Here is a 113,197-nt window from a genome sequence, read left to right as displayed (position 1 = left end):
GCGAGGACTTCTACGTCGGACACACCCTGGATGTGGCCTTGAATGCCCTGCTGGGCCAGGCGCGGCTGGAGTTGCGTTATGTCGCCAGGCAAACCGCCCAGGTCGATACCGAGGTCGAGGCGCGGGCCATCAATCTGATCCAGGATTTCGCCCTGGCCTTGCCCGAGCTGCGCAGCCTGCTGGACTCCGACGTGCTCGCCGCCTATCACGGCGACCCGGCAGCCCGCAGCGTCGATGAGGTATTGCTCTGCTACCCGGGGATCCTGGCGGTGATTCATCATCGCCTGGCGCATCACCTGTACCGGGCCGGCCTGCCATTGCTGGCGCGGATCAGCTCGGAAATTGCTCACTCGGCCACCGGCATCGACATCCACCCCGGCGCGCAGATCGGCCGCAGCTTCTTCATCGACCACGGCACGGGCGTGGTGATCGGCGAGACCGCGATCATCGGCGAGCGCGTGCGCATCTATCAGGCCGTGACCCTGGGCGCCAAGCGCTTTCCGGCGGACGAGGACGGCCAGTTGCAGAAGGGGCATGCGCGTCACCCGATCGTCGAGGACGATGTGGTGATCTACGCCGGTGCGACCATCCTTGGACGAATCACCATCGGCAAGGGCTCGAGCATCGGCGGCAACGTCTGGCTGACCCGCAGTGTGCCGCCTGGGAGCAACCTGACCCAGGCCAATCTGCAGCATGATGATGGGACGCAGAAGTAAGCCTGCGGAGTCTTTTGATCCTGGGTTTGGGGGGATCCGCTGCTGCGGTGATGGCGGCTTAGGGTTCCGCCCTTACCCCTGACCCACCGCCATCCCGGGCAAGCCCGCTTTCACAGGGGGGGTGATCCCCGTTAAATCGTGGATGGCCATTTGCTCAATATCCGTTGAACGATTCCGCTCAACCTCACGTCATACCCTTCCTTGAGCTAGCGTACGACAGTACCGCCGAGCCTTGGAATTAGTCCTTAGTGCCCTATCCATGTTTAACTTGAACGTTCATTCAAGTTAAACCGGTGGTTCGCTGCCCGCTCACAACAGGAGGCTTGCCTTTGCTGAGTCCGAAATTTACAGCCATGTTTTACCCACAGAAGGTGCACCGTCCATGAGTGCATCCGCTACCCCTCCCAGCGGTCAAATCCGCATGAATCCGCCGGTGTTTTATTTCGCGGCGAGTTTCATCCTGCTGTTCGGCCTGGTGGTGATCGCCTTCCCGCAGCAGTCCGGTGCCTGGCTCCTGGCGGCACAAAACTGGGCGGCCAACACGGTCGGCTGGTACTACATGCTGGCAATGACCCTGTATCTGGTCTTCGTGGTGGTCACCGCCTTGTCTGGCTACGGCAAGATCAAGCTCGGTGCCGACCACGACGAGCCCGAATTCAGTTACCTGTCCTGGGCCGGCATGTTGTTCGCCGCCGGGATCAGTATCACGCTGTTTTTCTTCTGCGTTTCCGAACCCCTGACGCATCTGTCGCTACCGCCCCAGGGCGAAGCCGGCACGGCCGATGCGGCGCGCCAGGCGATGCAGATTCTGTTCCTGCACTGGGGCCTGCACGGCTGGGGGGTGTTCGCCTTTGTCGGCATGGCCCTGGCGTACTTCGCCTACCGGCACAACCTGCCGCTGGCCCTGCGTTCGGCGCTGTACCCGCTGATCGGCAAGCGCATCAACGGCCCGATCGGCTACGCGGTGGATGGCTTTGGCATTATCGCCACGGTGTTCGGCCTGGGCGCGGACATGGGCTTTGGGGTGCTGCACCTCAACTCCGGCCTCGATTACCTGTTTGGCGTCGCGCACACCCAGTGGGTCCAGGTCGGGCTGATCACCTTGATGATGGGCGCGGCGATTATCGTTGCCGTCGCGGGTGTGGATAAGGGCGTGCGGGTGATGTCCGACATCAACATGCTGCTGGCCTGCGCGCTGTTGCTGTTCGTGTTGTTCGCCGGCCCCACCCAGCACCTGCTCAATACCTTGATCCAGAACCTTGGCGACTACCTCGGCGCCTTGCCGATGAAGAGCTTCGACCTCTACGCCTACGACAAACCCAGCGACTGGCTGGGCGGCTGGACGGTGTTCTATTGGGCCTGGTGGATTGCATGGTCGCCCTTTGTCGGGCTGTTCATTGCGCGGATCTCCCGTGGCCGGACCATCCGTGAATTTGTCTTCGGTGTGTTGCTGATTCCACTTGGCTTCACCCTGGCGTGGATGTCGATCTTCGGCAACAGCGCCATCGACCAGGTGCTCAACCACGGCATGAGCGAGCTCGGCATGTCGGCCATCGAAAACCCGTCGATGACCCTGTACCTGCTGCTGGAAACCTACCCGTGGAGCAAGACGGTGATCGCCGTGACGGTGTTCATCAGCTTCGTGTTTTTTGTGACCTCCGCCGACTCCGGCACCGTGGTGCTCTCGACGCTGTCGGCCAAGGGCGGCAATGCCGATGAAGACGGGCCGAAATGGCTGCGGGTGTTCTGGGGGGCGATGACCGCGCTGGTGACCAGTGCGCTGTTGTTCGCCGGCAGCATCGACTCGTTGAAATCGGCGGTGGTCCTGACCTCGCTGCCGTTCTCGATGATTCTGCTGTTGATGATGTGGGGGCTGCACAAGGCGTTCTACCTTGAGTCGCAGAAGAAAATTGCGCAGATGCACTCCCTGGCGCCGGTCTCGACCTCGCGCCGTGGCAAGGGCGGCTGGCGCCAGCGCTTGAGTCAGGCCGTGCACTTCCCGTCCCGCGATGAGGTGTATCGCTTCCTCGAGACCACGGTGCGCCCGGCGATCGAGGAAGTGACGGCGGTGTTCGTCGAGAAAGGGGTGAACGTGGTCGCGCAGCCGGACCCGGCCAACGACAGCGTCAGCCTGGAAATCGGTCATGGCGACCAGCACCCGTTCATCTACCAGGTGCAGATGCGCGGCTACTTCACGCCGTCGTTCGCCCGTGGCGGCATGGGCCCCAAGGAGCTGCGCAACCGCCGTTACTACCGCGCCGAAGTGCACTTGAGCGAGGGCAGTCAGGACTACGACCTGATGGGCTACACCAAGGAGCAGATCATCAACGACATCCTCGACCAGTACGAGCGCCACATGCAGTTCCTGCATCTGGTGCGTTGAGCGGGGCCGGGCTGCTCAGGTGTTGCTCATGGTCATGAACAACACCAGGGCAGCCACCGGCACGGCAAACACCATGAACCCCACCATCAACTCATGGATCACTGAGTGCCCGGCAACCATCACGCCGATGGCGCCGTTGATCGTCGTCAGCGCCAGCCACAGCACGATAAAGCTGTAGGTCAGGGTCTGTGGGCTGAAGCCCAGCTGCTGGCCGATGAACAGCATCAGCGCCAGCAGGGCCAGGCCGAAGGCGATAATGATGGTGCTGTGCATGGTTGTGCGCTCCTGTGCGTCCTATCGAGCATAGGCGTGCTTCGCCCAAATGCGGTTTAGACCTGCGTGTCGCCAGCCTGATCCAGTGCCCGCACAACCGACACATGGCGCCACGGGTTCGGGTATTTGTCGATTGGTTGGCTGAGGTGTTCGCGCAGGCGCGTTAGCCGGTGGTCTGGAAAACAATCGCTGGTTTGCGCCCGGCTGTTCTATATCTTAGTGTGTATCGTGTGTATTGATCCGTATGCCTGTCGCGTACAGTTGTCATCGACGCTGATGACAAAGGGCGAAGGTGATGCGCAGTCGAGAAATGATCAGGATGATCGAAGAGGACGGTTGGTATTGGGTGGCAACTAAAGGCAGCCACCATCAATACAAACATCCGCGCAAACCAGGGAGAGTGACGATCAAGCACCCTGACGCGGATCTGCCCAAGGGAACAATTAACAGTGTTTTGAAACAGGCGGGCCTGAAATGAACCCGCAATCTATCGATAAAAGTCCCGATGAGGGCGGATTGGAAGGGGCTATCTCCATGAAATTCCCAGTCGTGCTACACAAGGATCCCGACTCCGATTACGGCGTGATTATCCCGGATGTCGGCGGTTGTTTCTCCGCGGGTGAGACGGTTGCGCAGGCGTTGGATAACGTCAAAGAGGCACTGGCGCTGCATTACGAAGGGTTGGTCGCCGATGGCGATCCGTTACCCCAGGTGCATGAGATTGACCAACACTTCCAGAACCCGGATTACGCTGGGGGGATTTGGGCGGTGGTGGAATTTGACGTGACCCCGTATTTCGGCAAATCAGTGCGGTTTAACGCAACGTTGCCGGAGCAGTTGCTTGAGCGCATCGACCAGACCGTGAGGCGCGATCAGCGCTACAGCTCGCGTTCCGGTTTTTTGGCCGCGGCGGCTTTACGTGAGTTATCGGTTTAAACGCTGGGCCGGCCTGAGCAAAAAGCCAATCGTTGCCGCCCCGGCAACGATTCAGTTAAAACGGCACATCCCCCAGCACCGTGGCCCGATGCATCACCCGCCGGGCCGGGCGGTAGTCGTCCACTGCGAAGTGCTGGGTCACGCGGTTGTCCCAGAAGGCCACGTCGTCGGTCTGCCAGCGCCAGCGGATGGTGAATTCCGGGCGGGTGGCGTGGGCGAACAGCAGCTTGAGGATGGCTTCGCTTTCGCTGTCCGAGAGCTCATTGATCCGGGTCGTGAAACCTTCATTGACGAACAGCGATTTGCGCCCGCTGACCGGGTGCGTGCGGATCACCGGGTGTGACAGCGGTGGGTTTTTCTTGCGCGTGGCTTCCCATTGTTCGAGCGCTTGCGGGGTGTTGCCAAAGCGCTCCAGGGGGAAGGATTTGACGAAGTCGTGGGTGGCGCTCAATCCCTGCAACAGGACCTTGAGGGGCTCGGACAGGGCCTCATAGGCCGCGATGCCGCTGGCCCACAGGGTGTCGCCACCGAAGGCTGGCAGCAGCTTGGCACTGAGTACCGCGCCCAGGGCCGGCGTCGGCAGGAAGGTCACGTCGGTGTGCCAGACGGCGTTGTCGCGCACATCGGTTTGGGCAGTGTCGAGGATCAGCACTTCAGGCTGTTCCGGTACGTTGGGGTAGATCGGGTGAATGTGCAGGTCGCCGAAGTTGGCGGCAAAACGCGCCTGTTGCTCTGGGGTAATCGGTTGATCGCGAAAGAACAGCACCTGATGCTTGAGCAGGGCTTGCTCGATGGCGTCGCGCTGTTCGACGTTCAGGGGCTGGGCAATATCGACGCCACTGATCTGCGCGCCGAGGGCATGGCTCAAAGGGGTGATGGTCAGGCGGCTCATGGGGCTCTCTTCAATCCGGGTGCCGACGTGTCGGCATAGTCAATTCAATGGGTCTGGCCGTGCCACGGCACCAGTTTGCGTTGCAGGGCACGCAGGCCCATCTCCATGGCAAAGGCAATCAGTGCGATCACCAGGATGCCCAGGACCACGACGTCGGTGACCAGGAACTGCGCGGCCGACTGCACCATGAAACCCAGGCCGCTGGTGGCGGCAATCAGTTCGGCGGCGACCAGGGTCGACCAGCCCACACCCAGGCCGATGCGTACACCGGTGAGGATGTCCGGCAAGGCGCTGGGCAAGATCACGTGGCGAATCAGTTGTCCCCGGGTGGCGCCCAGCGACTGCGCGGCGCGCAATTTGGTCGGGTCGACGGTGCGTACGCCAGTGGCGGTGGCGATGGCAATCGGAGCAAAGATCGCCAGGTAGATCAGCAGGACCTTGGACAACTCGCCGATGCCGCACCAGATCACGATCAGGGGCAGATAGGCCAATGGTGGAATTGGCCGGTAGAACTCGATCAGCGGATCAAGCACGCCCCGGGCGATGCGGTTGTGACCGATGGCAATGCCCACCGGTACGGCGGTCAGCACGGCAAATCCCAGGCCCAGGCCGATACGCTCAAGGCTGGCGCCCAGGTGTTGCCACAAGGTTGCGTCCATATAGCCGCTGGTGGCCAGCAACCACCCCTTTTGCAGCACCGCCGAGGGGGGCGGCAGGAACAGTGGCTCGATCAGGCCCGTTGCGGTCACGGCCCACCACAGCGTGATCAGGCTGACCAGGGTCAGGACGCTGATCCAGCGGGTGCCCAGGCGGCGCCGCAGTGGCGGGGGGCTGGCCGGGCCGGATGTCTTGGTCGATGCAGGCGCAATCTCATAGGTACTCATGCGCGCTCCTGCCGCTGGGCGGCGCTGCGTTGCGAGAACACACGGGCAAGCACGTGTTCGCGGGTTTCGATGAAGCGCGGGTCGGATTTGATCGCCCGTGCCGATTCGCCGGCGGCATACCGCTGACCGAAATCCAATGCCAGGCGTTCGACGATTTGCCCGGGGTTGGGCGCCAGCAGAATCAGGTCGGTGGCCAGGAACACTGCCTCTTCGATGTCGTGGGTAATCAGGAACACCGGCTTGGCGGTACGTCGCCAGACTTGCAGCAACAGCTCCTGCATCTGTTCGCGGGTGAACGCGTCGAGGGCGCCGAAGGGTTCGTCCATCAGCAGCACTCGCGGGTCGGCCGCGAGGGCGCGAGCCAGGCCGACGCGCTGTTTCTGGCCGCCCGAGAGCTGCCAGATGCGTCGGCTGTCAAAGCCGGCGAGGTCGACCAGGGCGAGCATTTCCCGCGCCCGGACTTCACGCTGGGCGCGGGGGACGCCGGCCAGTTCCAGGCCGAAACCCACGTTGGCCAGCACGTCCTGCCAAGGCAGTAATGCATCGTCCTGGAACACCACGCCGCGTTCGGCACCTGGGCCTTTGACGGGGGCGCCGTCGAGGGTGATGCGCCCGGCGCTGGGTTGGACAAAACCGGCGATCAGGTTCAACAGCGAGGTCTTGCCACTGCCGGACGGGCCGAGGGCGACCAGCAGTTGCTGGGGCCCCAGGGTCAAGGAAATATCCGCCAGTACCGGCTCCGGGCTGCCTGGGTACTGTGCGCTGATGCGCTCCAGCTGTAGCAAGGCCATCGCGATGCACTCCGATCAGTGGGTGATGTATTGGGCGCTGACGTAGGGCGCGTAGTCCGGTAGCACGGCTTCGACCTTGCCTTGTTCCTTGAGGAAGGTGGCGGTGTCGGTAATGGCCTTGGTGGTCGGTGCGCCCAGGGTGATCACCTGGTCAGCCGCCAGCGGGTAGACGTTGCCTTGCAGCAGCAGCGGAATGTCGCTGGCCTTGGCCCCGGACAGTTTCACCAGCTTGTCGACGTTGCCCTGATTGGCGAGCCAGGCTTGCGGGTCTTTGCGGTAGTCGGCGTAGGCGTCGAGGGTGACTTTGGCGAAGGCGGTGACGATTTGCGGGTGCTTCTCGGCGAAGTCCTTGCGCACGATCCAGGCGTCGAAGGTCGGAGCGCCGAACTTGGCCAGTTCGCCGGAAGTGATCAGCACCTTGCCGTTTTCCTTGGCGACGCCCAGGGCTGGGTCCCAGACGTAGGTGGCGTCGATGTCACCCCGTTTCCACGCGGCGATGATCGCTGGCGGAGCGAGGTTGAGTACGGTGACTGTCGACGGATCGATGTTCCAGTGCTTGAGTGCGGCGAGCAGGCTGTAGTGACCGGTGGAGACAAAGGGGACGGCGATCTTTTTGCCGACCAGGTCTTGTGGGGTCTTGATCCCGGAACCGTCGCGGGCGACCAGGGCTTCGGCGCCGCCGATCTGGGTGGCGATAAGGAACGTCTGGACCGGAACTTTGCGGGTGATTGCCGCAGTCAGCGGGCTGGAACCCAGGTAGCCGATCTGCACGTCGCCGGAAGCGATGGCGGCGATGATGTCGGCACCGTTGTCGAATTTGCGCCAGTCGATCTTGGCGTTGGTGGCTTTTTCGTAGGCGCCGTCGGCCTGAGCCACTTTGGCCGGGTCAACGGTGGTTTGGTAGGCGACGGTGACGTCGGCCGCCTGGGCGAAAAAGCTCGCCGCGGCCAGGGATGCGGCCGCCAGGAGGCGTAGGGGGAAGTGCAGTTTCATCATCAAGTCCTCATCAGGCGGCCGGGATTTCGGCGAGTGATGAGACTAAATGATCTAAGAATTCGAAAATAAATAACTTTTTCGAATTAGCTTATGAGGCAAAAGATCGCAGTCTGTGGGCGTTGCCGCAGGCTGCGATCTTTTTCCCGGGGTGTCGCTTAGTTACTGATCGCCAGAATACTCGCCTGATACGCGCCGACAAACACATCAAAGTCGCCGACCTCGTTCTGCTCCAGCTCGGTTTGCTGCTCCAGGGACGCGCGGGCCGCAGCTTCGAAACGGGCCTGCTCTGCAGCCGGCAGCGGTTGGCTGCGGAAGAACTCGGCGTGGGCCTGGCTCTGGCGCAGGGAGAACTGGGCGAAGCTTTCCTTGTGTTCGTTCATCGCCGCCAGCACTTGGGCGGACGGGGTCAGGGACGTGTCCTTGACCTTTGCCAGTTGCGCATCGAGGGCTTTGCTGTGGGTGTCAGCGCCATGGCTCTGGTCCAGCAATGCGGCCACGGGGGCGATTTTTTCCAGCAACTCGAAGGCCCATTCCTTCATGTCCACCGGCTGTCCATCGCGCTGCAGTTGCAGGCCCGGACGGCGACCGTCCTTGACCACGCTGAGGAAGTTCGAGGTGGCGTTGCTGCAGGTGTTGCTGGTCAGCAGCGGGCTGTCGTTCAGCGCGCAGTACAGCAGGAAGGCGTCGAGGAAGCGTGCTTCGGGCAGGTCGATGCCGGTCGGCAGGAACGGGTTGATGTCCAGCAGGCGCACTTCAACGTACTGGATACCCCGGGCCATCAGGGCCTGGATCGGTCGCTCGCCGGTGTAGGTCACGCGTTTGGGGCGAATGTTGGAGTAGTACTCGTTTTCGATCTGCAGGATGTTGGTGTTGAGCTGGACCCATTCACCGTCCATGTGGGTGCCGACTTCCACGTAGGGTGGGTAGGGCGTGGCCACGGCTTTGCGCAGGCTGTCGGTGTAGCTGTTCAGATCGTTGTAGCAGGGCGTCAGGCCGGCCTGGGCGTTGCTCTGGTAACCCAGGTCGCTCATGCGCAGGCTGGTGGCGTAAGGCAGGTACAGGGTGTCGGCGTCCAGTTGTTCCAACTGGTGCGAGCGCCCGCGCAGGAAGCCGGCGTCGAGTGCCGGCGAGGCCCCGAACAGGTACATCAGCAACCAGCTGTAGCGCCGGAAGTTGCGAATCAGGGCGATGTAGGCCGAGGATTGATAGTCGCGGTCGGTGCCGACAAACCCTTCGGATTCCTTGAGCAGCGGCCAGAGTGTCTCCGGCAGCGAGAAGTTGTAGTGAATCCCGGCAATGCACTGCATGGTCTTGCCGTAGCGCAGGGCCAGGCCCTTGCGGTAGACGTACTTGAGCTGACCGATGTTGGAGGTGCCGTAGTAGGCGATCGGGATATCTTCCTCGGCCGGCAACGGGCACGGCATCGATGGACTCCACAGGTACTCGTTGCCGAGCTTGCTGTAGGCAAAGCGATGAATGCTGTCCAGGCTCGCCAGGGTATCTGCCGGGTCCGGCAGGGCAGGCGTGATGAACTCCAGCAGCGATTCGGAATAGTCGGTGGTGATTTGTTCGTTGGTCAGCGCGGAACCCAATTCTTCCGGGTGCGGCGTTTGCGCCAGGCGACCTTCGCTGGTCACGCGCAGGCATTCACGTTCGATGCCGTGAAGGCACTGTTCGAGCAGAGAGAGGTTAGCGCGCTCACCGAGCAGAGCCAGGCGGCGGTTGAGAAGTTCGCTCAAGTTGGATTCCTTCACGCGTCAGTCGCCCCAATATGGGGGTGGGCAAGACGGTCTACAAGGGTGAAGTGGAAACTGGCGTTTTCGCCTGGTTTTTCGAGCTGCACAGGCCATGTGCCGGTCAGTCAGCAACTGCACAATCCCTGTGGGAGCGAGCAAGCTCGCTCCCACAGGTTGCGTTGCGCTGAAATTAACCCAAATCGATGAGCGGCATCTATAGGACAGCGAATGTGCCTTGTGCTTTTGCGACCAGTTTGTCGCCTTGCATCACGTCGGCCTCGACCACCAACGTGCGCCGGCCCGGGTGCAGCACCCGGGCCGTGCACAGCACCTCGCCGTCCGAGACGGCGCGGATGTAGTTGATCTTGCACTCGATGGTCGCGCTCTGCTGGTCAAAGCCATGGACGCTGGAACAGGCCAGCCCCATGGCAATGTCCACCAGGCTGAACAGAGCCCCACCGTGCAGTTTGCCCCCTCGATTGCGCAGGTCGGGCGCAAGGGCCAGGGCGACTTGCGCCACCCCGGTTTCCAGGCCGTGCAAACGGCAACCCAAGAGCTTGAAAAAGGCGCTTTCGGACAACCCGGCAGGGACCTCCATCAGCGCTTCTTCAACTGCTTGGCGTTGGCAAACAGCGACGCCATGGCGTTGTTGCTTGGCGCGGTCGCCGGGGTTTCCTTGCGCGGTGCAGGGTTCGAAGACTGGCGTGGGGCCGAGCCTGGTCGTGCACCACGGGCGCCGTCGATCTTCTCGCCCGGGGTGTCGCTCATGCGCATCGACAGGCCTACGCGTTTGCGCGGGATGTCGACTTCCATGACCTTGACCTTGACCACGTCACCGGCTTTCACCGCTTCCCGTGGGTCCTTGATGAACTTCTCGGAAAGCGCGGAGATATGCACCAAACCGTCCTGATGCACGCCGATATCCACAAACGCGCCGAAGTTGGTCACGTTGGTGACCACGCCTTCGAGGATCATCCCCAACTGCAGGTCCTTGAGGTCTTCGACGCCTTCCTGGAACTCTGCGGTCTTGAACTCGGGACGCGGGTCGCGGCCAGGTTTTTCCAGCTCTTGCAGGATGTCGGTGACGGTCGGCAGGCCGAAGGTTTCGTCGGTGTATTTCTTCGGGTCCAGGCGCTTGAGGAAGCTCGCGTCGCCGATCAGCGAGCGGATATCACGGTCGGTCTCAGCGGCAATGCGCTGTACCAGCGGATAGGCTTCCGGGTGTACTGCCGAGGAGTCCAGCGGGTTGTCGCCGTTCATCACGCGTAGGAAACCTGCGGCCTGTTCGAAGGTTTTTTCTCCCAGGCGGGCGACCTTCTTCAGTGCGGCGCGGGTCTTGAACGCGCCGTGTTCGTCGCGGTGGCTGACGATGTTCTGCGCCAGGGTCGCGTTGAGGCCGGAGATGCGCGCCAGCAGCGCCACGGAGGCGGTGTTGACGTCGACCCCGACGGCGTTCACGCAGTCTTCGACCACCGCGTCCAGGCCGCGCGCCAGTTTCAGCTGCGAGACGTCGTGCTGGTACTGGCCGACGCCAATCGACTTCGGATCGATCTTCACCAGCTCCGCCAACGGGTCCTGCAGGCGCCGGGCAATCGACACCGCGCCACGGATCGACACGTCCAGGTCCGGGAATTCCTTGGAGGCCAGCTCCGAGGCCGAGTACACCGATGCGCCCGCTTCGGAGACCATGACCTTGGTCATTTTCATCGCTGGGTATTTTTTGATCAGGTCGGCGGCCAGCTTGTCGGTTTCCCGGCTGGCGGTGCCGTTGCCGATCGCGATCAGGTCAACCGAGTGCTTGGCGCACAAGGCCGCCAGCACCGCGATGGTCTGGTCCCACTTGTTGTGCGGCACGTGCGGGTAGACCGTGGCGTGGTCGAGCATCTTGCCGGTGGAGTCGACCACCGCGACCTTGCACCCGGTGCGCAGGCCCGGGTCCAGGCCCAGGGTGGCGCGCGGGCCGGCTGGGGCGGCCAGCAGCAGGTCGTGCAGGTTGTGGGCAAAGACGTTGATGGCTTCGGTCTCGGCGCCGTCACGCAGCTCGCCCAGCAGGTCGGTTTCCAGGTGGGTGTAGAGCTTGACCTTCCAGGTCCAGCGCACCACTTCGCCCAGCCATTTGTCGGCCGGGCGGTTCTGGTTGGCGATGCCGAATTGCTGGCCGATCATGCCTTCGCACGGGTGCATGGTGCCCGGCAGTTCGTCGCCGACTTTCAGCGCCGAGCTCAGGATGCCTTCGTTGCGGCCACGGAAAATCGCCAGGGCGCGGTGCGACGGCATGCTCTTGAGGGGTTCATCGTGTTCGAAGTAATCGCGGAACTTGGCACCTTCCTCCTCCTTGCCGGCGATCACGCGGGCACTGAGGGTGGCTTCCTGCTTGAGGTAGCTGCGCAACTTGTCGAGCAGGTTGGCGTCTTCGGCAAAGCGTTCCATGAGGATGTACTTGGCGCCTTCGAGGGCTGCCTTGACGTCGGCCACGCCTTTCTCGGCATCGACGAAGCGCGCGGCTTCGGCGTCTGGCGTGAGGGTCGGGTCGTTGAACAGGCCGTCGGCCAGCTCGCCGAGGCCGGCTTCCAGGGCGATCTGGCCCTTGGTGCGGCGCTTCTGTTTGTACGGCAGGTACAGGTCTTCGAGGCGGGTCTTGGTGTCGGCGAGCTTGATGTCACGCTCGAGTGCCGGGGTCAGCTTGCCTTGCTCCTGGATGCTGGCCAGGATGCTGATGCGCCGTTCGTCGAGTTCTCGCAGGTAGCGCAGGCGCTCTTCCAGGTGCCGCAACTGGATGTCATCGAGGCTGCCGGTCACTTCTTTCCGGTAGCGGGCGATGAAGGGCACTGTGGAGCCTTCATCGAGTAGCGCGACGGCCGCTTCGACCTGTTGTGGGCGGACACCGAGTTCCTCGGCGATGCGGCTGTTGATGCTGTCCATAAAACCACCTGACAAATTGTGAAAGCAGGCTCGCGGGCGCAGTGACTAGGCCCGGCGAGTCTGGTTGAGCGGCCTGGCCTGCGCCGCTACCTGGATCAATAGGCATCCCATTGACCCGTGAAATCGAAAAATTACTGCCCGGCGCGGAAAAATAATAAGCCGCCGCAGACGGTAACGATCTGACGTTGCCTGACACAAAAGGCCGCGCATTATAACCAGCGTTCCGTGCTTCGGGGGCTAAAGCAACCTGTAGGCACAATGCCTGTATTGCTGGCGGTAGAGGAAAAATCTGCTAACAATGCACACGGTGCGTATAACGACAGCTACGCCATAATGCGCGCCGAGATCAAAGGAGCATCCAATGAGCAGCACTGCACAAACTGCTGAAGGCGAAAAAATTCTAATCGTTGACGACGATCCGGGGCTCAGCAGCCTGCTGGAACGTTTTTTCGTCAGCAAGGGCTACCGTGCCCGCGCCGTACCGAACACCGAACAGATGGATCGTCTGCTGGCCCGTGAAGTGTTCAACCTGGTCGTCCTCGACCTGATGCTGCCCGGCGAAGACGGCCTGACCGCTTGCCGCCGCCTGCGTGGCGCAAACAACCAGATCCCGATCATCATGCTCACCGCCAAGGGCGACGAGCTGAGCCGCATCAAGGGCCTGGAGCTGGGCGCCGATGATTACCTGGCCAAGCCGTTCAACCCGGACGAGCTGATGGCTCGCGTCAAGGCCGTCCTGCGTCGTCAATCGACTCCGGTGCCGGGCGCGCCGGGCAGCGAAGACGAAAGCGTGAGCTTCGGCGACTACGAGCTGTCCCTTGCTACCCGCGAACTCAAGCGCGGCGATGAAGTACACATGCTCACCACCGGTGAGTTCGCGGTCCTCAAGGCGCTGGTGATGAACGCGCGCCAACCGCTGACCCGCGACAAGCTGATGAACCTGGCCCGTGGCCGCGAATGGGATGCCCTGGAGCGTTCCATCGATGTACAGATCTCCCGCCTGCGCCGGATGATCGAACCTGATCCCTCCAAGCCGCGTTATATCCAGACTGTCTGGGGTGTGGGCTACGTGTTCGTTCCGGACGGCACTGCGACCAAGTGATCTGTCATTTGTAGGAGCGAATCGGCCGGATAGTGTGTTATCCGGTTGATTCGTGATCCGCAACTCTGCGAGTCTCTCTCGCTCCTGCAAAGTGTGTAGCTGTCTCCTATGAAAACCCCTGTGTGGTTCCCCCAGAGTTTCTTCTCCCGCACCCTCTGGCTGGTGCTGATCGTCGTGCTTTTTTCCAAGGCGCTGACCCTGGTTTATCTACTGATGAACGAGGACGTGCTGGTGGATCGTCAATACAGCCACGGTGTCGCCCTGACACTGCGCGCGTATTGGGCCGCCGACGAAGCCAACCGAGCTGAAATTGCCGATTCCGTGGGATTGATCCGCGTGGTGGGCGCTGGCGTGCCCGACGGCGAGCAGCATTGGCCCTACAGTGAAATCTACCAACGACAGATGCAGGCCGAACTGGGCGGCGACACCGAGGTGCGCCTGCGCATGCACGCGCCGCCAGCGCTCTGGGTGCGGGCGCCGAGCCTGGGCGATGGCTGGCTGAAAGTACCGCTGTACCCGCATCCGCTGCGGGGCCAGAAAATCTGGAGCGTGCTGGGCTGGTTCCTCGCCATCGGACTCTTATCCACCGCCTCGGCGTGGATTTTTGTCAGCCAGCTCAACCAGCCCCTCAAGCGCCTGGTGGATGCCGCCCGGCAATTGGGGCAGGGCCGCAGCGTGCGGCTGCCGATCAGCGACACACCCAGCGAGATGGCCGAGGTGTACCGGGCCTTCAACCAGATGGCCGAGGATGTCGAGCAGGCGGGGCGTGAGCGTGAGTTGATGCTGGCGGGAGTGTCCCATGACCTGCGTACGCCCTTGACCCGCCTGCGCCTGTCGCTGGAACTGATGGGTGGCCACAACGACCTGACGGACGACATGGTGCGCGACATCGAGGACATGGACGCGATTCTCGACCAGTTCCTGGCATTCATTCGTGATGGTCGCGACGAGTCGGTGGAGGAGGTCGACCTGAGCGACCTGGTGCGTGAAGTGGCTGCGCCCTACAACCAGAACGAAGAACGCGTGCGCCTGCGCCTGGAGCCGATCCAGCCATTCCCGCTGCGTCGGGTGTCGATGAAGCGCCTGCTGAACAACCTGATCGGCAATGCCTTGCATCACGCGGGCAGCGATGTGGAGGTGGCGGCTTACGTCTCGGGGGATGTCAGTGCGCCGTACGTGGTGCTGAGCGTCATGGACCGCGGGGCCGGCATCGACCCCGCAGAGCTGGAGGCGATCTTCAACCCGTTCACCCGGGGTGATCGTGCCCGGGGCGGCAAGGGCACTGGGTTGGGGTTGGCCATCGTCAAGCGCATCGCGTCGATGCATGGCGGCAATGTCGAGCTGCGCAACCGTTCCGGTGGCGGCCTGGAAGCGCGGGTGCGGTTGCCGTTGGGGTTGATGCTGCCTCGGGACGCGGTATAGGCGCAGCTTCAAGCTTCAAGCTTCAAGCGGCAAGAGAGGAGCGGCATAGGTCCTCTCTTGCCGCTGTCGTTTACCCTTTCCCTTTGGTCCGGGTCATGTTCGGACCACCGTTTTTCTCCAGGTGCTGGATGATTATCCCCGCCACGTCCTTGCTGGTGGTGGTTTCGATCCCTTCCAGGCCCGGCGAGGAGTTCACTTCCATCACCAGCGGTCCGTGGTTGGAGCGCAGGATGTCGACCCCGGCCACCGCCAGGCCCATGACCTTGGCCGCACGCAATGCGGTCATGCGTTCTTCGGGAGTGATCTTGATCAGGCTGGCGCTGCCGCCCCGGTGCAGGTTGGAGCGGAATTCGCCTGGCTTGGCCTGACGTTTCATCGCTGCAATCACCTTGTCGCCGACCACGAAGCAGCGGATGTCCGCGCCACCGGCTTCCTTGATGTATTCCTGGACCATGATGTTCTGCTTGAGGCCCATGAACGCCTCGATCACCGACTCGGCGGCGGTCGCCGTCTCGCACAGCACCACGCCGATGCCTTGAGTCCCTTCCAGTACCTTGATCACCAACGGCGCGCCATTGACCATGTCGATCAGGTCAGGGATGTCGTCCGGGGAGTGAGCAAAACCGGTGACCGGCAGGCCGATGCCACGGCGTGACAGCAGTTGCAGCGAGCGTAGCTTGTCCCGCGAACGGGCGATGGCCACCGACTCGTTGAGCGGGAACACACCCATCATTTCGAACTGGCGCAACACCGCGCAACCATAGAAAGTCACCGACGCGCCGATCCGCGGGATCACGGCGTCGAACCCTTCCAGGGGTTTGCCGCGGTAGTGGATCTGCGGCTTATGACTGGCAATGTTCATATAGGCGCGCAGGGTATCGATCACCACCATCTCATGGCCGCGTTCGGTCCCGGCTTCAACCAAACGACGAGTGGAATACAGACGCGGGTTCCGCGACAGCACAGCGATCTTCATGCAACACCTGTGGAGGAGAGAGTGGACACCGGGAACACCGGCTTGTCTTGAACGTACTTGATGCCGGGATTGACCACCAACTGGCCGTCGACCAGAGCCTTGGAGCCGAGGAGCAGGCGATAGCGCATGGATTTGCGGCAGGCGAGGGTGAACTCGACTCGCCAGACCCGATCGCCGAGTGCCAGGGTGGTGCTGATCACGTAGCGCACCTGCGCGTGACCATTGGAGCTCTTGATGGTTTTTCGTGTCACCAGCGGTGCTTCACAGCGACGATGGCGCAACTGCACCACCGTGCCCAAGTGTGCGGTAAATCGCACCCACTTCTCGCCGTCGCGCTCGAATGGCTCGATCTCGGTGGCGTGCAGGCTGGAGGTGCTGGCACCGGTGTCGATTTTGGCGCGCAGGCCCGCGACCCCCAGATCAGGGAGCGCCACCCACTCGCGCAGACCGACAACGGTCAAATGGTCAAATGTCTTCAAATGTGCTCAACCGGTGAGATACCCGCTCGCACCGCAACGCGGCCGAATGGGCGGTATTCACGCAGAATAGTGGTTAAAAGGCGACAGATATCTACAGCCTGGATTGCCGCTCCTCATGTGCGGCCCGAGGAGGTGGTGCATTGTATGCTGCGGCGGTGAAATTCATGGCATGACAGAAACGGTAGTACAGTTCAGAAATATTTCAGAATGAGGAAAACCCATGGCACAAAAAAGCGAAGAGGACGACAAAGTCCGTCTCGATAAGTGGTTGTGGGCGGCGCGCTTTTACAAAACCCGCGCGCTGGCCAAGGCCGCCATCGAGAGTGGCAAGGTGCATTGTCGAGGGGAGCGCTGCAAGCCGGGCAAGGAGCCACGCATCGGTGACGAATTGCAGATCCGCGTCGGGTTTGAAGAGCGCACGGTGGTGGTGCAGGCACTATCGATCGTTCGGCGTGGTGCCCCGCAGGCCCAGGCCTTGTACGCAGAGACCGACGCCAGCATCACCAAGCGCGAGAATGCCGCGGCACTGCGCAAGGCCGGCGCCCTGAGTGTCACCACCGACGGCAAGCCGAGCAAGAAACAGCGTCGTGACCTGTTCAAGTTTCATGGCAGTAGCCACGAATAGTGAACCAAGGATTGCCACCAGCAGGTGGCGATCCTTGCAGCGATCATTCATTCAGCCGGCAGGAACGTTTCGCACCACGCTCATCCGCGAAATCACCGGCAACTGGCCCAGCAACTTGAAAAGTGGCGCGGTCAGCCGCATAAAGAACTCGGACGCCCTGGCAGCGAATGGCGTGTAGTAACCCCAGCCCAATGCCCAGACCGCCAGCAGCATACCGCCGATGTAATCGTCCTGGCCCCAGTGGGCGCCAGCTACCAGGCGCGGCAGCATGAACAGCAGGGCCAGGCTCCAGATCGTCAGCCATTGCCCCAGAGTCCGGCTGAACAGGCTCATGAACAGTGCCCAGATAATCAGCACCGAGGCATGGTCCCCGGGAAAGCTCTGGCTGGAACGGTCCTTGAGCTCCCAGGTCTTTTCCAGGCCCGGGAAGTAGTCGCTCATTTGCACCGCGCCGGTGATCACCATCGATGGGCTCTGGTGTTGCCAGCCCAGGTGCGCGGCGACTTTGGAGAACAGGGTACGGATCACCAGCATCAGCAGCAGAATGGCGAAGAAGCCGAAAAAAGCACGGCGCACATCGCCGGCCTTGAACACCCAGTTGCCGCGAATCAACAGTACCAGCAGGATGATCCCGACCACTGCGTCAAAGGGTCTGAGGCTGGCGACCGCCCAGATGTGCAACCAGGTTGGGCTGGTTGCCAGGGGGTCATTGAGTAAATGAAAAAGCCACTCGTCGAAAATCACACACAGCATCTGTCCCGCAGGCCATAACCAGAAACCCAGCAGGGCCAACGGGACTAAATTACACAGCGTCAATCGGCCGAGGTCCCACCTTGCTTGGAACAGACTCGGATTGTTCATAAAATGCCTCCCATGGCGATAAATCACGCACCAAAATAGTGCGAAGGACTGATTTTCGGCCCTTGCACACATTTTGTCATCACTTCAGATACCCAGACCTATGACTGATCTACCGGATACCGACTACACCCAGCGCTTCATCTTTGATGACAGCGATACCCGTGGCGAACTGGTTGCGCTGGAGCGCAGCTATGCCGAAGTCCTCGCTAAACACCCCTATCCGGAGCCGGTGGCGCAGATGCTTGGCGAGCTGATGGCGGCGGCGGCGTTGCTGGTCGGCACCTTGAAGTTCGATGGTTTGCTGATCCTTCAGGCGCGTTCCGAAGGCCCGGTGCCGCTGTTGATGATCGAGTGCTCGAGCGAGCGGGAAATCCGTGGCCTGGCGCGTTATGAAGCCGACCAGATCGCCCCTGACGCGACCCTGGCAGACATGATGCCCAACGGCGTCCTGGCATTGACCGTCGACCCGACCCAGGGCCAGCGCTATCAGGGCATCGTCGACCTCGATGGCGCGACCCTGTCGGAATGCTTCACCAATTACTTCGTCATGTCCCAGCAGGTCGGCACCCGCTTCTGGCTGCATGCCGATGGCCGTCGCGCCCGTGGCCTGCTGCTGCAGCAACTGCCGGCCGACCGCCTGAAAGACGAGGAAGAGCGGGCCGCCAGCTGGCAGCACATCACGGCGCTGGGCGGCACCCTGACCGCTGATGAACTGCTCAGCCTGGACAACGAAACCGTGCTGCACCGTCTCTACCACGAAGAGCAGGTGCGCCTGTTTGATGTGCAGAAATTGCGCTTTCGTTGCAGCTGTTCCCGCGAGCGTTCCGGCAATGCGCTGGTCAGCCTCGGCCTGGAAGATGCCCAGGCGTTGGTCGTCGAACACGGCGGCAATATCGAGATCGATTGCCAGTTCTGCAACGAACGCTACCTGTTTGACTCGGCGGATATCGGTCAATTGTTCGCCGGTGCGGGCGTGGATACACCGTCAGATACTCGCCACTAAAACGTTTCAGCGCAGGTGAATTCACTGCTTTGTGCCGGATTAACGCCGTACTGACGGGAGGACCCTACTCTTTTCAGGCTTTTCTGGCATAATCCGGCCCACTTTTTTCGCGGTAGTAGTGCAGGACTTTCTACTACAAAACGTTTGGAGCACTCGGCCACTGGCCGACGGGGAACCTCATGACGCAAGCCAATAACGCCGTGTACACCGATCTGAGTGTTGATGATCTGGTTAAAGAAGCCTTGAGTCGCGGTGAAGGCGAGCTTGCCGATACCGGCGCGCTGGTAGTTCGTACTGGTCACCGTACCGGCCGTTCGCCAGTTGACCGTTTCATCGTGGAAGAGCCAACCACCCAGGATGCCATTGCCTGGGGCCCCATCAACCGCAAGTTCCCGGCCGACAAGTTCGATGCCCTGTGGGCTCGCGTTGAGGCATTCAACAACGCGCAAGAGCATTTCGTTTCCCACGTCCACGTTGGTGCTGCCCAAGACCACTACCTGGCCGTGAAGATGACCACCCAGACTGCCTGGCAGAACCTGTTCGGTCGTTGCCTGTTCATCAACCCGGAGCAGTACAACCCGGCCGGTCGTGATGAGTGGCAAGTGCTCAACGTGGCCAACTTCGAGTGCGTGCCAGAGCGTGACGGCACCAACTCCGATGGTTGCGTGATCATCAACTTCGCCCAGAAGAAAGTGCTAATCGCCGGCATGCGTTACGCCGGTGAAATGAAAAAAGCCATGTTCTCGGTACAGAACTTCCTGCTGCCAGCCGCTGACGTGCTGCCAATGCACTGCGCCGCCAACATCGGCGAAGCAGGCGACGTGACCCTGTTCTTCGGTCTGTCGGGCACCGGTAAAACCACCCTGTCGGCCGATGAAAGCCGTTACCTGATCGGTGACGACGAGCACGGCTGGGGCGAAGGCGTGGTGTTCAACATCGAAGGCGGTTGCTATGCCAAGTGCATCGACCTGTCCGAGAAGAACGAGCCGGTTATCTGGAAAGCCATCAAGCACGGTGCAGTCCTGGAAAACGTCGTGATCGACGACGCCAAGCACGCCGACTACGCCGATGTCAGCCTGACCCAGAACAGCCGCGCCGCGTACCCGCTGGAGCACGTTGCCAAGCGTTCCGAGCAGAACCTGGGTGGCGAGCCAAACGCTGTGATCTTCCTGACTTGCGACCTGACCGGCGTCCTGCCGCCAGTCTCGATCCTCAACGAAGAACAAGCGGCCTACCACTTCCTGTCCGGCTACACCGCTCTGGTGGGCTCGACTGAAATGGGTTCGGGCAGCGGCATCAAGTCGACCTTCTCCACCTGCTTCGGCGCACCGTTCTTCCCGCGTCCGGCTGGCGAATACGCAGAGCTGCTGATCAAGCGCATCCGCGGCTTCGGCTCCAAGGTCTACCTGGTCAACACCGGCTGGACCGGCGGTGGCTACGGCGTCGGCAAGCGTTTCAACATCCCGACTACCCGTGCGGTGATCGCAGCGATCCAGAGCGGCGCTCTGATCGGTACCGAGACCGAGCACCTGGATACCATCAACCTCGACGTGCCAGTGGCCGTACCGGGCGTTGAGACTGGCCTGCTGAACCCACGCAACACCTGGGCTGACGTAGCCGCCTACGACGAAGCTGCCAAGGCCCTGGCCGGCCTGTTCATCGAGAACTTCAAGAAGTTCGACGTGAGCGACGCCATCAAGGCTGCAGGTCCTAAGTTGTAAGTGTTGGTCTGATGCATAAAGAGCCGCCCCTAGGGGGCGGCTTTTTTGTGCCTGTGATCGAAGCGCTGCACACTCAGCGGATATCCAGGTAGCTGGACTGCTCGAATGTCAGTTTCGCACCCAGCCCTGCCGTTGGCTGCAGGGGCGCGCCCTGGACCGACGAGAAGGCAGTGCCGTTGCTGCCATGGGAGACGTAACGCTCGCCTTGTTCCTGTTCGGTGAAGTAGGTGTAGGACTCTTGGCGCATCAGCACGTAATGGGCGTCGGCTTGGCTGATGGCGTTGTGGTGGTTCTGCAGATCGGCAGTCGTAAGGTTAAGCATCTTGTCGAGCTTCACGCCCCAGCGGGTCAGGCAGCGCTCGGCGAAGTGGCGCACGATCAGGCCTGGCTCCGGTAATTGTTTCGGGCCAGAGGTGCCCTTGAGGGAAGCGTTCCCGACCAATGTTCCGTGGCGACCGGCCATGGGGTAGACATGGGTCCTGGTGTTGCTGTGTGTGAGGGGGACGACGCAGGAAAACCCTTTGGAGCGTTCGTCGCGGGCAAAGAACCCCACATACTCTTTGACGTTGGCGCCAAGTGTCACTCGTTCAGGCTGAAAGTTCATGGGGCCGGGTACGGGGTCGACGGCGAATATATTGACCGGCACCTGTTTCAGTTCAGGATCATTGAGCATCATGTTGGCCAGCATGTGACAACTTACTGCGCCGCGACTCCAGCCAACAAGATTGACGCAAGTGGGGATAATGCCGTCCTTGCGGAACAACTTGATGATCTGCTCCTGTAACGCCTGTTGGGTGACAGTCCGTTCGCCGTAGTTGTACTTGCGCCAGAACCATGAGCCGACGGTTTCAACGTCTTCAATGGGAATGCCGGCAGCTTTCAGGCGGTCGTATTCTTCTTTGGTTAGTTCAAGTCGTTGCCAGGAAGTCTTGCCCTTGATGAGTTGCAGGGCGTGCTTGACGTTTTCTTCCCAGCCACTGCCGAACAGACTTCCGGAGATGCCGTACTCTTCGGACTTGTAAAACATTTCATCGGCTTGCAAGTTGCTGGTGCCGGGGCCGTCGATCACCGCCCATTCGGCAAACTCACGGCCACGCTCGTGGTTGGCGAGGGTGGAAACAAGTTCGCCATTCCAGTACGTAGTATTCGTAGCGTCAAATTTAGTCGAGCCGGTACCGCAGAAATATACGGTCAATGTAGTCATTGGAAGTTGCCTTAATCTATTTAATGAATGGGCAGATTAAGTTTGAACAACTCAGCATGGAAGGTGCTTAGTGTTGCTGGATTTTTAGTGTGTTGTGGATAACTTCAGTTTTGTTTTGGCAGGCGTTGTTGCAAAACTTCAAGCACGTCACTGCCGTCTTGAATCAACAGGTATAACGCGTTCACGATATGCGGAATATCCTTGACGTCCGCCTGGTTGAAACACAGGCAGTAAAAAGTTTCCAGCAAGTTGCTGGCCGCGCGGATGCGTTGTTGAGCGGCCTCAAGCAGGGCCTGGGGAGTGGCCTGGGTGTCGATGACCAGGACCGGGGTATCGCCGGCGGTAGAGCTCAGCTGACGATAGCGCTCGAAAGACGGAGTTAAGGTGCTCATGGGCTCGGTTCCGGTAGGCATTTGCGACATCGCGCGGCAAGGGGCGGTTGTGCCGTGCAGCAAACTATAGGGAGTGCTGGCAAGGCGCAGCAAGATGGCCTGCATGGACGGCTGTTGTAGGGGATTTACACGACGATCGGACGCCGGCCTACAGGCGTTTCGCGGTTTTTTTGGGCGGTTGGCCACGACTCGGGTTTCCCACGTGTCGGGCAGGATTGAAGCCTGGTGTGACGGCGTCAGCTCGACAAAGTTGAGTAGGATGTTTCGCATTGAAATGCGTGACTCGTGAGAGTTGCAGCGTCGCGGGAAGTGGGACGTTCTCCCTGTATCATTCCGTATCTTTTTATCCCCGACCTTTTCTCGACGTGCTGCGCTCGCCCGCTAGGCTTTTGGCACTGCAGCCGTCAATGGAGTGACCGCTCATGCACAACACCCTCGAACAGGTCTTCGGTTATCCACAGTTTCGTCCCGGCCAGGAGGCGGCGGTCAGCGCGGTGCTGGCCGGGCGCTCGGCGGCGGCGATTTTCCCCACCGGTTCCGGCAAGTCCTTGTGTTATCAGTTGCCGGCCCTGCTGTTGCCCCACCTGACACTGGTGGTCTCGCCGCTGCTGGCGCTGATGCAGGATCAACTGGCATTCCTGCAACGCCACGGCATTGCCGCCGCCAGTATCGATTCGGCACAGAGCCGTGATGACGCCAGCGACGTGATGGCGCGGGCGCGCAGTGGCGAGTTGAAGATCCTGATGATTTCCGTGGAGCGCCTGAAGAACGAGCGGTTTCGCAATTTCCTGCAGCAGGTGCCGATCTCGCTGCTGGTGGTGGACGAGGCGCACTGCATTTCCGAGTGGGGTCATAACTTTCGCCCCGACTACCTGAAGCTGCCGGACTACCAGCGCCAGTTCAACATCCCCCAGGCCCTGTTGCTGACGGCTACCGCCACGCCCAAGGTCATCGCCGACATGCAGGCCAGGTTTGCCATTGCTGCCGACGATGTGGTCACCACCGGCTTCTACCGGGCCAACCTCAATCTGCTGGTGGAGCCGGTGCGTGGCCAGGACAAGCGGCGGCGTCTGGTGCAGTGGTTGGGCGAGCGGGCCGGGCAGCCCAGCATCGTCTACGTGACCTTGCAGAAAACCGCCGAACAGATCGCCCAGCACCTGAGCCAGCACGGGCTCGCGGCCGAGGCCTATCACGCCGGGTTACCCCATGATCAGCGCGAAGCGATACAACGCCGGTTCATGGCTGGCCAGTCCAATTGCATTGTCGCCACCATCGCGTTCGGCATGGGGATCGACAAGAGCGACATCCGCAACGTGGTGCATTTCGACCTGCCCAAATCCATCGAAAACTACAGCCAGGAAATCGGTCGGGCCGGACGTGACGGCGAGCCCTCCGATTGCCTGGTGCTGGCCAATCGAGACAGCCTCAACGTGCTGGAAAACTTCGTCTATGGCGACACCCCGGAACTCGATGGCATCCGCTGTGTGCTCGATGAACTGCAAGCCTGCGCGCCGGACGGGCAATGGGAGTTTTTGCTGGGGCCGCTGGCCGATCACAGCAACATCCGCCAGTTGCCGCTCAAGACCTTGCTGGTTCAACTGGAACTCAAGCGCCTGATCGCTGCGCGTTATGCCTACTTTGCCGAGTACCGGTTCAAGTTTGTACTGGAGCCCGAGGCGCTGCTGGCGCGGTTTACCGGCGAGCGCCGAGACTTTGTCGACGCCATCATCCAGACCTCAAGCCGCGCGCGAACCTGGGTCACGGTCAATTTCGACGCGCTGTACCTGCAGCACCAGGCGGAGCGCAACCGGGTGGTCAAGGCCCTGGATTATTGCCAGGAGCAAGGCTGGATCGAGCTGGAAAGCAAGCAGACGACCGAGGTCTACAGCCTGCTCCAGAGCGATTTCGATGCGCAGGCGCTGAGCCTGGAACTGCATGGCTATTTCACCCGGCACGAACGTACGGAAGTTGCGCGGATCCACGCCATGCTCGAGTTGTTCGCCACTGAACATTGCCTGGGTTATCGCCTGGCGCAGTACTTCGGTGACAACCAGGCGCCGCAGCAATGTGGGCATTGCTCGGTGTGCCATGGCCAGGTTGCCCGCCTGCCGGCTCCCCCCGAATTGCCGGCGCTGGCGGATAAAGACTTCGAGGCCCTGTGCGGCGACTTCATCCGCAGGCACCAGGGTTTCAACGCTCAGGTGCCGAGCGCGGAACGGCTGACGCGGTTTTTGTGTGGCATCAGCGTACCGCTGTTTACCAAGCTCAAGGCCCGGGCCATTCCGGGGTTTGCGGCGCTGGAGGCTTACCCCTACGCCGAGGTGCGCAGTTGGATCGAGCACCATCTGCCCGCAGGAACATCCATTTGCTGAATGTCGCCCATCAGCGCAATAGGCTTCAAAAAGCCTGCTCAGCTGACTATGGTGATCGCTGTCCAAGGTTCACCAACAAGAGAGCAAACAATGAGCCAGACGCCACTCCAGATTCAGCGTGCCGCCGTGATCGGCGCCGGCACCATGGGCCGTGGCATCGTCATGTGCCTGGCCAATGCCGGGGTGCCGGTGCAGTGGGTCGACAACAATCCGCAGATGCTCGACCAGGCGCTGACGGCCATCGCCCAGACCTGGGCGCACAACGTGCGTCAGGGCCGCATCGACCAGGCCGAGGCGGACGCGCGCATCGCCAGGGTCACGGCCGCTGCGGACTACGCGGCGATCAGCGAGGTGGACCTGGTGATCGAGGCGGTCTACGAAAACCTCGAACTCAAGCAGCAGATCTTTCGCCAGCTCGACGGTCTGCTCAAGCCCCAGGCAATCCTGGCCAGTAATACCTCGGCCCTGGATATCGACGCCATTGCCGCGGTCACCCAGCGCCCGCAACAGGTACTGGGCCTGCACTTCTTCAGCCCCGCGCACATCATGAAACTGCTGGAAATCGTCCGTGGTGCGCAAACCGCCCCGGCGGTGCTGCAAGCCGCCAAGGCCCTGGGCGACCGCATGGGCAAGGTCAGTGTGGTGGCGGGTAACTGCTTCGGCTTTATCGGCAACCGGATGCTTAATACCTACGTGCTCGAGGCACGCAAAATGTTGCTCGAGGGCGCGTTTCCCTACCAGGTCGATGCCGCGTTGCAAGGTTTCGGGTTTGCCATGGGGCCGTTTCGCATGTACGACGTGGTCGGCATCGACCTTGGCTGGCGCGCCCGCGAGTTGGCCGGTGTCGGCCAGGATGAGGATGAAATCCAGGTGGATAACCGCCTGTGCGAGCAAGGACGTTTCGGGCAGAAGAGCGGCAATGGCTACTACCACTACGAACCGGGCAGCCGTCAGGCTGAGCACGATCCGCAGGTAGACGCGCTGGTCCTGCGGGTCAGTGAGCAGCTCGGGTATCAACGCCGCGAGATCGGCGCCGAAGAGATCCTTGAGCGCTGCCTGCTGGCACTGGTCAACGAGGGGGCCAAGATTCTCCAGGAAGGCATCGCCGAATCTGCGCGGGACATCGACCTGGTTTACCTGAACGGTTACGGGTTCCCGGCGGACAAGGGCGGGCCGATGGCATGGGCTGACCAGCAAGTGCTGGCCGCTATCGAGGCGCGACTGTTGCGTCTAGAAGCCGAGCAGGGCGCCTTGTGGAAACCTGCCGGGATCATCCGCGAACTGGTCGCCAGCGGCGGACAGCTGGCGCGGTACCAGGCTGACTGAACGCCGCGCAGCCACTACACTGCCAGCCCCTTTGCACGAGAAACCCCATGACTGACCGCATGCCCCAACGTGCCGACTACCGGCATTTCCAGCCGATCATTACCCGCTGGCACGACAACGATGTGTATGGCCATGTGAACAATGTGACCTACTACAGCTTCTTCGACACGGCGGTGAACACCTACCTGATCGAAGTGGGTGGCCTGGATATCCATGACGGCGAAGTGGTCGGGTTTGTGGTGAGCTCGGCGTGCGATTACTTCGCCTCGATCGCGTTCCCCGAGCGCATCGAGATTGGCCTGCGAGTCGGCAAGCTGGGCAACAGTTCGGTGCAGTACGAACTGGCCGTGTTCAAGGCCGGTGAGGAGGACGCCTGTGCGGCGGGGCGCTTTGTCCACGTGTTTGTCGATCGGGCCTCGAACCAGCCGGTGACCATTCCTGCCGGGCTGCGTGAGGCGCTGGAGCGATTGCTGGCCTGAAACGAAAAATCGCAGCCCGAGGGCTGCGATTCTTTACGCGGGATTTGCGTGAGGCGACGGGGTCAGTCGCGATAATGCTTGTGCTTGCGATGCCCATAGGCATGGCCACGGCCCGGGTGACCGTGACGGTAGTAGCGACGGTCATCGTGACCACCGCGGTAGCGACGATCGTTACGGTCGTCGTCATCGCTTTTGTTGCCCATGTAGTTACCCAGCGCGCCACCGGCACCGCCGCCGGCTGCTGCGCCGATCAGGCTGCCCGAGGTACCGCCGACGCTGCGACCGACCACGTTGCCGCCGGCTGCGCCCAGCGCACCACCGATCGCGGCTTCGCCACGGCTGCGTTTGTCGGCGCCCACCGCACTACCACCCGCACCGCCCAGTGCGGCACCAATGGTTGAGCCAGTGCTGCCGCCCAGTGACTGACCGACGACCGAGCCAAGAACCCCGCCCAATGCGCCGCCCACACCGGCTTCGGTGGTGCCTCCAGCTGACGCGACGCCACTGATCAGGCCAAGGGACAACAAGAGAATCGAGGAGAACTTCATAGAGGAGCCTCAGAGGGATGACGCCGCGATCCTGAGGCTGTGACGGGATGGTTACAATCGAAATCCGACGAGTAACACGACCTTCTCACATTTTGCTAAGTTGTTGTTTTTACTACGGAACTTAATTGATTTTTGCAGGTCTTTAACTACTTGGGACAGGCCGCTTTGCTAACAAAGCGGCCTTTTTTGTGGGCGTTGGTTAAGCGCAGGCGAGCGAAAATTCGACGCCAGGCTTCAGGCCGACCTGGCCTTGATCAGCCCGCTTGCACTCGCCGCTTCCAGGCGGATCGCGACAAATTTGGACGTCGGCGTGTGGCTGCCATCCCCGGTGCTTTCCAGCGGCACCAACGGGTTGACTTCCGGGTAGTACGCCGCCGCTTGTCCCGCCGGAATATCGAACGCCAGCAGGGTGAAGCCCTTCACCCGACGCTCCCGGCCATCATCCCAGATCGACACAATGTCAGCCTTCTGCCCGGGCTTGAAGCCCAGGCGGATGATGTCGGCTTCGTTGACGAACAGCACATCCCGCTGGCCCTTGACCCCACGATAACGGTCATCAAGACCGTAGATGGTGGTGTTGTACTGATCGTGGGAGCGCATGGACTGCATGATCAGGTCCGGCAACTGCCCGGTGGCCCGGGTACGTTCGTGAACCAGGTCGAGGGGCAAGGTATTGGCGCGGAAGTTGGCGCGACCTGACGGGGTGTTCCAGCGCCGTTCGCCGGCACTGTTGCCCAGGTAGAAACCGCCCGGGTGCTCGATCTTCTGGTTGAAGTCCTTGAAGCCTGGAATGGTGTCGGCGATCAACTCGCGAATGCGTCGGTAATCGGCCACCAGCCAGCTCCAGTCCACGGGGGTGCTGCCCAGGGTGGCCGCGGCGATGCCGGCGATGATCGAAGGCTCGGAGCGCATCAGCCTGGACAGCGGGTTCAACTGGCCATTGGAGGCGTGGACCATGCTGAACGAATCCTCCACGGTCACCGCTTGCGCCCCTTCGGTTTGCAGGTCGATGTCGGTACGGCCCAGGCACGGCAGGATCAAGGCGGCTTTACCGTGGGCCAGGTGGCTGCGGTTGAGCTTGGTGCTGATCTGCACGGTGAGGTCGCAGTTGCTCAGGGCCTGGAAGGTCCGTGGGCTGTCCGGTGTGGCTTGGGCAAAGTTGCCGCCCAGGCCGATAAAGACTTTGGAGCGACCTTCGAGCATCGCGTGGATGGCTTCGACCACGTTGTGGCCATTGTCGCGCGGCACCTTGAACTGGAAGCGCCGCTCCAGCGCATCGAGGAACGCCACGGGTGGCCGTTCGTTGATGCCCATGGTCCGGTCGCCTTGCACGTTACTGTGGCCACGCACCGGGCACAGGCCCGCGCCCGGACGGCCGATGTTGCCGCGCAGCAGCATCAGGTTGGCGATTTCCTGGATGGTCGGCACCGAGTGGCGGTGCTGGGTGATGCCCATGGCCCAGCACATGATCACGTTCTTGCCGGCCGCGTACATGCGCGCGGCTTGCTCGACGTCTTCCAGGCTCAGCCCGGACTGCTCGACGATCTGCGCCCACGGGGTGTCGTCGATCTGGCTCAGGTAGTCGTGGAGGTTGACCGTGTGCTCGTTGAGGAACTCATGGTCGAACACCGAAGGCGCGCCGCTGCCCTGCGCCTCGCGTTCCCACTGCAGGAGGAATTTGGCCATGCCGCGCAACAACGCCATGTCGCCACCCAGCGCGGGGCGCAGATAGGCGGTGTTGGTCGGCTTGTCGCCGTTGGTGAGCATTTCGATCGGATGCTGCGGGTGCTGGAAACGCTCCAGGCCACGCTCCTTGAGCGGGTTGATACAGACCACCTGCGCACCACGTTTTACCGCTTCACGCAGCGGCTCAAGCATCCGCGGATGATTGGTCCCGGGGTTCTGGCCCCAGACGAAAATCGCGTCGGCATGTTCGAAGTCATCGAAGGTCACGGTGCCTTTGCCGACCCCGACGCTCTGCGCCAGGGCCACGCCACTGGCTTCGTGGCACATGTTCGAGCAATCCGGGAAGTTGTTGGTGCCAAACGCGCGGACAAACAACTGGTACAGATAGGCCGCTTCATTGCTGGCGCGGCCCGAGGTGTAGAACTCGGCCTGGTCAGGGCTCGCCAGGTTTCGCAGGTGTTGGCCGATCAGCGTGAACGCGGCCTCCCAGCTGATGGGCTGGTAACGGTCGGTCTCGGCGTTGTAGCTCATCGGTTCAGTCAGGCGGCCCTGGTACTCGAGCCAGTAGTCGCTCTGCTCCAGCAACGCGCTGACGCTGTGCTTGGCGAAAAATGCCGCGTCGACACGGCGTTTGGTGGCTTCCCAGTTGACCGCCTTGGCGCCGTTTTCGCAGAACTTGACCATGCCGCTTTCCGGCGAATCGCCCCAGGCACAGCCCGGGCAGTCGAACCCGCCGTTCTGGTTGGTCTTGAGCATCATGCGGATGTTCTTCAGCGCGTTGTCGCTGGTCAACCACGCCTGGGCGACACTGATCAGCGCGCCCCAGCCACCGGCCGGGCCCTTGTAGGGCTTGTAGCGTGGGGTGGGTGTCTGGTCGGCTTGATGATGAGTGCTCACGCTTGATTCTCCATCGCAGGGCTATACACCCGCGGCGCACTTTTGTGCGGCAGGTGGATGAGATTGAGGTTGTGTCGGCGCGCCCACTGCAGGGCAAGGCCGGTGGGCGACGACAGGCTGACCAGGGTCTGGATCCCGGCGCGCAGGGCTTTCTGGATCAGTTCCAGGCTGCAGCGACTGGTGACAATCGCCACCCCGCCTGCTGTCGGGATGTCCTGCCGGACCAGGGCGCCGATCAGCTTGTCGAGGGCGTTGTGCCGGCCGATGTCTTCGCGGCCCAGCAGCAACTCGCCCTGGTTATTCATGAACACCGCCGCGTGCACCGCACCGCAGTGCTGGCCCAGGGGTTGGAAGGCATTGATGCGTTGGCGCAGGCCGTCCAGCCATTCGGCCGGCGGCAGGGGCGCTCCCGGCAAGACGGGCAGTTGCGGCAAGGCCTGCTCCACGGCTTCGACGCCACACAAGCCGCAGCCGCTGGTACCGGCCAGTTGCCGACGCTGCTGCTTGAGGTTCCAGAACGCACGGCTGGCGATGTTGACCTGGGCGTACATCGCAGAACCCGAGCCGCTGAGCTGCAGGTCGTAGATATCGCTGCGCTCACTGACGATCCCGCTGCCCAGGCTGAAGCCGACGATGAAGTCTTCAAGATCGGTAGGGGTTACCAGCATCACTGCCTGGCTGATGCCGTTGTAGGCAATCGCCAGCGCGACCTCTTCGGCGAGCGCGGTGCTGGCGCTGGCGCTGAGGTCGAGGTTGCAATACTGATAGCTCTGACTGGCGGCGGGCGCGGGCGTGTCGAGGGCGGGCGCCGCGCAGGTCGGGCGCTTGGCGTTCATGGGGCTGTACCGGCGGGTTATCCAGCTTTAAGCCTAGGCGCGGCAAAGTGTCGCGTCTAATCGCTAATACTGATCTACCGATAGATGGCGTCGATCAAGAGCCGGTCTGTGATCTCTGATAAATCGCAAAACAGGCTTCCGCCAATGCCGAGCGCGGTGCGCTGCGGCGCATGATCAGCCCCAGGCGGCCGAGGGTTTGCGCGTTTTCAATCGGCTGCAGGCGCAGGTGTTCGGTCAGGGCTTCCAGGCCACCTTCCAGGGGCATGATGGCGCAGCACAGGCCACCATGGACCGCCTGCAGCAATTGATGAACGGCGTCCGTCTGCAGCAGCGGTTGCGGGTTGAGGCCCCGGCTGTGGAAGTTGTGGTCAATGGACTGGCGAAAGTGCATGCCGCTGGTGAGCATGCCCAGTGGCAACTCGATCAGCGCCTCCCAACTCAAGGGCGTCTCGCCGAAACTGAAGAAACGCTGGTCATACAGCAGGCCCATGCGGGTTTCGCTGAAGGCCAGAGAGTCGAAGCGCTCGCCATCCAGGCGCTCGAGGTAGGACACGCCCAGATCCAGGCGGTTGTTCGCCAGTTGTTCGAGGATCTGCTCGGAGCTCAGGGCCGACAGCTCGAAGCGCAGGTTCGGGTGTTCGCCGTGCAACTGGTGCAACAAAGGCAGCGGATCGAAGCTCGACAGCGGCACCACCCCCAGGCGCAGTGTGCCGACCAGGTTGCCGCGACAGGCTGCGGCTTCGGCATACAGGCCGTCATAGGCCGCCAGCACGGTGCGCGCCCAGGCCAGCACCCGCTCACCGGGGGCGGTAAACCCTTCAAAGCGCTGGCCGCGATTGACCAGCGGCAGGTCCAGTTCTTCTTCCAGGCTGCGCAAGCGCATCGACAGGGTGGGCTGGGTGATGTGACAGCGCGCGGCGGCCTGGCCGAAATGGCGGGTTTCGTCGAGGGCGATGAGGAATTTCAGCTGTTTGATGTCCATCTTCATTCCTGGGCGCGGTGAGGAGCGAATTCTAGCGGTTGGGTTGACCTGCGTCATTGGTCGGTTGGGAACCGCATTGCGCAGAGTTGGTCTAGTCTTTCGCGACCGGACCTATTAAACCCAAGGAGAGTGCACCATGAGTCTTTTGAGCTTTGTCAAAGAAGCAGGCGAAAAACTGCTGGATCTGCTGACACCGGGTAACGCCAATGCGAGCGAGCAGTTGAAGGATCACATCGCGAAGGTCGGCCTGGGCAACCCGAATGTGCAGGCCACGGTGGAGGGCGACAAGGTAACTGTGACGGGTGAAGTCAGCAGTCAGGAAGAGAAAGAGAAGATCCTTCTGGCGGTGGGTAACATTGCCGGCGTCGGCAGTGTCGATGACCAGATCACGGTGAGCGGGCCAGTGGTGGCTGCTGCACGTTTTGTAGTGGTGAAGAAAGGCGACACCCTCAGCGCGATTTCCCTGGCGGTGTATGGCTCTGCCAACCAGTACAACAAAATCTTCGAGGCCAACAAGCCAATGTTGTCGCACCCGGACAAAATCTATCCGGGCCAGACGCTGCGCATTCCTGAGTAACGCTCAGGCTCGCTCCCACCAGGGTCGCATCAACCCCGTGGGAGCGAGCCTGCATCGCGATGCAGGCGACCAGGTCTACAGTCCTGCAATAAGCGCTTGATAGTCCCCCACCGCGGCAAACTCGGCGGTGTCCTTAGGCCCCTTGCGGCTATCCGGCACGCTGACAGCCAGCAAATGCCCCACACCAAACTCCCGCGCACTGCGCAGGATCGGCAAGGTGTCATCGATGAACAGGCTGCGGCCTGGGTCGAAGCCGATGTCGGCCTGCAACGCATCCCAGAACTGTCGGCTCTCCTTGGGAAAGCCATAGTCGTGGGAGCTGATCAAGCGCTCGAAGTAGGGCGCCAGCTCGATCCTTTCCAGTTTCAACGACAACGAATCGCGATGCGCGTTGGTAATCAGGATGACCCGTTTGCCGGCCTGTTTGATCGCCGCCAGAAAGGTATCGGCATCCGGGCGCAGGGCGATCAGGTGGGCGGTTTCCAGCTTCAGTTCGCGCACGGGTAAACGCAGTTCGCTGCTCCAGAAATCCAGGCAATACCATTGCAACTGTCCGGCGTTGCGCTCGAACAACGGCTGCATTTCCAGCTCGGCCATGGCCCGGCTGATGCCGTGCAATTCGGCATAGCGCTGGGGCAGGTGCTCCATCCAGAAATGGTTGTCGTAGTGCAGGTCCAGCAGGGTGCCGTCCATATCCAACAGAACGGTATCGATGTCGCGCCAGGGCAGTGTGGGCATTGCAGGCTTCTCCAGCGGGAAACAGATATCCGGCATAAACAATCAGGAAAGGCCGGGTATAGTAACCCGTTCACGCCAAGGAGCCGCTATGCGCCAAAAACCCGAAGTCCTAGCCCGCGAGATCGTCGCCACCAGTCGCCTGTTTTGCGTGGAAGAGGTGCAACTGCGCTTCTCCAATGGCGTGGAGCGCACCTACGAGCGATTGGTCGGCAAGGGCGCCGGGTATGGCGCAGTGATGATTGTGGCGATGCTCGATGCCGACCACGCGGTGCTGGTCGAAGAGTACTGCGGTGGCACCGACGCCTATGAAATGTCATTGCCCAAGGGCCTGATCGAGCCGGGCGAGGATGTGCTGGCCGCCGCCGAGCGCGAGCTCAAGGAAGAGGCCGGTTTTGGCGCGCGGCAACTGGAGCACCTGACCGAGCTGTCGCTGTCGCCCGGTTACATGAGCCAGAAAATCCAGGTGGTGCTGGCCACCGAGCTTTACGAAGAGCGCCTGGAAGGGGACGAGCCGGAGCCGATGCGGGTTGATCGGGTCAATCTGCGCGAACTGTCGGCGCTGGCGCAAAACCCGCAGTTCACCGAAGGCCGTGCCTTGGCGGCGCTGTACCTGGCCCGTGACCTGCTGACCCAGCGCGGAGCGTTCCAGCCATGAAGGATTTTCCCCAGGCACACCCGTTGCTGGCGCCGGTGGTCGAGCTGGCGCTGCAGGCTGGCGAGGCGATCCTGCCGTTCTGGCGCACCGCAACCGAGGTGATGACCAAGACCGACGATTCGCCGGTCACCGCCGCCGACCTGGCTGCACACCATGTGATTCTCGCGGGCCTGACGGCGCTTGATCCGAGCATCCCGGTGCTCTCGGAAGAAGACGCCAATATCCCACAAGCCGTGCGCGCCGGCTGGCAGCGCTGGTGGCTGGTGGACCCGCTGGATGGCACCAAGGAGTTCATCGCCGGCAGTGAAGAATTCACCGTCAACATCGCGCTGATCGAGCAGGGGCGCGTGGTGTTTGGGGTGGTGTCGATGCCCACCAACGGTCGCTGCTATTTCGGCGGTGACGGGCTCGGCGCCTGGCGCGCCGACCAAGACAGCGCCGCGCAACCGATCCAGGTCCGCCTGGCGCCGGCCGCAGGCCAAGCCTTTACCGTGGTTGCCAGCCGCCGCCATTCCAGCCCGGAACAAGAGCGCTTGCTGGCGGGCTTGAGTGCCAGCCTGGGCGAGTTGCAGCTGGCGAACATCGGCAGCTCGTTGAAGTTCTGCCTGTTGGCCGAAGGTGCGGCGGATTGTTATCCGCGGTTGGCGCCGACCTCCCAGTGGGACACCGCGGCAGCCCAAGGCGTACTCGAAGGCGCGGGCGGCGAAGTGCTGGAGTTGAGTGGCGAACGCTTCAGCTATCCTGCGCGGGAGTCGCTGCTTAACAACTACTTTTTGGCATTGCCTGCGGGCGTGTCATGGCGAGAGAAGTTATTGAGCTTGAGTTCAAACTGAACAGTCAGCCTGTAAAGTCATCCCCTGTTTGATCACTGTATGTTTGATCACTGTCAGATATGACAGGTTTCAAGTAGGGGGCTGAGTGCTAGCATCCAACACACCTGATGATGGTAGGTGACTGATGGGGCTGAGGTTCAAATGAAAATCGATAAAGTGCTTTTATTGGTTGGACTTTCACTTTGTTTCGGGAGCGCGTCCGCCGGGACTGTCACGATCAAGTCCCCGCCAGAGGGCTTGACGTTGTTGACGACAAGCGGGGTTGTAAAGCATGGCGACAAGGACTTGGTGTTAACTTCGCAGACCCAAGTCGAGGTCAATATCTCACCGCAAATCGAGGTAGACGGCACGCCGCACATAATAGGTATGGCGTCAGTCGATCATCGCCCCAACACCACCACTCAACTGCACAGCAACGATACTCTTTGTCGTTCGAGTGAAAGTGCCCAGGGTTATAGCGTCACGATTGAACTGGTTGGTTATCAGTCTGTGACCTGTCGCAATGGAGAATTTAAGTCGAACAAGCAACTCGTTGCCGACGGTTCGGCAAATGTGGTGGTGACGTACGACAAACTTCCAAAATCTGACTGATCGTCGCTGTCGTTCAGTGCGGGGGTTGGCAGGAACGATGACGCCGAGGGCAGTCGCGTCATCGTCAGGTTTGATAGCCAGCCAGTGCTAGCGATGCAGCACATACTGCCCGGTAAACGTCACCGCATCCTCATCACTCCCGGCATTCACAATCCGCGCATGCAGCGTCAATCGTGCCCGGCCGTAGCGTTCGTACATCGTCAGGAATTTTTTCCACACCGCCGCACTCGGAGCTTCACAGAGGGCAATCCCGTCGGTGGTCACCGGCAGCGGGTAGCTGATGTGCCCTTCCTGGATCACGATGTGCCCGTCCTCGATGCCGGCTTCACGCAGGCGCAGGTGCAACCAGCCCCAGCCCGCCAGCACGGCGGCGCAGTACAGGCTGCCGCCGAACATGGTGCTCTTGTGGTTGACGTTGGCTGCCAACGGTAGCTGCAGGCGTAATTGCCCGGACTGCCAGTCGAGCACCTTGAGGCCCATCTCCTGCGTCAGGGGGATGTCGTGGTGCAGGATTGATTCCAGGTAACGACTGTCGTGGTTCATGCGCGGACCTCATGGTGGGTTGCCGGGATGACAGATGGCGGTATGCGGCTCAATCGAGTTCCTCGGCGCTGTTGTGGGCGCCGGCGGCGTCGGCGAAATTCAGGCCGTGTTTGCGCAGCTTGTCATGCAGGGTCTTGCGCGGCACCCCGAGGGCTTCGGCGACGCTGCGCAGGGAGCTGTGGGAGCGCGCCAGTTCGGCGGCGATCAGGTTCTTCTCGAAGTTCTCCACTTGCTCGCTGAGGTTACCGCTGGGTTCGGCACTCAGCGGCGCGGGACTGCCATCGGCGGCCGTTGGGTCGAGCGCCAGTTCCAGGCCGAGGGCAAAACGCTCGGCGGCATTCTGCAGCTCGCGCACATTACCCGGCCAGCGATGGCGCAGCAGCAGCGCCCGTTGCCCCGGGAGCAGTTCGTGGGGCGCCAGGCCATGGCGTTCGCTGGCTTCATCGGCAAAGTGCTGGAACATCATCAGGGCATCTTCGCCGCGTTCGCGCAGTGGCGGAATGCGCAGCGGCGCGACGTTCAGGCGGTAGTAGAGGTCGGCGCGAAAACGCCCCTGGTCGGCGGACTGGCGCAAGTCTTCCTTGGTGGCGGCAATGATGCGGATGTCCAGCGGGATCAACTGATTGCCCCCCAGCCGTTCCACCACCCGCTCTTGCAGCAGACGCAGGAGCTTGACCTGCACGTCCAGGCTCATGCTTTCGATTTCATCGAGGAACAGCGTGCCGCCATTGGCAAATTCGAACTTGCCGATGCGCCGCTTCTGCGCCCCGGTGAACGCCCCCGGTTCGTGACCAAACAGCTCGCTCTCGACCACCGACTCGGCCAACGCCCCGGCGTTGATCGCGACGAAGGGGCCGTTGCGGCGGTTCGACAAGTCGTGCAGGGCGCGGGCCACCACTTCCTTGCCGGCGCCGGTCTCACCGAGGATCAGCACGTCGGCCTTGGTCGGGGCCAGCGCGCCGATCTGCTCGCGCAGGCGCAGCATCGACGGCGACTGGCCGATCAGCCGCGTACTCAGTTCATTGCGATCGCTCAGGGCCAGGCGCAGGCTGCGGTTTTCCAGGACCAGGCGGCGCAGGGCCAGGGCCCGGCGCACGCTGTCGAGCAGGGCATCGCTGGCGAAGGGTTTTTCGAGGAAGTCATAGGCCCCGGCGCGCATCGCCTGCACCGCCAACGGAACGTCACCGTGACCGGTAATCAGCAAGACCGGCAGCTCCGGGTCCTGGCCGTGCAGTTCGGCCAGCAACTCCAGACCGTCCATGCCGGGCATGCGAATGTCGCTGACCACCACGCCGGGCCAGTCGCGCTCCAGCCGCGCGGCCAGGCCCTGGGCTTGCGCCAGCGGCAGGATCTTCAGTCCGGCCAGGTCCAGCGTCTGGCTCAGGGCCTGGCGCAGGTGCGGATCGTCGTCGATCAGTACCACTTCAATCCGATTGTCGATCAGGTTGCTCATTCACTGCGGTCCTCGGACGGTTGCAGGCTTACACCGGGTGCGCCAGCGCGCAGCCGCAGGGTGATCAGGGCGCCGCCTTCCTTGTGGTTGGCGAACGACAGTTCACCGCCGAAGGCGCGCATCAGGGTTTCGCAGATGGCCAGCCCCAGGCCAAGGCCCTGGGTGCGGGTCTTGGTGGTGTAGAACGGCTCGCTGGCGCGGCTCAGGGCTTCCATGCAGAACCCCGGGCCGTTATCGCGAATGTACAGATTGACGCCCTCGGCGGTGGTTTCGGCACTCAACCAGAGTTTGCGCGGCGGACCTTTTTCAGTGAGGGCATCGAGGGCGTTGGCCAGCAGGTTGCCCAGCACCTGGCGCAGCCGGGTTTCGCCGGCCTCGACCCACAGCGCGGCGGCTGGCAGGTCGCGGATCAGTTCCACTTCCATGCTGCGGCGACGCTTGGCCAGCAACGCCAGGGCGTCGTCCAGCGCCGGTTGCAGGGCGACGCTTTCCGGGGCGTGGCGGTCGCGCCGGGCAAAGGCGCGCAGATGGGCGATGATCGAGGCCATGCGCCCGGTCAGTTCGCTGATCAGCTTGAGGTTGCCACGGGCATCGTCGGTGCGTTGATGATCGAGCAGCACCTCGGCGTTCTCGGCGTAGCTGCGGATGGCCGCCAGCGGTTGATTGAGTTCGTGGCTGATGCTCGCCGACATAGTGCCCAGCGCCGAGAGTTTACCGGCCTGCACCAGGTCGTCCTGGGCACGTACCAGCTCCTGTTGCGCCTGCTCACGCTCCAGCACTTCCTCCCGGAGCCGGCGGTTGAGGCCTTCCAGGTCACTGGTCCGCTCGGCCACCCGGACTTCCAGTTCACGCCGGGTCCTGGCTTCGAAGTCGATGCGCTGCAGGTAGTGGCGGCGGCGCTGCATCATCAGCCCCAGCAGCAACATCAGCACCAGCAGCGTCGCACCGCCGGTGGCCACCACGGTGCGCACGGGGCGGTCGATCAGGGTCCTGGGCGCAAGGATGCTGACGCGCCAGCCGGTCTCGTCGATCTGCTGGGTCTGGGTCAACCAGGCGTTCTGGTCGATCTGCAAGGGCCGTGGATCGAGGGTTGGGTAGGGCTGCACGGCGGCGATGGCGGTGCGCTCATCCTCCGTCAGTGGCCGGCTTGCACGGAAGCGCCAGTCCGCCCGCGAGGTGAGGATGACCACGCCGTTGTGATCGGTCACCAGCAGTTGTTCCGGGGTTTTGCCCCACAGGCTTTCGGTGTGGTCCAGGTCGACCTTGATCACCAGTACACCGAGTATCTGTTCGCCTTCGCGCACGGCGGCAGCGAAGTAATAGCCACGTTTGGTGGAGGTGGTGCCCAGGCCGAAAAAGCGCCCGAGGCGACCCTGCATCGCTTCGCTGAAGTAGGGGCGGAAGGCGAAGTTGCGGCCGATGAAGCTGTCCTGCTTGTCCCAGTTCGACGTGGCCAGGGTGTTGCCGCGCACGTCCATCAGGTACATGACCTCGGCCCCGGTCTGGGCGCTGATGTTTTTCAGGAAGCGGTTGGCGTTGCCCTGGGTCACGCCATCGTCCGGCGCCCCGAGGACGGCGCGCAAGGCGGGCAGGTCGCCGAGGATCTGCGGCAACACCTCGTAGCGGTGCAGGGTACCCAGCAGGTTGGCGACGTACAGGTCCAGGGTCTGGCGGTTCTGGCCGGCCAGTTCGCTGCGGTAATAACGTTCGGCCAGGTGCTCCAGCGGCCACAACAAGGGTGCCAGGCACAGGGCAAGCAGGGCCAGGCTGCGCCAACGGGGTCTGCGGGGGAGGGCTGGAGTCATGGGCATCGGGGATCGCCTGGGGGTACCGCTGCATTATGCCTAGGCTTGCGCGGCGAGACACTCGCGCAACGCGTTACGCCACGCTGGCCGATCACTGACCGCTGCCGGGGGTTGCGTATCGCCCTGCGCAGTGGCGATATAGACGTCTTATAAAAATGCCAGGGGTTGTTGTATGTTGCTCGCCACGTTGATTCACCGCGCCAGTCTGGCCAGTCCGCAAGTCACCGCAGAGCAAGCACTGGAGCTGCTGCGTGAACACTACGGGCTGAGCGGGACGCTGCAGTCACTGGGCAGCCAGCAGGATCTCAACTATCGGCTCGACAGTGATCAGGGGCGCTTCGTCCTGAAAATCTGCCGGGGCGACTACGCCGCGTTGGAGCTTGAGGCCCAGCACGCCGCGCTCAAACACCTGGCGGCACGTCCCGGGTTGCATGTCCCGCGGGTCATCGCGGCGAAGAACGGTGCCGACCTGCTGACCCTGGAGCTGGCCGGCCAGTCCCTGCACGTGCGCGTGCTCGACTACATCGACGGACAATCCCTGACCCACCTCGATCACCTGGGCCATGAAGTGGTGGCCGGTTTCGGTCGGCTCTGCGGCGAAATGGACCTGGCCCTCGCCGGCTTCACCCACCCGGGGCTGGAGCGCACGTTGCAGTGGGATGCCCGGCATGCCAGTGCATTGATCGAACACCTGCTGCCGGTGATCGGCGACCCGCAACAGCGCGAGATGATCAGCACCGCCGCCTTGCACGCCGAGCGGCGCTTGTTGCCCCTGCAAGCGAAGCTGCCGGTGCAGGCGATCCACATGGACATCACCGACGACAACGTGGTCTGGACGCGGGACGCGCAACGCCATTGGCAGATGCAGGGGGTCATCGACTTCGGCGACCTGATCCGCACCTGGCGCATCACCGATCTGTCGGTGACCTGCGCGGCGCTGCTGCACCATGCCGATGGCGACCCGATGGTGATCCTGCCGGCGGTGCACGCCTACCACGCGGTCAATCCGCTGCAGCGTGAAGAGTTGCAGGCACTGTGGCCGCTGATTGTGGCGCGGGCGGCGGTGCTGGTGCTCAGCGGTGAGCAGCAGGTGAGCATCGATCCGCAGAACCAGTACAGCCGCGACAACCTGAGCCACGAGTGGGAGATCTTCCGTGTTGCCACCTCGGTGCCGTTCGAGCTGATGGAGGCGGCGATCCTGGTGACGGCCGGCGAGTCGCTGCCAGTGATCGCCAGCCAGGGATTTGCCCCCTTGCTGCCGAGCCTGGTGGGACGCGAGTTCGCCCTGATCGACCTGGGCGTGCTGAGTGCCCATTTCGAAGCCGGCAACTGGGAGCAGGAGGGGATCGATCAGCGTCTGCTGCTCGAAGCGGCGTCAGCCCACGGCCTGGCGGCCAGTCGCTACGGGCAGTACCGCTTGTCCCGGACCCGCCCGGACAGTGCGCAGGAACCGGACACTTACCCGCTGCACGTTGACTTGCAGGTGCCGGCGGGCACTGCGGTCGAGGCGCCGTTTGCCGGTGTCGTCCACCTGAGCACCGATGGCCGCCTGCAACTCGACAGTGCCCAGTTGAGCGTGCGCCTGTGGGGCGTCAGCCCGTTGCTGCACAGCGGTGCCGCAGTGATCAAGGGCCAGGTGCTGGGGGAGGCCAGCGGCGCATTGCGGGTGCAATTGTGTCGTGGCGCCGAACTCGATCCGCCGCTGTTCTGCACGCCGTCCCGGGCCCCGGCCTGGCAGGCGTTGTGCCCGTCGCCGGCGGCGTTGCTGGGGTTGGCCTGCGATGCTGAGGCCGAGCTCGATCCACGCACGTTGCTGGCCCGCCGGGATGCCAGCTTCGCCCGTTCGCAAAAGCACTATTACGTCGATCCGCCACGCATCGAGCGGGGCTGGCGCAACCACCTGATCGACATGCAGGGCCGCTCCTACCTGGACATGCTCAACAACGTCGCGGTGCTCGGCCACGGTCACCCGCGCATGGCTGCCGAGGCCAGTCGGCAGTGGTCGCTGCTCAACACCAACTCACGCTTTCACTATGCGGCCATCGCCGAGTTCTCCGAGCGCTTGCTGGCGCTGGCGCCGGACTCGATGGACCGGGTGTTCCTGGTCAACAGCGGCAGCGAGGCCAACGATCTGGCGATCCGCCTGGCGTGGGCCTACAGCGGCGCGCGCGACATGCTCAGTGTGTTGGAGGCGTATCACGGCTGGACGGTGGGGGCGGACGCGGTGTCGACCTCGATCGCCGACAACCCCAAAGCACTCAGCAGCCGCCCGGACTGGGTGCACCCGGTTACCGCACCCAACACCTACCGGGGTGAGTTCCGTGGGCCCGACAGTGCGCCGGATTACGTGCGCAGCGTCGAGCACCACCTGGCTCGGCTGGACGAGCAGAAGCGCCCGTTGGCGGGCTTTATCTGCGAGCCGGTGTATGGCAATGCCGGTGGCATCTCGTTGCCAGCGGGGTATCTGCAGCAGGTCTATGGGCTGGTCCGCGCCCGGGGCGGGGTGTGCATCGCCGATGAGGTGCAGGTGGGTTATGGGCGCATGGGCAAGTTTTTCTGGGGCTTCGAGGAGCAGGGTGTGGTCCCGGACATCATCACCATGGCCAAGGGCATGGGCAATGGCCAGCCGTTGGGGGCGGTGATTACCCGGCGGGAAATTGCCGAAGCGCTGGAAGCTGAAGGGTATTTCTTCTCTTCGGCCGGTGGCAGTCCGGTGAGTTGCCGCATCGGCATGGCGGTGCTGGATGTGATGCAAGAAGAAAAGCTGTGGGAAAACGCCCAGGTCGTTGGCGGTCATTTCAAGGAACGCCTGGAAGCCTTGATCGAGCATCATCCGTTGGTCGGTGCGGTGCACGGCTCCGGTTTTTACCTGGGGGTCGAACTGGTCCGCAACCGCGAGACGCTGGAGCCGGCCACCGAAGAAACCGCCCGGCTGTGCGACCGTCTGCGGGAACTGGGGATCTTCATGCAACCGACCGGAGACTACCTCAACGTCCTCAAGATCAAGCCGCCGATGGTGACGTCGCGCCAGAGTGTCGACTTTTTTGTCGACATGCTGGCGAAGGTGCTGGACGAAGGGTTGTAAGCCCGCGCTGGCGAGGGTGGCCGTTCGGCCGCCATCGCTGGCAGGCCAGCTCCCACAGGTTTGATGGGTGTCTGCAAAATCTGTGAGCTCCGTGGGGGCGGGCTTGCCCGCGATAGGGCCAGTAAACCCTCCATAAATATCGATTATTATCGGCATTAACAGCTAGAAAAATACAAATGCGCATATCAGGCCCTTTAAAAGCCGATTTTTATCGGTTATAAAGTCGCCTGACGCCGCGCTGTGGATTTCTGCGCCCGGCCGAACCTCTTTCTGTCATCGGTCGATGCCACGCTCGGCCCCCTGCACCCGCCCGGGAGATGATTCATGAGTCGTATCGTTACTGTCGCCGCTACCCAGATGGCCTGTTCCTGGGACCTTGAAGCCAACATTGAGACCGCCGAGAAGCTGGTCCGTGAGGCCGCGGGCAAGGGCGCGCAGATCATTCTGATCCAGGAGCTGTTCGAAGCCCCGTACTTCTGCCAGAAGCCGAACCCGGACTACCTGCAACTGGCGAGCCGCGTTGAAGACAACGTGGCCATCAAGCACTTCCAGAAAGTCGCCAGGGAGTTGCAGGTGGTCCTGCCGATCAGCTTCTACGAGCTGGCGGGCCGGGCGCGCTTCAACAGCATCGCGATCATCGATGCCGATGGCAGCAACCTGGGGATTTATCGCAAGAGCCACATCCCCGATGGTCCGGGCTACCACGAAAAGTATTACTTCAACCCGGGCGACACCGGCTTCAAGGTGTGGAACACCCGCTACGCGAAAATCGGCGTGGGCATCTGCTGGGACCAGTGGTTCCCGGAGTGCGCCCGCAGCATGGCGCTGCTCGGCGCCGAGATCCTGTTCTACCCGACGGCCATCGGCAGCGAACCGCACGACAAGAGCATCTCCTCGCGCGACCACTGGCAGCGCGTGCAGCAGGGTCATGCCGGCGCCAACCTGATGCCGTTGATCGCCAGCAACCGCATCGGCAACGAAGAGCAGGACGGCTACGACATCACCTTCTACGGTTCTTCGTTCATCGCCAACCAGTTCGGCGAGAAGGTCGAGGAGCTCAACCAGACCGAAGAAGGCATACTGGTGCACAGTTTTGATCTGGATGAGCTGGAGCACATCCGCAGCGCCTGGGGTTCGTTCCGTGATCGGCGTCCGAACCTGTATGGCCCGCTGAAAACCCTAGACGGTTCCCTGGAGTCCTGATTGTTATGACCACTTTGCACAGCACCCCCCGCGCCGACGGCTTCTACATGCCGGCTGAATGGGCCCCCCAGACCCAGGCCTGGATGGTCTGGCCCGAGCGCCCGGACAACTGGCGCCTGGGCGGCAAGCCCGCTCAAGCGGCCCACGTGGCGGTGGCCAAGGCGATTGCCCGCTTCGAACCGGTGACCGTTGCCGTGTCCGCCGGCCAATACGAAAACGCCCGGGCCCGCCTCGACGTACCGAATATTCGCCTGGTCGAGATGTCCAGCGATGACGCCTGGGTGCGGGACACCGGCCCGACGTTCGTCATCAACAACAGCGGTGAAGTGCGCGGCGTGCACTGGGACTTCAATGCCTGGGGCGGTTTCGACGGCGGCCTGTACTCGCCGTGGAACCGTGACGCACAAGTTGCCGGCAAGATCCTCGAGATCGAGCGCAGTCCGCGTTACCGCACCGAGGGCTTCGTGCTCGAAGGCGGTTCGATCCACGTCGACGGCGAAGGCACGCTGATCACCACCGAAGAATGCCTGCTCAACCGCAATCGCAACGCGCACCTGAGCCGCAGCGAAATTGAAGCGGTGCTCAGCGCGCAACTGGCTGTGGATAAGATCATCTGGCTGCCGGACGGTCTGTACAACGACGAAACCGACGGCCATGTGGATAACTTCTGCTGTTACGTGCGTCCCGGTGAAGTGCTGCTGGCCTGGACCGACGACCCGCAGGACCCGAACTACCCACGTTGCCAGGCGGCCATGAAGGTCCTGGAAAACAGCACCGACGCCAAGGGTCGCCCGTTTGTCGTACACAAGATGCCGATTCCGGGGCCGCTGTATGCCACGGAGGAAGAGTGTGCCGGGGTTGATCCGGTAGACGGCACCCAGGAGCGTAATCCTACGGTGCGCCTGGCCGGTTCCTACGTGAACTTCCTGATCGTCAACGGCGGCATCATTGCCCCGAGCTTCGACGATCCGCTGGATGGCCCGGCCAAGGAAATCCTGCAGAACCTGTTCCCGCAGCATGAAGTGGTGATGGTGCCGGGGCGTGAACTGTTACTGGGTGGCGGCAACATTCATTGCCTGACCCAACAGCAGCCTGCACCGCACAAAGGTTGAGTGAAGATGTAACAGCCTGTGGCGAGCGATGACCGGGTTTTTTAGCCCACGACATCGAGTCATGCCCAGCAAGCCCGCAGCCCGGAAGGCCTGCGGGCTTTTTATTGCCGCACGTCGGGCTGCCAGTCGCCTTGGCATAGCTCTTGTATATGCCCGTGAGTAATTCTCGGGAATGTAGAACGGCGTTGTTCTGTCATAAACCTTGGATAAGTTGGCCGCTCAAGAACCGGGAGAGAGCGCTGCAATGAACAGGGTCAGCGAGCAGCCAGCGCATCCCTTGGCACTGAATGGCGAGTCGCTGCAGGTGCTGGCGCAATGGTTGAAGTCTAATGGAACGCGACAGGTCAGAGACCCTGACCCGCGCAGGATGATGATCGAGCGATACCCCGCTGGTTTGTTCAGCGAGGCGGAACTCGAAGCGCTGTGGGATGTGATGCAAGGATAGACAACAAGGGATTGGTAAAGCGCTGCCGGGATGGCAGCGCTTTTTTTTGCCCTTTAGAAACTGTAGGTCCCGGTGACGACCAGGCTGCGGGGTGCCCCTGGCAGGATCTGGTAGGCGCTGGTCGACGACTCGTAGTAAGTCTTGTCGCTGATGTTGTTCAGCGCCGCGCGCAGGTCCCAGTCTTTCTGGCGGAAACCGGCCAGGGCGTCCCAGCGGCCGTAACCGGGCAGGACCGTGGTGTTGAGGTTGTCGGCGTAACGATCGCCCACCAGGGTCAGGCCAGTCTCGGCGTACCAGCCCATCTCCGGTTTCCAGGTGATGAACAGGCTGCCGTTGCGCTTGGCGACGTTGCTGATGCGCTTGCCTTCCAAGCCGTTGTTGTCTTTCTCGACGGTGGCGTCCTGAAAGCCCATGCCCCCTCGCAGATACCAGTTGCCGGTGATTTTCCCGGCGCCGGTCAGTTCGATGCCGCGCGAGCGTTGCATACCGGTCAGCAGGGTCACGGTCGGATCGTTGGGGTCGCTGGTGCGACGGTTGTAGAGCTCAAGCTCGTAGATCGCCAGGGTCGTGCTCAGGCGGTCATCGAGCCAGTCACTCTTCACGCCGATTTCCTTTTGCTTGGTCAGCTCGGGGCTCAGGTCGTTGACGTTGGTGGTCAGGCCCGGGGTGATGCCGATCAGGCCGCCGCCGACGGGCGAGAAGGTCTTGCTCCAGGAGGCGTAGAACGAGTGGTTCTGCAGCGGGGTCCAGACCACGCCGAGCCGTGGGCTGGTGCTGTGGCTGTCGCGGTCTTCGGAGAGGTTCTTGAGCTGGTTGGTCGAGTCGACATCGAAGGTGTCATACCGCACGCCGGCCAGCAGTTGCCATTGATCGTTGAGGCGCAGTTGGTCCTGCAGGTAAATGGCGCGGCTTTCGACTTCGGTGTGGGAGTCGCTGAAGACCTGCATGCGCCCGGTGTGCACGATGTTCCGGTCGGGGTGATACAGGTCCAGGGTCGGCACGGCGCTGTTGCCCGGCGCCGTGGTGGCCGCGTTGTACAGCTTCGGATCCCGGCGCTGGCTGCCCAGCTCCAGCCCGCTGAGCAGGCGATGCTCGAGGCCGAAGGTGCTGAAGCCGCCTTCCAGTTCCAGGTTGTTGAACACATTGCGGGTGGTCAGGTCCTGCTGCCAATGCTGGCGAACCACCTGGTTGGTCGTGGTGTTCACATTGGTGACGTAGGTGTTGTCGAAATCACTGTTGAGCTTGAACACCCCCAGGGTGTGGCGCAGTTGCCAGTTGTCGGCAAGCTCGTAACTGAGTTTCGAGCGCAGGGACTGCGACTTGTCATCGATGAAGTCGTTATCGGTGCCGTAGGTGGTATCGCGGCCGACGTCGGCGGGCCGTCCGTTGATGGCCGGGATGCCACGATCGGGCGTGCGGTTGTAGCGGCTGTATTCGTATTGCACCAACCAGTTCAGGTCCGGTGTCAGTTGCCAGCTCATCGACGGTGCGAACAGTTGGCGGCTGCCACTGACGCCGTCGCGAAAGCTGTTTTCATCCAGGTTGCCCATGTTCAGGCGCAGGCTGAGGTTTTCGCTCGGGTCGGTGCTCAGGTCGGCATACAGGCTGCGCATGTCCTCGCTGCCGCCCTGGGCTTCGATGGTCGAGCGGCGGCCGAACTCTGGCAACTTGCTGACCCGATTGACGATCCCGCCTTGGCTGCCACGGCCGTACAGCACCGCGGCCGGGCCTTTGAGCACTTCGATGCGCTCGATGTTGTGCAGGTCGCGCACGTACTGGCTGTCGTCGCGGATGCCGTCGAGGTAGAAGTCGTTGCTGGCGTCGAAGCCGCGGATGCGCAAGCTGTCGAAGCGCGTGTCGGCGCCGCTGCTGACGTTGGGGATGCCGCCCAGGGCCGTGCCCAGGTCGTTGGTGCCGTAGTCGGAGAGGTTGGCGGTCTTGATCGAGTCGATGGCCTGCGGGACGTAGCGCACCGGGGTGGCGGTGCGGGTCGCGGTGCTGACTTCCTTGACCCGTGGATCGTCGACTTCGCCCACTTCGGCGCTGATCGAGGTGGCGGGCAATTCAGTGGTGGCAGCGCAGGTAAAACCGCCGGTCAACGAGGCGCACAGGCCCAGGGTGACGGACGTAAGACGAAAGGGGGCAGGCATTTGAAACGCATCCGAAGGGGTGGGTCATTCGAGGGTGCGAATGGTAATGCTTGCTATTTACTTCCGTTAATTATTCCTGAAGCGCTACATGGATTGATTGTTTCTAATTATTTCTTAGGGATTCGACCGCTCTGCGCAACACACCAAATCGGGGGGTGAGGTTTTTCCAGGTGTGCGACAGGCATAGCCTGCTGCCCTCCCATTCTGAGCCTTTGCTGGAGCCCTGCATGTCTGGCCCGACCCTTCACTACATTTACGATCCCTTGTGTGGCTGGTGCTATGGCGCCAAACCCCTGGTGCAGGCCGCTCAGGCGGTTTTGCCGGTGTTGCTGCACGGCGGCGGCATGATGACCGGCGCCAACCGGCAGCCGGTGAGTGCGCAACTGCGCGACTACGTGATGCCCCACGACCGGCGAATTGCCGAGTACAGCGGGCAGCCGTTTGGCCAGGCGTATTTCGATGGGCTGCTGCGCGATCACTCGGCAGTTTTCGATTCTGCGCCACCGACCGCGGCGGTGCTGGCGGCGCAGAATCTGGGTGGTCGGGGCCTGGAACTGCTCGGGTGCCTGCAGAGCGCGCACTATGTGCACGGCCGGCGCATTGCCGACGCGGCGGTGCTGCGGGAACTGGCCGCCGCTATTGGCCTGGACGCCGAGGCCTTTGACGCCGAGTTCAAGCAGGTGGTGGCCAACGAGTTGCAGGTCCACTTCAAGCACAGCCGGTCGCTGTTGGCAGAGGTCGGCGGGCAGGGGTTTCCGACGCTGGTGCTGGAGCACGATGGCCAGTTTTCCCTGATCGATATCGGCCCTTGGCTGGGCCAACCCGAAGCCTTTGCCCAATGGCTGGGCCAGTCGCTGAAACAGCCTGAAGGTGATCGTGCGGCAGCGGGTCCGGCTTGCGGGCTGGACGGCTGTAGTCATTGATCGAGTGGGCTCGGCCGTTCGTCGGAGGGCCTGCGAGTGCGCTTGGCAACTGATTTTTTAGACAATTTTCGTCTTATTACAGACGATTCACGAAATTGACACACTGTTACATGCGCGGCTAGGATTCGCGCCAACGCCTGTGGCACGTAGCCACGACTCAAAACAATAAAAAGGGCCCGCCACGCTTTTGTGTGGGCGGGCCCTTTTGTTTAGGGATGAAAAAAGAGCGCAAAAGCAGCCATTTCAGCCAGCGGTCACAGCGCGTATCAACCCGTAATAAGGAAAATAACATGTTGAATAAGCGTATTAGTCTGATCGCACTGGGGATGTTGAGCGCGACTCAAGCAATGGCCAATGACCAAGCTGAGTCCAAGGGTTTTGTTGAAGACAGCAGCCTGAAAGTGCTGCTGCGCAACGCTTACATCAATCGCGATTACAAGGATGGTAACGACGACAAGGCCGAATGGGGCCAGGCTGCCATTGGCACCTTCTCCTCGGGCTTCACCCAGGGCACCGTAGGTGTCGGCGTGGACGCTTTCGGTCTGTACGCTCTGCGCCTGGACGGCGGCAAAGGCCGTAGCGGTGCCGGTGGTATCGACTTCTTCAAGCAAGGCGACAGCGGCGCTGCGGCCAACGACCTGTCCAAGGCTGGCGCGGCGGTGAAATTCCGTCTGTCGAGCACCGTGCTGACCTACGGTGACCAGATGCCGGCCCTGCCGGTGCTGAACTACGACAACTCCCGCCTGCTGCCGGAAAGCTACACCGGTACCCTGATCACTTCCAAAGAGATCGAAGGCCTGGAACTGAACGCCGGTCGTTTCACTGCCGAGTCGCGTAAAAGCGCGGAAGGCCGTGACAGCGGTGGTCTGAAGTCGATCAACGTGTTGGGCGGTAGCTACCAGTTCACCGAGCAGTTCAAGGGCGCGCTGTACGCTTCCGACGTCGAAGACGTGCTGAAGAAGCAGTACATCAACCTGAACTACGTGTTCCCGCTGGCCAGCGATCAGTCCCTGACCCTGGACCTGAACGGCTACCGCACCAAGCTGGAAGACTCCTACGTTCGTGAAAGCGGCGCCACAGGCGACGACAACAAGATCTGGAGCCTGGCCGCCACCTTCGCCACCGGCCCGCACTCGTTCACCCTGGCGCACCAGCGCAGCACCGGTGACAGCAACCTGGGCTACGCCTACGGCGGCTACCAGAAAGACCAGGGTCGTGTCGGTGACGGTGGCAACACCATCTACCTGGCCAACTCCTACTGGTCCGACTTCAACGCTGAAGACGAGCGCAGCTGGCAGTTGGGCTACGGCCTCGACTTCGGCGCTTTCGGCGTGCCTGGCCTGACCTACAACGTGGCTTACGTGCGTGGCGACAACATCACCACCTCCACCAGCACCGGTGGCACCGAGCGCGAAATCTTCAACCAGTTCAAGTACGTGGTCCAGAGCGGCCCGGCCAAAGACCTGAGCGTGAAGCTGCGTAGCTCGATCCTGCGTGTGTCGCAGAAATCCAGCGAATACAACGTCAGCGGCAACGAGCTGCGGGTGTACGTGGATTACCCGATCAACGTGTTCTGATACAGCGTGCGTGATCGCGGCCTGATACCAGGCTGACAAAAAAGCCCCGACTGGTTCGGGGCTTTTTCATGGGCGGTGAGGGCTAGTCGTGTCGCTGGCCTTCTATCGCCTCGATCATGGCCACAGGCCGACCCTGCCGGGCCATATAGGCTGCCAGTTGCTCAAGGCGCTGCTCCAACGCCAGCAACAGGCGATTGCGGGTGGCCTGTACTTCGCTCTTGTTGAAGAAGCCCGGTTCCACGGTGTAGAGGTTGAACATTCGGTTGATCTGCGCCGGTGAGCAGATGATGCAGTTCTGCGCGGAGCTGTGGTTGTACAGCGCGACCATTTCCCCGGTGGTGGTGTCGGCCGGGTGCATGAACAGCATGCTGATGGACTGGCCTTCGCGGATCCGCACGTTCTTGTCGGCCAACTGGAAGCAGGCTTCCTTGCCGTCGCGCAATTTCACCCAGAACTCGTGCTCGTGAACGTTGCGGCTGCTGACGTAGGACGATGACGAACCGCCGCCGACGTAGCCACTGCCATTGCTGATGTAGCCACCGCCCGAGCTGTGGGAGTGACCGGCCTGCAGGTGCAGTTGGTTGCGTTTCTGGCTGTCCAGCACTTCGCCGCTGACCACGAAGAAGTTGAACGAGCGCTCGTAGTGGTTGAACGGTTCGTCGATGAACAGATCGTCTTCGGGCGTAAGGCTGATGTCATACATGGTGCGGATCATTTCATCCCGCGCCGCCTTGTCGTTTTTCGCCCGCAGTTGCAGTTCGGCCCGGCGAATCCTGGCGTCGTCGATGGCCTTGAGGGCTTGCGCCTTGACGATCGGGGTCTTTTCCTGGGCATAGGCGGCGGCCTTTTCGGTCGCCTCCTTGAGCACCGGCGCGGCTTTGTGCCCAGCCTCGACGGCCAGGTCCTTGGCCTTGCTCAGGGCTTGAGTGGCCTTGGCTGCCAGCTCAGGGTTGGCATCGATCGCTTTCTGCTTGAGGTCGTTCCACAGGCTCATGCGTCATTCCTCATCCGTTACCTATGAAAAGGCCGCCTGCGATCGTGCACGGTTTTCCCGTTGCAGGCGGCCGATCAATCACTCGACAGCGCTCGTCAGCTCGGGGTTACCGAAGCCTTTGAGTGCTGCGTTGGACTTGGCGAAGTACTGGCTCCAGAAGCCTTCGAGGTTCTGGATCATCTTGCCGCTGCGGTAGCCGTTCTTGATCTGGGTGGGCACGAAGGCCGCCCCATGCACATAGACCCGGGCCCCGCCAAAGTCAGCCAGCAGGTTCTGCTTTTCGACCTTCGCCAGTTCTACCTGCGGGTTTATCTCGCGGATCCCGTTGTTGCTGTAGAAGCTGCCGAAGTCGCTGTACTCGAGCATGTCGGACATCAACAGGATGACGTTCTCATTGACCCCTTCGGCGCTCTTGAGGTCGTCGCTGATGGACTTCAGGCTGAACAGGATTTCACTGCGCGGGATGTCCGAGCTGGACTTGCCCATGGCGCTGGCGAAAGCCTTGCCGAAGCGCTGATAGAAGGCGCTCGATTGACCCTTCATGCAGCTGTCGAACTTGCGGCTGGCCATCATCGGCACATCGCCGAGCACGGCCGGGTCGATCGGCTTTTCCAGTTCGCCGGCAAACTGCAGGCGCGTGTAATGGCCGTCGAGGTAGGCGCTGAACGAGTACAGGCGCAGCTTGTCGCCCGGCTGCAGGAAGCGCTTGATGTGGCCCCAGGCGGTTTTCTGCAGGTCCTGGGTCAGCGGTGTGGTCTGGTCGACCACCACCGTCAACATGCGCCCGGAAGGCGCACTGCGAAACTGCTCGATCTTGGTTTGGGCGTAGCAGCTCGGCACATCATTGCGCTCCGCTGCCACCAGGGCAGCGGGCACGAATGCCAGAGCCAGCAACAGGCTCTTGAACTTCATCAGACCTCCTGCTTGTCGAGCATTTGCAGCTTGCGCGCACGACGGATAGTGGCGGCGTCCACGCCTTTTTTGTTGGCCACGTAATCGATGTCGTCTTCATCGAAAGCGGTCAGGTCGCCGAAGGCATTGTGGTCGAAGCCGGTGGCCGATGGAGCAGGTGCTGCTGGTGCTGGTGCGGCGACGGGGGCAGGCGCTGGCTCGGGGGCCGGGGCGGCTTCCACGGTTGCGGCCACGACCTGGGCGACGACAGGGGCAGGGGCGGGTGCTGGAGCGGCGACTGGTGTCGGAGCGGGAGCAACGTAGAAGATCTTCAAGGCGGCGAAGCTCTTTTTGTAGTCGCTCAGTTCCGGATCGTTGTCATTGATCTGTTCGAAGCGCGGGTTGGCTCTGGCAATCAGGTCGTTGATCTTGTCGTCGTCACCTGCATCAATGGCTGCCTTGAGTTCCTTAACGATCTTGGACATGTAGTCGACGATGACCTGCCGATTCTGTTTGTCGGTTTCTTTTTTGGCGTCTGTTTTTTCCTTGGTCGCCGCCTTTTCGTCTTCTTGGTGGATGTAAGACTCGAAGGTGCGATTCAGCAGATCGGAGCGCAGTTTTTCCTGGTCGGTGCCGCTGACACGGAACACTTTCAATTGCAGGCCTTGCAGCGTACCCAGCGAAGCTTGCGCGTCGTTGGCGACACAGCGGGCTTTGTTGGCGTGATAACGCATGTAGTCATTGGCGCTGGAGAACTTGTGGGTCAGCTCCCAGGCCTTGCGCGAATGCGTGCCGGCAAAGCCGAAGATGAACGCCAGGTAAGTGGAGCTCGCCTGAATGAAGATGAACAGCCCGCTCAAGACGGCAAAGGTCACCAGGGATGCACGGTGCAAGGCATCGATCTGATCCTGCGCCGATTTGCCTGCAGCGCTATCGGACAGCGCCTGCATGTCGTCCGGCAGCGGAACGCCATCGTTGGCCGGGAAGTCGTCGGCCGACTGGCTCACGGCTGGCGGGTTGGCGATCAGGTCGGTTTCCTGGGCATTGAGGGTTTCAGTACGGACCCAGAACGCAGCAATGGCCAGGCCGACGATGAAAATCCCATAACCGATCAGCATGGTGTAGCGCTTGGCCGGCTTGTCGCCGTCCTTGTCCACTTTGACCCGGTTGAGCATTTGTTGATATTGCGCGTCTGCGTCATCGATGTTGGTGTTGTCGAGTGTGATGACAGCAGTGCTCATCATGTCGCCACCGGCACCGCTGCGACGCAGGTTCTCGTAGGACATGATGTGGTCAACGACGCGGTTTTTGTACAGCGCGCGGCCGGCAAACTCGGACAGGAACAAACCGATAATCGAAATCACCAGGCCGATGGCGAATGCGCCGGCCAGTGCCGTGTTAGGCGTGGCAAGAGTCAGGGCAAATGGCGCCAGGGCGAAACCGAAGGCCGTGGCTTCGATCAGCATCAGCACCACGATCAAGGTCCACAGGCCAATCCCTTTCTCGCGACGACCGTCTTCGTGGATCTTGCCCAGGTAGTCCTGGTTGCGACGGAAGGCGGCTTCCGACGGTTGGTGTTGACGATAGTAGGCCTCGTAGAACCCACACAACTCCCTCTCAGACGACAGGAAGCCGAGGGGTTTGAGGTTGGTTTCGCTGGCCTTTTCTTTTTCACCTGGGTTCTTGACCCAGTGGCGAATCCGGCCAAAACCCGGCATGCGAATGCGCAGGTTCATCCACCAGTATTTGAAGGAAGACCAGTAAACAATGACCGGAATGGCCATCAGCGTGGTGAACACGACCGGTATGATCACATACCAGTACGCGGTAAAAAACGCGCGGAAAATCTCGAGCATGGGTGGGTTCCTTTCTACTTATCGACGCTTGGGAGTGAACTGAGCGACGTAAGCGTCACCCTGTTTCGGGTAATAGATTTCACCGGCGACCGCATTGCCGGCGCGTTTGTCGAACACGATGTCGATGCAGACTCAACGGGGCTTTTTGCTGATCGAGTGCGAACACGCGGTACAGAATCTGGCTCTCGCCTTCGTAGGTGTTGGCCACCGAGGCGTAGCTCGGGCTCTGCTTTTTCTGGGCGCCGGCAAAGTCGGTGATCAATTGCATCTTCGGTGCCTGGGCCACTTTGGCGCCGTCACGCAGCACGGCAATGGGGCCCACGGCCACGGAGTGACCATTCACCGCAGTGGCCCACGGCTTGCCGTTCAGGCCTGGGAAAAACTCGGTGGTGGCGAATTCCTTCAGCGGCTTGTCGTCCGCCAGACTCTTGACCTGACCCTCGACACGCGGCAGGTCGGCCACGCAGGAGCTGAGCGGGGCCGCCGCGTTGGCGGTGCCGATGATGGCGAACGGCGAGCTTTTCGGCGTGATGCCCATGGCCAACTGCGAGCGGGTATCGGTCACTGGACGGCCACCGAAGTCGACGCCACCCTTGCCGCTGAGCGGCACATTCGGCGAGCTGTCGACAACCACAGGCGCCTTCACCTCAGGCGTTGCAACTGGCGCGGGGGCCTTGCTCGCAGGTTTGCTGGCCACGACCGCAGGCTTGCTCGAAGGCTTGGTAGTCGCCGGCTTGGCGGTAGTTGCAGGCGCGGTGCCGTGGGCGAGGTACTTGGCGTTGCTGCGCTCATTGCGCACGCGCTCCACCAGCAACTGCTCGCTCTGCACTTCGACGAACTCGACACGGCGGTTCTCGGTGCGCCCTTGCTCGGTGGCGTTGTTGGCCAGCGGACGCGATGCACCGGCGCCCTGGTAGTAAATGTTCTGACGGGGAATACCGACATCGGCAAGGATCTGGCCTACGGCGCGCGCGCGTTGCTCCGACAGCTTCTGATTAAAATCAGCCGAGCCCGTGGCATCGGTATGCCCGACCACCAGGATTTTCTTCGTGGCCGGCGCCTTGTCCGCTTGCTTGTCTGTCAGTGCCGTCGCCAGCGACGTCAGTTGGCGACGACCGGCCGGGGTCAGCTCTGCCGAACCCACGGCAAACATCTCCGAGGACTGGACCTGGGCTTCAACCCCAACGGCTTGCAACTTCGGCGCGGCGCTCGGCGTGGCGGCGACATTGGCGTTCAACTCATTGACCTGCATCACCAGGCCTTCCTGCTTGGCCACGGCCTGCAGTTTCTGCACCCGGTCGCGGTACAGCAGGGCCACACCACAACCGGCACCTGCGCCAGCGGTCCCGGCGACCACCATGTCCTTGCCGTCACCTTTGGTCAGCACCACGACAGCCACGCCCACCAAGGCACCCACGGCGGCGCCCGTCATACAGGCAGTGGTTCCCGACGACTCGCCCATGTAATTGTCGATCTGCGCACAACCACTCAGGCCGACCGCTACCGCCACCGCAAGGGCCGTAGGTTTCACTCTTCCATTTACACGCATGCCAATGTCCTTTTCCCCATTCCTTAACCCGCCCATCAGACGGGAATACTTGTCAGCCCAGCAGCTGAATGAGTGACGCCCCGCAGGCAACTGAAAATCGCCGCGGGGCTTGTTGATCGATCGCAGTGCGCGTCTTCGAAAACCTGCGGCCACAAACGACAGGCGCGCAAAAGCCCGAGCCGCGTGCAGTGCGCAGGACTCCAGGCAAACAGGTGATGCAGTGACCCAGGCAAAAGCCCATGGAGGGGAATATCCGTATAAGTGCCAGGCGTTAAAGGCCGGGACGTCCGTGTTCGTAGGTGCCGCTGTGAGGCGACAAATCTAGCACACCAGGGCCGTCAGCCATGGGATCGAGGGTAATGGGCACATGATAGTGGGAAAATGAACAATAGTGGCATTGTGATATGTTGAAAAACGACAAATCTGACTTTTGACAGGCTTTGTGGGTAGGGGGGCGAGGGCGCAGGGGGGGGCAGAGATTTTGAAAGCCTTCTCTGGAGCCTTGTATGGTGCGGCACCAGTCGAACGGTATGTTTCTGCGGGGCTAGGTTTTTCGGGCGTCTGGAGTTCGCTGGAAAATTCGGCGTACCCCAACTAGTAACTATAAATAAATCAAATAGTTATGGCGTTCGGTGGAATCGAGCTGGGGATTTTTGAGATGTCAGCACGTTGTCGGTCTGCAAGTCATTCAGAGCCGCATACGGAATGGTAATCCTCCTGAATTCGAACGTTGTCGATCATCCCTCCGTAGAGAATAGGCAGTAATCCGCCAAAAGCTGCCGTGGCGACAGGCAGCAGACGGTCAGAAGTGGACACCTGGATGCACCCGACCTTTGCATTGCCTTGGAAGAGATCACATTGGCCAACCCCAAAGGCACCTTGAGCAAACGCGGCTAGGCGCGTTCACGCCGTTATAGTCGACTCTATTGCCGACCGTACTTCCCGGAGCCTTTTCCCAGTGTCTGACATGCCGACCAAACTCGCCTACACAAAACGCTTCAACGCCGTACTCGCCTACATTGATGCCAATCTCGAAGGTGACTTTTCGGTGAAGACGTTGAGCCATGTGGCGAACTTTTCGGCGTTTCACTTCCATCGGCAATTCACCGCGTTCGTAGGAGTGCCTGTCTCGCGTTATGTGCAACTGATGCGGCTACGACGCGCAGCACATCGCCTGGCCTCCCTCGATGATCACTCGGTACTGGACGCCGCACTCGGTGCCGGCTTTGAAAGTCCCGAGGCATTTTGCAGGGCGTTCAGGCGGGCGTTCGGTATGACGCCGAGTGCATTCGGGAAGGAACCGAACTGGCAGGTCTGGAGTACGGTATTCGCAATCCCTCACTTTTCCAGGACTATCATCATGCAAGTACGAATCGTGGAATTCCCTGAAGTCAGGGTAGCAACGCTTGAGCACTGCGGACCCGCCGGGCTCGTCAATGAGAGCGTATGCAAGTTCATCAAGTGGCGTATGCAGAGCGGACAGTCGCCGGTGGCATCGAGTCGCACCTTTGGCATTCCCTATGGCAACCCCGATACGACACCTCCACAAGAATTCCGCTTCGCAATCTGCGGCGAGATTCACGAGGCCGTGGCCTCGAATGAGTTCGGTGTGCACGAGATCGTCATTCCTGGCGGTCGCTGCGTCGTGGTGCGACACGCGGGATCACCGGATCACATCGGCGAAACGATCTATCCGATTTACCGCGATTGGCTTCCGTCCAGTGGAGAGGAACTTCGTGACCAGCCGCTGTTCTTTCATTACCTGAGCGCCTATCCCGAGACACCGCAGGATCAATGGCAAACTGATGTGTATGTTCCGCTGCAATAGCGGAGCAAGCAGCTTTCGACCCTGACGGACGTTGACGAGTGTCCGCGCAGCAATGTGACAGGTTCTAGGGGGAGTTTCCAAACCCCAGAAACAACAAAGCCCTCGTATTTCTACGAGGGCTTTGTTTTGTATGGTGCGGCACCAGACGAACGGTTGTTGGCCGTGAAGCCCCGATTTTCGCGATACTGGAATTTGATGGATTATTAGACGTACCTCATAAAGTATCTATAAGCAAATCAGCTAGTTGTGGCTTTCTGTGGAATCGAATCGGGAATATTTGGGACCAATTGAGTGATGCTATGCGAGAGTATGTCTAATGCTGAGGAGTTCTTGAAAGCTTCAGTGAGATCTGGGGTCAGCCGTTCATAGATCGTTGGTAGACAAAGATAGGTTGTAACGTACTTAGAGCTAATTTTAGTGTAACGCCTAAGTTAGGCGCCGGGAAAAGCCTGCCTGACTAAAACCCGGCTTGAACGGCCACGTATCGTCCTTGCGAGATTATACTTTTGCTACGTCTGTGGGAGGCTTCTCAAGTTTAGTCATGGTCTCTAACCCTTCTTCGACCTTCGCCGCCTCTTTACTAAGCGCGCTCTCTACCCTTGCTGTTACCGATTTGCTGATTGCAGAAAAACCTGGGATTTTAGCTAGCGCCTCCATCGAGTCTGATAGTTTAGCGCTATTTTCCAATGCTTCCATCAAAGGATGATCCGATTTGTTGTAATCCGTAATCAACTTGCCAGGGTTCTCCGAGCTTACCTGCAATAGATTAAATAGCAGTTTCGTCCGTAGGTCGTCACGAACGGAGCTTTCATGCGGTAAAGACTCAATCTGGTTAGACAAGCCAGAGAATGTTTTACCTAAGACCGCCTTGTGCGTGTACTCTTCGATTAAGCGCTTAGACAGATTTAGTTTCTTGTTTGATGAGTAAGCAAGCCATAAGACAGGAAAATACAAAGGCAAAATCGAAACGATAATACTCGGGGTGTTGCTAATGACTTGAAGGATATCGAAACCCTTTCCAATCAGAAGATATACATCGACGCCAAAAGGGATTAATGACACCGCGACCATTAGGCCGATAGCGACTCGAAAGCTGAACTCATGCTTCGATTGCGATGCAATTTCATCCTCTTTCTTCTTTTCGTAAGCCGCGCTCAGCCCTTCTGCCATGGCGCCAGGGAGCAGGCCTGTAATTTGATCCGTTATAGCTCCAATACTGTCCGTAGACTTAACAAGCAGGGCGTCGAAATCAGCCTTATCCCTATCAAGCTGCGCATGATGATTTTCGGTGATGTCCTTCACTGCCTCCTGAAGTGCGACCTCCAAACTTTCGGATCGGCTGACGAGAGAGTCATATGTTCTGTCCAGTTCATCCACTAAGCCATCTATATGCGCAGTTTCTCCAGCGGAATCCTTAACGTCCGCGCCAAAAGTTTTTACGTGCAAATCATCTATTTCGGATTTGCGCTTCATAGAATGAGTAAGCAGGTTTTTTATACTTTCGTTTATGGTCTTTGCCTCCTCCAATAATTTGGTGACGGTCAAAACCTGTGTAGGTAGCTCTTCGCTCTGTGCTAGCGCTTTTTTTATCGTCTCATAATCATTCGCAATTTCGGTTGCATGTTCGCTCGCCGTAGCTTTCAGCGCGAGAACTCCGGTCTTCATCTCGTCACACTGATTAACCATTGCCAACTGTTCGGCATGACTGCTTTCAACGCTAACGCCGACGGCTTTTACTTTTTCAAGCCCCACTGTAGCTTCTTTGCGGCACTCCTCTAATATCGCAAGAGCTTCCTTGATTGAGGTGTCTTTTGCGATAGTGTTAGTTTCTATAGTTTTAATTCTACTTAAAACTTCAAGGGCGGCCTGCTCTGTGTCGGTTATTTTATCCTTGATAGCAGCTTCCAAAAGTGCAATTTTCTTGGCCGTTTCCCGTTTGTAAACCTCAAATATTTCGGGATCTAACCCTTTATCAAAAATGCTCATTCCAATCCCTGTAGTGGTAGGTTCCGTTCAACGGCTCGACTGGCTGACCAAGCCAATTTTTGGCTTAGCGCGGCTTAAGCGGGCAAATGGCCATACCTCAGCATCCGATAATTGCTGGCCACCGTCAATCGAGCTCCTCTCCGCCTACCAGCTGCTAGAAAGTGTTTATGGCTAAGCTAGCAGCCTTCGCAAGCTACTAGATGAATCGCCTCAAGTATCCTCGCCAAATCCGGTCTCTTGTGGCCGATTTCTGATTTTGCCGACTTGCTGCTGGGTCGATTGCGGTAGGTCGTGACTATCAAAGTCAGACCTTCGCTTAGCATTTGCAGGCCTCGTTGCTTTAGCAGTTCCAATTGCTGTTCTACGCTGAGAGCCGGCTTGTCGAAGGGCCTCATGTAGTTTTCTCCAGGCAAAAAAAAACCGCACGATTTGAGCTTGCTGACCGGGTCAACCTAGGCTTGGCGGGTGTGTTGGGGGGCATTATAGGTAGGTACAAAAGCCCGTCAACGGCGCGCTGGCATGCAAATGTAACGGGCAGGGGATGTGTTCCAAATCACGGAAACAAAAAAGGCCCACCTTTCGGTGAGCCTTTTTTGGTACTGCGTATGGTGCCGGCACCAGGAGTCGAACCCGGGACCTACTGATTACAAGTCAGTTGCTCTACCAACTGAGCTATACCGGCGTGTTGGGCGACGATTATAGCGATTGCTTTGCGTCTGTAAACCCCTGAATTCTGACTATTTTTGCGTAGCGCTCAGGGTCAGGCCCTGCGCAGCACTTTCTTGAGCGTTTCGACCGCTCGCCAGGAGCGGCTGTTGCGCAGGGCGTGGAGTTCGGCTTCGGCGCGGTCGGCGCGTTGGCGTTCGTGGTGCAGAGCGGTTTCCAGGTCGGTCAGGGGGTAGCTGAAGCTGTGGCCGTAGCAGAACTGGAATTCGTCGAGGTTGCAGGGGGCCAGTTCGAAGGCGCCCTTGAAGTGCAGGTGTTCTTCGGCCAGGTAGAAGGTGTTGAGGCCGTCGAACAACACCGAGTGGTAGCCGGCGTCGAGCAGCAGTTGTTCCCAGCTCTGGTCGCGGGTCCAGGGGGTTTCGATGAGGATGATCCAGGGGCGCCATTGGCTGAAGTCCATGCCGCGCAGCACGGTTTCTTCGTGGCCTTCGACGTCGATCTTGAGGAAGTGGATCGGGCCTTTGACGTGTTCTTCGCAGATCGAGGTCAGGGTGCGGGAGTGGACGGTGTGGCTGCGCACGTCCATGCCGGCGTCGCGGTGCTGCTTGGCGACGCTGGCTTCCACGGTCGACAGGCCGGTGTCGGCGATGGCGTAGAAGGTCAGGGCCTCGGCGTTTTCGCCGGCCACGCATTGCAGGTTGATGTCTTTGGGCCGCTCCTGGCACAGGGCGTCGTGGTAGACCTGCACCGGCTCGATGTTGATGCCGGTCCAGCCGCGCTCATAAAACGCCTTGGTGACCGAGTCCACGGTGGGCTGATTGGCACCGACGTCGATGTAGAAGCCGTTCTCGAAGTGCTTCAGGGCGCGCCACAGGCGAATGTCTTCGAAGTTCTGTGCATAAGAAATGAACGTCACGGGCGCTTCCTGTCAGTCGGCTACGGCGATCCATGGCACCCGCTGGGCGCCCGATGACTGTGTATAGCAACTGCACCTGATGTGCGCAATTGTTGGCCGGTTGGGTGCCGGGATTCGGCAGTTATGTCCTTTGGTTTTAACGCTTATGCACAACGGGCAGTTGTTTGGCGGTCTGGATGACGGATTTTTTGCAGGAATTCTCAACAAATCGCAACTGGCTGTTTTTTCGTTCGTTTTTTAATGTGAACAAAAAATGACCAAGAGACTTTTAGCCCTAAAAGCCTTGGATCCAAAGGCTGTGATGGATTTTCATCAACAGAGTTATCCACAGGCTGTGGTGCGACAAAACGCCCCTTAATGGCGCTCGGCTAGTAGCAGCAGGTTGCGCGGTGTCAGCGTGCTTTCGCAGAAGGTGCCGAGGCGAACCTGGTAGCCCTGGGATTCGAGGAACAGGGCGCGGTCGAGGACCAGCCACAGTTCCAGAGGGCGGCGGAAAAGGCCGCGCACCAATTCCAGGTTGCGCACCTCGGCCAGGCGTTGCCAGCCGGCGGCTTCCAGTGCCGGCCAGTCCTGGGTGCCGACGGTGGATAAGTCTTTGAGCGCGGCCAGGTCGCGGCAGTAGTCGGCGAAGGGTTTGTCCAGCCAGGCGCTGGGCAGCGAGGGTGTCGGCAGGTACTGGTCCAGCCCGCGCAGTTGCCGTTGCAGCAGGTCGAACCCCAGGCGGCGGGCCATGGAGCTGTCGCGCTGGCGTCGAACCCGGGCGCCGGCGGTCACGGTCTCGCTGAGCGGCAGGGCCAGGTCGTCGAGGGACAGTTGCAGGCTGGAGGCTTTGCCGGCGCTGGACAGGGCTTGGTAGTGGCTGGCGTGGGTGCGGTTGTAGCAGCACGGGGCGATGGCCAGTTGTGGGCAGCCGGCGGCGCTGGCCAGTTGCAACAGGCGCACGTGCAGGTCGCCACAGGCGTGCAAGGCCACTGGCGTCAGGTCGGCGCTGACTTGGGCCACCGCATCGGCCGCCAGGACGTCTTGCTGCAGATGCCGGGCCGGCAACCGATGGTGCTGACTCAGGGCCTGGCCGCTGGCGATCAACGCCGGGTCATGTTCCAGGCAGGTCAGGTGCTGGCCGGCTTGCAGCAGGCGGCGGCCCAGATGGCCCTTGCCCGCGCACCAGTCCAGCCAGTGCCGGGGGTGTTCGGCGAACTGCAGGCAGGCGGCAAAGGCTTCGATCTGCTGCCATTTGCGCCCCGGAACGTCGACGTTCAGGCGCGGCGCGGCGGGATCGATGGCGTGGGCAGGGGGCTGTGCGAGTGCGCTGAGGGCCGCGGACTGCGCCGCCAGCGCCGGGAAGGGCGCCGGGGCGAGTAGCTGTTCAGGGTGGTTGTGGCTGTCTTCGGCGTGTTGCAGCGAGCGCTGGCGTAGCCACTGGGCCAGTTGCGGGTGGTCGGTTTCCCACGGCAACTGGCGCTGGGTAAACGGGCGCGGGCGCCAGAGTGCCTGGTGCTCGCTGAGGAAGGCGTCGAGGGCGTTGAAGCGGGCGAGCAGGTGCTCGCCCGTCAGCACCGACGGCTCAGCGTCCCTGGCAGGCATCGACGCGCAACCAGCGCTCCAGCAACTTGAAACCGCGGACCAGGACGTAGGCCATCAGCAGGTAGAACATGCCGGCGGCGAAGAAGATCTCCACGGGCAAGTAAGTGCGGGCAATGATGGTGCGTGCCATGCCGGTCAGTTCGAGCAAGGTCACGGTACTGGCCAGGGCGCTGGCCTTGAGCATCAGGATCACTTCGTTGCTGTAGGCCGGCAGGCCGATGCGCGCGGCACGCGGCAGGATGATGTAGAACAGCGCCTTGGGCCGCGACATGCCCAGCGCCCGGGCGGCTTCGATTTCACCCGGTGGGATGGCCTGGATCGCGCCGCGCAGGATCTCGGCGATGTAGGCGGCCGTGTGCAGGGTCATGGTGGCGGTGGCGCACCAGAACGGATCGCGCAGGTACGGCCACATCGCGCTGTTGCGCACCGCGTCGAACTGCGCCAGGCCGTAGTAGACCAGGAACAGTTGCACCAGCAGGGGGGTGCCGCGGAAGAAGAAGATGTAGGCGTAGGGCAGGGCGCGCACGTACCAGAGCTTGGACGAGCGGGCGATGCCCAGCGGAATGGCGAGCAGCAGGCCGAGGATGACCGCGATGGCCACCAGTTCCAGGGTCAGGGTGGCGCCCTGGGCCAGTTTCGGCAGCCACTTGATGATCACTTCCCAGTTCATTGGGTGCTCCGGGCAAAGCCGCGAGCGGCGCGTTTTTCCAGCAGGTGCATGCCGATCATGGCGATGATGGTCAGCCCCAGGTACATGAAGGCGGCGACCATGTAGAAGGTGAAGGGCTGCTTGGTCATGGTCACGCCGTTTTGCGCGTGACGCATGATTTCTTCCAGGCCGATCACCGAGACCAGGGCGGTGTCCTTCATCAGGATCATGAACAGGTTGCCCAGCCCCGGCAGGGCGATGCGCCACATCTGCGGCATGATCAGCCGGGTGAAGATCCGCCATTTCGACAGGCCCAGGGCCATACCCGCTTCGCGGTGACCCTTGGGAATGGCCAGGATCGCGCCACGGAACACTTCCGTGGCATAGGCGCCGAAGCACAGGCCGAGGGCAATCACGCCGGCGGCAAAGGCATTGAGCGCCAGGTCAGGCTTGCCGAAAAACTCGCCCAGGGCCCGCATCAGGTTGACGGTGCCGAAGTAGATCAGCAGCACCCACAGCAGTTCCGGGATGCCGCGCACCAGGGTCGAGTAGGTGCCGCCAAGCCACTGCAGTGACTTGTACGGGGAAGTCTTGGCCAAGGCGCCGAGCAGGCCGAGCACCAGTCCCAGGCTTAAGGCCGTGAGAGCCAGTTTGACGGTCATCAGCGCGCCAGCGGCGAGCGCCGGGCCGAATCCTTGGAGTTCGATAATCATGGAGGTCTATTCAAGTTGCAGCAGGCTTTGCTAAAGACCGGCGCGCCGGGGTGGGCGCGCCGGTCAGGCACGTCAGGATCAGTAGATGCTGAACGGGAAGTACTTGTCGTTGATCTTCTTGTAGGTGCCGTCAGCGACGATTTCCTTGATGGCGGCGTTCAGCTTGTTGCGCAGCTCGTTGTCACCCTTGCGCACGGCGATGCCGATTTCGTCGCTTTCCACCACGGGGTCGCCTTTGAACTCGTAGTTCTTGCCGGCATCGCTTTTCAGCCAGTCGTAGTTGGCGTACTTGTCGGCCAGGATGCCGTCGACGCGACCGGAGGTCAGGTCCAGGTAGGCGTTTTCCTGAGTGTCGTAGAGGCTGACCTTGATGTCGTCACCGTAGGTGTCTTCCAGCCAGGTGCCGGCCAGGGTCGCGCGCTGGGTACCGATGGTCTTGCCCTTGAGGTAGGCCTTGTCGGTCTTGAAGTCGACGTTTTTCGGTGCGATGAACTGCAGCTTGTTGGAGTAGTAGCGGTCAGTGAAGTCCACGGCCTGCTTGCGCTCGTCGGTGATCGACAGCGAAGACACCAGGAAGTCGAACTTCTTGGCGTTGAGGGCCGGGATGATGCCGTCCCAGTCGGAGGTGACGACTTCGCACTCGACTTTCATCTTGGCGCACAGGGCGTCGCCGATGTCTTTGTCGAAACCGACTACCTGGCCGCTGGCATCCTTGTTGTTGAACGGCGGGTAGGCCGCCTCGATGCCCATCTTGAGTTTTTCGGCAGCCATTGCGTTGGCCGAGAACACCAGGGTGGCGGCCGCGGCCAGGATGAATTTCTTGTAGTTCTGCATGCGGGTAGCTCCGTTAGCGGTTGCTGGACATGAATTGTTTGCAGCGCGCCGAAAGCGGGTTTTCAAACACCTGCTGTGGCGATCCTTGCTCTTCTACCAAGCCCTGGTGAAGGAACACGACTTCACTGGAGACCTGGCGGGCGAAGCCCATTTCATGGGTGACCAGCAGCATGGTGCGGCCTTCTTCGGCCAGGGCGCGGATCACGTTTAGTACTTCCTGAACCATTTCCGGGTCAAGTGCCGAAGTGGGCTCATCGAACAGAATCACTTTGGGCTGCATCGCCAGGGTGCGGGCAATGGCCGCGCGTTGTTGCTGGCCGCCGGACAGCTGCGCCGGGTACGCGTGGCGTTTATCGGCGATGCCGACCTTGGCCAGCAGGGCTTCGGCGACTTCGATGGCCTCGGCCTTGCTCTGCCCCAGCACGCGGCGCGGCGCTTCGATGATGTTATCGAGCACGCTCATGTGCGGCCACAGGTTGAAGTTTTGAAACACAAAACCGATTTCGCTGCGCAGGCGGTTGATCTGCCGACCGTCGGCGGCCACCAGTTCACCGTTTTTTGCCGGCTTGAGCTTGAGCTCTTCGCCAGCCACCAGGATTTGCCCCTGGTTGGGGTTCTCCAGGAGGTTGATGCAGCGCAGGAACGTGGACTTGCCGGAGCCGGAGGAACCCAGGATCGAGATCACGTCGCCGTCGCGTGCGGTCAGCGAGACGCCCTTGAGCACCTCCAGCTGGCCGTAGCGTTTGTGCAAGTTGCGGATTTCAAGCGCGGGCGTGGCCTCAGCCATGTACGGTCCTCATTGTGTTCGGTTGTGCCTGTGCTGTTGGGCAGCCTACCTGGCGAGGCGCCAAGCTAGCATAGCGTTGGAACGGCGGCCAACAGCCCCACGGGGTGCACACGGGAAGTGGTGCGCGGTTGTCGCATCGACGCAGCAGACTGTCGCGCTATCAACAACCGAACATCTGTTTGAAGCCATGTTTGCGTGGGGGGAGCGTAAAAAAAGGCGCGATGGTGCCAGCTTTGGCCGGGTGTTGGAAGCGCAAAGCGGACATTCGTTCCAGATCGGCACGTTTATTGTGCACCAGTGGTTTTTTCTGTGTGTTTTTGGTGCGCCGACTCGTCCGGTGACTGGGGGGCATGCTCATGCGCTGGCGAAGTGCCATTGATTTCAATGACTTAGGATTGAGGCTCGGTCTTTGGGCAGGCCGCGGAAAGTGGGGGGGAAACATTTTGGCGCAATTGTTTCGTGCGGAATTAGACGCGACAGGTTGGTTTTCGTGAGGAGCGCCGCCCGGCAATGGAGTTGAGTCGATCCGGGGGAATGAAAAACGGCCGCTGTCAGGGATGACGAGCGGCCGTTTTGCTTGGCGCACTGCGCGGCTTACTCGGCCTTGTCGTCCGGTTCACCCAGGGATTCGCGGTAGCTGTCCAGGGCGTTGCCGAAGTCGCTGATGAACTGCGGCTCGGTGAGCCAGGCCTGGGCGGTTTCGCGGTCCATGCCGTCGGCCCACATGCGGTAGTCGATCAGCATGTCGGCGGCCAGGTGGGTGGCGGCCATAGCTTCGTTCTCGGCGTTTTCCATGTCCAGCAGGTCTGGGTGCTCGTTGATGATCTCGCTGAGGTTCGACAGCAGGGTCAGCAGCATGTCGTTGCGGCTGATGGCCTCAGCGGCGTGCATCTTGCTGAACATTGCCAGGGTGTACTCGGGGATCGGCGCGTCCAGGTGGCCTGTCTCGTCGTCCAGGGCCAGCGGCTTGCGGCCAACCATGCGGATCTGCTTGGCCTTGGCCTTGGCGCGTTTGGCGCGTTTTTGCTGTTTGTTCGGGGATGCCATGTAATTCAGTTCGCTTTGTGTTGAGTGTTGGCCGCGATGGCGTCGGACGCCGCCACGTAGTCAGCCTGGAAGGCTGGCGATTCGATCCACGCCAGGGCGCCGGCTTCGTCGGTCTCGGTGGACCATTGGCGATATTCGATCAGGGCCGCCAGGATGAAGTCCATGGCGCCTTCTTCGCCTTCCTGCTCGTACACCAGTTCCAGCAGCGGGTCTTCGAGGAAGGCGCTGCACATGGCTTGCTGGCTGGTCTTTTCGGCGTCGATCATTTTCTTGAACAGCTCGGTCAGGTCCACTGACTCGAAGTCGATGCGATCGTCGTTCGGGTCCAGGTCCACCGGCGCGGCTGCGCGTTGGGTGCGGTTCTGCTTGGCCTTGGCTTTGGCGCGGGTGGCGCGTTTTTGCTGCTTGTTCGCGGATGCCATGGGCGTCGTTCCGTATTTCGTCGAGAGGGTGCAGGCCGGTCAGCTACGGGGGACTTGCCGCCCGGGATGATCGGGGGTCAGTTCGCCATGTTGCAGCCAGGACAATGCAATGGGCCATAGTGTGGCTTGGTATGGGCTGCGAAAAAAGCCGAAATGTCCGACTTGTTGCTCGCCGATGTCTTGCGGGTCGATTCGCAGGTGGGTGTTGGCACTGCGGCTGAAGTAGCTCAGCAGGCGCTCGATGGCAGCAACGGTGCCGTAGGGATCGTCGCTGAGGCTGATTGCCAGGGTTTTCGCGGTAACGGCGGCGAAAGGTAGCTGGCCGACCTTGGCGGCCAGCGCGCGGCCGCTGGGGCATTGCTCGAAGCGCGGCGCGGATCGGCTCCAGTCGCGGACGACGCCGGCCGGGGTGTCTTCCAGCCAGCCCAGGCGTTTGCCGGGGAAATAACCGCAGAGCCAGGTCACCAGCGGCATCACCACATGCCACTTGCCGAACATCCGCCAGCGCAGGTCGGGGGTGTAGTCGCGCCAGTAAGCGAACTGCGCACCGACGGTCACCAGGCGTCGAATCAGCGGCCCCGAACTCGCCAGTCCCGCGGCGCAGCCGCCAAAGCTATGGCCGACGACATCGATGGGCTGGCCGGGAAACTCGCGTTGGGCGCGCTTGAGCATGGCCTCGAAATCCAGGTGGCCCCAGTCCGACCAGCTGGCGTCGAGGTTTTTCATCGAGGTCGGTCGCGACTCGCCGATGCCCCGGTAGTCATAGGTGATGACGTCGAAGCCGTGGGTACACAGGTACTCGGCAAAGCGCGAATAGTGGCGGCAGCGCACCGACGTGGCGGCGTTGATGATCACCACGGCCCGGGACCGGTCGGCAGTGGCGTGCCGCCAGGTGAAACCGCCCAGGGCAAAACCGTCGGCGGCAGGCTCCCGGAAGGGCGTCATCAGCGGCTTGGCCGGCAGTTCCAGCTCGATTTGAGTCGGTGTCAGTGAAGGGCTTTCCTGCAAATTCATTGGCGCGCAACCTTTGCGGATAGCTGCCAACCATAGTCTGCCTGGGGCGGGTCGACAATCCGCCCCGGTGGTCAGTGGCCTTGGTTGATCGGCCGTTGCTCCAGCATGACCCGCTCGCGATCCAGTTCCGCACGCAGTTCCTCCTCGCTGGGCAGCACCAGTTTGTACTTGCTGGCGAAGAGCTGTTCGTGACCTTGCAGCATGGAATAGCGGACCACCGACTCATCCCGTTGTGCGCAGAGGATGATGCCCACGGTGGGGCTGTCTTCCGGACCGCGCTTGAGGTCGTCGTACATGCGCACGTACATGTCCATCTGGCCCACATCCTGGTGGGTCAGTTCGCCGCGCTTGATGTCGAAGATAACGAAGCACTTGAGCAGGTAGTTGTAGAACACCAGGTCGATGTAGAAGTCTTTGCTGTCGGTGCTGATGCGTTGCTGGCGGGCAATAAAGGCGAAACCCTTGCCCAGTTCGAGCAGGAAGCCTTGCAGTTGGTTGATCAAGGCTTGTTCCAGATCGGTTTCCAGTACCGAGCCGGCATTGGGCAAGCCAAGAAATTCCAGCACCACCGGGTCGCGGATGAAGTCCCGGGGGGAGGTCGGCAGTTGCTGGATATGGGTCGTGGCTTCCTGCTTCACGGTCAGGCGATCGCGGCTGGCCAGCAGGCGTTCGTAGTAGAGCGTGCTGATCTGGCGTTCCAGGGCGCGGGTCGACCAGTTCTGGGTGGCGGATTCGTTCATGTACCAATGGCGGGCGTGGTCGTTTTCGACGCGTAGTAAGGCGCGGTAATGGGTCCAGCTCAATTCGTGACGCAGTGCGTCACACATTGGGAATGCCTGGTAGAACAGGCGCATGTAGCGAAGGTTTGAGCTGTCGAAGCCTTTGCCAAACTCTGCCGTCAGCACGCTCGCCAGCGTCGCCAGCAGTTGCTTGCCATACCCCGCCCGCCTGGCGCCCTGCTGCTCGTACTCGACGATATGCCGCCCGATCTGCCAGCAGGTCTGCACCTGGGTGGTATCGACTGCGCGCAACACCTTGCGCCGCGCCTCGCGGATCAAGTCGCCAAGGTTGCCCAGCAGTGAGGCAAGTTGTGGCTCAGTAGCCTGGGGTTCGATGACGCTCATGAAGGTTTCCGCGTTGGGAAGAACAGGCGGGAGAGCTTCTCAGCAGTGGGGTGGGGCTGGATGCAGGGCGGGGCCTGGAAGTCTGCAGGAAAGACCTGTGGGTGCGCTGGAATCCAGCCAGAAGGGGCGATGCCCTGCCGGTGAGTCCTGTAGTCCTTTTCGTGGTGGGCTCAAGTTTAAATCGGTCTGAAACTTGGCGGTGTCGGCTGAAATCCAAAGAGGGTAACGATTGGGTTCGACAGAGCCCGGGAGTTGTCATCATGAAACCTGTTCGTTTGTTCCTGTTGCCCCTCGCGGCGGTCGGCTTGTTGCTGTTCCCAACGCTGGTGCCAGCCGCCAGTTATGAGCCGATCGATAGCGCCGGGGTGCAAGCCCAGCCACAGCAGCAAAACGGGATTACCTACCTGTCAGGCGGTATCGGCCTCGACGAGTCCCGAACCATTGAGCAAGCCCAGGGCTACAACCTGCACATGACCTTTGCCGTAGGCCCACAAAATCAATACACGGCCGACGTCGATGTCGTGGTGCAAAAGGCGCCAGGGCAGGCCGTGCTGACGCTGGATAACGCCGGCCCCCTGGTCTACGTGAAACTGCCCGCCGGCAAGTATTCGGTCATCGCCACGCGCCATGGCGAGGAGCGGCGTGATGTTGCGGATATCGGCAGTGGCGGCGCAAGCAATCTGGTCTTCCACTGGAATGATGCCCAGTAGCTGCCGTGCTGTTCGGGCATCCCGCGGTTTCCTGCGGGCATAAAAAAACCCTGAATCTTGCGATTCAGGGTTTTCGGTATTTGGTGCCCAGAGACGGAATCGAACCGCCGACACGGGGATTTTCAATCCCCTGCTCTACCGACTGAGCTATCTGGGCAACGGGGCGCATTAAACTGGTTTTTCAGGGGGTCGTCAAGCAAGTTATCAAAAAATATTTAATTATTACCGTCGCTTACGATCCAACCCCCGTATCCAAGGGATTACTCAGCCGGCGGCACGTAGCCTTCGGCCTTGGCGTAATCCTCGCCGGAGAAGAACTTGTCCATCTCGCCCTGAAGATATTTGCGGTCTTCGGCGTTCATCATGTTCAAGCGTTTTTCGTTGATCAGCAGGGTCTGGTGTTTTTGCCAGTCGCCCCAGGCCTTTTGCGAAACGTGGTCAAAAATGTCCTGGCCTTTGGCGCCCGGGAAGGGAGCGCGCTCCAGGCCCGGCAGTTCTTCGTTGTACTTGCGGCACATGATGGTGCGGGTCATGACGACTCTCCTGCGTTTAATACGTCGGCCGCGCGCTTGAGCAGTTTTTTCACCGGGGCGGCGAGGCCCAGGCGCGGCGGGGTGGCGAGGTTATACCAGAGCCAGTCGGCCTCGGCCACGTGATGGCCGGCCTCCTGGACCCTGACCAGCCAGGGTTCGATGGCCAACTGGAAATGGCTGAAGGTGTGGATCAGGTTCGGCAGCTCGGTCTGGGTGCCCAGTTGCAGCGAGTGTTGCAGGGCCAGGTGCTCCAGGTCGCCGAGGTCGTCCAGCTCCGGCAGGCTCCATAAACCGCCCCACAGGCCCGTGGAGGGGCGTCGGTAAAGCAGGATGGCGCCGTCGCGGTTGGCCAGCAGCGGCATCAGTGTGCGCTTCTGGGGCACGGCTTTGCGCGGCTTGGGAATCGGGTAGCGGGTTTCCAGGCCCAGCATGTGCGCTTCACAGCCCTTTTCCAGCGGGCACAGCAGGCAGCTTGGCTTGCTGCGGGTGCAAAGCGTGGCGCCCATGTCCATCATCGCCTGGGTGTAGGCGTTGACGCGGTCGTGGGGGGTGAAGCGCTCGGCGGTGGCCCACAGCTGTTTGGCGACCTTGGGCTCGCCCGGGTAGCCCTCTTGCGCGGTAAAGCGCGCCAGCACCCGTTTGACGTTGCCATCGAGGATCGGCGCCCGCAGGCCCATGCTCAGGCTGGCGATGGCGCCCGCGGTGGACAGGCCGATGCCCGGCAGATCGGTGAGTTTTTCCACGTCTTGGGGAAATTCGCCGCCGTACTGCTCAACCACGATCTTCGCGGTCTTTTGCAGATTGCGCGCGCGGGTGTAGTAGCCCAGCCCGGTCCACAGGTGCAGCACTTCGTCTTCCGGCGCGGCGGCCAGGGCCTGGACCGTCGGCAATGACGCCATGAAGCGGTCGAAGTAGTTCAGCACGGTGCTGACCTGGGTCTGCTGTAACATGATTTCCGAGACCCACACCCGATAGGGGGTGATGCCCTGTTGCCAGGGCAGGTCGTGGCGGCCGTGGCGGTCGTACCAGTCCAGCACCGCCGTTGAAAATTGCTCGGCTTTCATCGCTTGAACAGCCCCTTGAGCGCGTTCTTCAGTTCCGGGCTGACTTTGTCGCCGAGTTTTTCATCGATTTTCTCGCTGAGCTTGTCGCCGGCCAGTTTGCTGGCGACCTGGCCGAGGCGCTCGTTGTCCAGGCGGCAGGCCTTGGCGCCGAGTTCCAGCGGGCCACGGCAGCGCAGTGGCCACTCGATACCGACGAATTTCTCGCCCACCTGGCAGGCCGGGTCCGGTATGTCGCGCTGGTCGCCTTCGACGATGATGCCGACGCGGTAGTCCATGCCCAGCACGCGCAGGTCGACGTCGCCGTTGCCGTTGACGGTCATCCCCGGGATGCGCACTTTCAGGTCCGGATTGCTGGCGACGCCGTTACGCAGGGTCAGGTTGCCCTTGAGCTCCTGGAACGGGGTGTCCTTGCCCCGAGGCTCGCCGCTGAGGGTCTTGCGGTTGAGGGTGGCGATGCCTTTGCACAGCTGCTGTTCGAGGTTGGCGTTGAGCAACACGCCATTGTTGATCACGAAGCTGGCGTTGCCGTTGAGGCTGTCGATCAGGGTTTTCTGGCTGTTGCCACTGGCGGTGAGCTGACTGTTGAGCGTGATCAGGCCTTTGACCGGTGGGTTTTTACCTTGGCTCTCGAGGATTTTTTCCGCGGGCACCCGGTTGATCGCCGTCTGCATGCTCAAGGCCGGTACTGGCTGGCGCACATCGAGGGTGCCCTTGGTGTTGAAGGTGCCGTTGTACAGCTCGCCACTGAGGTTTTGCAGGGTCAGCAAGCCGCCCTGGCCAGTGGCCTTGAGGGCTGCGTTGTTAATGGGCAGTTTGCTGAGGGTCAGTTGGCCGAAGCTCAGGTCGGCGTCGAGGTCGAGCTTGCTCAGGCGTTCGGCCGGGATCAGCTTGTCGTTGCTCCACGCGCCCTTGGTCGGGGCGTTGGGCAGGGGCGTGCTGCCGGCACCGGCCAGGGCGTCGGCTTCGGTGCTGCTGACTTCCGCCTGGCGGGCCACCGCTGCGCTGTTGGCGTCGGCGGACTTGGGCGGCAGGTAGCGATCAGCGTTGAAGGTGTCGGCCTTGAGCTGCACGCGCAGGGCCTGCTTGGCGAAGTCCTCGACGGCGATGCGGCCGCTGATGGTGCTGTCGTCGAGTTTCAGGTTGATGTTGTCCAGCGACAGGCTGGTGGGGGTCGCGGCCAGGCGGCTGGCCAGTTCGACTTTGCTCAGGCTGCCTTCGGCCATGGCTGGGAGTTTCTGGCCGATGCTGTCGACAAACTTGGCCAGGTCAAACTGGGCGATCGACAGGGCGCCGCTGATTTGCGGGGTCTTGTCGAGGTCATTGGCTTTCAGTTCGCCGAGGGCGCGCAATTGATTGATGGACAGCTTGATGCCGGTCCATTCGGCGACATTCGCCGCTTTATCGAGGAATACCTGCCCTTGGGCGGCAAAGGTCACGGCCTTGCCTTGCAGCGGTTCGCCGGTCAGTTCGCCTGACAGCTTCATGTCTTCGAACTTATAGCGCTGCAGCGCGCGTTCAAATCGCAGTTCGCCATTGAGCTCGGTACGCACTCGCAGCACCGGCTGGTTGCTGGAGAGGAACGCGGTCAACTTGACGTCGATATTGGTCGCATCGTGTACGGGACCGGTGCTCAGTTGGATGCTTTCGGCGCTGAATTGTTTGCCGGTGCGCTCGTCGGTGTACTCCACCCGGGCGTTATTGACGGTCAGGCTGTCGATGTCGAGGCGAATCGGCTGGGCGGGTTTCTCTGTCGGGGCAGGAGCGCTGCCATCGGTGTCGCGGGTAGTCGCCGGTACTTCGGGCTGGCCCGCGACCGGCACGGCCTTGCCGATGTCTTCCCAGTTGCCGTGGCCGTCCTTGTCGCGGTTGAGGCGCAGGTTCAGGCCTTCGACCCGGACGTCGCTCATCTGCACTTCGCGGCGCAGCAGCGGCAGGACTCGCACTGAAAGGCCGAGCATTTGCAGGTCGGCGAACGGCGCCTTGGGGTTGCTCAGGGTCGCGACACTGGCTTCGTGCAGTTCCAGGCCGAGCCAGGGGAACAGGCTCCAGCCGATGTCGCCATTGAGCGTCAGCTCAATGTGGGCCTTGTCGCGGGCAATCTGGCGAATCTCGTCTTTGTAGTCATTGGGATCAAAGAAGTGGGTCAGGGCAAAGCCCAGGGCCACGATGACCAGTAACAGCCCGAGAAGTACCAGACCCAGGATTTTGCCGAACGCTTTCATGGGGCGAGTCCTTGTAGAGAGTCAAATTCGAAATTTAGCCGGGGAGTATAGCGCTCCGAAACTGACGACTGGTCAGCGATCGCTTCAGGTTATGTCCCGTGGCGGTTTCGGCTTGGTTGGCGGTGCCTGGGTGGGTGGCTTGCGCCGAGCAGCAGTCAGCGAAACGGCCAGTGATCAAAAGCCCGTTGGCCGCCTGATCGGAGCAGATCGCCTGCAAAACGCCAGATCAGACTGGTTTTTCTATTCTGGGCAAATGGTAATCTTCGCCCGTCCGCCTGCCGTGCTGCGACCGGTTGTCGCGCTAAATGGAACTTCACTCGATAAAACAGCCATGCCAACGCGCAGTTGAGGCTGTGGGTGACGGGGGGGCGGGCGAACCATACTAATAATTGGGGGAAACACATGAGCACGAGCACCGAGGCGGGCATTTTTGCGCCACCGCCGACGTTCCTGTCCAAGGAGCGCATTATCGCCAGGCCCGGCTTCAACCGCTGGCTGGTGCCGCCGGCCGCACTGGCCATCCACCTGTGCATCGGCATGGCCTATGGCTTTTCGGTGTTCTGGTTGCCGCTGTCCAAGGCCCTGGGTGTGACCGCGCCCGTGGCGTGCGCGCCAGACATGAGCTTTATCGCCCAAGTGTTCTCGTCCCAGTGCGACTGGCCCATCTCGATGCTCGGCTGGATCTACACCCTGTTTTTCATCTTCCTCGGTTGCTCGGCGGCGATCTGGGGCGGCTGGCTGGAGCATGCAGGGCCGCGCAAGGCCGGCGTGGTGTCGGCACTGTGCTGGTGCGGGGGGTTGTTGATTTCCGCACTGGGCATCTATACCCACCAGATCTGGCTGATGTGGCTCGGCTCCGGGGTGATCGGCGGGATCGGCCTGGGCCTGGGCTACATCTCCCCGGTGTCGACCCTGATCAAGTGGTTCCCGGATAAGCGCGGCATGGCCACGGGCATGGCAATCATGGGCTTTGGTGGTGGGGCTATGGTGGGCGCGCCACTGGCGGCCGCGTTGATGGGGCATTTCGCCTCGCCAGACGGAGTCGGTGTGTGGCAGAGCTTCCTGGTGATGGCGGCGATTTACTTTGTGTTCATGATCGGCGGGGCGCTGTCGTACCGCGTGCCGCCGACCGGCTGGAAGCCTGAGGGCTGGACCCCGCCGGCGAAAAAACTGGCCAACGCGATGATTACCCATCGTCACGTGCACGTGAATGTGGCGTGGAAAACCCCGCAGTTCCGCCTGGTGTGGCTGGTGTTGTGCCTCAACGTATCGGCCGGGATCGGCATTCTGGGCATGGCTTCGCCGCTGCTGCAGGAAGTGTTTGGCGGCAAGTTGCTGGGTAACGAGCTGGCATTCGGTCAGTTGGATGCCGGGCAACTGGCTTCGATTGCGGCCATTGCCGCCGGTTTTACCGGGTTGCTGAGTCTGTTCAACATTGGCGGGCGGTTCTTCTGGGCGTCGTTCTCCGACTACCTGGGGCGCAAAAATACTTACTTTGTGTTCTTCGCCCTGGGGTTTGCCCTGTATGCGCTGATCCCGAACCTCGGGCATCTGGGCAATGTCTCGCTGTTCGTCGCGGCCTTCTGCATCATCCTTTCGATGTACGGCGGCGGTTTCGCCACGGTGCCGGCTTACCTGGCCGACCTGTTCGGTACGCAGATGGTCGGGGCGATTCACGGTCGCCTGCTGACGGCCTGGGCGGCGGCGGGGGTGCTCGGCCCGGTGCTGGTCAACTACCTGCGTGAGTATCAGCTGAGCATCGGCGTCGAGCGCGCAGCGGCCTATGACATCACCTTGTACATTCTCGCCGGCCTGTTGGTGCTGGGGTTCCTCTGCAACCTGCTGGTGCGTCCAGTGGCAGACAAGTACTTCATGACCGATGCCGAGCTGGCGGCAGAACAGGCCCTGGGTCACGACAAGGGCGCCAACAGCACCACGGTGCTGGAGTGGAAGGCGTCGTCGGCCAGTGTGCCGTTGGCCGTGGCGGCCTGGCTGGTGGTGGGGATTCCGTTGGCGTGGGGCGTGTGGGTGACGCTGCAGAAGACGGCCGTGTTGTTCCACTGATTCATCGTGTTCGCGCGGTGTGCCGGTTGCACCGCGTTCACGGGCGAGCCCGTGCCAACAGGGGCTCGGTTGCACCCAGGTTCCTACATGTCATGACAGGTATATCCCCGGCCACGTTGGCTTCAACCCGTCAGGGATATCACTTGGCGTGTTTCTGTTTGCCGCAGCCGTGCCTATAATGGATGCCTTTTTCGCCCAATGATTTTGCGGAGCTGGTGATGGCCGAACGTATGGCGTCCGTCGAGCGCGACACTCTGGAAACCCAGATCAAAGCCTCGATCAACCTGGATGGCACCGGAAAGGCCCGATTTAATATCGGTGTACCTTTTCTTGAGCACATGCTGGACCAGATCGCCCGTCACGGGCTGATCGACCTGGATATCGAGTGCAAGGGCGACCTGCATATCGACGACCACCACACCGTGGAGGACGTCGGTATCACCCTGGGGCAAGCCTTCAGCAAAGCCATCGGCGACAAGAAAGGCATCCGTCGCTACGGCCACGCCTATGTGCCGCTCGATGAAGCGCTGTCGCGCGTGGTGATCGACTTCTCCGGCCGTCCTGGCCTGCAGATGCATGTTCCCTATACCCGCGCTACCGTGGGTGGGTTTGACGTTGACCTGTTCCAGGAATTTTTCCAGGGCTTCGTCAACCACGCCAACGTCAGCCTGCACATCGACAACCTGCGTGGCACCAACACCCACCACCAGATCGAAACCGTGTTCAAGGCTTTCGGCCGCGCCCTGCGCATGGCCGTCGAGCTCGATGAGCGCATGGCCGGGCAAATGCCTTCGACCAAGGGCGTCCTGTAATGCAGACGGTCGCGGTTATCGATTACGGCATGGGTAACCTGCATTCGGTGGCCAAGGCCCTCGAACACGTAGGTGCCGGCAAGGTGCTGATCACCAGCGATGCCAATGTGATTCGCGAAGCCGACCGGGTGGTTTTCCCCGGGGTCGGTGCGATTCGCGATTGCATGGCCGAGATCCGTCGCCTGGGCTTCGACTCGCTGGTGCGCGAAGTCAGCCAGGACCGTCCCTTCCTCGGCATCTGTGTCGGCATGCAAGCCTTGCTCGAACACAGTGAAGAGAATGACGGCGTCGACTGCATCGGCCTGTTTCCGGGCGCGGTGAAGTTCTTCGGCAAGGGCCTGCATGAAGACGGCGAACACCTGAAAGTCCCGCACATGGGCTGGAACGAGGTCAAGCAGGTGGTGGATCACCCGCTGTGGCACAACATTCCGGACCTGGCGCGCTTCTATTTTGTGCACAGCTACTACATCGCCGCCGGTAACCCGCGGCAGGTGGTCGGTGGCGGTCACTACGGCGTCGACTTCGCCGCTGCGCTGGCCGAAGGCTCGCGTTTCGCGGTGCAGTTCCACCCCGAGAAGAGCCATACCCATGGCCTGCAATTGCTGCAGAACTTCGCGGCGTGGGATGGTCGCTGGTAAATGGCCGTCAAGAAGAAGCCACCGATCCTGACCCTTACTCCTGAACAGGAGAACGAGGCCAATCACAAGATCAAGCGCTTCATGGAGGACCGCTTCGAACTGGACCTGGGTTCCTTCGAAGCGGCCGAAATCCTTGAGCTGTTTACCCGCGAAATTGCTCCGCACTATTACAACAGGGCGATTTTCGATGTGCAGACACACCTCAAAGAGAGGTTTGAAAGCATCGAAAGCGACCTGTGGGCGCTCGAGAAAAACTGATTTCCGAGCAATGCTGAAAAATCGAATTTGAAGGTTTGCCAGATGCTGATTATTCCCGCTATCGATCTCAAAGACGGTGCCTGTGTACGTCTGCGCCAGGGCCGCATGGAAGATTCCACAGTGTTCTCCGATGACCCGGTGAGCATGGCTGCCAAGTGGGTAGAGGGCGGTTGCCGTCGTCTGCATCTGGTCGATCTGAACGGCGCGTTCGAAGGCCAGCCGGTCAACGGCGAAGTGGTGACCGCGATCGCCAAGCGCTACCCGAACCTGCCGATCCAGATTGGCGGTGGTATCCGCTCGCTGGAAACCATCGAGCACTACGTCAAGGCGGGCGTGAGCTACGTGATCATCGGCACCAAGGCCGTGAAGGATCCGGCGTTCGTTGCCGAAGCCTGCCGCGCGTTCCCGGGCAAGGTGATTGTTGGCCTGGACGCCAAGGACGGTTTTGTCGCCACTGACGGCTGGGCCGAAATCAGCACCGTGAACGTCATCGACCTGGCCAAGCAATTCGAATCCGATGGCGTGTCTGCCATCGTTTATACCGACATCGCCAAAGACGGCATGATGCAGGGTTGCAACGTGTCGTACACCGCTGCCCTGGCGGCGGCCACCCGGATCCCGGTGATTGCCTCCGGTGGCATCCACAACCTGGGTGACATCAAGTCGCTGCTCGACGCTCGCGCACCGGGCATCATCGGCGCCATCACCGGCCGGGCGATCTACGAAGGCACCCTCGACGTCGCCGAGGCGCAAGCCTTCTGCGATTCGTACCAAGGCTGAGGACTGACCATGGCGCTGGCCAAACGCATCATCCCTTGCCTGGACGTGGACAACGGCCGGGTCGTCAAAGGTGTGAAGTTCGAGAATATCCGTGACGCCGGCGACCCGGTGGAAATTGCCCGTCGCTACGACGAGCAGGGTGCCGACGAGATTACCTTTCTCGACATCACCGCCAGCGTCGATGGCCGCGACACCACCTTGCATACCGTCGAGCGCATGGCCAGCCAGGTGTTCATCCCGCTGACCGTGGGCGGTGGTGTGCGCACCGTGCAAGACATTCGCAACCTGCTCAATGCCGGTGCGGACAAGGTCTCGATCAACACCGCGGCGGTGTTCAACCCGGAGTTCGTCGGCGAAGCCGCGCAGCATTTCGGCTCGCAGTGCATCGTCGTGGCCATCGACGCCAAGAAAGTCTCCCTGCCGGGCGAAACCCCGCGCTGGGAAATCTTCACCCACGGCGGGCGCAAACCCACCGGGCTGGATGCGGTGGAGTGGGCGAAGAAGATGGAAGGCCTGGGGGCAGGGGAAATCCTCCTGACCAGCATGGACCAGGACGGCATGAAAAACGGCTTCGACCTGGGCGTGACCCGCGCCATCAGCGATGCCCTGGGGATCCCGGTGATCGCTTCCGGCGGCGTCGGCAATCTGCAGCACTTGGCTGACGGTATCCTCGACGGTCACGCCAGCGCAGTGCTGGCGGCCAGTATCTTTCACTTCGGCGAGTACACCGTGCCGGAAGCGAAGGCCTACATGGCAGCACGCGGTATCGTGGTTCGATAAAGGCCAGTGGACAGCATGGCGGGCTCAAGGCAAGCTTGGGCACGCCAATGGACTGCGGTAGCCGACATGCTCAGACGCCTATTCCTCGTTCTTGCCAGTGCTTCGTTACTGTTCAGCGGCGTGCTACGTGCCGCTGAAAAAACCGATATCGACCTGGTCTTGCTGACGGAAAACTTCCCGCCCTACAACATGGCGAAGAACGGCAAGAACTTCGCTCAGGACGAGAACATCAATGGCATCGCCGTGGACATCGTCCGCGAGATATCAAAGCGGGCCAACATCACCTACAGCCTGACCCTGCGTTTCCCCTGGGAGCGCGTCTACAAACTCGCCCTGGAAAATCCCGGTTACGGGGTGTTCGTCATGGCGCGCCTGCCCGACCGCGAAAAGCTCTTCAAGTGGGTCGGCCCCATTGGTCCGGACGACTGGATCATGCTGGCCAAGGCTGACAGCAAAATCACCCTGCGGTCCCTGGAAGACGCGCGCCAATACAAGATCGGCGCCTACAAGGGCGACGCCATTGCCGAGACCTTGGCCAAGCAGGGGCTCAAGCCGGTCGTGGTACTGCGCGATCAGGACAACGCGAAAAAGCTGCTCAATGGCCAGATCGATCTGTGGGCCACCGGCGACCCAGCCGGGCGCTATCTGGCGCGCCAGGAGGGGGTCACCGGCTTGAAGACGGTCCTGCGTTTCAACAGTGCGCAGCTGTATCTGGCGTTGAACCGCGAGGTGCCTGACGAAACCGTCGCCAAATTGCAGGCAGCGCTCGATCAGTTGCGCAAGGAAGGCGGGGTCGACGAGATCATGGGGCGGTACCTGTAGGTTTTTGACTCTGCGCTATTGTTCCGGCGGATATTCGCTCACATGCAGTTTGTCGTAGTCGGAGTAGCTGCCCTCGTGTGCCACTTGTGTGCCGTTGCTGCGTAGCAATTGGTAGTCGAACTGTGTGCGGTAAACCGCCACGATGCGCTTCTTCGCCACGATGGTGACGACGTGAGCCGACAGGGGAGCGATCAACCTGCTGCGCTGAGTGTCGGCGTCGAGGGGGGAGAAGCTGCTGCCCAGTTTCGCCGAGAATGCGACAGAGAAGGTTGGAGGCAGCGAGATGGAAAACTCCGGCAACCTGGAGTTCCATTCGGCGCCTACCTCGACAGAGGTCAGGCGAGAGAATGTTGCGAGGCTATCGGCATTTTGTACCTCGTCAAACCATTTGAAGGTTTGCCCTGCGGAGCTGGTGTTATGGCCGTAACCGATCAGCACGTACTGCTCTTTTTTTAGCACGTGGTAGTAGGGGCTCGTACGAAACTGCTCGAACGCACTCAGGTCGGGATCTTTGATTGCGAACCAGGGGAGCCGTGCCGTTAGGGTGACGGTGGCCGGTTGCGTTGAGGCGGGTGGTTCGTATCCGGTGAGGGACGGAGGCAGTGGCGCAGGTTCGGCTTTGAGCGAAAGCCGCATTCGCAGGCAGTACGCGCCGGTGTGCATCACGGGTTTGGTATAGCTGTTGACGCCCACGAATGTGCCCGGCGCAAAATGAATCTCTCCCGCCGCTGCGGCAGGTGGGCGGACGCTCCAGACGCTGAAGTCCTGCTTGGCACGACTGCCCTTGTCGCTCCAGATCATGTTGTCGATGGATGACGCCACGACCAGGTCCGCCCGCACGCACCGCACGGAGTTGACCGAAGGTTTGTCGAGACCGTCAGCGCACACCAGGCCAAGTGCCACGTAGCCATCAGGTGCAATGGGACGCCAGATCGAACAGTCGGTGTTGGCGCCTGAACCCTTGTCTTTCCAGACCTGTTCAAAGTCATCGGGCTTGCTCAGGGCCTTGCCTGGGTTGGCGGCCGTACTGGGCAGCTCGCCTTCGCAAACCACGGCCACCACTCTTCGATGGTTGATGTTGTCGTGACCGGAGACAGCGAGGTCGCCGAGTGGGAAAAAGCCCGGCAGCAAATCAGGGGCGGGGCTGGGACGCCAAAAACCACCGGGTTTGGAGCGTGAGCCTTTGTTATCCCAGATCCGGTGAAACTCGGTCGTAAAGTTGATCAGCAGGTTTTCAACTTTTATTGATTCCATTGGCCTTGCGAGTGCCGCGTCATCGTCATGTGGGTTCATGGTCATTCCTGGTCATTGAAAGGCAACCCGATCGGGTTGCGGATTTCAATATCCAGAATTGGATGAGGCGGCTGGCGGTAACTATGTAGTGGCCCGCTGCTGCTTACTGGCGATAAGTCCCGTCTTTGCCATGGGCGGCCATGGCGCGATTGCTGCGCACGCTGATCATCTGCCGGATGTTGATCCAGTCGATGCCCTGGGCCTTGAGCTTGGGCAGTTCGCGCTCGAGCACCGCCAGGGTCTGGGGGTAGGGATGGCCGATCATCACCGCCGAACCCTGTTTGCGCGCCAGGCTGATGGCGCTCTGCAGTTGGTTGTAGATCGCGGCTTCATTGCGTTCGTCATCGAGAAACACATCCCGTGAAACGCTGGCCAGGCCGATCTTCTGCGCCTCGGCGGCGGCGACGGTCTGGGCGCTGGTGCGGCTGTCGACGAAAAGCTTGTGCCGGCGTTGCAACTCGGCCATCAACCAGGCCATGGCCGGTTGTTGGGCGGTCATGCGGCTGCCCATGTGATTGTTGATGCCGGCGGTGTAGGGGACGGCCTTGAACGCGGCGTCCAGGCGCTTGCGCAGCTCTTCGATGGGCAGCTCGGGGTGCCAGGCGAACGGGCCGGTGGCCGGGTCCATGGGCATGTGCAGGATGACGATCTTGCCTGCGCGGTGGGCCTCGCGGGAAAATTCGGTGGCGTGGGGGGTGTCAGGCATGATCGCCGCGGTGACCGGCCCGGGCAGCGCCAGGACGCGGCGATCCCGGGGCAGGTTCTGCCCCAGGTCATCGATGATCAGGCTCAGGTAGGCCTTGTGGGGTGGCGCCTGCCCGGGCGTCGCATGGGCAACGCCGGCCAGGCAGCACAGCAGGCCGAGGAACCACCGCAGGCGCATCTCAGCGGCCGCGGGTAATGCTCAGGCCCTTGAGCAGGCTCAGCGCCTGGGCCAGTTGGTAGTCGTCGTCCTGTGGCATCGGCTTGGCCTTGCCGCCGGAGCCGCTTGGCTTGTCGGCGCCGCCGTTGCCATTGCCCAGGTGGCCTTGCAGGTCAGCTTCCTTGAAGTACTCGCTGTCCTGCTCGTTGGTGATCTTGGCCCGACGCACTTCGATGTCCGGAACGATGCCCTGGGCCTGGATCGAGCGCCCGTTCGGGGTGAAGTACAGTGCGGTGGTGATCTTCAGCGCGCGGTCGTTGTTCAGCGGCAGCACGGTTTGCACCGAGCCCTTGCCGAAGCTGGTAGTGCCCATGACGACTGCACGTTTCTGGTCCTGCAGGGCGCCGGCGACAATTTCCGAGGCCGAGGCGCTGCCGCCGTTGATCAGCACCACCATCGGCACTGCTTCGCTTTCATCCTTGCCGGTGGCCGAGAAGCGCAGTTCGGAGTTGGCGATCCGGCCCTTGGTGTAGACGATCAGGCCCTTGGTGATGAAGTGGTCGACCACTTCCACCGCCGATTGCAGGACGCCGCCCGGGTTGTTGCGCAGGTCGAGCACGATGCCGCTGAGCTTCTTGCCGTTTTCCTTGCGCAGCTTGGCCAGGGCCTGGGAGACCTCTTCGCCGGTCTTGACCTGGAACTGGGTGATGCGGATGTAGCCGTAGCCCGACTCCAGCAACTGCGCCTTCACGCTCTTGACCTGGATGGTCGCACGGGCCAGCGTCACGTCGAACGGGGTGCCGCCGTCGCGGACCAGGGTCAGGGTGATCTTCTCGCCGATCTTGCCGCGCATGCGGTCCACGGCTTCGGTCAGGCTCTGGCCTCGGGTCGGTTGGCCGTTGATCTTGACGATGAAGTCGCCAGCCTGGATGCCTGCCTTGGAGGCAGGGGTGTCGTCGATCGGCGACACCACTTTGATGAAGCCGTCTTCGGAGCCGACTTCGATGCCCAGGCCACCAAACTCGCCGCTGGTGCTTTCCTGCAGCTCGGCGAAGTCTTCCGGCCCCAGGTAGGCGGAGTGCGGGTCGAGGTTGCTGAGCATGCCCTTGATGGCGTTTTCCAGCAGGGTCTTGTCGTCCACCGGCTCGACATACGCGGCCTTGATCCGGTCCATGACCTCGGCAAAGGTGCGCAACTCATCCAGCGGCAATGGCGCCTTGGTGGTCGCAGCCGAGGTCGACGAGGCCGGTTCAGCGGCAAACGCCAGGGGCGCACCGATCACCAGGGCGATCGTCAGGGCCAGCGAAGTGAGGCGGGACAAATGCAGCATGTCGAACGAACTCCTGAGTTAGATGGTGCGCTTATCCTTGCGCACGGCACCATTGTGCTGGATCACTCGGGTGACCCTGCTGACGAATAGCGAAATACAGCGCTGGCGTGTCCTGGCCGCCACTGTTACCGACAGTGGAGATGGACTCGCCGGCCTTGACCACGTCGCCCGCCGACTTGAGCAGCGTCTGATTGTGGCCGTACAAGCTCAAGAAACCGTTACCGTGGTCGAGAATCACCAGCAAGCCGGCGCCACGCAACCAGTCGGCAAACACCACGCGTCCGCCGTGCACGGCATGTACCTGGCTGCCGGCGGAGGCGCTGATCATCACGCCGTCCCACTTGGTGCGGGCGTCGTCGCCGCGGCTTTCGCCAAAGCGGGCAAGCAATCGACCATCGACCGGCCAAGGAAGTTTTCCCCGTGTTGCAGAAAAGGCACCGCCGAAGGTTTCGCCAGCGCTGGAGACCAGGGCGCCGGGTGTCGGTTTGGCGATTTTACGTGGGGCATCGGTCGGGGCATCTGCCGCGGCCTGTGCCTCACGTAAACGCTTTTTTTCCGCTTCCTGCTGGGCGATCAGCGCTTTTTGCCGCGCTTCTTCTGCCTCCCGGGCCTGGCGTGCCAGGGTTTCCTCAATGGTTTTCAGGACTTTGGACAGGTCGGCCTGATCCTGCTCGCGGGCCTGCAGCTTCTGGTCGCGGTCCTTGAAGTCGGTGTTGAGCTTGGCCAGGACTTGCTGGCGCTCCTTGCGGACCTTGTCCAGTTCGTCGCGCTGGCTGTCGAGGCTGCTTTTTTGCACCAGCAGTTGGGCTTGTTGCTGGGCGATGTCCTGCTCGACATTGGCCAGTTGGCGCAGGGTTTCGTTGAAATTCTTCAACTGCTCCATGCGAGCTTGGCTCAGGTAGTCGTAATAGGTCAGGGTGCGGGCGAATTTCTCCGGGTTCTGCTGGTTGAGCAGCAGCTTGAGATATTCCTGGCGGCCGTTCTGATAGGCCGCGCGGGCCTGGGTGGCGATCAGTTGTTGCTGTTCAGTGCGCGCGCTCTGGAGTTTTTTTTTCTCGGCATCGAGTCGCTGCAGCTCGGATTCGCTTTTCTTCAGCTCTTTTTGCAGGGCATCGACCTGCTTCTCGAGCTTGCCCATCTCGGTCTCGGTGCCCTTGAGGTCTTTCTGCACCCCGGACTTTTCTTCCTGCAGCTTGCCCAGCAGCTTTTTCAGCTCGGCAATATCCTGACGCGTGGCGTCCAACTGTTGTTGGGTTTGCGCGCGCTCGTCAGCAAAGGCCGGTTGGAGCAGGCAGGTCAGAGCTAGGGCTATCAGGACGCGGAGCATAAAGGTGGGCGACACCGGGGGAAAAAAGACAGCCTAGTATGCCCGCCAAGCGTTGCAAAAAAAACGCCCAATTAGGGCGGTGTGATAACCGGGCTGAAAAACACCGCAAACCAATGTGGGAGCGAGCCTGCTCGCGATGGCATCAGTACATTCAACAAAGATGTTGGCTGTCAGATTGCTATCGCGAGCAGGCTCGCTCCCACAGGGTTTGGCGGTGTTTGAAGAGGCTGCTTACACCAGAATCGAAGTGCCGGTCATTTCGGGCGGTTGCTCCAGCCCCAGCAGCTTGAGCATGGTCGGCGCCACGTCGGCCAGGACCCCGCCTTCGCGGACCTTGAAATCACGCTTGCCGACATAGATGAACGGTACCGGCTCGGTGGTGTGGGCGGTGTGGGCCTGGCCGGTGGATTCGTCGGACATCTGCTCGACGTTGCCGTGGTCGGCGGTGATCAGCGCTTCGCCACCGACTTTTTCCAGGGCTTCGACAATCCGGCCGACGCACAGGTCCAGGCACTCAACCGCTTTGACCGCTGCGGCAAACACGCCGCTGTGGCCGACCATGTCGCCGTTGGCGTAGTTGACCACGATCACGTCGTAACGCTGGTTCTCGATGGCCTCGACGATGCGGTCGGTCACTTCCGGTGCGCTCATCTCTGGCTGCAAGTCGTAGGTGGCGACTTTTGGCGAAGGGATCAGGATGCGCTCTTCACCCGGGAACGGTTCTTCACGGCCGCCGGAGAAGAAGAAGGTCACGTGGGCGTATTTTTCGGTTTCAGCGATCCGCAGTTGGGTCTTGCCGTTTTTCGCCAGGTAGTCGCCCAGCACGTTTTCCAGGCTGCCCGGGGCGAAGGCCGACGGGGCAGGGATGCTGGCGGCGTATTGGGTGAGCATGACAAAACCGGCCAGTTTCGGCTGGCGGGCACGTTCGAACTCGCTGAAATTGTCCTCGACGAACACGCGGCTCAGCTCGCGCGCACGGTCGGCACGGAAGTTCATGAACACCATGGCATCGCCGTCTTCGACCTTGACCGGCTCGCCAATGGTGGTGGCCTTGACGAATTCGTCGCTCTCGCCACGCTCGTAGGCGGCTTGCAGGCCTTCCTGGGCGGTAGCGGCGTTGAACTCGCCGTTGCCATCCACGATCAGGTTGTAGGCCTGGGAGACGCGATCCCAGCGGTTGTCGCGGTCCATGGCGAAGTAGCGGCCGATGAGGCTGGCGATCCGGCCTTTGCCCAGGGTCTTGAAGGCTTCATCCAGCAGTTCGATCGACGACTGGGCGCTTTTGGGCGGCGTGTCGCGGCCGTCGAGGAAGGCGTGCAGGTAGATCTTCTCGGCGCCGCGCTTGAAGGCCAGTTCGGCCATGGCGATCAGGTGGTCCTGGTGGCTGTGTACGCCACCCTCGGACAGCAGGCCCATGAAGTGCACGGCCTTGCCAGCGGCAACGGCTTTGTCCACCGCGGCGCAGATGGTCGGGTTCTCGAAGAACTCGCCGTCGCGGATCGCTTTGGTCACGCGGGTGAAGTCCTGATACACCACGCGGCCGGCGCCGAGGTTCATGTGGCCGACTTCCGAGTTGCCCATCTGGCCGTCCGGCAGGCCGACGTCCATGCCCGAACCCGAGATCAGGCCGTTCGGTAAGGTGGCGCACAACCGGTCGAGGACAGGCTTGCGGGCCGCGAACACGGCGTTGGATTCTTCGCTCTCACTGTGACCGAAGCCGTCGAGAATCATCAGGACCAAAGGTTTAGGCGTGGTAGTCATAGATTCCACTCGTGGCTGAGTTAAAAAAGGGGCGATGGAAAAAGGGAGTGGCAGTTTAAAGCGAAGTTCCGGCGGCGTCACCGCCGGACGGGGTTTGGCCCACCATAGTGGCTGTGTATACTGGCCGACATTTTAACGCCCTGGAACCTCCTTCGATGGTTGCTCACCTGATTGAATTTGCCACTAACCACTATCTGCTCGTCGGTATCTTCGTCGTACTGCTGGCGTTGCTGATCGCTTATCAAATGCAGGGCGGCGGTCGCAGCCTGAGCACCGGTGAACTGACCGCACTGGTCAACAAGGACGCCGGCGTGGTGATCGACATCCGTTCGACCAAGGATTTCGCCGCCGGTCACATCGTTGGCGCGCTGAACATTCCACACGACAAACTGGCTGCCCGCGTCGGCGAGCTGGAAAAACACAAGGCCAAGACCATCATCCTGGTCGATGCCATGGGCCAGACAGCCGGTACCCACGCGCGTGAACTGCTCAAGGCCGGCTACACCGCCGCCAAGCTGTCCGGCGGGATCTCCAGCTGGAAAGGCGATAACCTGCCGCTGGTGAAGTGATATGGCCCGCGTCGTCGTCTACTCCAGCGATTACTGCCCTTATTGCTCGCGCGCCAAGTACCTGCTCGAAAACAAAGGTGTAGCCTTCGAAGAAATCAAGGTCGATGGCAAGCCGCAGGTGCGTGCCGAAATGGCCAGCAAGGCCGGGCGTACGTCCGTGCCGCAGATCTGGATCGGCAGCACCCATGTCGGTGGTTGTGATGACTTGTTTGCCCTGGACCGCGCTGGCAAGCTCGACGCGCTGCTCAAGGCCTAATTCCTTCCCTATAAGACCCAAGATCAGAAAGGATCTGAGATGACTGACCAACAGAACACTGCAGCTAGCGAAGAAGAAACCGCACCGCAATTCTCCTTGCAGCGCATCTACGTGCGTGACCTGTCTTTCGAAGCCCCGAAAAGCCCGGCGATCTTCCGCCAGCAGTGGGAGCCGAGCGTCGGTCTGGACCTCAATACCCGTCAGAAAGTCCTGGAAGACAACTTCCACGAAGTCGTGCTGACCCTGTCGGTGACCGTGAAGAACGGTGACGAAGTGGCCTTCATCGCCGAAGTCCAGCAGGCCGGTATCTTCCTGATCAAGAACCTTGACGAAGGTTCGATGAGCCACACACTGGGCGCGTTCTGCCCGAACATCCTGTTCCCGTACGCTCGCGAAGCCCTGGACAGCCTGGTGACCCGTGGTTCGTTCCCGGCCCTGATGCTGGCCCCGGTCAACTTCGATGCGCTGTACGCGCAAGAAGTGCAACGCATGCAGCAGGACGGCGCTCAGACCGTTCAGTAAGCAGCGCGGCTGACAACATCGCGGGCAAGCCCGCTCCCACAGGATTGTGCAAAACCTGTGGGAGCGGGCTTGCCCGCGATTGTTTTGGCCAGGCGAAAAATCGCCGGTGGGTTATTTGAAACCCAACTGCCGCCAGCCTTCGTACACGGCCACCGCCACGGTATTGGACAGGTTCAGGCTGCGGCAGCCTTCGCGCATCGGCAGGCGCAGGCGCTGGCCATCGGGCAGGGCGTCCAGCACCTCGGCCGGTAGGCCGCGGCTTTCCGGGCCGAACAGGAACGCATCGCCCTCGGCGAAACTGGCGTCGTGAAACGGCCGCGAACCTTTGGTGGTGAACGCAAACAGGCGCGGATGGTCAAGGCTTTCCAGGCAGCTGGCAAGGTCGGCATGCCGCTGCAAGGTGGCATACTCGTGGTAGTCGAGGCCGGCCCGACGCAGGCGCTTGTCATCCATCTCGAAGCCCAGTGGCTCGATCAAGTGCAGGTGGCAGCCGCTGTTGGCGCACAGCCTGATAACGTTGCCGGTATTCGGCGGAATTTCTGGTTGAAAAAGGATGACGTGAAACATGCACGGCTCCGAAGGTAAAGATGGACGGCATTCTACGCCGGAAGTGGACCGGCGATCGAAGCTATTGCCGCGGGTAATGGGCTCGCTGGCGATTGTCGGCCTGATGGTGGGGTTGATGATCGGTCGCCTGACCACCCCCGAGCCGTCCGAGTTGCAGCAGGTCGAGGTCACCGGGGATGGTCTGGTGGTGTGGTTCAACAACGCGCCCAAGACCCATGGCGAACTGATCGACGGCAGCCTCGCGCTGCTGTTCGAGGCCCAGGGGCAGGCGCAGAAAGGCCAGCTCAAGCTCAACGGTAAGGACGTGAACTGGCGGGTACGTTTGAGTGACAAGGGATTGTTGCTGACACTGGTGGCGGCCCGGCCGCTGAAGGGCGATTGGGCCGGCAGCGAGGTGGGCGATCGCTGGCGGTTGGAGATCCATCTCCAGGAGCAATAAAAGAGGAATCCCCGGCCTGCCTGTACCAAGGACCCCAAAACGGGATGGGCTCACGCGTTGCGTCGTGAGCCCGGTGTAAAGAAGGAACCCCTGACCTGCCTGTATCAAGGGCCCCAAAACTGCTTGGGCTCGTCGCTTGTGCGGTGTGAGCCCGATGTAAAGAGGGGAATCCCCGGCCTGCCTGTACCAAGGTCCCCGAAACCGGGTAGTGAACTGAATCACTGAATGGACTATTGCAGGGGGCGTGCCAGGTTTTAATAGGTTGAAGCAAAATGTTGTGTTGAAACGTCGAAAGCCCCGTATTCCGGGGCTTTGGTGTTTTTTCGATAGAGGTTTGATTGCGAGCGCAGGTGGGATTTCGGATCTGTTGCCGTGCACGATCGCGGTTCACGGTGCATTCAGTCGGTGCACGATGGCCCTGAAAGCATCGCGGGCAAGCCCGCTCCCACGGCATTGTGCAAAACCAGTGGGAGCGGGCTTGCCCGCGAATGGATCTACAAGTCGGTGAAGGATTTAGCCCTCATCCCCTTCATCATCGTCCCCGCCATCGACCTTCATCCCCAGCTCCTTGATCTTGCGGGTCAAGGTGTTGCGGCCCCAGCCCAGGAGCACGGCGGCGTCGCGGCGGCGGCCGGCGGTGTGCTTGAGGGCGGTTTCGATCATGATGCGCTCGAACGCCGGCACTGCGCTGTCCAGCAGGCTTGACTGGCCGCGAGCCAGCGCCTGGTCGGCCCATTGGCGCAGGGCCTGTTCCCAGTTGGTCACCGGTGCCGAGTCCTGCGGCAGGCTCAGCAGCTCCGGCGGCAGGTCGCCGATGTGCACTTCGCGCCCCGAGGCCATCACCGTGATCCAGCGGCAAGTGTTCTCCAGCTGGCGCACGTTGCCCGGCCACGGCAGGTTCTTCAGGTATTCCTCGGTTTCGCTTTTCAGCAGCTTTGGCTCCACCGCCAGCTCTTGTGCGGCGCGGGCCAGGAAGTGCTTGGCCAGGGTCGGAATGTCTTCGCGACGGTCCGACAGGCGTGGGATGTGGATGCGGATCACGTTCAAGCGGTGGAACAAGTCCTCACGGAACTTGCCGGCGTGGACCAGGGTTTCCAGGTTCTGGTGGGTCGCGGCGATGATGCGCACGTCAACCTTGACCGGCACATGGCCGCCGACCCGGTAAAACTCGCCATCGGCCAGGACCCGCAGCAGGCGGGTCTGGGTGTCGGCCGGCATGTCGCCGATCTCATCGAGAAACAGCGTGCCGCCATCGGCTTGCTCAAAACGTCCGCGGCGCAGGTTGGCGGCGCCGGTAAATGCCCCTTTCTCGTGACCGAACAGCTCGGACTCCATCAAGTCCTTGGGGATCGCCGCCATGTTCAGGGCGATGAACGGCGAGGCCGCCCGTGGGCTGTGGCGGTGCAGGGCGTGGGCCACCAGCTCTTTACCGGTCCCGGACTCGCCATTGATCAGCACGGTGATGTTGGAATGGCTCAAGCGCCCGATGGCGCGAAACACTTCCTGCATCGCCGGCGCTTCGCCGATGATTTCCGGGGTGCGGGTCAGGGCGACGGGCACTTCCAGGCCCTGTTGTTCCTGGGCGTGCTGGTTGGCGCGCTTGACCAGTGACACCGCCTCGTCAACGTCAAACGGCTTGGGCAGGTACTCGAACGCGCCGCCTTGATAGGACGCGACAGCGCTGTCCAGGTCGGAGTGCGCAGTCATGATGATCACTGGCAAGCGTGGGTGCTGTTCGCGAATCCGTGCCAGCAGGTCCAGGCCACTGGCACCCGGCATGCGGATGTCAGAGATGATCACGTCCGGTTGCTGGCGCGCCAGGCGGCTCATCACCCCATCGGCGCTGTCGAAGCTTTGCGTGGTCATGCCTTCCTGCTGCAAGGCTTTTTCCAGGACCCAACGGATAGAACGGTCGTCATCGACGATCCACACGGTTTCACTACGGCTCATGTCGATGTGGCTCCTTGTTCCAGTGGCAGAAAGATCGAGAAGGTGGTGTGGCCTGGGTGGCTGTCACATTCGATCAGGCCCTGGTGCTGGCTGATGATGTTCTGGGTAATGGCCAGGCCCAGCCCGGTACCGTCCGGACGGCCGCTGACCATGGGAAAGAAGATGGTTTCCTGCAGGTCCGCGGGAATCCCGGGGCCGTTGTCGATGATCTCGATCTTGGTCACCAGGCGATGGCGCACATGGCCGATGGTGAACTGGCGCATGGCCCGCGAGCGCAGGGTGATGCGGCCCAGGCGCAGCTCGTTCTGGCTGCTGATGGCCTGCATGGCGTTGCGCACGATGTTGAGGACGGCCTGGATCATCTGCTCGCGGTCGATCAACACGTCCGGAATGCTCGGGTCGTAGTCGCGTACCAGGGTGATGCAGCCTTGGCTTTCGGCTTCCACCAGGCTGCACACGCGCTCCAGCACTTCGTGGATGTTGCACATGGCCAGCGATGGCAGTTTGTTCGAGCCGAGCATGCGATCTACCAGGTTACGCAGACGGTCCGCTTCCTCGATGATCACATTGGTGTAGTCCTTGAGGCTTTCTTCCGGCAGCTCGCGGGCCAGCAACTGGGCCGCGCCGCGAATCCCGCCCAGGGGATTCTTGATCTCGTGGGCCAGGCCGCGCACCAGCATCTTGCTGGTTTCCTGCTTGGACAACTGCGCTTCTTCCTTGGTAATGCGCAGCAGGCGGTCGCGCGGGTGCACCTCAAGCAGCAGCAGGGTGGCGCCGTTGCTCAGGATCGGCGTCACCGCGTAGTCGACGGTCAGGGTCTGGCCGGTCAGGGCGGTGAGCATCGCCTCGCGCTTGGTAAAGGGGTGGGCCTGTTCGACCGCCTGACGCAAGGAGTTCAGGGCTTCGGTCGACTCGGTGAACAGCTCGCTGATGAATTGCCCATGGCTGCGCTGGCCGCTGATGGCCAGGAGCATTTCGGCTGCCGGGTTCATGTACTCAAGGCGCAGTTCGGCATTGAGCAGAATGGTGGCCGTGGTCAGGTTGTCGAGTAGCAAGCGGTGCAGTGCGTCGCTGATGGTCATTAGGACCTCTTTTGGAGCAGGCGCGCGCGAGAAGGAGGCGCTGTTGCGAGGAAAATGCAAAAACCAAACCAAGGCTCCGAAAAGAAGCAATAAACCCCTGGAACGGGCGTTTTAAGTTCGGTTGCGTGGCGTTTTGCCAGCTTCTACGGGTATTTTCGAACCAAAATGTGTCGCTGTATGACAAGAGTGCAACCAATCGCACCAATATAGTGCGCAAACCTGAACAGCGCCTCAAACACTGCAAAATGAGTTTGCCTGCCCTAGCGCTTGCGGACTCGCAGCACATTGAACCTGAGGGTCGGGCTCTGTTGGATCACCTCGTCTCTAACCAGCACCTGCACGGCGAGGCTATGCTCGCCGCGATCGACGTTTAGCAGGTGCAGTTGCGTGGTGTTGCTCGCTGGGCCGTAGGGTTGGCCATCGAGCAGCAGGCGCAAGCGATGAGTGGCCTGCAGAGGTGGCTGAATCTGTACGCCGACGCTGAATGAGCCGTTATTGGCGCGCAGGGCCTGGCCGTCGGTCAACTCGCTGAGGCTCAGTACGCGGTAGGTGGGGCGCGGTGCGCTCAGCGCGGCGGCAGACAGGGCGAGCCATATGAGCAGGCACCACCTCAATGAGCGCATGGCAGGTTCCTTTTTGATGTAAGGGCAAGGGCGATGAGCCAGGCCAGCAGGGGTGTTGCGGTGCGGCCTTGTGAAAGGCTAGATGCCAGGGCCTGGACTGGATGTCAGTCGCGACGCTGAATCAGCGAGCAGTCGATGTTTTGTGGTGTCGGAATTTTCCATAAAAAAAGGCCTCCCGAAGGAGGCCTCTTTCGAATCACGCTGCTTGCGCAAGCGCTACCGGATTAGCAGTCTGTAGTACAGCTCGTATTCCAGTGGGTGTACGAAGGTACGAACCTTGATTTCTTCTTCGCTTTTCAGAGCGATGTAAGCGTCGATGAAGTCGTCGCTGAAAACGCCGCCTTTGGTCAGGAACGCACGACCTTTGTCCAGCTCTTCCAGGGCTTCTTTCAGGCTGCCGCAAACTTGTGGGATCTCTTTCGCCTCTTCAGGCGGCAGGTCGTACAGGTTTTTGTCAGCGGCATCGCCAGGGTGGATCTTGTTCTGGATGCCGTCCAGGCCAGCCATCAGCAGTGCGGCGAAGCACAGGTATGGGTTGGCAGCCGGATCCGGGAAACGGGCTTCGATACGGCGAGCGCGCGGGCTGGACACGTAAGGAATACGGATCGAGGCGGAGCGGTTGCGAGCCGAGTAGGCCAGCATCACTGGTGCTTCGAAACCTGGTACCAGACGCTTGTAGGAGTTGGTCGCCGGGTTGGTGAAGCCGTTCAGGGCCTTACCGTGCTTGATGATACCGCCGATGAAGTACAGGGCAGTGTCGGACAGGCCGGCATAACCTTCGCCAGCGAAGGTGTTCTTGCCATCTTTGGCGATGGACAGGTGAACGTGCATACCCGAACCGTTGTCGCCGTACAGAGGCTTAGGCATGAAGGTAGCGGTGCGGCCGAAAGCCACGGCCACGTTGTGTACGCAGTACTTGAGGGTCTGAACTTCGTCAGCCTTGGCAACCAGGGTGTTGAACTTCACACCGATTTCGTTCTGGCCGGCAGTCGCCACTTCGTGGTGGTGAACTTCGATGGTCAGGCCCATCTCTTCCATGGCGTTGCACATGGAGGTACGGATTTCGTGGTCGTGGTCGAACGGTGGAACCGGGAAGTAGCCGCCTTTGATCCCTGGACGGTGGCCATGGTTGCCGCCTTCCACGTCCTGGTCGGACATCCACGAACCTTGTTCGGAGTAGATCTTGAACATCGAACCGGAGATATCGGACTTGAACTTGACCTGGTCGAAGATGAAGAACTCAGGCTCTGGACCGACGAATACGGTGTCACCGATAGCGGTGGACTTCAGGTAGTCCTCGGCACGCTTGGCGATCGCACGTGGGTCGCGGTCGTAGCCTTGCATGGTCGAAGGGTCGATCACGTTGCAGACGATGATCAGGGTTGGGTCTTCGGTGAACGGATCGAGGACAGCAGTGCTGTCGTCCGGCATCAGGATCATGTCGGAAGCTTCGATGCCTTTCCAGCCAGCGATGGAGGAACCGTCGAACATTTTGCCTTCTTCGAAGAAAGCTTCATCCAGCGCGTCGCGAGCCGGCATGGTCACGTGGTGCTGAGTGCCCTTGGTATCTGTGAAGCGCAGATCAATCCATTTGACGTCATGATCTTTGATGAGTTGAACCGACTTCGACATAGTGTCCTCCGGGTGGCTTCGGGCTTGGGTAGTGGATGCCCTTAGAATGTGGGTGATGCCGGCGCGAATACTCTGCCAAGGCAACCTGCCTCACAAGGGAGCAAATTGCATGCCAGTGCCCCGAGTTGGGTTTTTCGCCCCAATATCACGCTTATAAAGGTGCAAAGCGCTGAAAAGGGCAAAATCGCGCCCCCTAATGTAGCGCTCAAATGCACAAATGACCCGTTTTGGTGCATTGAAAACCTTCTGCACATTAACTGGTTAAACCTTGAGCAATTTCCGCTATAATCCGCGCCCCCCTTTTTCGGCTGGCCCAGCGCGCGCTGTTTTCATGAAACTAATCGTAAAAGTCTTCCCCGAGATCACCATCAAAAGCCGCCCGGTACGGATGCGTTTCATCCGTCAGTTGGCCAAGAACATCCGTGCCGTGCTCCGCGATCTGGACCCGGCTGTGGTGGTGAACGGCGTGTGGGACAATCTCGAGCTGGAAACGCAGCTGACTGACCCCAAAGCCTTGAAGGACATGACCGAGCGCCTGAGCTGCATGCCGGGCATCGCGCATTTCCTGCAGGTCGACGAGTACCCGTTGGGTGACTTCGACGACGTGGTCGCCAAGTGCAAGCTGCACTTTGGCGAGGCGCTGGCCGGGAAGATTTTTTCGGTGCGCTGCAAGCGGGCCGGCAAGCACGAATTCAGCTCCATGGATGTCGAGAAATACGTCGGCAGCCAACTGCGTCGCCAGTGCGGCGCCGCCGGAATTTCCCTGAAAGACCCGCAAATCGAAGTCCGCATCGAAATTCGCGACAAACGGTTGTTTGTGATCCACAACCAGCACAACAGCATCGGCGGTTACCCGCTGGGCGCCCTGGAACAGACCCTGGTACTGATGTCCGGCGGTTTCGATTCCACGGTGGCGGCCTACCAGATCATGCGCCGCGGGCTGATGGCGCACTTCTGCTTCTTCAATCTCGGCGGGCGTGCCCACGAATTGGGCGTGATGGAAGTGGCGCACTTCATCTGGAAGAAGTACGGCAGCTCGCAACGCGTGCTATTTGTCAGTGTGCCGTTCGAGGAAGTGCTGGGAGAAATTCTCGGCAAAGTCGATAACAGTCATATGGGCGTCGTATTGAAGCGTATGATGTTGCGCGCTGCGTCGAGAATCGCCGATCGACTGGAGATCGAGGCGCTGGTGACGGGTGAGGCGATCTCCCAGGTTTCCAGCCAGACGCTGCCGAACCTGTCGGTGATCGACTGCGTGACCGAGAAGCTGGTGTTGCGCCCGCTGATTGCCAGTCACAAGCAGGACATCATCGACCTGGCCAACGAAATCGGCACCGCCGACTTCGCCAAGCACATGCCGGAGTACTGTGGGGTCATCTCGGTGAACCCCAAGACCCACGCCAAGCGTCCGCGCGTGGAGCATGAAGAGAAAGAATTCGACATGGCCGTCCTTGAGCGTGCGCTCGAGAACGCCAAACTGGTGCCGATCGATCGGGTCATCGACGAGTTGGGCCAGGACGTGCAAATTGAAGAAGTCAGCGAAGCGCTGGCAGGTCAGATCGTCATCGACATCCGTCACCCGGATGCCGCTGAAGACGACCCGCTCGCCCTGGCTGGCGTCGAGGTACAAACGATGCCGTTTTATGCACTGAACGCTCGTTTCAAGGAACTGGACCCTACTCGCCAGTACCTGCTGTATTGCGACAAAGGCGTGATGAGTCGCCTGCATGCCCACCATTTGCTCAGTGAGGGGCATGCCAATGTGCGCGTTTATCGACCGAGCTAAGAGCCCGGGGCTGTTTGCCTGTGGCCTGCGTCACCGGCCCCCCGACTCTGCCGTCAAGCTGTAACGGCAAGGCCTGACTCTACTGTAAATCGCTGCCACGACCTGTCAGCACACCGAATCCTCTGATCGAGATACACAAGTGATCGAAAATCTACGCAACATCGCCATCATTGCTCACGTTGACCATGGTAAGACCACCCTGGTAGACAAACTCTTGCGTCAATCCGGCACCCTGGAGCGCAACGAGCTCAACGACGAGCGCGTGATGGACTCCAACGACCAGGAGAAAGAGCGCGGTATTACCATTCTGGCGAAAAACACCGCCATCAACTGGAACGGCTACCACATCAACATCGTGGACACCCCGGGCCACGCCGACTTCGGCGGCGAAGTTGAACGTGTAATGTCGATGGTTGACTCCGTTCTGCTGCTGGTTGACGCCCAAGACGGCCCTATGCCGCAAACCCGTTTCGTGACCAAGAAGGCTTTCGAAGCCGGCCTGCGTCCAATCGTGGTGATCAACAAGGTTGACCGTCCAGGCGCGCGTCCGGACTGGGTTCTGGACCAGATCTTCGACCTGTTCGACAACCTGGGTGCTACCGAAGAACAGCTGGACTTCAAAGTGGTTTACGCCTCTGCCCTGAACGGCATTGCAGGTCTGGACCACACCGACATGGCTGAAGACATGACCCCGCTGTACCAGTCGATCGTCGACAACGTACCTGCGCCGAAAGTCGACCGTGACGGTCCGTTCCAGATGCAGATCTCCGCTCTGGACTACAACAGCTTCCTGGGTGTTATCGGTGTTGGCCGTATCGCTCGTGGTCGCGTCAAGCCGAACACTCCGGTCGTGGCTATCGACGCCGACGGCAAGAAGCGTAACGGTCGTATCCTGAAGCTGATGGGTCACCACGGTCTGCACCGCATCGACGTTGAAGAAGCAGCTGCCGGCGACATCGTCTGCATCAGCGGCTTCGACCAGCTGTTCATCTCCGACACTCTGTGCGACCCACTGAACGTCGAAGCGATGACTCCGCTGACCGTTGACGAACCAACCGTTTCCATGACCTTCCAGGTAAACGACTCGCCTTTCTGCGGTAAAGAAGGCAAGTTCGTGACCAGCCGTAACATCAAGGAACGTCTGGACAAAGAGCTGCTCTACAACGTTGCTCTGCGCGTTGAAGAAGGCGACTCGGCTGACAAGTTCAAAGTCTCCGGCCGTGGTGAGCTGCACCTCTCGGTACTGATCGAAACCATGCGTCGCGAAGGCTTCGAAATGGGTGTTGGTCGTCCGGAAGTGATCATCCGCATGGTTGACGGCGTCAAGCACGAACCGTACGAAAACGTGACCATCGACCTGCCAGAAGAATCGCAAGGTTCGATCATGGAACAGATCGGTATCCGTAAGGGCGACCTGACCAACATGGTTCCGGATGGCAAGGGCCGTGTGCGCCTTGAGTACAACATCCCGGCCCGTGGCCTGATCGGTTTCCGTAACGAGTTCCTGACCCTGACCTCCGGTGCAGGCATCCTGACCTCGATCTTCGACCGTTACGACGTGATGAAGTCCGGCGACATGTCCGGCCGTCAGAACGGCGTGCTGGTATCGGTTGCTACCGGTAAGGCGCTGACCTACTCGCTGGAAACCCTGCAGTCGCGTGGCAAGCTGTTCATCGAACACGGCCAGGACATCTACGAAGGTCAAATCGTTGGCTTGAACAGCCGCGACAACGACCTGGGTGTTAACCCGACTAAAGGCAAGAAGCTCGACAACATGCGTGCTTCGGGTAAAGACGAAACCATCGCTCTGGTTCCGCCTGTACGTTTCACTCTGGAGCAAGCTCTGGAATTCGTACAAGAAGACGAGCTGTGTGAAGTTACGCCTAAGTCCATCCGTCTTCGTAAGAAGATCCTGGGCGAAAGCGAGCGTACCCGCGCTGCCAAGAAGTCCAATAACTAAGTTACTTAGTTAGCGGGCAAAAAAAACGCCCCCGACCGCAAGGTCGGGGGCGTTTTTGTTTGTCTGGGATTATGTGATGACTGTGTGGGCCTTATCGCCGGCAAGCCAGCGCCTACAATTTACCGGGGTCATCCAGGCAGCTCGGCCCCTGTGGGAGCCGGGCTTGCCCGCAATGAGGGCCTTTGGAGCCATACAAATCCAGATCAGAACTTGTCCAGCGTCCGCCGTTGGGTATCGCGAACCACTTCCTTGGGTTTGTAGGCGCAGTAGCCCGGCCGTGGGCCGATCTTGGGGTGGTTGCGGCAGGTATCCGGGCGCTTGTCATAAATAGTGCAGAAACGGCTCTTACGATCCAGGTACAGGCAATCGTTGTTGCTCATGCGCTGGAGGGTGAAGATTTCCGATTTCTGGTTGTAACGCTCGACGATCCCTTCCTTTTGCAGGCGCTTGGCGATGTTCTTCGGCGGATCACCGCGTTCGAACTCATCGACGATGCCGATGCGGATCAGATCCTTGATCTTGACCTCCACTGGCAGTGTGCAGCAGCTGGACACGCAGCCGCCGCACATATGGCTGGAGTATTTCTGCCAGGTCTCGAGACGGTCGAGTTCCGCGGCGGCGATCAGTTGAGGCTTCATCAGGGTTCCAAGGGGTAGCGTTGTATCCGGGCGCGGGATGATACGGGATTGGTGGTTTTTTGAACAACTTTTTCAAGGTTCCGGCACGCCCCCTGCATCCTTTTGTCCCTGAGACGTTCAATTCAGGTGATTGTGCAAGACACCCGAACGAGCGGCTGCACCGTTTGTCAGACCGTCTAGGCTCAGTCAATTCCCTGCTCGCCCGAGGCCCTATCGATGACTCAAGAACCACTTGTTCGCGAAGCTGAGGTGGCCGCATTTCGCGAAGCCGTCCTGACCAAACTCACCTACGCCGTCGGCAAGGATCCGGATCACGCCTTCGACCACGACTGGTTCGAAGCCATTGCGCTCGCCGCGCGCGATCACATGGTCGAGCACTGGATGGACCATACCCGGCAGATCTACCGCAAAGGCCAGAAACGGGTGTACTACCTGTCATTGGAGTTCCTCATCGGCCGCCTGCTCTACGACAGCCTGAGCAACCTGGGCTTGCTCGACGTGGCCCGCGAGGCCCTGACTGAGCTGGGGGTCGACCTGGAGCGTATCCGCCTGCTGGAGCCGGACGCCGCCTTGGGCAACGGTGGCCTCGGCCGCCTGGCCGCGTGCTTCATGGAAAGCATGTCGACCCTGGGGATCGCCGGGCATGGCTACGGCATTCGCTATGAGCACGGCCTGTTCCGTCAGGCGATTGTCGACGGCTGGCAGCAGGAGCAGACCGAGCACTGGCTGGATTTCGGCAACCCCTGGGAGTTCGAGCGGCCGGAGGTGATTTACCCGATCGGTTTTGGCGGCAGTGTCGAGACCGTCATCGATGCCGGCGGCAAGAGCAAGCAAGTCTGGTCGCCTTCGGAAACGGTGCGCGCGGTGGCGTACGACACGCCGGTGGTCGGCTGGCGCGGAGCCAGCGTCAACACCTTGCGCCTGTGGCGGGCACGGGCCATGGAAGACCTGCACCTGGAGCGCTTCAACGCCGGTGATCACTTGGGCGCAGTGGCCGAAGTGGCCCGGGCCGAAAGCATCTCTCGGGTGCTTTACCCGGCCGACAGCACCGAAGCAGGGCAGGAACTGCGCCTGCGCCAGGAGTACTTCTTTGTCGCCGCGTCCCTGCAGGACCTGCTCCGGCGCCACCGCAACATGCACAGCTCGGTGCTGACCCTGGGTGATCACGCGGCGATCCAGCTCAACGACACGCACCCCTCGATTGCCGTGGCCGAGCTGATGCGCCAACTGGTCGACATCTACGACGTGGAGTGGGACGCGGCCTGGCAGGTCACGGTCGACACCCTGTCCTACACCAACCACACGCTGTTGCCCGAAGCGCTGGAAACCTGGCCGGTAGGGCTGATGGAACGGATGCTGCCGCGGCACATGCAGATCATCTACCTGATCAACGCCCAGCACATCGACTCGTTGCGGGCCAAGGGCATCCACGACTTCGACGTGCTGCGCGCGGTGTCGCTGATCGAGGAAGACAACGGCCGTCGGGTGCGCATGGGCAACCTGGCGTTCCTCGGCTCCCACAGCGTCAATGGCGTGTCCGGCCTGCACACGCAACTGATGCGCAGCACGGTATTTTCCGAACTGCACAAGCTGTACCCCGAGCGGATCAACAACAAGACCAACGGCATCACCTTCCGCCGCTGGCTGTACCAGGCCAACCCGGAATTGACCTCGATGATGGTCGATGCCCTGGGGCCGGAGCTGCTGGACAACCCCGAACAGCTGTTGCAGGGCCTGGAGCCGTTTGCCGAGAAAGCGTCATTTCGCAAGCAGTTCGCCGAGCAGCGCCTGCACAGCAAAAAGGCCCTGGCCTATCTGATTCACGAGCGCCTGGGGATTGCGGTCAACCCGGCGGCGCTGTTCGACGTGCAGGTCAAACGGATCCACGAGTACAAGCGCCAACTGCTCAACCTGCTGCACACCGTGGCGCTGTACCAGGCGATTCGCGCCGAGCCTGAGACCGACTGGGTGCCGCGGGTGAAGATCTTCGCCGGCAAGGCGGCGGCCAGTTATCACCAGGCCAAGCTGATCATCAAACTGACCAACGACATCGCCCGCACGGTGAACAACGACCCGACTGTGCGCGGCCTGCTGAAAGTGGTGTTCCTGCCCAACTACAACGTCAGCCTGGCCGAAAGCATCATTCCGGCGGCCGACCTGTCGGAGCAGATCTCCACCGCCGGCTTCGAGGCATCCGGCACCAGCAACATGAAATTCGGCCTCAATGGCGCCCTGACCATCGGCACCCTGGACGGTGCCAACGTGGAAATGTGCGAGCGTATCGGTGCCGAGCACATGTTCATCTTTGGCCTGAGTGCCCAGCAGGTCGAGGCGCGCAAGCAGAACCACGAGTTCCACGCCGCCCCGGATATCGCCGCGTCCCACCGGCTCAACGACGTGTTGCAAGCGATTCGCAGCGGGGTGTTCTCGCCGGATGATCCGGCGCGCTATACCGGCCTGATCGACTCCTTGATCGAGTACGACCGCTTCCTGGTCTGTGCCGACTTTGACGCCTATTGGGCCGCGCAGATGCGCGTCGATGCCCTGTGGCACGACTCCAATGAGTGGTGGCGTTCAGCGGTGCTCAACAGCGCGCGGATGGGCTGGTTCTCCTCGGACCGGACCATTCGTGAGTACGCCACGGATATCTGGAAGGCACTGGAGTAGGGAGCCTTCAAGAAAAGTCTCGTCGTTCATGTGGGGGGGGATCGATATACTGGCATAGCGGGCCAATCGCAGCCTGCGGCAGTGCCTACGCGAAGGGATATCGACCATGCAATGGATGTTCATGCTGATTGGGCTGGTGCTCGGCTGGCTGCTCGATGAGTCGTTCAGCGACGCCTTGATCGGTGCGCTGATCGGATTGGGTGCCGGCCAGGCGTTTGTGCTGCAGCGCTTGAATGCGCAAGCATTGCAGCAGGGGCGCGAATTGAAGCTGGCCCAGACGGCCCTGGGTGCGGTCGAGCAGCGCCTGGCCTTGCTGGAGGGTGGCGGTGTTGCTGCCGATCCACTCCCCCATGCCGAGAGTGTCCCGGCGCAGGCGCCAGCGCCTGTGGCGCTGCCTGCCGTGTCCGAGCTGGTCTGGGAGCTACCGCCTGAGATCAGCATGGCCCAAGCCCGTGTCGAACCGGCACCGGTCGACCTGTGGACGCCCCAACCTGAGCCATCCGCCGTTCCCCAGCCCCCTCGCGCCCCTAACCTGTTCGACCGCGCCATCGCCGGTGCGCGTGACTGGCTGTTTGGCGGCAACACGGTGCTGCGGGTGGGCGTGGTGCTGTTGTTCTTCGGCCTGGCGTTTCTGCTGCGTTACGCCACCGAGGGCATGGTGGTGCCGATCGAGTTGCGCTATGCCGGCGTTGCGGCGGCGGCTCTGGTCTTGCTGGGGCTGGGGTGGTGGCTGCGGCTGCGCAACACCCAGTACGCGTTGATCCTGCAGGGCACCGGGATTGCCGTGTTGTACCTGACCGTGTTCGCCGCCATGCGCTTGCACCCATTGCTCGATCCGACGGCGGCCCTCGGCCTGCTGGTGGCGGTGACGGTGTTTTCGGCGATCCTGGCGATCACCCAGGACTCCCTGGCCCTGGCCTGCGCCGCGGCATTGGGCGGATTCGCCGCGCCCATCCTGACCTCCACTGGCGCGGGTAACCACGTCGCCCTGTTCAGCTACTTCGCCCTGCTCAACGCCGGCATCCTCGGTATCGCCTGGTTCAAGGCCTGGCGCCTGCTGAACCTGATCGGCTTCGTCGGCACCTTTGGCATTGGCCTGGCCTGGGGCTTGCGCGCCTATACCCCGCAGCTGCTGTGGAGCACTGAGCCGTTCCTGATTCTGTTCTTCCTGATGTACCTGGCCATCGGCCTGTTGTTCGCCCGGCGCAAACTGCTGGAGATGAGCGACGCCCCGGTGGACGGCAATCGTGAAGCACTGCTGCACTGGTCGGCGCGCAAGGGTGACTACGTCGACGGCACGATGCTGTTCGGCCCGCCGTTGGTGGGCTTTGGCTTGCAGTTCGCGCTGGTGCATCACCTGGAGTTCGCGGCGGCCTTCAGTGCGCTGCTGCTGGGCTTTATCTACATGGGCCTGGCCCGCGTGCTCAGTGGCGGTCGCTCGCTGTTGCTGGGTGAGACGTGCCTGGCGCTGGGGGTGATCTTTGCCAGCCTGGCCATTCCCCTGGGCCTGGATGCACGCTGGACGGCCGCTGCCTGGGCCGTTGAAGGCGCGGGTATCTACTGGCTCGGCTTGCGCCAGCAGCGGCCGCTGGCACGGGCATTTGCGTTGCTGCTGCAACTGGGCTCGGCGCTGGCATTCCTCAGCGAGCTGGATGTCGGCGTCAGCAGCCTGATCGAGGGTGCGCCGCTGGGCGCCTTGATGCTCGGCCTGGCGTTGCTGTTCACCTTCTATCAACTGCGCGCTGCAGCGCCTGGGCACACCCAAGCCTGGGAACGCCAAGGCTTGCCGGTACTGGCCTGCGCCGGTCTGGCGTTCCTTTATTTGCTGGCACCGCTGTTCTTCTTCACCCAGGGCACGGCAATCAGTTGGGCCCTGGCGGGATTGGCAACGTTGTTCGTCGGCCTGCGTCTGCAGTCACGCACCTTCCTGTTCACCGCGTTTGCCGTGCAACTGCTCGGGGGCGTGCTGTTCCTGCTGCGCCTGCAAGGTGCCAGCAGTGATTCGACGGCAGTGTTCAGCGCCGGCTGGAGCGGTCTGCTGGCCGCATCCTTGATTGGCCTGGCGCTGATCGGCGGGATGCTGTTCGCCGCCCGCGACAGCATGGTACGCAGCGATCTGCGCTTGTTGCGCGGCTTGTCGCTGGTGTTGTTGGCGGGGCTGGCACTGATCAACCTGGCGGTGCTGTTTGTCCTGCCCTGGCAAACCGCGAGCGCGGTGTGGGCCGCCAGCGGGGTGTTGATCATCTGGTTGAGCCTGTACCTGCAGCAGCGCCTGAGTTTTGTGTTTGGCCTGGTGTTGCAGGTGATCGGCGGCGCGGCGTTCCTGATTGCCGGCCCGGACCTGTTGGGGCCTCTGGATCACGAAGGCTTGCGACCGCTGGCCCATGGCGGGTTCTGGACGCCGATGGTGCTGGGGCTGGCGGCCATGGTCGGGGCCTGGCGCTTGCAACTGGGCAACCCTGCCAGTGCGTTCGATGCCTTGAGCCTGCGGCGCCTGTCCGAATTGCTGCTGGCGTGGGGCGCGGCCTGGTGGGCATTGGCCCTGCTGACCGAGGTGCTGCGTTTTGCGCCAGTGTCGTTGTCTGGCGCGCTGTTGCTGGGCTGCGCAGCGGTGAGTGTGGCGCTGTGGACGTGGCTGGCCTTGCGTCTGAACTGGCCCGCCCTGGGCATCCTGTGCACCCTGTTGATCCCGGCGGCCGGCCTGTTGCTGGGGTCGGCGTCCCATGGGCGTTATCACCCGGCGGCGGATTTTGGCTGGCTGGCGTGGGCAGCGGTGTTCGTCGTGCATTTCGTCTCGTTGCGACGCCTGGCGCCGATGCTCGCGCCACCGGTGGCGAGCGTGGCCCATGTGCTGGGCTGCTGGCTGTTGATCGGCGTGTTGGCGCTGGAATTGCGCTATGGCCTGCTGGTGTTGTCCGAGCAGTACAACGCCTGGCGCTGGCTGGGCTGGGCGATTCTGCCGAGCCTGTACCTGGTGCTGATGGCCGCGCCACGTGCCTGGCCGTGGCCGGTCTCGGCCTATGCCCGCGAGTACCGGTTGTACGCCGCGCTGCCCTTGGCGGTGCTGATGCTGTGCTGGTTCTGGTTGGCCAACACGGTCAGCGCGGGCAACGCCGAGCCGTTGCCGTACCTGCCACTGCTCAACCCCTTGGATATCGGCCTGCTGTTTGCCTTGTTCGGCGTCTATGCGTGGTCGCGCAGTGCCCAGGGCCAGTTGGCGATTCGCTTCGAGCACGCCGGGCTCGCCAGCGAAGCGGTGGTTGGGCTGTCGTTGTTCGCGTTCTTCACCGCCGTGGTGATGCGCAGTGCCCACCATTGGGGCGGCGTGCCATACGAGCTGGATGCATTGCTCGGGTCGATGCTGGTGCAGGCCAGCCTGTCGTTGGTCTGGACCCTGATCGCCCTCAGCCTGATGATCGGCGGGCATCTGCGCAAACGTCGGGAAGTCTGGCTGGTGGGGGCGGCGCTGATCGCGCTGGTGGTGGCCAAGCTGGTCTTTGTCGAGCTGAGCAACCGCGGTGGGTTGGCGCGCATCGTGTCGTTCATCGGCGTCGGTGTATTGCTGCTGGTGGTCGGCTACTTCGCGCCGCTGCCGCCCAAACGTGTCGAAGCTGCGCCTGAGCCGCATGAAGCGGCCAATGAATCTGAAGGAGTGTCCTCTTGAACATGATGGTGAGCCCTCGCTGGCTGGCGGTGCTTGGATGCTGCCTGGTGCTGTCGGCGCAGGCCGGGGAAAGCGTGGCGAACTTCGCCACCCAAGTGCCGCTGACCCTCAGCGGCGAAGGCCCCTGGTACCGCCTCGATTTGCCCCTGGCGGTGCAACTGCATGCCCGGCAGGCCGACCTGGCGGATGTGCGGGTGTTCAATGCCGCCGGTGAAGCGCAGGCCTATTCGCTGACGCGCGAGCAAGCGCCCAGTGGTGAGCGTCTGCAGCTGCATGAGGTCAAGTGGTTCCCGCTGTACGACTCGGCCGATGCCGGCTCGGCGGTGCCGAACGTGCGTGTTCAGTCCAATGCCGCCGGCACCCTGGTGCAGGTGCAACCGTCCAGCCAGCTGGAGGCGGGGGAGGAAGTGCGCCGTGGTTGGCTGCTGGACGCCAGTGCAATCAAGGCGCCGTTGCAGCAGTTGATCCTCGACTGGTCCAGCGAGCAGGACGGTTTCCAGCGATTCAGCATCGAAGCCAGTGACGACTTGCAGCATTGGCAGGCCTGGGGGGAAGGGCAAGTGGCGCGCCTGTCGTTTGCCGACGAACGGGTCGAGCAGCATGAAGTCGCACTGCCCGGCCAGCGTGCGCGTTACCTGCGCCTGCTGTGGCAAACCCCGCAGGCGGCCCCGGTGCTGACCTCGGCGCAGTTGCAGAGCCTGACCACCAGCAGCCCGGTGCAGCCCCTGGTGTGGTCCGAGCCGGTGGCCGGCAACCGTACCCAGGCCGGTGAGTACACCTGGCAGTTGCCGATGGGCTTGCGTGTCGAGCGCCTGCAGGTGCAATTGACCGAAGCCAACAGCCTGGCGCCGGTGACGCTTGCCGGACGTCGCGACAGCAGCCTGCCCTGGCAGACCGTGAGCAGCGGATTGCTCTACCGCCTGACCCAGAATGGCCAGGACGTGGTGCAGGACCAGCTGCAGTTGCCGGGGCAGGTGGTGCAGCAGTTGAAGTTGACGGTCGATGATCGCGGTGGCGGCCTGGGCGCCGAGGTGCCCAGCGTGCGTTATGCGGTGCGCGCGACCCAGTTGGTATTCCTCGCCCGGGGCGCCGGGCCGTACCGCCTGGCGCTGGGCAGCAGCAGCGAAAAAACCGCGAGCCTGCCGTTGGCCACCCTGATCCCGGACATCAGCCCCAAGCGCCTGGAGAGCCTTGGCCAGGCCCGGGTCGAGGAGGGCACGCTGGTGGTTTCACCGGTCCAGACGCCGCTGCCGCTGAATCAGGGGACCGACTGGAAGAGGCTTGGCCTGTGGGCTGTACTGTTGCTCAGCGTGCTGTTCCTGGCGGCCATGGCCTTCAGTTTGTTGCGCAAACCGGCGGTCAAGCCGTGATCCGAATCTGCGGTTTTGCGACTACGCTCATCCCGGCGCATGAACTCTGTCAGGCGAATCTCGTCTGATAAGAGCAATTGCGTAACGACTCGCGTTAAACTGCGCGGGTTTTTAGCCCCCACTTCTCCGGAGCCTTACATGTCCCGCGTTACCCTGAGTCGCTATTTGATCGAGCAGACCCGTAGCAACAACACTCCTGCCGATCTGCGTTTCCTGATCGAAGTAGTGGCGCGAGCTTGCAAGGAAATCAGCCACGCCGTCTCTAAAGGCGCCCTGGGCGGTGTTCTGGGCAGCATGGGCACTGAAAACGTGCAAGGCGAAGTGCAGAAGAAGCTCGACGTGATCTCCAACGAGATCCTGCTCGAAGCCAACGAATGGGGCGGTCACCTGGCCGGCATGGCGTCCGAAGAAATGGACAACGCCTACCAGATCCCGGGCAAATACCCGAAAGGTGCATACCTGCTGGTATTCGACCCACTGGACGGTTCGTCGAACATCGATATCAATGCCCCGGTCGGCACCATCTTCTCGGTACTGCGTTGCCCGAACGAGTACCTGACCCAGAACGAACCCCTGAACGAAAAAGCCTTCCTGCAGCCAGGCACCCAGCAGGTTGCTGCCGGTTATGCCATCTATGGTCCACAGACCATGCTGGTGCTGACCCTGGGCCACGGCGTCAAGGGCTTCACCCTGGACCGTGAAATGGGCAGCTTCGTGCTGACCCACGAAGACATCACCATTCCTGCGGCCACCCAGGAATTCGCCATCAACATGTCCAACCAGCGTCACTGGGAAGCTCCGGTACAACGCTACGTGGACGAGTTGCTGGCTGGCGAAGAAGGCCCGCTGAAAAAGAACTACAACATGCGTTGGGTGGCCGCGATGGTCGCTGACGTACACCGCATCCTGACCCGTGGCGGTCTGTTCATGTACCCGCGCGACAGCCGCGAGCCGTCCAAGCCAGGCAAGCTGCGCCTGATGTACGAAGCCAACCCGATGTCGTTCCTGGTGGAGCAGGCTGGCGGCGCGTCCACCGACGGTCACCAGCGCATCCTCGACATCCAGCCAGAAGGCCTGCACCAGCGCGTAGCGGTGTTCCTCGGCTCGAAAGAAGAAGTCGAACGCGCCACGGCTTACCACAAGGAATAAACCATGACCGCGCCCTGGTTGCCGTTGCTTCAATGGTGGTTCGGTACAGCCGATAACCCCAACGAAGTGGCGGCGCAGCAGGGCGGTCTGTGGTTCGGCAAGCGTGACAGCCAGGACCGTGAAGCGCGCGAGCGTTTTGCGGACCTGGTGGACCAGGCACTGGCCGGCGGATTGACCGAGTGGACGCAACGTCCCGAAGGTTGGCTGGCCCTGGTGTTGTTGCTCGATCAACTGCCGCGCATGATCTATCGCGATACCCCCGCTGCGTTTTCCGGTGACCTGCGTGCCCAAACGCTTGTGGCGCAAGGCATAGCCGCGGATTTCGATCGCCAGTTGCCAGCGATCCAGCGCGTTTTATCTACCTGGTGTTCGAGCACTGCGAGCACCTGGCGGTGCAGAACGAGGCGGTTTCGCGTTTTGCCGACTTGCTGGCCGAGCAGCCCCAGGCACAGCGCAGGGTGTTTGCCGATAACCTCGATTACGCCGAACGGCATCAGAAGATCATCGCGCGGTTTGGCCGCTTTCCCCATCGCAATGCGATCCTGGGGCGTGAGAGTACGCCAGAGGAAGTCGCGTTTTTGCGTGAGCCGGGGTCGCGGTTCTAGCGTTTTGTTGTTGCTGATGCCGCCATCGCGGGCGCCCGCTTGCGGCTTGCCCGCGATGAGCTCGGTGAGAGCGCCCTAGATCCGGAAACTCCCCACCAACTGCTGCAACCGCGCTGCCTGCTGTTCCAGGTCGGCGCAGGCACGCAAGGTCGACTGCAGGTTTTCCACCCCTTCCTGGTTCAAGGTGTTGATTTCGGTGATGTCGACGTTGATCGACTCGACCACCGCCGTCTGCTCTTCGGTCGCGGTCGCCACCGACTGGTTCATGCCGTCGATTTCACCGATGCGCTGGGTCACGCTGCCCAGCCGTTCGCCGGCCTGGTTGGCGATGCCGACGCTGCTTTCGCTCTGGCGCTGGCTGTCGGTCATGATGCTCACCGCTTCGCGGGCGCCGATCTGTAGCTCTTCGATCATCTTTTGCACTTGCTGCGCCGAATCCTGGGTGCGGTGGGCCAGGTTGCGCACTTCGTCGGCGACCACGGCAAATCCCCGTCCGGCTTCACCGGCCCGCGCTGCCTCGATGGCGGCGTTGAGCGCCAGCAGGTTGGTCTGCTGGGAGATGCTGGTGATCACCTCCAGAATCTGCCCGATGTTCACCGTGTTGCTGTTCAGGGTTTCGATATTGCCGCACGAGTCGCTGATTTTCGCCGACAGCTGCTGCATCGCCGCGATGGTTTTATCCACCACCTGTTGACCTTCCTCGGCCAGGCCACGGGCATCACTGGAGTGCTGCGAGGCGAGGGCGGCGTTCTGGGCGATTTCCTGGGCGGCGGCCCCGAGCTGGTTGATCGCCGCTGCGACACTGCTGGTGCGCGAGGCTTGCTGGTCGGAGTTGAACATCGACGAGTTGGAAGCGCTGACCACTCGCATCGCGACTTCGTTGACGTGCCCGGTGGCCGAGGACACTTCGCGGATCGAGCTGTGGATACGCTCGACAAAACGGTTGAACGAGACACCCAGGGCGCCGAACTCGTCATGGCCGTGAATGGTCAGGCGCTTGGTCAGGTCGCCTTCGCCCTCGGCGATGTCATGCATCGCCCGGCCCATGTCCAGCAGCGGCTGCATCAGGACACGGATCAACATGCCCAGCAGCGCGATGATGATCACCACGGCAATCAGCATGGCAATGATCGCCGAGGTGCGAAACTCGCTGAGCATCGCGAACGCGGTGTCCTGGTCGAGCACCAGGGCGACGTACCAGTCGGCCGAGGGCACGCCGTTGACGCGGGTGAAGGAGATGAACTGGCGCTTGCCGTTGACCTCGACTTCCTTCATTCCGGCGCTGACGCTGGGTGCTCCGGCGGGGTAGGCCTCGGCCAGGCTCTTGAGCACCAGCTTGCTGTCCGGGTGAATCAGGATTTTGCCGGCGCCGCTGACAATGAAGGCGTGCCCGTGCCCGTCGAAGTCCAGGGAGTTGATGATGGCGCTGACGTTGGCCAGGTCGATGTCTGCCCCGGCCACGCCGATCAACTGGTTCTGGTGCTGCACCGGGGTGGCCACGGTGATCACCGGTTTGCCCGAGGACGCCGCGATGTAGGGTTCGGTGACGATGGTCTGCTGGGCGCTGTTGGCGGCCTTGTACCAGCCACGGCTGCGGGGGTCGTAGTCTGCGGCGCGATTGCCGGCCGGTACCGAGAACATCAGGCCGTCGGTGCCACCGAAGTAGCTCAGCTGAAAGTTGCTGGTGTACACCGGCAGGCCGACCGTGCGCTTGAGCGTGGCCGGCGCCGGGCCATCGATCGCGACCTGCTGGGCCAGCGATTGCAGGAGCTGGATACGGCTTTCCAGCCAGGTCTGGATGTTGCTGGTGGTCAGGCTGCCGAGCTCCTGCATCGAGGCTTCAGTGCTGGCGCGCAGGGTCTGACGCTGGCGATAGTCGTTGAACAGGATGAAACAGGCGAATGCAACGGCCACCACCAGGGCAGCGGCGAGCAGGATCTTGTGGCTGAACTTCATGTTTCTGGTCATTAAGAGAGCTACCGCGGGAGGACGGGTCAACGAGGGGGGCGTCAAATTGCCACAGCAGGGCTTGGCGATGCTTCTATGTCGACAGGGCGGCGGCAAAGATGAGACGGGTTTGGCAAAAAACGACGAAATGTCGTACGGCGCAAAACAGTGTCCGATTCAAGCCTTGGGCGCCGATCTGACCGTTCAAGAAATACCCGCCTGCGCTGGGAACCAGATGGGGGTTTTCTCTTCTAAGCTTCTGATTGGCAGCCATGCCAGCGTCTCTTCCCAGGAGTTTCACCATGTCGCTGCGATCTATCGCCTTGCTGTCGTTTTGCGTGCTGTTGGCCGCATGCAGCAAGGTCAACCAGGAAAACTACTCGAAACTCTCGGCGGGCATGCCCAAGGCCGAGGTCGAAACCCTGTTGGGCAAACCTGCGGATTGTTCCGGCGCATTGGGCATGTCCAGCTGCACCTGGGGCGACAAGAACAGCTTTATCAGCGTGCAATTTGCCGGTGACAAAGTGTTGATGTTTTCCGGGCAAGGCCTGAAGTAAACCGGGGCCAAGCGCCCACGGGAGAAAAATAATGATGCGGTTTGTACTCGTTCTTTTAGCCGGTCTGTTCTTGGCCGGCTGTGCCACCTCTGGCGATGATTCGCTGGCACCCAAAACGGCCAATAACGTCGACCTCAAGCGTTACCAGGGTAAATGGTACGAGTTGGCGCGCATGCCCATGTACTTCCAGCGCAACTGCGCCCAGTCCGAAGCCCACTACGCCCTCAAGCCCGACGGCGACATGGGCGTGCTCAACCGCTGCCTGACGCCAGAGTGGACCTGGGAAGAAGCCCGGGGCACGGCGACGCCGCAGGTGCCGGGCAAGACCGACAAGCTGTGGGTGAATTTCGATAACTGGTTTACCCGCCTGTTGCCAGGTGTGGTCAAGGGCGACTACTGGGTGCTGTACGTCAGCGATGACTACCAGACCGCGATCGTCGGCAACCCCAACCGCCGCTACCTCTGGCTGTTGTCGCGCAAGCCGCAAGTCAACGCCGAGACCCGTGAAGAACTGCTGAGCAGGGCGCGTCAGCAGGGCTACGACACCACTCGCCTGATCTGGCGTGTGTCGGATGAGCGGATGGCCAAGACCTCGAAGTAACCGCAGACCCAAGGCTTGCCGGCGCTGGCGAATGTATCGACGCCATCGCCGGCAAGCCTTGCTACCACCTGTGCAGCGATCAGCCCAGCAGGTCGCGCAACACTTGGGTGAACGCCCGGCTGCTCTCTTCCTCGCCAGCATGATGGCCGTCACGCACCACCCACTTGCCGTTGACCAGCACGTCGCGGACCTGACGGTCGCCGCCGGCAAACAGCCAGCGGTTGAGAATGGCGTCGCCACTGGCGGTCGCCAGGTAAGGATCATTGCCATCGAGCACCAACCAATCGGCGCGCTTGCCCACTGCCAGGGCGCCTATCGGCTGGCCCAGCGCCTGCGCGCCGCCATCAAGCGCGGCGTCGTACAGGGTGCGACCGACCATCGGTTGCTCGGCGCCATACAGGCGGTTGCGGCGTTGATCGCGCAGGCGCTGGCCGTATTCCAGCCAGCGTAATTCCTCGACCACACTCAGCGACACATGGCTGTCGGAGCCGATCCCCATGCGCCCGCCTTGGGCGAGGAAGTCCACGGCCGGGAAAATCCCGTCGCCCAGGTTGGCTTCGGTGGTCAGGCACAGGCCGGCGATGGCTCGGCTTCTGGCCATCAAACTGACTTCTTCCGGATTGGCGTGGGTCGCGTGCACCAGGCACCAGCGCTGATCGACTTCGGTGTTTTCATACAGCCACTGCAATGGCCGGCGACCGCTCCAGGCCAAGCAGTCGTCGACTTCCTTCTGCTGTTCGGCGATGTGGATATGCACCGGGCACTGCGGGTCGCTGGCGGCCAGCACGTCGCTGATCTGCTGCGGTGTCACCGCGCGCAATGAGTGGAAACACAAGCCCAGGCGCTGTGCCGGCTGTTGCGCCAGGATCGGCTGCAAACGCGCCTGCAAGTCGAGGTAGTTTTGCGTGCTGTTGATAAAGCGGCGCTGGCCATCGTTCGGCGCCAGGCCACCAAAACCGGAATGGCTGTACAGCACCGGCAGCAGGGTCAGGCCGATACCGGCGGCGCTGGCGGCGTGGCTGATCTGCAGCGACAGCTCGGCGGGGTCGGCATACGCCTGGCCATTGTGATCGTGGTGCACATAGTGGAATTCGGCGACCGAGGTGTAGCCGCACTTGAGCATTTCGATGTACAGCTGGCGGGCAATCACGCCCAACTGATGCGGGCTGATTTTTCCGACGAGGCGATACATCAGGTCGCGCCAGGTCCAGAAACTGTCGTTCGGATTGCCTGCCACTTCCGCCAGGCCGGCCATCGCCCGCTGGAACGCATGGGAGTGCAGGTTGGGCATGCCCGGCAGCAACGGACCACTCAGCCGTTCCGCGCCTTGCGCGCTGGCATCGACCTGGATGTGGGTCAGCAGGCCATCGGCACCGACCTCAAGACGTACATTGTTGGCCCATCCGTCAGGCAGTAGCGCGCGTTCGGCAAAGAAGGCGGACATGGTTCAGCACCCCATCGTGTGTTATTTGTATATACATATACAGACGTTTGCCTGCTCGGTAAACTCCGGCAAGCTAGTGACTTTCATCCATCAACAAGGATTTCCTGTGCCGACTCCGCCTGCAGTATCGACGCTGAGTGCCAACCTGGGCGACAGTCCGGCGCCCTTGTACGCACGCGTCAAACAGATGATCACCCAGCAGATCGACAGTGGAAACTGGCCGCCGCACTACCGTGTGCCGTCGGAAAGCGAGCTGGTCAGCCAGTTGGGTTTCAGCCGCATGACCATCAACCGCGCCCTGCGCGAGATGACGGCCGACGGCCTGTTGGTGCGCATGCAGGGCGTCGGAACCTTTGTCGCCGAACCCAAGAGCCAGTCCGCGCTGTTTGAAGTGCACAACATTGCCGATGAGATCGCCTCCCGTGGCCACCGCCACACCTGCAAGGTGATCACCCTGGAAGAAGAGGCTGCCGGTTCCGAGCGTGCGCTGGCGCTGGACATGCGCGAAGGGCAGAAGGTCTTCCATTCGCTGATCGTGCATTTCGAGAACGATATTCCGGTGCAGATCGAGGATCGTTTTGTGAACGCCCTGGTGGCGCCGGACTACCTCAAGCAAGACTTCACCCAACAAACGCCGTATGCCTATCTGAACCAGGTGGCGCCCCTGACCGAGGGCGAGCACGTGGTTGAGGCGATCCTGGCCGAGTCCAGCGAGTGCAAGTTGCTGCAAATCGAAAAGGGCGAGCCGTGCCTGCTGATTCGTCGGCGCACCTGGTCGGGCCGCCAGCCGGTGACGGCTGCACGCCTGATCCACCCCGGTTCCCGTCATCGTCTGGAAGGGCGGTTTCATAAATAAGACACGAGGCACCCATGAGTCAGTTGAAGGTCTTGCGCGCGGCCGACTATCCGCGCATGCCGTGGAAGAATGGCGGCGGTAGCACTGAAGAAATTACCCGCGATGCCGGCACCGGCCTGGACGGTTTCGGCTGGCGCCTGTCGATTGCCGATATCGGCGAGTCGGGCGGCTTCTCCACCTTCGCCGGTTATCAGCGGGTGATTACCGTGCTGCAAGGCGCCGGCATGCGCTTGACCGTCGATGGTCAGGACACGCGTCCACTGTTACCGCTGGACCCCTTTGCCTTCAGCGGCGAGAGCCAGGTGTCGTGCACACTGCTGGGTGGGGCGATTCGTGACTTCAACCTGATTTATGCGCCGCAGCGTTACAGCGCGCGGTTGCAGTGGCTGGATGGCGAGCAGCGTTTCTTTACTTCAGCGGGCACTGTGCTGGTGTTCAGTGTCACCGAACAACTTGCAGTGAAGCTCAGTGAAGGTGCCCAGCAACTGGGTCGCCATGATTGCCTGCAACTGGACGGTAACCGCGGTTTGCTGGAAATCTCCGTCAGTGGCCCGTGCTGCGTGATCGAGTTGACGCCGCAGCGCTAATGCCGGTTATTCCCGTTCGAGGATGAAGCCTCGAACGGTCTCCTCCAGTTCACTCGACATCCGCTTGAGCGCGTGCGTGGTGGTCACGACGTCCTGTTGTGCCGCGACATTTTCCTCAACACGCTGTGCGACGGTTTCCACATTGCGCGCGACGTCCTCACTGGCCACGCGTTGCTCCTGCAAGGCGTGGGAAATCTGCCTGACCGCGTCGAGTGACTGATCCAGCGCGTTTTTTACATCATTCATCGATGCGCCGGCACTGTCGATCAGTTGCTGGCCCTGAAGCACCCGCTCACGACCGGCGCTCATGCTGTTGTTCGCTTTGCGCATGCCGCCCTGGATCGTACTCACCAGCTTTACGATCTCGGCAGTGGAGCGGGTCGTGCGGATCGCCAGCTCCCGTACTTCTTCGGCAACTACGGCAAACCCGCGGCCTTGCTCCCCGGCCCGGGCGGCCTCGATGGCGGCGTTGAGCGCGAG

99 protein-coding genes, 2 tRNA genes and 2 pseudogenes (2 of these 103 running past the window's edge) are annotated in these 113,197 nt (G+C 61.5%); 46 read left to right on the top strand and 57 right to left on the bottom strand.

Annotated features, from left to right (window positions below):
* Nucleotides 1–716 carry the 3' portion of a serine O-acetyltransferase EpsC gene (gene epsC / locus Q1W70_RS09045; protein WP_166590282.1) on the top strand. The gene continues 211 nt to the left of window position 1, outside the view, so the window shows 716 of its 927 coding nt (coding positions 212–927); its start codon lies beyond the left edge, outside the window; its stop codon occupies nt 714–716.
* Between the two features lie 421 nt (nt 717–1,137).
* Entirely contained in the window at nt 1,138–3,099 is a 1,962-nt protein-coding gene (gene betT / locus Q1W70_RS09040) for a choline transporter BetT (protein WP_166590325.1), read from the top strand.
* Nucleotides 3,100–3,114: 15 nt separating this feature from the next.
* On the opposite strand, the gene Q1W70_RS09035 is transcribed toward betT, so the two are convergent.
* Nucleotides 3,115–3,372, bottom strand: a complete 258-nt coding sequence (locus Q1W70_RS09035; RefSeq protein WP_166590283.1) for a hypothetical protein — start codon at nt 3,370–3,372, stop codon at nt 3,115–3,117.
* Nucleotides 3,373–3,667: 295 nt separating this feature from the next.
* Between Q1W70_RS09035 and Q1W70_RS09030 the strand changes: the two genes are divergently transcribed.
* Complete coding sequence (locus Q1W70_RS09030; protein ID WP_166590284.1) at nt 3,668–3,850, top strand: type II toxin-antitoxin system HicA family toxin; 183 nt, start codon at nt 3,668–3,670, stop codon at nt 3,848–3,850.
* 56 nt (nt 3,851–3,906) lie between these two features.
* Nucleotides 3,907–4,308: a type II toxin-antitoxin system HicB family antitoxin gene (locus Q1W70_RS09025; protein WP_095167490.1), complete on the top strand. Its 402-nt coding sequence runs from the start codon at nt 3,907–3,909 to the stop codon at nt 4,306–4,308.
* 55 nt (nt 4,309–4,363) lie between these two features.
* Here the strand turns inward: Q1W70_RS09025 and tauD are convergent, their stop codons facing one another.
* From tauD to Q1W70_RS08990, 7 genes are all read right to left on the bottom strand, one after another.
* Nucleotides 4,364–5,200: a taurine dioxygenase gene (tauD, locus tag Q1W70_RS09020; RefSeq protein ID WP_166590285.1), complete on the bottom strand. Its 837-nt coding sequence runs from the start codon at nt 5,198–5,200 to the stop codon at nt 4,364–4,366.
* Nucleotides 5,201–5,244: 44 nt separating this feature from the next.
* Nucleotides 5,245–6,084 (bottom strand): taurine ABC transporter permease TauC, encoded by an 840-nt coding sequence (gene tauC / locus Q1W70_RS09015; protein ID WP_166590286.1) that lies wholly within the window; start codon nt 6,082–6,084, stop codon nt 5,245–5,247.
* Nucleotides 6,081–6,875 (bottom strand): taurine ABC transporter ATP-binding subunit, encoded by a 795-nt coding sequence (gene tauB / locus Q1W70_RS09010; protein ID WP_166590287.1) that lies wholly within the window; start codon nt 6,873–6,875, stop codon nt 6,081–6,083. Before tauB ends, tauC begins: the two co-directional genes overlap by 4 nt.
* 15 nt (nt 6,876–6,890) lie before the next feature.
* The gene (tauA, locus tag Q1W70_RS09005; RefSeq protein ID WP_166590288.1) at nt 6,891–7,868 is read right to left on the bottom strand and encodes a taurine ABC transporter substrate-binding protein; all 978 of its coding nucleotides are present in this window, start codon (nt 7,866–7,868) and stop codon (nt 6,891–6,893) included.
* A gap of 158 nt (nt 7,869–8,026) precedes the next feature.
* Nucleotides 8,027–9,610, bottom strand: coding sequence for a glutamate--cysteine ligase (gene gshA / locus Q1W70_RS09000; protein ID WP_166590289.1), 1,584 nt, complete (start codon nt 9,608–9,610; stop codon nt 8,027–8,029).
* 211 nt (nt 9,611–9,821) lie between these two features.
* Nucleotides 9,822–10,205, bottom strand: coding sequence for a PaaI family thioesterase (locus tag Q1W70_RS08995; protein ID WP_182343087.1), 384 nt, complete (start codon nt 10,203–10,205; stop codon nt 9,822–9,824).
* On the bottom strand, nt 10,205–12,529 hold the full coding sequence (locus Q1W70_RS08990; RefSeq protein WP_302098781.1) for a Tex family protein: 2,325 nt from the start codon (nt 12,527–12,529) through the stop codon (nt 10,205–10,207). Before Q1W70_RS08990 ends, Q1W70_RS08995 begins: the two co-directional genes overlap by 1 nt.
* Nucleotides 12,530–12,890: 361 nt before the next feature.
* On the opposite strand from Q1W70_RS08990, the gene ompR reads away from it, so the two are divergent.
* Nucleotides 12,891–13,631, top strand: coding sequence for an osmolarity response regulator transcription factor OmpR (gene ompR, locus Q1W70_RS08985; protein ID WP_095167476.1), 741 nt, complete (start codon nt 12,891–12,893; stop codon nt 13,629–13,631).
* A gap of 108 nt (nt 13,632–13,739) precedes the next feature.
* The gene (locus Q1W70_RS08980; protein ID WP_166590292.1) at nt 13,740–15,053 is read left to right on the top strand and encodes an ATP-binding protein; all 1,314 of its coding nucleotides are present in this window, start codon (nt 13,740–13,742) and stop codon (nt 15,051–15,053) included.
* Between the two features lie 70 nt (nt 15,054–15,123).
* On the opposite strand, the gene rimK is transcribed toward Q1W70_RS08980, so the two are convergent.
* Complete coding sequence (rimK, locus tag Q1W70_RS08975) at nt 15,124–16,029, bottom strand: 30S ribosomal protein S6--L-glutamate ligase (RefSeq protein WP_166590293.1); 906 nt, start codon at nt 16,027–16,029, stop codon at nt 15,124–15,126.
* Nucleotides 16,026–16,508, bottom strand: coding sequence for a retropepsin-like aspartic endopeptidase RimB (rimB, locus tag Q1W70_RS08970; protein ID WP_166590294.1), 483 nt, complete (start codon nt 16,506–16,508; stop codon nt 16,026–16,028). The genes rimK and rimB overlap by 4 nt, the downstream gene beginning before the upstream one ends.
* 220 nt (nt 16,509–16,728) lie before the next feature.
* On the opposite strand from rimB, the gene Q1W70_RS08965 reads away from it, so the two are divergent.
* Nucleotides 16,729–17,133, top strand: a complete 405-nt coding sequence (locus Q1W70_RS08965; protein ID WP_166590295.1) for an RNA-binding S4 domain-containing protein — start codon at nt 16,729–16,731, stop codon at nt 17,131–17,133.
* A 51-nt stretch (nt 17,134–17,184) separates the two neighbouring features.
* Here the strand turns inward: Q1W70_RS08965 and Q1W70_RS08960 are convergent, their stop codons facing one another.
* The gene (locus Q1W70_RS08960; protein WP_166590296.1) at nt 17,185–17,994 is read right to left on the bottom strand and encodes a phosphatase PAP2 family protein; all 810 of its coding nucleotides are present in this window, start codon (nt 17,992–17,994) and stop codon (nt 17,185–17,187) included.
* 100 nt (nt 17,995–18,094) lie between these two features.
* On the opposite strand from Q1W70_RS08960, the gene hslO reads away from it, so the two are divergent.
* Together hslO and Q1W70_RS08950 are read left to right on the top strand one after the other, a co-directional pair.
* Nucleotides 18,095–18,997 carry an Hsp33 family molecular chaperone HslO gene (hslO, locus tag Q1W70_RS08955; protein ID WP_166590297.1) on the top strand — a complete coding sequence of 301 codons (903 nt, stop codon included), beginning with the start codon at nt 18,095–18,097 and terminating at the stop codon, nt 18,995–18,997.
* 179 nt (nt 18,998–19,176) lie between these two features.
* Nucleotides 19,177–20,718, top strand: a complete 1,542-nt coding sequence (locus Q1W70_RS08950) for a phosphoenolpyruvate carboxykinase (RefSeq protein WP_166590298.1) — start codon at nt 19,177–19,179, stop codon at nt 20,716–20,718.
* Nucleotides 20,719–20,791: 73 nt separating this feature from the next.
* On the opposite strand, the gene Q1W70_RS08945 is transcribed toward Q1W70_RS08950, so the two are convergent.
* Both Q1W70_RS08945 and Q1W70_RS08940 read right to left on the bottom strand, forming a co-directional pair.
* On the bottom strand, nt 20,792–21,922 hold the full coding sequence (locus Q1W70_RS08945; RefSeq protein ID WP_182343093.1) for a hypothetical protein: 1,131 nt from the start codon (nt 21,920–21,922) through the stop codon (nt 20,792–20,794).
* A 104-nt stretch (nt 21,923–22,026) separates the two neighbouring features.
* A complete protein-coding gene (locus tag Q1W70_RS08940; protein WP_166590326.1) occupies nt 22,027–22,314 on the bottom strand; it encodes a hypothetical protein in 288 nt (95 codons plus the stop codon).
* A gap of 422 nt (nt 22,315–22,736) precedes the next feature.
* Here Q1W70_RS08940 and Q1W70_RS08935 point away from each other — a divergent pair, with 422 nt between their 5' ends.
* From Q1W70_RS08935 to Q1W70_RS08925, 3 genes are all read left to right on the top strand, one after another.
* Nucleotides 22,737–24,686, top strand: a complete 1,950-nt coding sequence (locus tag Q1W70_RS08935; protein ID WP_302098780.1) for a RecQ family ATP-dependent DNA helicase — start codon at nt 22,737–22,739, stop codon at nt 24,684–24,686.
* A gap of 90 nt (nt 24,687–24,776) precedes the next feature.
* The gene (locus Q1W70_RS08930) at nt 24,777–26,012 is read left to right on the top strand and encodes a 3-hydroxyacyl-CoA dehydrogenase (protein WP_302098779.1); all 1,236 of its coding nucleotides are present in this window, start codon (nt 24,777–24,779) and stop codon (nt 26,010–26,012) included.
* Between the two features lie 47 nt (nt 26,013–26,059).
* A complete protein-coding gene (locus tag Q1W70_RS08925; protein WP_166590302.1) occupies nt 26,060–26,491 on the top strand; it encodes an acyl-CoA thioesterase in 432 nt (143 codons plus the stop codon).
* A 62-nt stretch (nt 26,492–26,553) separates the two neighbouring features.
* Here the strand turns inward: Q1W70_RS08925 and Q1W70_RS08920 are convergent, their stop codons facing one another.
* From Q1W70_RS08920 to Q1W70_RS08905, 4 genes are all read right to left on the bottom strand, one after another.
* Entirely contained in the window at nt 26,554–27,039 is a 486-nt protein-coding gene (locus Q1W70_RS08920) for a glycine zipper domain-containing protein (protein WP_302098778.1), read from the bottom strand.
* Between the two features lie 234 nt (nt 27,040–27,273).
* Nucleotides 27,274–29,622: an FdhF/YdeP family oxidoreductase gene (locus tag Q1W70_RS08915; RefSeq protein WP_166590303.1), complete on the bottom strand. Its 2,349-nt coding sequence runs from the start codon at nt 29,620–29,622 to the stop codon at nt 27,274–27,276.
* Nucleotides 29,619–30,458 carry a formate dehydrogenase accessory sulfurtransferase FdhD gene (fdhD, locus tag Q1W70_RS08910; protein ID WP_166590304.1) on the bottom strand — a complete coding sequence of 280 codons (840 nt, stop codon included), beginning with the start codon at nt 30,456–30,458 and terminating at the stop codon, nt 29,619–29,621. Before fdhD ends, Q1W70_RS08915 begins: the two co-directional genes overlap by 4 nt.
* Before the next feature lie 94 nt (nt 30,459–30,552).
* Nucleotides 30,553–31,440 (bottom strand): LysR family transcriptional regulator, encoded by an 888-nt coding sequence (locus Q1W70_RS08905; RefSeq protein ID WP_166590305.1) that lies wholly within the window; start codon nt 31,438–31,440, stop codon nt 30,553–30,555.
* A 136-nt stretch (nt 31,441–31,576) separates the two neighbouring features.
* Between Q1W70_RS08905 and lysM the strand changes: the two genes are divergently transcribed.
* The gene (gene lysM / locus Q1W70_RS08900; RefSeq protein WP_166590306.1) at nt 31,577–32,017 is read left to right on the top strand and encodes a peptidoglycan-binding protein LysM; all 441 of its coding nucleotides are present in this window, start codon (nt 31,577–31,579) and stop codon (nt 32,015–32,017) included.
* A 75-nt stretch (nt 32,018–32,092) separates the two neighbouring features.
* Here lysM and yrfG read toward each other — a convergent pair whose 3' ends face one another.
* A complete protein-coding gene (gene yrfG / locus Q1W70_RS08895) occupies nt 32,093–32,755 on the bottom strand; it encodes a GMP/IMP nucleotidase (protein WP_166590307.1) in 663 nt (220 codons plus the stop codon).
* Between the two features lie 88 nt (nt 32,756–32,843).
* On the opposite strand from yrfG, the gene nudE reads away from it, so the two are divergent.
* From nudE to Q1W70_RS08880, 3 genes are all read left to right on the top strand, one after another.
* Nucleotides 32,844–33,410, top strand: coding sequence for an ADP compounds hydrolase NudE (nudE, locus tag Q1W70_RS08890; RefSeq protein ID WP_166590308.1), 567 nt, complete (start codon nt 32,844–32,846; stop codon nt 33,408–33,410).
* Nucleotides 33,407–34,243, top strand: coding sequence for a 3'(2'),5'-bisphosphate nucleotidase CysQ (gene cysQ / locus Q1W70_RS08885; protein ID WP_166590309.1), 837 nt, complete (start codon nt 33,407–33,409; stop codon nt 34,241–34,243). Before nudE ends, cysQ begins: the two co-directional genes overlap by 4 nt.
* 141 nt (nt 34,244–34,384) lie before the next feature.
* Nucleotides 34,385–34,834: a hypothetical protein gene (locus tag Q1W70_RS08880; RefSeq protein ID WP_302098777.1), complete on the top strand. Its 450-nt coding sequence runs from the start codon at nt 34,385–34,387 to the stop codon at nt 34,832–34,834.
* Nucleotides 34,835–34,921: 87 nt separating this feature from the next.
* Here Q1W70_RS08880 and Q1W70_RS08875 read toward each other — a convergent pair whose 3' ends face one another.
* Genes Q1W70_RS08875 through Q1W70_RS08865 form a run of 3 tightly spaced genes read right to left on the bottom strand, consistent with a single transcriptional unit; the run spans nt 34,922 to nt 38,635 of the window.
* Nucleotides 34,922–35,377 (bottom strand): YiiD C-terminal domain-containing protein, encoded by a 456-nt coding sequence (locus Q1W70_RS08875; RefSeq protein ID WP_166590311.1) that lies wholly within the window; start codon nt 35,375–35,377, stop codon nt 34,922–34,924.
* A gap of 49 nt (nt 35,378–35,426) precedes the next feature.
* Nucleotides 35,427–36,830 carry a sigma-54-dependent transcriptional regulator gene (locus Q1W70_RS08870; protein WP_166590312.1) on the bottom strand — a complete coding sequence of 468 codons (1,404 nt, stop codon included), beginning with the start codon at nt 36,828–36,830 and terminating at the stop codon, nt 35,427–35,429.
* Nucleotides 36,827–38,635 (bottom strand): sensor histidine kinase, encoded by a 1,809-nt coding sequence (locus Q1W70_RS08865; protein WP_166590327.1) that lies wholly within the window; start codon nt 38,633–38,635, stop codon nt 36,827–36,829. The genes Q1W70_RS08870 and Q1W70_RS08865 overlap by 4 nt, the downstream gene beginning before the upstream one ends.
* A 172-nt stretch (nt 38,636–38,807) precedes the next feature.
* Between Q1W70_RS08865 and Q1W70_RS08860 the strand changes: the two genes are divergently transcribed.
* From Q1W70_RS08860 to Q1W70_RS08845, 4 genes are all read left to right on the top strand, one after another.
* Nucleotides 38,808–41,720: an aminotransferase gene (locus Q1W70_RS08860; protein WP_166590313.1), complete on the top strand. Its 2,913-nt coding sequence runs from the start codon at nt 38,808–38,810 to the stop codon at nt 41,718–41,720.
* Nucleotides 41,721–42,044: 324 nt separating this feature from the next.
* Entirely contained in the window at nt 42,045–42,923 is an 879-nt protein-coding gene (aguB, locus tag Q1W70_RS08855; RefSeq protein ID WP_166590314.1) for an N-carbamoylputrescine amidase, read from the top strand.
* A gap of 5 nt (nt 42,924–42,928) precedes the next feature.
* On the top strand, nt 42,929–44,035 hold the full coding sequence (gene aguA / locus Q1W70_RS08850; protein WP_166590315.1) for an agmatine deiminase: 1,107 nt from the start codon (nt 42,929–42,931) through the stop codon (nt 44,033–44,035).
* A gap of 244 nt (nt 44,036–44,279) precedes the next feature.
* Nucleotides 44,280–44,480: a hypothetical protein gene (locus Q1W70_RS08845; RefSeq protein ID WP_166590316.1), complete on the top strand. Its 201-nt coding sequence runs from the start codon at nt 44,280–44,282 to the stop codon at nt 44,478–44,480.
* A gap of 53 nt (nt 44,481–44,533) precedes the next feature.
* Here the strand turns inward: Q1W70_RS08845 and Q1W70_RS08840 are convergent, their stop codons facing one another.
* The gene (locus tag Q1W70_RS08840; RefSeq protein ID WP_302098776.1) at nt 44,534–46,630 is read right to left on the bottom strand and encodes a TonB-dependent receptor; all 2,097 of its coding nucleotides are present in this window, start codon (nt 46,628–46,630) and stop codon (nt 44,534–44,536) included.
* A gap of 227 nt (nt 46,631–46,857) precedes the next feature.
* Here Q1W70_RS08840 and Q1W70_RS08835 point away from each other — a divergent pair, with 227 nt between their 5' ends.
* Together Q1W70_RS08835 and Q1W70_RS08830 are read left to right on the top strand one after the other, a co-directional pair.
* Complete coding sequence (locus Q1W70_RS08835; protein WP_302098775.1) at nt 46,858–47,553, top strand: DsbA family protein; 696 nt, start codon at nt 46,858–46,860, stop codon at nt 47,551–47,553.
* Nucleotides 47,554–47,843: 290 nt separating this feature from the next.
* Entirely contained in the window at nt 47,844–49,130 is a 1,287-nt protein-coding gene (locus tag Q1W70_RS08830; protein WP_166590319.1) for an OprD family porin, read from the top strand.
* A gap of 82 nt (nt 49,131–49,212) precedes the next feature.
* Here the strand turns inward: Q1W70_RS08830 and Q1W70_RS08825 are convergent, their stop codons facing one another.
* The 4 genes from Q1W70_RS08825 to Q1W70_RS08810 form a co-directional block, all read right to left on the bottom strand.
* Nucleotides 49,213–50,124, bottom strand: coding sequence for a hypothetical protein (locus Q1W70_RS08825; RefSeq protein ID WP_166590320.1), 912 nt, complete (start codon nt 50,122–50,124; stop codon nt 49,213–49,215).
* Nucleotides 50,125–50,202: 78 nt separating this feature from the next.
* Nucleotides 50,203–51,036 carry a hypothetical protein gene (locus Q1W70_RS08820; protein ID WP_256669829.1) on the bottom strand — a complete coding sequence of 278 codons (834 nt, stop codon included), beginning with the start codon at nt 51,034–51,036 and terminating at the stop codon, nt 50,203–50,205.
* Entirely contained in the window at nt 51,036–52,871 is a 1,836-nt protein-coding gene (locus Q1W70_RS08815) for a hypothetical protein (RefSeq protein ID WP_302098774.1), read from the bottom strand. The genes Q1W70_RS08820 and Q1W70_RS08815 overlap by 1 nt, the downstream gene beginning before the upstream one ends.
* A gap of 79 nt (nt 52,872–52,950) precedes the next feature.
* Nucleotides 52,951–54,420 carry an OmpA family protein gene (locus tag Q1W70_RS08810; protein WP_302098773.1) on the bottom strand — a complete coding sequence of 490 codons (1,470 nt, stop codon included), beginning with the start codon at nt 54,418–54,420 and terminating at the stop codon, nt 52,951–52,953.
* A 958-nt stretch (nt 54,421–55,378) separates the two neighbouring features.
* Between Q1W70_RS08810 and Q1W70_RS08805 the strand changes: the two genes are divergently transcribed.
* On the top strand, nt 55,379–56,248 hold the full coding sequence (locus tag Q1W70_RS08805; RefSeq protein ID WP_302098772.1) for an AraC family transcriptional regulator: 870 nt from the start codon (nt 55,379–55,381) through the stop codon (nt 56,246–56,248).
* A 498-nt stretch (nt 56,249–56,746) separates the two neighbouring features.
* Here the strand turns inward: Q1W70_RS08805 and Q1W70_RS08800 are convergent, their stop codons facing one another.
* The 12 genes from Q1W70_RS08800 to Q1W70_RS08745 all read right to left on the bottom strand — a co-directional run bounded on the left by Q1W70_RS08800 (nt 56,747) and on the right by Q1W70_RS08745 (nt 67,990).
* On the bottom strand, nt 56,747–58,234 hold the full coding sequence (locus Q1W70_RS08800) for a hypothetical protein (protein WP_302098771.1): 1,488 nt from the start codon (nt 58,232–58,234) through the stop codon (nt 56,747–56,749).
* A 606-nt stretch (nt 58,235–58,840) separates the two neighbouring features.
* Nucleotides 58,841–58,916, bottom strand: a tRNA-Thr gene (locus Q1W70_RS08795).
* 78 nt (nt 58,917–58,994) lie between these two features.
* Nucleotides 58,995–59,816: an FkbM family methyltransferase gene (locus Q1W70_RS08790; RefSeq protein ID WP_302098770.1), complete on the bottom strand. Its 822-nt coding sequence runs from the start codon at nt 59,814–59,816 to the stop codon at nt 58,995–58,997.
* A 354-nt stretch (nt 59,817–60,170) separates the two neighbouring features.
* Nucleotides 60,171–61,400: a methyltransferase gene (locus Q1W70_RS08785; protein WP_302098769.1), complete on the bottom strand. Its 1,230-nt coding sequence runs from the start codon at nt 61,398–61,400 to the stop codon at nt 60,171–60,173.
* Nucleotides 61,381–62,070, bottom strand: coding sequence for an ABC transporter permease (locus Q1W70_RS08780; RefSeq protein ID WP_166592990.1), 690 nt, complete (start codon nt 62,068–62,070; stop codon nt 61,381–61,383). The genes Q1W70_RS08785 and Q1W70_RS08780 overlap by 20 nt, the downstream gene beginning before the upstream one ends.
* On the bottom strand, nt 62,067–62,762 hold the full coding sequence (locus tag Q1W70_RS08775; RefSeq protein ID WP_166592989.1) for an ABC transporter permease: 696 nt from the start codon (nt 62,760–62,762) through the stop codon (nt 62,067–62,069). The genes Q1W70_RS08780 and Q1W70_RS08775 overlap by 4 nt, the downstream gene beginning before the upstream one ends.
* 78 nt (nt 62,763–62,840) lie before the next feature.
* On the bottom strand, nt 62,841–63,596 hold the full coding sequence (locus Q1W70_RS08770; protein WP_166592988.1) for an ABC transporter substrate-binding protein: 756 nt from the start codon (nt 63,594–63,596) through the stop codon (nt 62,841–62,843).
* Between the two features lie 13 nt (nt 63,597–63,609).
* Nucleotides 63,610–64,383 carry an ABC transporter ATP-binding protein gene (locus Q1W70_RS08765; protein ID WP_095167396.1) on the bottom strand — a complete coding sequence of 258 codons (774 nt, stop codon included), beginning with the start codon at nt 64,381–64,383 and terminating at the stop codon, nt 63,610–63,612.
* 594 nt (nt 64,384–64,977) lie between these two features.
* A complete protein-coding gene (locus Q1W70_RS08760) occupies nt 64,978–65,430 on the bottom strand; it encodes a hypothetical protein (protein ID WP_166592987.1) in 453 nt (150 codons plus the stop codon).
* A gap of 5 nt (nt 65,431–65,435) precedes the next feature.
* Nucleotides 65,436–65,852, bottom strand: a complete 417-nt coding sequence (locus Q1W70_RS08755; RefSeq protein ID WP_166592986.1) for a hypothetical protein — start codon at nt 65,850–65,852, stop codon at nt 65,436–65,438.
* A gap of 39 nt (nt 65,853–65,891) precedes the next feature.
* Nucleotides 65,892–66,866 (bottom strand): alpha/beta hydrolase family protein, encoded by a 975-nt coding sequence (locus Q1W70_RS08750; protein WP_302098768.1) that lies wholly within the window; start codon nt 66,864–66,866, stop codon nt 65,892–65,894.
* Nucleotides 66,867–66,937: 71 nt separating this feature from the next.
* Nucleotides 66,938–67,990, bottom strand: a complete 1,053-nt coding sequence (locus tag Q1W70_RS08745) for a PDDEXK nuclease domain-containing protein (RefSeq protein WP_166592984.1) — start codon at nt 67,988–67,990, stop codon at nt 66,938–66,940.
* 260 nt (nt 67,991–68,250) lie between these two features.
* Between Q1W70_RS08745 and Q1W70_RS08740 the strand changes: the two genes are divergently transcribed.
* Nucleotides 68,251–68,700 (top strand): carboxypeptidase regulatory-like domain-containing protein, encoded by a 450-nt coding sequence (locus Q1W70_RS08740; protein ID WP_302098767.1) that lies wholly within the window; start codon nt 68,251–68,253, stop codon nt 68,698–68,700.
* A gap of 81 nt (nt 68,701–68,781) precedes the next feature.
* Here Q1W70_RS08740 and Q1W70_RS08735 read toward each other — a convergent pair.
* The 4 genes from Q1W70_RS08735 to Q1W70_RS08720 all read right to left on the bottom strand — a co-directional run bounded on the left by Q1W70_RS08735 (nt 68,782) and on the right by Q1W70_RS08720 (nt 72,519).
* Nucleotides 68,782–68,857 (bottom strand) — tRNA-Phe (locus Q1W70_RS08735).
* Nucleotides 68,858–68,960: 103 nt separating this feature from the next.
* Nucleotides 68,961–69,233, bottom strand: a complete 273-nt coding sequence (locus tag Q1W70_RS08730) for an oxidative damage protection protein (RefSeq protein ID WP_166592435.1) — start codon at nt 69,231–69,233, stop codon at nt 68,961–68,963.
* Nucleotides 69,230–70,297, bottom strand: coding sequence for an A/G-specific adenine glycosylase (mutY, locus tag Q1W70_RS08725; protein WP_166592436.1), 1,068 nt, complete (start codon nt 70,295–70,297; stop codon nt 69,230–69,232). The genes Q1W70_RS08730 and mutY overlap by 4 nt, the downstream gene beginning before the upstream one ends.
* Nucleotides 70,294–72,519: an AsmA family protein gene (locus Q1W70_RS08720; RefSeq protein ID WP_166592437.1), complete on the bottom strand. Its 2,226-nt coding sequence runs from the start codon at nt 72,517–72,519 to the stop codon at nt 70,294–70,296. Before Q1W70_RS08720 ends, mutY begins: the two co-directional genes overlap by 4 nt.
* Nucleotides 72,520–72,921: 402 nt before the next feature.
* Between Q1W70_RS08720 and Q1W70_RS08715 the strand changes: the two genes are divergently transcribed.
* The 7 genes from Q1W70_RS08715 to Q1W70_RS08685 all read left to right on the top strand — a co-directional run bounded on the left by Q1W70_RS08715 (nt 72,922) and on the right by Q1W70_RS08685 (nt 78,673).
* Nucleotides 72,922–74,583 (top strand): OFA family MFS transporter, encoded by a 1,662-nt coding sequence (locus Q1W70_RS08715; protein ID WP_166592438.1) that lies wholly within the window; start codon nt 72,922–72,924, stop codon nt 74,581–74,583.
* A 218-nt stretch (nt 74,584–74,801) separates the two neighbouring features.
* Entirely contained in the window at nt 74,802–75,395 is a 594-nt protein-coding gene (gene hisB, locus Q1W70_RS08710; RefSeq protein ID WP_095167520.1) for an imidazoleglycerol-phosphate dehydratase HisB, read from the top strand.
* Nucleotides 75,395–76,033, top strand: a complete 639-nt coding sequence (gene hisH / locus Q1W70_RS08705) for an imidazole glycerol phosphate synthase subunit HisH (RefSeq protein WP_166592439.1) — start codon at nt 75,395–75,397, stop codon at nt 76,031–76,033. Before hisB ends, hisH begins: the two co-directional genes overlap by 1 nt.
* Nucleotides 76,034–76,291 (top strand): DUF2164 domain-containing protein, encoded by a 258-nt coding sequence (locus tag Q1W70_RS08700; protein ID WP_008024930.1) that lies wholly within the window; start codon nt 76,034–76,036, stop codon nt 76,289–76,291. It abuts the gene before it with no gap.
* Between the two features lie 42 nt (nt 76,292–76,333).
* The gene (hisA, locus tag Q1W70_RS08695; protein WP_166592440.1) at nt 76,334–77,071 is read left to right on the top strand and encodes a 1-(5-phosphoribosyl)-5-[(5-phosphoribosylamino)methylideneamino]imidazole-4-carboxamide isomerase; all 738 of its coding nucleotides are present in this window, start codon (nt 76,334–76,336) and stop codon (nt 77,069–77,071) included.
* Between the two features lie 9 nt (nt 77,072–77,080).
* Nucleotides 77,081–77,851, top strand: a complete 771-nt coding sequence (hisF, locus tag Q1W70_RS08690; protein ID WP_166592441.1) for an imidazole glycerol phosphate synthase subunit HisF — start codon at nt 77,081–77,083, stop codon at nt 77,849–77,851.
* A 66-nt stretch (nt 77,852–77,917) separates the two neighbouring features.
* Nucleotides 77,918–78,673, top strand: coding sequence for a substrate-binding periplasmic protein (locus Q1W70_RS08685; RefSeq protein ID WP_302098766.1), 756 nt, complete (start codon nt 77,918–77,920; stop codon nt 78,671–78,673).
* 15 nt (nt 78,674–78,688) lie between these two features.
* Here the strand turns inward: Q1W70_RS08685 and Q1W70_RS08680 are convergent, their stop codons facing one another.
* From Q1W70_RS08680 to gpmI, 5 genes are all read right to left on the bottom strand, one after another.
* A complete protein-coding gene (locus Q1W70_RS08680) occupies nt 78,689–79,966 on the bottom strand; it encodes a Vps62-related protein (RefSeq protein ID WP_302098765.1) in 1,278 nt (425 codons plus the stop codon).
* Nucleotides 79,967–80,069: 103 nt separating this feature from the next.
* Nucleotides 80,070–80,849, bottom strand: coding sequence for a divergent polysaccharide deacetylase family protein (locus Q1W70_RS08675; RefSeq protein ID WP_302098764.1), 780 nt, complete (start codon nt 80,847–80,849; stop codon nt 80,070–80,072).
* A gap of 1 nt (nt 80,850) precedes the next feature.
* A complete protein-coding gene (locus Q1W70_RS08670; protein ID WP_166592445.1) occupies nt 80,851–82,158 on the bottom strand; it encodes a S41 family peptidase in 1,308 nt (435 codons plus the stop codon).
* A gap of 31 nt (nt 82,159–82,189) precedes the next feature.
* A complete protein-coding gene (locus Q1W70_RS08665) occupies nt 82,190–83,485 on the bottom strand; it encodes a murein hydrolase activator EnvC family protein (RefSeq protein ID WP_166592446.1) in 1,296 nt (431 codons plus the stop codon).
* A 231-nt stretch (nt 83,486–83,716) separates the two neighbouring features.
* A complete protein-coding gene (gene gpmI / locus Q1W70_RS08660; protein ID WP_302098763.1) occupies nt 83,717–85,246 on the bottom strand; it encodes a 2,3-bisphosphoglycerate-independent phosphoglycerate mutase in 1,530 nt (509 codons plus the stop codon).
* Between the two features lie 155 nt (nt 85,247–85,401).
* On the opposite strand from gpmI, the gene Q1W70_RS08655 reads away from it, so the two are divergent.
* Genes Q1W70_RS08655 through secB form a run of 3 tightly spaced genes read left to right on the top strand, consistent with a single transcriptional unit; the run spans nt 85,402 to nt 86,593 of the window.
* Nucleotides 85,402–85,815, top strand: a complete 414-nt coding sequence (locus Q1W70_RS08655; RefSeq protein WP_166592448.1) for a rhodanese-like domain-containing protein — start codon at nt 85,402–85,404, stop codon at nt 85,813–85,815.
* Between the two features lies 1 nt (nt 85,816).
* Nucleotides 85,817–86,071: a glutaredoxin 3 gene (gene grxC, locus Q1W70_RS08650; RefSeq protein WP_166592449.1), complete on the top strand. Its 255-nt coding sequence runs from the start codon at nt 85,817–85,819 to the stop codon at nt 86,069–86,071.
* A 39-nt stretch (nt 86,072–86,110) separates the two neighbouring features.
* Entirely contained in the window at nt 86,111–86,593 is a 483-nt protein-coding gene (gene secB, locus Q1W70_RS08645; protein ID WP_095167353.1) for a protein-export chaperone SecB, read from the top strand.
* Between the two features lie 111 nt (nt 86,594–86,704).
* Here secB and Q1W70_RS08640 read toward each other — a convergent pair whose 3' ends face one another.
* The gene (locus Q1W70_RS08640) at nt 86,705–87,160 is read right to left on the bottom strand and encodes a tRNA (cytidine(34)-2'-O)-methyltransferase (protein ID WP_302098762.1); all 456 of its coding nucleotides are present in this window, start codon (nt 87,158–87,160) and stop codon (nt 86,705–86,707) included.
* Here Q1W70_RS08640 and Q1W70_RS08635 point away from each other — a divergent pair.
* Nucleotides 87,159–87,599, top strand: coding sequence for a hypothetical protein (locus Q1W70_RS08635; protein ID WP_166592450.1), 441 nt, complete (start codon nt 87,159–87,161; stop codon nt 87,597–87,599). The genes Q1W70_RS08640 and Q1W70_RS08635 overlap by 2 nt on opposite strands.
* Nucleotides 87,600–88,112: 513 nt before the next feature.
* Here the strand turns inward: Q1W70_RS08635 and ntrC are convergent.
* The 4 genes from ntrC to glnA all read right to left on the bottom strand — a co-directional run bounded on the left by ntrC (nt 88,113) and on the right by glnA (nt 92,886).
* Entirely contained in the window at nt 88,113–89,549 is a 1,437-nt protein-coding gene (gene ntrC, locus Q1W70_RS08630) for a nitrogen regulation protein NR(I) (protein WP_095167349.1), read from the bottom strand.
* Nucleotides 89,546–90,631: a nitrogen regulation protein NR(II) gene (gene glnL / locus Q1W70_RS08625; RefSeq protein WP_159993222.1), complete on the bottom strand. Its 1,086-nt coding sequence runs from the start codon at nt 90,629–90,631 to the stop codon at nt 89,546–89,548. The genes ntrC and glnL overlap by 4 nt, the downstream gene beginning before the upstream one ends.
* Nucleotides 90,632–90,891: 260 nt before the next feature.
* Nucleotides 90,892–91,254 carry a hypothetical protein gene (locus Q1W70_RS08620; RefSeq protein WP_185818239.1) on the bottom strand — a complete coding sequence of 121 codons (363 nt, stop codon included), beginning with the start codon at nt 91,252–91,254 and terminating at the stop codon, nt 90,892–90,894.
* 216 nt (nt 91,255–91,470) lie between these two features.
* Nucleotides 91,471–92,886, bottom strand: a complete 1,416-nt coding sequence (glnA, locus tag Q1W70_RS08615; protein ID WP_302098761.1) for a type I glutamate--ammonia ligase — start codon at nt 92,884–92,886, stop codon at nt 91,471–91,473.
* A 331-nt stretch (nt 92,887–93,217) separates the two neighbouring features.
* Here glnA and thiI point away from each other — a divergent pair, with 331 nt between their 5' ends.
* Complete coding sequence (gene thiI / locus Q1W70_RS08610; protein ID WP_166592453.1) at nt 93,218–94,672, top strand: tRNA uracil 4-sulfurtransferase ThiI; 1,455 nt, start codon at nt 93,218–93,220, stop codon at nt 94,670–94,672.
* Between the two features lie 139 nt (nt 94,673–94,811).
* Nucleotides 94,812–96,632, top strand: a complete 1,821-nt coding sequence (gene typA, locus Q1W70_RS08605; RefSeq protein WP_095167339.1) for a translational GTPase TypA — start codon at nt 94,812–94,814, stop codon at nt 96,630–96,632.
* A gap of 203 nt (nt 96,633–96,835) precedes the next feature.
* Here typA and Q1W70_RS08600 read toward each other — a convergent pair whose 3' ends face one another.
* Nucleotides 96,836–97,270 (bottom strand): YkgJ family cysteine cluster protein, encoded by a 435-nt coding sequence (locus Q1W70_RS08600; RefSeq protein WP_095167337.1) that lies wholly within the window; start codon nt 97,268–97,270, stop codon nt 96,836–96,838.
* 216 nt (nt 97,271–97,486) lie between these two features.
* Between Q1W70_RS08600 and Q1W70_RS08595 the strand changes: the two genes are divergently transcribed.
* The 5 genes and pseudogenes from Q1W70_RS08595 (at nt 97,487) to Q1W70_RS08575 (ending at nt 106,725) form a co-directional block, all read left to right on the top strand.
* A complete protein-coding gene (locus Q1W70_RS08595; RefSeq protein WP_166592454.1) occupies nt 97,487–99,937 on the top strand; it encodes a glycogen/starch/alpha-glucan phosphorylase in 2,451 nt (816 codons plus the stop codon).
* 106 nt (nt 99,938–100,043) lie between these two features.
* Nucleotides 100,044–103,601, top strand: a complete 3,558-nt coding sequence (locus Q1W70_RS08590) for a DUF2339 domain-containing protein (RefSeq protein ID WP_302098760.1) — start codon at nt 100,044–100,046, stop codon at nt 103,599–103,601.
* 2 nt (nt 103,602–103,603) lie between these two features.
* Complete coding sequence (locus Q1W70_RS08585; protein WP_166592458.1) at nt 103,604–104,971, top strand: DUF3999 domain-containing protein; 1,368 nt, start codon at nt 103,604–103,606, stop codon at nt 104,969–104,971.
* Between the two features lie 138 nt (nt 104,972–105,109).
* Nucleotides 105,110–106,120: a class 1 fructose-bisphosphatase gene (locus tag Q1W70_RS08580; RefSeq protein ID WP_166592456.1), complete on the top strand. Its 1,011-nt coding sequence runs from the start codon at nt 105,110–105,112 to the stop codon at nt 106,118–106,120.
* Between the two features lie 3 nt (nt 106,121–106,123).
* A pseudogene (locus tag Q1W70_RS08575) lies at nt 106,124–106,725 on the top strand (DUF924 family protein).
* A gap of 75 nt (nt 106,726–106,800) precedes the next feature.
* Here the strand turns inward: Q1W70_RS08575 and Q1W70_RS27275 are convergent.
* Entirely contained in the window at nt 106,801–107,565 is a 765-nt protein-coding gene (locus tag Q1W70_RS27275; RefSeq protein ID WP_436799884.1) for a methyl-accepting chemotaxis protein, read from the bottom strand.
* Nucleotides 107,566–107,658: 93 nt separating this feature from the next.
* Nucleotides 107,659–108,681: pseudogene (locus tag Q1W70_RS27270) on the bottom strand (HAMP domain-containing protein); the annotation flags it as partial.
* A gap of 293 nt (nt 108,682–108,974) precedes the next feature.
* Between Q1W70_RS27270 and Q1W70_RS08565 the strand changes: the two are divergent.
* Nucleotides 108,975–109,229: a hypothetical protein gene (locus Q1W70_RS08565; RefSeq protein WP_095167330.1), complete on the top strand. Its 255-nt coding sequence runs from the start codon at nt 108,975–108,977 to the stop codon at nt 109,227–109,229.
* A 31-nt stretch (nt 109,230–109,260) separates the two neighbouring features.
* Complete coding sequence (locus Q1W70_RS08560) at nt 109,261–109,830, top strand: lipocalin family protein (RefSeq protein WP_166592146.1); 570 nt, start codon at nt 109,261–109,263, stop codon at nt 109,828–109,830.
* Between the two features lie 79 nt (nt 109,831–109,909).
* On the opposite strand, the gene Q1W70_RS08555 is transcribed toward Q1W70_RS08560, so the two are convergent.
* A complete protein-coding gene (locus Q1W70_RS08555; RefSeq protein WP_166592147.1) occupies nt 109,910–111,274 on the bottom strand; it encodes a formimidoylglutamate deiminase in 1,365 nt (454 codons plus the stop codon).
* A 187-nt stretch (nt 111,275–111,461) separates the two neighbouring features.
* Here Q1W70_RS08555 and hutC point away from each other — a divergent pair, with 187 nt between their 5' ends.
* Together hutC and Q1W70_RS08545 are read left to right on the top strand one after the other, a co-directional pair.
* A complete protein-coding gene (hutC, locus tag Q1W70_RS08550) occupies nt 111,462–112,130 on the top strand; it encodes a histidine utilization transcriptional repressor HutC (RefSeq protein ID WP_232534619.1) in 669 nt (222 codons plus the stop codon).
* A 14-nt stretch (nt 112,131–112,144) separates the two neighbouring features.
* The gene (locus Q1W70_RS08545) at nt 112,145–112,717 is read left to right on the top strand and encodes a HutD/Ves family protein (RefSeq protein WP_182343145.1); all 573 of its coding nucleotides are present in this window, start codon (nt 112,145–112,147) and stop codon (nt 112,715–112,717) included.
* 6 nt (nt 112,718–112,723) lie between these two features.
* On the opposite strand, the gene Q1W70_RS08540 is transcribed toward Q1W70_RS08545, so the two are convergent.
* Nucleotides 112,724–113,197, bottom strand: the end of a protein-coding gene (locus tag Q1W70_RS08540) for a methyl-accepting chemotaxis protein (protein WP_302098759.1). Its footprint extends 1,164 nt past the window's final position; the window shows 474 of its 1,638 coding nt (coding positions 1,165–1,638); the start codon falls outside the window, past its right edge; its stop codon occupies nt 112,724–112,726.

The organism is Pseudomonas kielensis, from assembly GCF_030505375.1.
In the GTDB taxonomy this organism is placed as follows: Bacteria; Pseudomonadota; Gammaproteobacteria; order Pseudomonadales; family Pseudomonadaceae; genus Aquipseudomonas; species Aquipseudomonas kielensis.
This window is presented reverse-complemented; position numbering and strand designations above follow the sequence as displayed.

Excerpts from the sequence above, each read along its gene's own strand:
- betT (WP_166590325.1), top strand. The coding sequence starts at position 1,138 with ATGAATCCGCCGGTGTTTTATTTCGCGGCGAGTTTCATCCTGCTGTTC.
- Q1W70_RS09035 (WP_166590283.1), bottom strand. The coding sequence starts at position 3,372 with ATGCACAGCACCATCATTATCGCCTTCGGCCTGGCCCTGCTGGCGCTG.
- Q1W70_RS09030 (WP_166590284.1), top strand. The coding sequence starts at position 3,668 with ATGCGCAGTCGAGAAATGATCAGGATGATCGAAGAGGACGGTTGGTAT.
- Q1W70_RS09025 (WP_095167490.1), top strand. The coding sequence starts at position 3,907 with ATGAAATTCCCAGTCGTGCTACACAAGGATCCCGACTCCGATTACGGC.
- tauD (WP_166590285.1), bottom strand. The coding sequence starts at position 5,200 with ATGAGCCGCCTGACCATCACCCCTTTGAGCCATGCCCTCGGCGCGCAG.
- tauC (WP_166590286.1), bottom strand. The coding sequence starts at position 6,084 with ATGAGTACCTATGAGATTGCGCCTGCATCGACCAAGACATCCGGCCCG.
- tauB (WP_166590287.1), bottom strand. The coding sequence starts at position 6,875 with ATGGCCTTGCTACAGCTGGAGCGCATCAGCGCACAGTACCCAGGCAGC.
- tauA (WP_166590288.1), bottom strand. The coding sequence starts at position 7,868 with ATGAAACTGCACTTCCCCCTACGCCTCCTGGCGGCCGCATCCCTGGCC.
- Q1W70_RS08995 (WP_182343087.1), bottom strand. The coding sequence starts at position 10,205 with ATGGAGGTCCCTGCCGGGTTGTCCGAAAGCGCCTTTTTCAAGCTCTTG.
- Q1W70_RS08990 (WP_302098781.1), bottom strand. The coding sequence starts at position 12,529 with ATGGACAGCATCAACAGCCGCATCGCCGAGGAACTCGGTGTCCGCCCA.
- ompR (WP_095167476.1), top strand. The coding sequence starts at position 12,891 with ATGAGCAGCACTGCACAAACTGCTGAAGGCGAAAAAATTCTAATCGTT.
- Q1W70_RS08980 (WP_166590292.1), top strand. The coding sequence starts at position 13,740 with ATGAAAACCCCTGTGTGGTTCCCCCAGAGTTTCTTCTCCCGCACCCTC.
- rimK (WP_166590293.1), bottom strand. The coding sequence starts at position 16,029 with ATGAAGATCGCTGTGCTGTCGCGGAACCCGCGTCTGTATTCCACTCGT.
- Q1W70_RS08965 (WP_166590295.1), top strand. The coding sequence starts at position 16,729 with ATGGCACAAAAAAGCGAAGAGGACGACAAAGTCCGTCTCGATAAGTGG.
- Q1W70_RS08960 (WP_166590296.1), bottom strand. The coding sequence starts at position 17,994 with ATGAACAATCCGAGTCTGTTCCAAGCAAGGTGGGACCTCGGCCGATTG.
- hslO (WP_166590297.1), top strand. The coding sequence starts at position 18,095 with ATGACTGATCTACCGGATACCGACTACACCCAGCGCTTCATCTTTGAT.
- Q1W70_RS08950 (WP_166590298.1), top strand. The coding sequence starts at position 19,177 with ATGACGCAAGCCAATAACGCCGTGTACACCGATCTGAGTGTTGATGAT.
- Q1W70_RS08945 (WP_182343093.1), bottom strand. The coding sequence starts at position 21,922 with ATGACTACATTGACCGTATATTTCTGCGGTACCGGCTCGACTAAATTT.
- Q1W70_RS08940 (WP_166590326.1), bottom strand. The coding sequence starts at position 22,314 with ATGAGCACCTTAACTCCGTCTTTCGAGCGCTATCGTCAGCTGAGCTCT.
- Q1W70_RS08935 (WP_302098780.1), top strand. The coding sequence starts at position 22,737 with ATGCACAACACCCTCGAACAGGTCTTCGGTTATCCACAGTTTCGTCCC.
- Q1W70_RS08930 (WP_302098779.1), top strand. The coding sequence starts at position 24,777 with ATGAGCCAGACGCCACTCCAGATTCAGCGTGCCGCCGTGATCGGCGCC.
- Q1W70_RS08925 (WP_166590302.1), top strand. The coding sequence starts at position 26,060 with ATGACTGACCGCATGCCCCAACGTGCCGACTACCGGCATTTCCAGCCG.
- Q1W70_RS08920 (WP_302098778.1), bottom strand. The coding sequence starts at position 27,039 with ATGAAGTTCTCCTCGATTCTCTTGTTGTCCCTTGGCCTGATCAGTGGC.
- fdhD (WP_166590304.1), bottom strand. The coding sequence starts at position 30,458 with ATGAACGCCAAGCGCCCGACCTGCGCGGCGCCCGCCCTCGACACGCCC.
- Q1W70_RS08905 (WP_166590305.1), bottom strand. The coding sequence starts at position 31,440 with ATGGACATCAAACAGCTGAAATTCCTCATCGCCCTCGACGAAACCCGC.
- lysM (WP_166590306.1), top strand. The coding sequence starts at position 31,577 with ATGAGTCTTTTGAGCTTTGTCAAAGAAGCAGGCGAAAAACTGCTGGAT.
- yrfG (WP_166590307.1), bottom strand. The coding sequence starts at position 32,755 with ATGCCCACACTGCCCTGGCGCGACATCGATACCGTTCTGTTGGATATG.
- nudE (WP_166590308.1), top strand. The coding sequence starts at position 32,844 with ATGCGCCAAAAACCCGAAGTCCTAGCCCGCGAGATCGTCGCCACCAGT.
- cysQ (WP_166590309.1), top strand. The coding sequence starts at position 33,407 with ATGAAGGATTTTCCCCAGGCACACCCGTTGCTGGCGCCGGTGGTCGAG.
- Q1W70_RS08880 (WP_302098777.1), top strand. The coding sequence starts at position 34,385 with ATGAAAATCGATAAAGTGCTTTTATTGGTTGGACTTTCACTTTGTTTC.
- Q1W70_RS08875 (WP_166590311.1), bottom strand. The coding sequence starts at position 35,377 with ATGAACCACGACAGTCGTTACCTGGAATCAATCCTGCACCACGACATC.
- Q1W70_RS08870 (WP_166590312.1), bottom strand. The coding sequence starts at position 36,830 with ATGAGCAACCTGATCGACAATCGGATTGAAGTGGTACTGATCGACGAC.
- Q1W70_RS08865 (WP_166590327.1), bottom strand. The coding sequence starts at position 38,635 with ATGACTCCAGCCCTCCCCCGCAGACCCCGTTGGCGCAGCCTGGCCCTG.
- Q1W70_RS08860 (WP_166590313.1), top strand. The coding sequence starts at position 38,808 with ATGTTGCTCGCCACGTTGATTCACCGCGCCAGTCTGGCCAGTCCGCAA.
- aguB (WP_166590314.1), top strand. The coding sequence starts at position 42,045 with ATGAGTCGTATCGTTACTGTCGCCGCTACCCAGATGGCCTGTTCCTGG.
- aguA (WP_166590315.1), top strand. The coding sequence starts at position 42,929 with ATGACCACTTTGCACAGCACCCCCCGCGCCGACGGCTTCTACATGCCG.
- Q1W70_RS08845 (WP_166590316.1), top strand. The coding sequence starts at position 44,280 with ATGAACAGGGTCAGCGAGCAGCCAGCGCATCCCTTGGCACTGAATGGC.
- Q1W70_RS08840 (WP_302098776.1), bottom strand. The coding sequence starts at position 46,630 with ATGCCTGCCCCCTTTCGTCTTACGTCCGTCACCCTGGGCCTGTGCGCC.
- Q1W70_RS08835 (WP_302098775.1), top strand. The coding sequence starts at position 46,858 with ATGTCTGGCCCGACCCTTCACTACATTTACGATCCCTTGTGTGGCTGG.
- Q1W70_RS08830 (WP_166590319.1), top strand. The coding sequence starts at position 47,844 with ATGTTGAATAAGCGTATTAGTCTGATCGCACTGGGGATGTTGAGCGCG.
- Q1W70_RS08825 (WP_166590320.1), bottom strand. The coding sequence starts at position 50,124 with ATGAGCCTGTGGAACGACCTCAAGCAGAAAGCGATCGATGCCAACCCT.
- Q1W70_RS08820 (WP_256669829.1), bottom strand. The coding sequence starts at position 51,036 with ATGAAGTTCAAGAGCCTGTTGCTGGCTCTGGCATTCGTGCCCGCTGCC.
- Q1W70_RS08815 (WP_302098774.1), bottom strand. The coding sequence starts at position 52,871 with ATGCTCGAGATTTTCCGCGCGTTTTTTACCGCGTACTGGTATGTGATC.
- Q1W70_RS08810 (WP_302098773.1), bottom strand. The coding sequence starts at position 54,420 with ATGCGTGTAAATGGAAGAGTGAAACCTACGGCCCTTGCGGTGGCGGTA.
- Q1W70_RS08800 (WP_302098771.1), bottom strand. The coding sequence starts at position 58,234 with ATGAGCATTTTTGATAAAGGGTTAGATCCCGAAATATTTGAGGTTTAC.
- Q1W70_RS08785 (WP_302098769.1), bottom strand. The coding sequence starts at position 61,400 with ATGCCTGCCAGGGACGCTGAGCCGTCGGTGCTGACGGGCGAGCACCTG.
- Q1W70_RS08780 (WP_166592990.1), bottom strand. The coding sequence starts at position 62,070 with ATGAACTGGGAAGTGATCATCAAGTGGCTGCCGAAACTGGCCCAGGGC.
- Q1W70_RS08775 (WP_166592989.1), bottom strand. The coding sequence starts at position 62,762 with ATGATTATCGAACTCCAAGGATTCGGCCCGGCGCTCGCCGCTGGCGCG.
- Q1W70_RS08770 (WP_166592988.1), bottom strand. The coding sequence starts at position 63,596 with ATGCAGAACTACAAGAAATTCATCCTGGCCGCGGCCGCCACCCTGGTG.
- Q1W70_RS08765 (WP_095167396.1), bottom strand. The coding sequence starts at position 64,383 with ATGGCTGAGGCCACGCCCGCGCTTGAAATCCGCAACTTGCACAAACGC.
- Q1W70_RS08760 (WP_166592987.1), bottom strand. The coding sequence starts at position 65,430 with ATGGCATCCCCGAACAAACAGCAAAAACGCGCCAAACGCGCCAAGGCC.
- Q1W70_RS08755 (WP_166592986.1), bottom strand. The coding sequence starts at position 65,852 with ATGGCATCCGCGAACAAGCAGCAAAAACGCGCCACCCGCGCCAAAGCC.
- Q1W70_RS08750 (WP_302098768.1), bottom strand. The coding sequence starts at position 66,866 with ATGAATTTGCAGGAAAGCCCTTCACTGACACCGACTCAAATCGAGCTG.
- Q1W70_RS08745 (WP_166592984.1), bottom strand. The coding sequence starts at position 67,990 with ATGAGCGTCATCGAACCCCAGGCTACTGAGCCACAACTTGCCTCACTG.
- Q1W70_RS08740 (WP_302098767.1), top strand. The coding sequence starts at position 68,251 with ATGAAACCTGTTCGTTTGTTCCTGTTGCCCCTCGCGGCGGTCGGCTTG.
- Q1W70_RS08730 (WP_166592435.1), bottom strand. The coding sequence starts at position 69,233 with ATGACCCGCACCATCATGTGCCGCAAGTACAACGAAGAACTGCCGGGC.
- mutY (WP_166592436.1), bottom strand. The coding sequence starts at position 70,297 with ATGAAAGCCGAGCAATTTTCAACGGCGGTGCTGGACTGGTACGACCGC.
- Q1W70_RS08720 (WP_166592437.1), bottom strand. The coding sequence starts at position 72,519 with ATGAAAGCGTTCGGCAAAATCCTGGGTCTGGTACTTCTCGGGCTGTTA.
- Q1W70_RS08715 (WP_166592438.1), top strand. The coding sequence starts at position 72,922 with ATGAGCACGAGCACCGAGGCGGGCATTTTTGCGCCACCGCCGACGTTC.
- hisB (WP_095167520.1), top strand. The coding sequence starts at position 74,802 with ATGGCCGAACGTATGGCGTCCGTCGAGCGCGACACTCTGGAAACCCAG.
- hisH (WP_166592439.1), top strand. The coding sequence starts at position 75,395 with ATGCAGACGGTCGCGGTTATCGATTACGGCATGGGTAACCTGCATTCG.
- Q1W70_RS08700 (WP_008024930.1), top strand. The coding sequence starts at position 76,034 with ATGGCCGTCAAGAAGAAGCCACCGATCCTGACCCTTACTCCTGAACAG.
- hisA (WP_166592440.1), top strand. The coding sequence starts at position 76,334 with ATGCTGATTATTCCCGCTATCGATCTCAAAGACGGTGCCTGTGTACGT.
- hisF (WP_166592441.1), top strand. The coding sequence starts at position 77,081 with ATGGCGCTGGCCAAACGCATCATCCCTTGCCTGGACGTGGACAACGGC.
- Q1W70_RS08685 (WP_302098766.1), top strand. The coding sequence starts at position 77,918 with ATGCTCAGACGCCTATTCCTCGTTCTTGCCAGTGCTTCGTTACTGTTC.
- Q1W70_RS08680 (WP_302098765.1), bottom strand. The coding sequence starts at position 79,966 with ATGAACCCACATGACGATGACGCGGCACTCGCAAGGCCAATGGAATCA.
- Q1W70_RS08675 (WP_302098764.1), bottom strand. The coding sequence starts at position 80,849 with ATGCGCCTGCGGTGGTTCCTCGGCCTGCTGTGCTGCCTGGCCGGCGTT.
- Q1W70_RS08670 (WP_166592445.1), bottom strand. The coding sequence starts at position 82,158 with ATGCTGCATTTGTCCCGCCTCACTTCGCTGGCCCTGACGATCGCCCTG.
- Q1W70_RS08665 (WP_166592446.1), bottom strand. The coding sequence starts at position 83,485 with ATGCTCCGCGTCCTGATAGCCCTAGCTCTGACCTGCCTGCTCCAACCG.
- gpmI (WP_302098763.1), bottom strand. The coding sequence starts at position 85,246 with ATGACTACCACGCCTAAACCTTTGGTCCTGATGATTCTCGACGGCTTC.
- Q1W70_RS08655 (WP_166592448.1), top strand. The coding sequence starts at position 85,402 with ATGGTTGCTCACCTGATTGAATTTGCCACTAACCACTATCTGCTCGTC.
- grxC (WP_166592449.1), top strand. The coding sequence starts at position 85,817 with ATGGCCCGCGTCGTCGTCTACTCCAGCGATTACTGCCCTTATTGCTCG.
- secB (WP_095167353.1), top strand. The coding sequence starts at position 86,111 with ATGACTGACCAACAGAACACTGCAGCTAGCGAAGAAGAAACCGCACCG.
- Q1W70_RS08635 (WP_166592450.1), top strand. The coding sequence starts at position 87,159 with ATGCACGGCTCCGAAGGTAAAGATGGACGGCATTCTACGCCGGAAGTG.
- Q1W70_RS08640 (WP_302098762.1), bottom strand. The coding sequence starts at position 87,160 with ATGTTTCACGTCATCCTTTTTCAACCAGAAATTCCGCCGAATACCGGC.
- ntrC (WP_095167349.1), bottom strand. The coding sequence starts at position 89,549 with ATGAGCCGTAGTGAAACCGTGTGGATCGTCGATGACGACCGTTCTATC.
- glnL (WP_159993222.1), bottom strand. The coding sequence starts at position 90,631 with ATGACCATCAGCGACGCACTGCACCGCTTGCTACTCGACAACCTGACC.
- Q1W70_RS08620 (WP_185818239.1), bottom strand. The coding sequence starts at position 91,254 with ATGCGCTCATTGAGGTGGTGCCTGCTCATATGGCTCGCCCTGTCTGCC.
- glnA (WP_302098761.1), bottom strand. The coding sequence starts at position 92,886 with ATGTCGAAGTCGGTTCAACTCATCAAAGATCATGACGTCAAATGGATT.
- thiI (WP_166592453.1), top strand. The coding sequence starts at position 93,218 with ATGAAACTAATCGTAAAAGTCTTCCCCGAGATCACCATCAAAAGCCGC.
- Q1W70_RS08600 (WP_095167337.1), bottom strand. The coding sequence starts at position 97,270 with ATGAAGCCTCAACTGATCGCCGCCGCGGAACTCGACCGTCTCGAGACC.
- Q1W70_RS08595 (WP_166592454.1), top strand. The coding sequence starts at position 97,487 with ATGACTCAAGAACCACTTGTTCGCGAAGCTGAGGTGGCCGCATTTCGC.
- Q1W70_RS08590 (WP_302098760.1), top strand. The coding sequence starts at position 100,044 with ATGCAATGGATGTTCATGCTGATTGGGCTGGTGCTCGGCTGGCTGCTC.
- Q1W70_RS08585 (WP_166592458.1), top strand. The coding sequence starts at position 103,604 with ATGATGGTGAGCCCTCGCTGGCTGGCGGTGCTTGGATGCTGCCTGGTG.
- Q1W70_RS08580 (WP_166592456.1), top strand. The coding sequence starts at position 105,110 with ATGTCCCGCGTTACCCTGAGTCGCTATTTGATCGAGCAGACCCGTAGC.
- Q1W70_RS27275 (WP_436799884.1), bottom strand. The coding sequence starts at position 107,565 with ATGTTCAACTCCGACCAGCAAGCCTCGCGCACCAGCAGTGTCGCAGCG.
- Q1W70_RS08565 (WP_095167330.1), top strand. The coding sequence starts at position 108,975 with ATGTCGCTGCGATCTATCGCCTTGCTGTCGTTTTGCGTGCTGTTGGCC.
- Q1W70_RS08560 (WP_166592146.1), top strand. The coding sequence starts at position 109,261 with ATGATGCGGTTTGTACTCGTTCTTTTAGCCGGTCTGTTCTTGGCCGGC.
- Q1W70_RS08555 (WP_166592147.1), bottom strand. The coding sequence starts at position 111,274 with ATGTCCGCCTTCTTTGCCGAACGCGCGCTACTGCCTGACGGATGGGCC.
- hutC (WP_232534619.1), top strand. The coding sequence starts at position 111,462 with ATGATCACCCAGCAGATCGACAGTGGAAACTGGCCGCCGCACTACCGT.
- Q1W70_RS08545 (WP_182343145.1), top strand. The coding sequence starts at position 112,145 with ATGAGTCAGTTGAAGGTCTTGCGCGCGGCCGACTATCCGCGCATGCCG.